Genomic DNA, 114,725 nt, shown 5'->3' with positions numbered 1-114,725 from the left:
GGCGAAGGCACCACGGAGGTGGTTCGCGAGGCTGCCGATATCGCGCTTGCCGGAACTGTTGCTCCACGCTTCCATGCCGCAGTGGAATGCGGCGACCACGACGTCCAGGGCCAGACGAGTGCGCTGGTCGGCGGGAAGTCCGGCGCCGAAACGGTGGTGCAGGATCTCCAGCGCTTCGCGGACGGTGCGGTCGCAGAATTGGAGATTGTTCGCGCCCATGGAGGGCGTGGACTGCGCGAGACGGTGGCTGCGGGCGGCACGGCCGGCCCAGCCTTCCACGGGCATTCGTTGCAGTGCCGCCAGCACGCTGTCCTGCAGGATTCCGTAGAGCGATCCGGTACCGGGCTCGTGGGTTTCCAGCTCGTGGAGAAAGGCGGCCCACAGGTCTCGCAGCGGCGCCATGGCGACGTCTTCTTTACTGGTGAAGGTGCGGAAGAAGGTGCGTTTGGAGACCTCGACCGCGTCGCAGAGTTCGTCGAGCGTGGTGCTGTCGAATCCGTTCTCCGTGAACAGTTCCAGAGCGGTGTCGACCAGTGCCTGGCGCGTGCGTAGTTTCTTGCGCTCGCGCAGCGGCGGCCGGTCCAGCGCAGCGTCGGCCATAGGGACAGGATAGCGTCCGGCCGCCCCTCGATTCCTATCGCCCCTTGACGCCATTTGCCACTCAGTGGCATTTTGAGGTGATGGCACCGCACCCGGTGTCACATCGAAACTCTTCCCACTCGAAAGGCGCTGTGTGATGCGCGCATTGATCGTCGACCGTTCCGCTCCGGCCGGATTACGTATCGGCGAGGTACCCGATCCGGACCCGGCACCGCATCAGGCGGTGATACGGGTGACGGCGACATCGCTCAACTACGGCGAGGTCCAGTTCGGGACACCGGTGGTCACCCTCGGCTGGTCCGGCGCCTGGGCGGAGTTCCGTGCGGTGGACACCGACCTGATCGGCACGGCTCCGGCCGGCGCGGAACCGGCGGCGCTCAGCACCGTTCCGGTCGCCGCGACCACCGCGCTGCGCGCCCTGCACCGGCTCGGACCCGTGCTGGGGCGGCGGGTATTGATCACCGGAGCGACCGGCGGCACCGGCCGGTACGCGGTCCAGCTCGCCCGGCTCGGTGGCGCGCATGTCGTCGCGGCGACCGGCGACCCCGCCGCGCACGGCGCGGGCCTGCGCGAACTCGGTGCGGCCGAGGTCGTCACCGGCGCCCGTGACCTGGATGCCCCGGTCCACGGCGCCATCGATCTGGTGGGTGGCAGCCGGCTGGTCGACGCCTACCAGCGTCTCGCCGAGGGCGGCACGGTGGTCGCGGTCGGGCATTCGGCCGGCACGGACGAGACGTTCCCCTATGGGGCCTTCTTCGGCGATCAGGGCCGGCACGACCGGTCGGTCACCTCCTTCTTCCTCCTGGGGTGTCGCGACCTGGGGCCCGATCTGAGCTGGCTGGCCCGGCAGGTCGCGATCGGGACCCTACGGCCGAGTATCGCCTGGCAGGGCGATTGGACCCGGGTCGGCGAGGCGGCCGAGGCGCTGCTGTCGCGCCGCCTGCACGGGAAGGCGGTGCTGGAAGTGGGATGACCGCCGTCGTAACGAACGAATCGTGGGTCACCCGATGAACTCTTGGGCCGGACCCCGGCGACCGGGAAAGGACCGGCGGATTTCTGTTTGTGGACGGCCGTATTCACGCATATAGTCGGCGTGATCCGATCGGAGCTCCCCGGAAGTACAGCCGCAGAGTGGGAGCCCGCGCCCGAACGAACCGGGCGATGGAGTGGGCGGCGTATTTTGCCCACCCATTTTTCCGGAGGAATGCCATGCATATCGGACTCGGACTCCCCATCGCCGACCCCGCCGTCCTGCTCGACTGGGCACGCCGTGCCGACGCGGGACCGTTCTCGACCCTCGGCCTGCTCGACCGCCTCGTCTACGACAACCCCGAACCGCTGGTGGCGCTGTCGGTGCTCGCCGGTGCCACCAGCCGGATCAATCTACAGACCGAGGTCCTGCTCGCTCCGCTGCGCGATACCGCTCTGCTGGCGAAACAGGTCGCCACGCTGGACCGTATGTCCGGCGGCAGGCTGGTGCTCGGGCTCGGCGTCGGCGGCCGCGCCGACGACCACCTCGCGGCCGGGGTCGACCTGCACACGCGCGGCCGCCGGATGGACGCGCAACTCGCGCAACTGCGCGGCCTGTGGTCCGGCGAACCGTTCGGCGGCGACTGCGGGCCGATCGGGCCCACACCGGTTCGCCGCAGCGGACCGCCGATCCTCTTCGGCGGGTTCCGGCCCGTCGCGCTGGAACGTGTCGCTCGCTGGGGCGACGGATTCCTGTCCGCGGCACCGGCACAGTGGTGTGAAGGGCTGTTCGATTCGGTTCGCCGGTCCTGGCACGAGCACGGACGGCAGGGGGACCCGCGGATCGTCGCCCAGGTCAATGCCGCGCTCGGACCGCAATCGGTCGTCGACGAGGCCCGGGCGGCCATCGGCGCCTACTACGACTTCACCGACTGGGCCGAGAACGTGGTGTCGGGGATGTGCACGACGCCGGACGAGATCCGCGCGGCGATAAGGCAATTCACCGATCTGGGCGCCGACGAGGTCATGCTCTACTGCTACGGCACCGACCCGGATCAGGTCGATCGCCTGGCCGACCTGATCGGCTGATCGGGTCCGCGCCGGACACCGGCATCGTGGCCACACCGGTCGGCCCACCCGCGGATCGGCGGCCCTTGCGAGACGCGCCGCACCGCGGCCGGAACGGGGAGGTAAAGTCACCGCGCCGAGTGTTCGCCGCCCACCGCTGTCCGCCGGCACGGCCGGTTTCGGACTTCGTCCTGCACGATTTCCCGACGTCCGCTCGGCTCCCCCGATACCCGTGCCGGTCCACCCCGGCCGTGCGGCCACGGCCGCGCTCGATGAACGGAGACAGTCACCGTGGCGACGGCAATGCGCACCGGACACTCCGGTACCTCGGTGAGGGCGGCGCTGCGCAGCCCGAAACTGTTGCGCACCGAAGTGCTGGCCGGGCTCGTCGTGGCGCTGGCCTTGATCCCGGAGGCGATCGCCTTCTCCGTCATCGCCGGCGTGGATCCGCGGGTGGGGTTGTTCGCGTCGTTCACCATGGCGGTCACCCTCGCGTTCACCGGTGGCCGCCGCGCCATGATCTCCGCGGCGACCGGCGCCGTGGCGTTCGTGGTCGCGCCGGTCGTGCGCGAGCACGGGCTGGACTATCTCCTGGCCACAGTGATCCTGGCCGGTGTCCTGCAGATCGCGCTCGGCGTGGCGGGCGTCGCGAAACTGATGCGGTTCATACCGCGCAGCGTGATGGTCGGTGTGGTCAACTCGCTGGCGATGCTGGTCTTCCTTGCCCAGCTCCCCCAGTTGATCGGGGTGCCGTGGCCGGTGTACCCGCTGGTGCTGGCGGGGATCGCGATCATCGCGGTGCTCCCCAGGCTCACCACCGCGGTGCCCGCGCCCTTGGTGGCGGTGGTCGCGCTCACCGCGGTCACGGTGGCGTCGGGGCTGCACGTGCCCGAGGTCGGCGGGCAGGGCGACCTGCCGTCGACACTGCCGCTTCCGCTGCTGCCCGAGGTGCCGTGGAACCTCGAGACCCTGCGGATCATCGCCCCCTACGCCTTCGCGATGGCGGTGGTCGGACTGCTGGAATCGCTGATGACCGCCGAACTCGTCGACGGCATCACCGATACCCCGTCGAACAAGACACGCGAGAGCTGGGGCCAGGGCGTCGCCAATATCGTCACCGGATTCTTCGGCGGCCTGGGCGGCTGCGCGGTGATCGGCCAGACCGTGATGAACGTGAAGATCGCCGGCGCCCGCACCCGGATCTCCACCCTCCTGGCGGGGGTGTTCCTGCTGGTCCTGGTGGTCGGGCTCGGCGGGCTGGTCGCGCGGATCCCGATGGCGGCCCTGGTGGCGGTCATGATCATGGTGTCGATCACCGCGATGGACTGGCATTCGCTGGCTCCGGCGACACTGCGGCGGATGCCGATCGCCGAGACCACGGTCATGCTGCTGACCGTCGCCGTCACCGTCCTCACCCACAACCTGGCCTACGGGGTGGTCACCGGTGTCGTCACCGCGATGGTCGCCTTCGCGCACCGGGTCGCGAGTTTCACCGAGGTCGCACCCGTCGCGACAGCGGTTTCCGGGGACACCACCCGCGTCTACACGGTGCGCGGCGAACTGTTCTTCGCCTCCAGCAACGATCTCGTCCACCGATTCGACTACAGCGGAGACCCGGCCGAGATCGTGCTCGATCTGTCCGAAGCACATATCTGGGACGCTTCCACCGTGGCCGCGCTCGACGCCATCACCACGAAGTACGCCGCGAAGGGCAAACGAGTGACGATCCGGGGCCTGAATCCGGCCTCGGTGGCGCGGCACCGACGGTTGTCGGGTCATCTGACCGGCGGGCACTGAACCGGCTCGTCGCCCCATCGGACTCGGCCGATACCGGTGCGGTCCGAGAGTCGGTGGCGCACCACTCGTCGCGGTCACCGGCCGACCCCGGCACGGCGCTTCCACCGGCGCGGCTGTTGCCGGGCGCCCACGGACGGGAACCGAGTCGAGCACGCCCTGTCCGCGGCTCACCACAACGATCCGACTCACCGCACGGCTCAGCGACGCAGCAGGAAATCGACCAACTCGGCGTGCTCGGCGGTTCCTTTCCGCGCCCCGTCCGACAGATGCAGCGCACCGATCCCCATCGCGAACATCCATTCCGCCCGCCGGGTGGCGGTCTCCTGGTCGAACCCGTGATCGAGGAAAGCCCGGCGCACCGCGCGACGGGCGCGACGGTCGGCGGCGCGCACACTCGCCGCGGCGCGCGGATCCGATCGAGCCCATTCCCGCATGGCGCGCTCCAGCGTCCACTGGCGGGACCCGGTGAGCAACCCCATCATCTCGATCAGCCGCTCCCGCGGCGCGACACCGGCGAGCGCGTCCATCCGCTGGTGGTCCTGATCGCGCCAGCCGCCCCACGCCGCGACGAGCGCGTCCTTGAACGCGGCGATATCGGAGAAATGATGGTAGAAACTGCCTTTGGTCACCCCGAGACGCCGGCAGATCTCGTCCAGTTTGAGCGCCCGGAAGCCCTCCTCCGCCAGCACGGTGTAGCCGGCCTGTAACCAGTCGTCGACCGTCAACTGAACGGCACCACGCGCCCGCGCCATCGGGTCAGCTTAACGCGGCGAGCCGATCCCCCGGGCACCGAGCCGATCCCGCTCTACGCCATGGATGGCCGGCAGAACCGGACCGATACGCCGGCGAGTCTCCCTCCGAGCCTCATCCATCGCCGAAGGTGTCGTCCGTGCCCGGTGCCCGAGCCACCCGGGCCGCTATCCCGGCGACAATGGTGTCGGCGACCAGCCGCGCGTGCCGGCGCACCGCTCGCGGGGAGAGGGGGTCCGCCGGGGCGATCCGGGTCGCCAGCGGCAGCTGCGCGAAGGGCGCGGTGGCGCCGCTCGTGATGAGGAAGTGCAGGGTGCGCAGGTCGTCGCGGTTCAGAATCCGTTGCCGGAGCAGTGGTTTCAGTGGTTCGGCGAGTAATACCGACATCGGTTCGATGTGCCGGTCGTAGAGGTAGGTCAGCCGGGGGCCCTCGATGGCCGCTTCCATACCGATCAACCGCACTACGTCCGGGTATTCGGCCTGGATTTCCAGGAAGCGGATGATGCCGGCGCGGAATTCCTCCAGCGGCGGCAGATCGTCGCGGGCGGGCCGGATCCGCAGCAGCGTGATGACATCGGTGAAGATCCAGTCCACCACCGCGTACCACAGCGCTTCCTTGGAACCGAACCGCTGATGGATCAGATTGTGGCTCACCCCGAGTTCCCGGTTGATCGCGGCCACCGAGGCGCCGGCGAACCCGTCGCGCGCGAAGACGCGTAGGGCGACCGTGCGGATCTCGTCCACCGAGGCAGGCGAATCACCGGCGGGTGGGCGTCCTCTCCCCTTGCGCGACCCCCGCGGTTCCGGTGCGACCTCTACGTCCATGGACACGAATTATATTGACAGCTATCAATTTCTCTGCGAGGGTGACACCGATCACTTCGCTGTGCGGTGTGGCGGAGCGCGGCCCCACCGGCGCCATGGCCGCTCCGTGCCCGACGAGGATGGGATACTGCTATGGAATCCTTTGTGCACCTGCGGAAAGGCACCACTCCCAACCGGCTGCACGCCGATCTCGATGGCCTCTCCGACGATGAACTGGGCCGCGGTGGATTCACCGGGCGCACCGCTCAGCTGTACCGGCGCAACGAGCCGATGGGTTATCGCGCCGAGGGCCCGCTCGCGCCCGTCGACGTCCTCGCCGACACGCTGAAGCCCACCGACTCCACCGACCCGGCCGGCGCACCGCTGCTGCTGTTCTCCAATGCCGACTGCCGGATCCTGCTGAGCCGGCGCGCGCAGGAGATGCCGTTCTTCGCGCGCTACGTCGACGGCGACCTGCTCTCGTTCGTGCACAAGGGCAGCGGTCTGCTGGAGACGGAGTTCGGTCCGCTGCGTTACCGCGAGGGCGACTGGGTCTACCTGCCCAAGGCATGCACCTTCCGGCAGGTGCCCGACAGCGAATCCACCTGGCTGATGATCGAGGCGACCGAGGAGTTCCGGGTTCCGCCGGCCGGGCCGCTGGGGCGGCACTTCCCGTTCGACCCGGGCAAGATGGTCGTTCCCGAGCCGCGGGCCCTGGACGACGATGGGCGCGACGAGTACGAAGTGCGGCTGATCCACGAGGGCGGTCCGACCTCCCTGTTCTATCGGCACCATCCGCTCGACGTGGTGGGCTGGCAGGGCGACAACTTCCCGTTCACGTTCAATATCGCCGACTACAACGTGATCCTCTCCGATACCGTGCACCTGCCCGCCACCGTGCACCTGTTCATGCAGGCCACCGGGGTGTACGTGATGAACTTCCTGCCGAAGCGGGCCGAATCGGCGCCGGGGACCGAAACCGTGCCGTGGTATCACCGCAATGCCGACTACGACGAGATCGCGTTCTTCCACGGGGGCGATATGTACGGCGTGCCCATGCCGCCGGGCCTGATCTCCCATGCGCCGCAGGGCGTGCACCACGGCGCGCCGGAGAAGATGCGCGAGCGGGCACGGCGGAAGCGCGAGGAGATCACCCATATCGGGTGGACCACCATCGCGGTCGACACCCGGCGGCGGCTCACCCCCTCCCCCGAGGTACGGGCCGCGAATCTCGGCGCGCACTGAAGATCCCGGTCGCGGACCACGGCCCGGCCGCCCGCGGCGCTCCGTGCCGACGCCGTGCTCAGCGGAAACGAAAGACGAAGGCAGGCAATACGATGTCGCATCATGTCGAACGCGTCCCGTATGTGGTGGCGTACGCGAATACCTCCGGCACCCGGGACGCCTACGGCGGCCTCACCGAAACGGTCACCCTCGATTCGATCCTGGTGAAACCGAAGGATCTCGCGTCGGACACGGTGCTGGTGCTCATGCATCCCGTCTCCAGCGGGACCTATCTGCCGATCGTCACCGCGCTCGCCCGGGCCGGACACCACATCATCGTCTGCAACAGCCGCTACCGCGGCGCCGACGCCGCACTGCTCATGGAGAAAGTGGTGCAGGACCTCGGAGAATGCGTCCGTGACGCCAAGAAACGACTCGGTTACTCGAAGGTGGTCCTGGCCGGATGGAGCGGGGGCGGATCGTTGTCGGTGTACTACCAGCAGCAGGCCCGGCGCCCGACCGTGACCGCGAGCCCGTCCGGTGACGGGCCCGACCTCACCGCACTCGACCTGATCCCGGCCGACGGCATCCTCCTCATGGCCGCCCATATCAGCCGCCACCACACCCTCACCGAATGCCTGGACCCGTCGATCCTCGACGAGACCGATCCCTCCAGACGCGACCCGGAACTGGATCTCTACAACCCGGACAACCCGAACCAGCCGCCCTACCGCCCCCAATTCGTGACCCGCTACCGGCAGGCGCAGCTGGACCGGAACCGGCGGATCACCGCCTGGGTGAAGGAGAAGCTGGCGGCGATCGCGGCCTCGGACCGGCCGCAGGACGAGTTCTGTTTCGTCGTGCACGGCACCATGGCCGATCCGACCGTGCTCGATCCCGCCCTCGATCCCAACGATCGCACGCCCGGCGAGTCCTATCTGGGCGAACCGCAGGAGGTGAACACGGGCGCGTTCGGCCTGGCCCGGTTCACGACCCTGCGCAGCTGGCTGTCACAGTGGAGTATCGACGACGCCCGCGGCGACGCGGTGGCCTGCGGCCCCGATATCGAGGTCCCCACCCTGGTTCTCTACAACGCCGCCGACAATGTGTGCACACCCTCGCACGCCCATCGCATCTATGAGGCCCTGGGCTGCGCGGACAAGGAATTGCACGAGATCCCCGGCGCCAACCACTACTACCTGGGCCCCGACCAGCGCGAGCCGCTGGCGAAGGCGATCACGCTCGTCGACGGCTGGCTGCGCGCCCGCGACCTGGCACCCGCCGCGTGACCACGCTGCGCTCCCCGGCCCGGCGGGAGCGCAGCGTGGCGCTCCCGCACCACCCCTCGGCCCTCCCCTGGTGGCCACCGGAGATAATGCCGCGATGGACTCCGCGACAACCGGTGCTCTCGACGGTATCCGGGTACTCGAGATCGGTACGCTGATCTCCGGCCCCTTCGCCGGCCGCCTACTGGGGGATATGGGCGCCGAGGTGATCAAACTCGAGCCTCCGGACGCCCCGGACCCGCTGCGCACCTGGGGTCAGGCCGAACTCGACGGACATCATTTCTTTTGGACCGTGCACGCGCGCAACAAGAAAGCCGTGACGCTGAACCTGCGGGAGGACGCGGGCCGGGACCTGTTCCTGGAACTCGCCGCGAAATCCGACATCATCGTGGAGAACCTGCGGCCCGGCACGCTGGAACGCTGGGGTCTCGGCTACGACGTACTGCGGGAACGCAATCGGGGCATCATCCTGGTCCGGGTATCCGGGTACGGGCAGACCGGCCCGGAGGCCCGCAAGGCCGGATATGCCTCGGTCGCCGAAGCGGCCAGCGGCCTGCGCCATATGAACGGTTTCCCCGGCGGCCCGCCGCCGCGGCTCGCCCTCTCCCTCGGCGACAGCCTGGCCGGGATGTTCGCCGCCCAGGGAGCGCTGGCGGCGCTGTACCGGCGCACCGTCACCGGGGAGGGGCAGATCGTCGATGCCGCGCTCACCGAGGCCTGCCTGGCGGTGCAGGAGTCCACCATCCCCGACTACGACATCGGCGGCGTGGTCCGCGGTCCGTCGGGTACCCGGCTGGAAGGTATCGCGCCGTCGAATATCTACCGCACCGCCGACGGAAGCTGGGTGGTGATCGCGGCCAACCAGGACACGGTGTTCCGCCGGCTCTGCGCGGCAATGGACCAACCGGAGCTGGCCACCGACGAACGATTCGCGAACCACACCGCACGCGGCCGCAACCAGGACGAACTCGATGCGATCATCGGCGAATGGGCGGCACGGCGACAGCCCGGGGAGATCATGGCGACGCTCGGCGAAGCCGGGGTGATCAGCGGGCCCATCAACACCGTCGCCGAGGTGGTCACCGACCCGCAGCTGAATGCGCGCGGCATGATCGCCGACCACTACGACGAGCGCATCGAACGGAATGTGAAGGGCCCGGGCGTCGTACCCGTGCTGTCGGCGACCCCGGGGACCATCCGCAATGCCGGGTCGGCGCGGCCGGGCCAGCACAACGACGAGGTGTACTCCGGTCTGCTCGGGAAATCCGCGGCCGAGGTGGCGGCGCTGCGGTCGCAGGGGATCGTCTAGCGTGTCGGATTCCGGCGCCGCGGGCCGCCGCGGTGCCGGAATCCGTCCCTGTCGCGGGTTCTCGGCGCCGACCAGGGCGGATCGGTACACGATCGGAGGGTAAACCCGTTGGCCGGGCGGCCGTGGCCGCCCGCTCTGCTCAGGAGGACTCGTGCTGACCGCACTGCCCATCCGATACGTTGCCGATGTCGAGGCGTCCCGCCGGTTCTACGCCGGGCTCGGATTGCACCCCGGTGACGACAACGGCCTGTCGGTCTGGTCGCAACTGGACGCCGACGCGGGCGCGGTGGGCATCCACGACGCCGCGGTATCGAAGGGCCGGCCGCCGGGAACGGTGGAATTGGGTTTCGCCACCGACGAACCACTGGAAGCGGTCGCCGCCCGCCTCCGCGCCGCCGGGTACGCCCCGGAACTGGTGGCGGAGGATTTCGGGCGCAGCCTGCGGCTGACCGACCCCGACGGTGTCACGATCCAGATCCAGGAACTGGATACCGAGGTAATGCGCCGGTCGGAGGCCGCACTCCAGGATTAGCCCGTCCGGGGCGGCCGTCCGGCGGCGAGGCGATCCGCCGGTTCCGGTCCCCGAGAGCGGCCCGCTCGACGATGCGTAGCGGCTATCATCGGAGAGTGGCGTGAGACACCATGCGGCACATTGTCGTCGGCGACGATCGGCCGGATGCGTGTCGGCCACCTCGGGCGATCGGCGCCGGGCCGGTCGTCTCCTGCCGGGCGACAGAAGAGTGACGCATGACCAGATACGCGCATTTTGTAGGTAGCCTCCCCCCTGAACTGATGACAGGAGGTGATCGTGGCGTTCTGGACTGGTTCGCGGCGCACACCGAGGGCCGCCCCGTCACCGCGATCCCCTGCGACTTGGATCCCGACTGGATCCTGGCGTATCTGAAGGACCTCGGGAACCGCACCGACACCCTGGAGGTATTGCATCCGGGCGGATTCGACGGATACTCCGATTTCCCCACCTACGGCGTCCGGTCCGGCCGGACCCTCGAACCGCGAGATGTCTCGATGAACCGGGTCGAACGGATCGGCGAAGTGGTGACGGCCTTCGAGTCGTTCCTACGCGACCGGCCCGAACTGGCCGGAACCAAACTCCAGCTCAGCCAGCCCCATCCGCTGGATCTCGCCATGTTCGTCCACGCCGGTGGTGCCGTGGCCACCGGTCTGCCGGTCGGGCTGGCCCTGCGGCGGGCGAATCTGGCCCTCACCGCAGTGCGGAATCTCCCGGTGTTCACCGAGGCGGTGCTGCAGGAGATGCGTGAGGTACGCCGTCGGCACGGCGATCTGATCGTCTGGCAGGTGGAAACCCCGATCTCGCTACTGAGTATGGTCAAGGCGCAGCAACTGGGAGCGCTGTGGGCGCTGGCGCCGGTGGTCGCGGGACAACTCGCCGGATTCCTGGAGAAGGTGCACGAGGTCGATCGTGAGCACGGTGTCGATACCGAGACCATCGTGCACCTGTGTTACGGCGACTACCAGCACGAGAGTCTGCTCAGCCCGAAGAATCTGGCACCCGCCGTCGCCCTGCTCGGCCGTACCGGACGCCGCCTCGCCGAACGCGGCGTACCTGTTCCCCGGGTACATATCCCGTGCGCGTACGGTGCCCACCCCGCGCCGGTCGACCCGGAGTTCTATGCGCCGCTGCGCGAACTCGGGCCCGAATGGCGAGTGATCGCGGGCGTGGTCTCCACCGACGACCCCGACCGGAGCGCGCAGGCGCTGTCGCTGTTCGAGCAGGCCCGCGATACCACTGCCTACGGGGTGGCCGCCGCGTGCGGTTTCGGTCGTAACAAGGCCGAGGAGGCCGAACAGGGCGCCGCGACCATCGCGTCGCTCGTCCGGGCGCCGGAGATCAGCCGGGGCTGACCCGCCGGGCGAACGCCGTCCCCGATACGCCCCACCCGGCGGTTGGTCCGTGCCGCCGGGAGGGGCGATACCTCCGCCTTCGCTGCGACCTCCGCCGATTACAGGCTCCACCCTCGCTGCGGCCTGCCTCGACCGCGGGTACAGGCCGTGGAGGAGGCTCGGCCGGGGTTCCTACGGTAGGCCGACGGGTCTTAACGCTCGTTATTGTTCGTGCAGATACGTAGTACGGATGCACGCACAATTGTGCGTGCGCTGATACACTCTCCTAGGCGCCATTCTGTTTGAAACCACTTGCGGCATCGCGATTCCGGGCCATGGACCCCGGTCGGTCCGGCCGCCGGTGGCGGACCTCATGGTTCGTTCAGTTGATCCAGGAGTCAGCTATGGCGCACGATCCGCATGTTCTGATCATCGGCGGCGGCCCGGCCGGGTCGACCACGGCAGCATTGCTCGCCCGGGCAGGAATTCGGGTGACCCTCCTGGAGCGGGATACGTTCCCCCGCTATCACATCGGAGAGTCGCTACTGGCTTCCGTACTGTCGACGCTTCGTCTCTCGGGCGCCTACGACAAGGTGGCGGCGCACGGGTTCCAGGTGAAACGCGGCGGGTATTTCCAATGGCAGGACGATACCTGGTTGCTGAACTGGGCGGCGCTGGTGGATGCCGAAGCCTGGTCGTGGCAGGTCGACCGCGCCGAATTCGACGAGATCCTGCTACGCAACGCCGCCGACCAGGGCGCCGAGGTGATCGAGGGTGCCGCGGTGAAGCGCGTTGTCTTCGACGGCGACGAACGCCCCACCGCGGTCGAATGGGTACTCGCCGGCGAAGAGACGGTCCGGACCACCGAGTTCGACTTCCTGGTCGACGCGTCGGGCCGCGCCGGGCTGCTGGCGAAACATTTCACAATGCGCCGAGTGCACAACGGGTTCCGCAATATCGGGATCTGGTCGTACTGGACGGGTGCCCGGCTGCACCCGGACAGTCCGGAAGGCGCGATCAATGTCGTGTCCACCCCGGAGGGCGGCTGGTTCTGGAACATTCCGCTCGCGAGCGGGAAACACAGCGTCGGCTACGTGATCTCCACCAAGATCGCCGCCGAACGGGTCCGTGAATACGGTTCCCGGGAGGCGTATTACCACGCCATCATCCGCGACACACCGGCGATGCAGAAATTGGTCGACGGCGCGGAACAGATCGCCGAGGTACGCGCCGAGCAGGACTACTCCTATGTCTCGGACCGGCTCTGGGGTCCCGGCTACGCGCTGGTCGGCGATTCCGCGCTGTTCCTCGATCCGCTGCTGTCCACGGGTGTGCACCTGGCCACCTACGGCGGGCTCACCGCGGCCGCGTCCATCGCGACCTACCTGCGTGGCGAGATGAGCGAAGCCGACGCCCTGGCCTTCCACGAATACACCTATCGACGGGCATACGAGCGGTTCCTGACCCTGGTCTCCCGTATGTACAAGGACTACATCGGATCCGAGGAATACTTCGCGCACGCGAGCACCCTCACCGAGGAACACGAAAGCGATACCAACGAGCAGTCCTTCACCAGGATCATGGCCGGCCTGACCGACGTGGAAGAGACCTCCGGCACGCAGACCCGCACAGCGACCAGCACCATCGTCGGTGAAGCCGAGGGTTTCCGTGACGGCGAGTACGCCGAGGGCGCGAATATCGAGTACATGGGCCATCTCGATATGTCTCCGGTCTGGAACATCTGGCGCGATCCGCTCGGCGCGGACACCACGATGGGCGATATCCGGATCACCACCGCGCCGGTCCTGGGTCTCACCAGCGGTGCCCGCAGCGCCGCCGAGAAGGACGCCGTCGCCCGCCCGGTCCTGCCACCCCTCACCGCCGAGGGCGCGGCCGGCTGATCGAGAGCTCGGAACGATCTCATGAGTACCCCGATGCGGGGGCGGCAGTGACCGCTGCGCCCCTGCTTCCCGGGCCACCGGGGGCCGTCCCGCCCGGTGGCCCGGGCTTCCGAGATCCACTGACCCGGACATTGCTCGCCCACGACGGATACACCACTCCGGCGCTGGAAGCGATCGTCGACGCCGACCTCGGCGTCCGGGTGGTGTGCCAGCACGACACGAGCGCCGCCGGACTACCCGGCACAGTGCTCGACGCGCTCCGACTGTCGGGGCAGGACCGGGTCCTCGTCCGCAGATCCCGGCTGGTGCACGGGGAGGTGACCGTCTCCGTGAACTATGTCGTCGCCGCGCGGGGGCGGGCGAATACCTACGGCGTGGACGATCTCGGCAGTCCCATCGGACGCAGTCTGATGTCGCGGGGCGTCGCACAGCGACGGCGCATCCTGCGGGTCGGCCTGGCGCGGTGGCCGGATGGGCGCCTGTGCGCGGCGCGGGCCTACGTCCTGCATCTCGATCAGCCGCTCTGCTACATCCGCGAAACATTCAACCCGGGGATCGTATCCCCCGAGCACGACTCCGACCACGGCGAAGGCCTGGACTGGAATGACGAACCCGATTCCGTGTGCTCCGGCGCGGAGTGATCGGGCCCGCGCCCAGCATCCACCCAGCGATTGCGATATCGCCTGCGCGGACTATAGTTCTGCCCGAACTGACGAGAGGCACGCATGAAACAGGCTGTCGCTGTGACAATTCCATGGACCCGGTCGTATCCGACGGCCGCACACCATGGCGAATTGTCCCGAACAGCGATACCCGACCACCGATCGACCGGTGCGTGAACGGGATGGCGAACGACTCGACCTCACCGAAAACTGCCGTGGCCGTGCGACACGTTTGCCCGTGCGGCAGTCAGTGAAATTTGTGGGGGAACAAACAGCCAGGGCGCAGGAGTCCGCACGACGAGCTCGCGCCGAATCCCATCTCGTTCGAGTCTCGTAACTGGAGTCATACCCTTGTCCACACCACGCCGTATCCCCCTGTCGCAGTCGTCGATGACGACAGGGGCTTATCCCGCAGCTCCCGGACCGGTCGCCGAACCCCCGAGCCCGCGCTACCCGATGTACACGCAGGAATTCGCCACGGACCCCCATCGTGCGTACCGCGAGATGCGGGAACAGTTCGGGCCGTTGGTTCCGGTGGATCTGGCGCCCGGAGTACCGGCCACACTGGTGATCGACCACAAGATCGCCGTGCGTATCCTCAACGACCCCGATCACTTCCCGGCGGACCCCCGGTACTGGCAGGAGACCGTGCCGCAGGATTCTCCGGTGCTGCCGATGATGAAATGGTTCCCGGCCGCCCGGTACAACGTCGGTGACGTCCACGCCCGCTATCGGCAGGCATCGGCCGACAGTATCGACGGCGTGGACCTCAACGCGTTGCCGTATACCGTCGAGCGTATCGCCACGCCGTTGATCAACGACTTCTGTGAGAACGGCACCGCCGATCTGATGAATCAGTACGCCTTCCCCCTGGCGCTGGAGATCATCAACCACATCTGCGGCTGCCCCGATGATATCGGCCGGCGGATCGCGGCGGGTATGGCCGCGCGCTTCGACACGGTGCGGGCCGAGGAGGGCATGGGAATGCTCAAATCCGCGCTGATGGAACTGATTCACCTCAAGCGTGATCGGCCGGGCGACGATGCCACCTCACGGCTCGCCGAACATACCACCGCGCTCGACGATGTCGAGGTCTTCGCGCAGCTGATGAGCTTCTACGGGGCCGGTTTCGAGGCTCAGCGCAACCTCATCACCAACGCGTTGTTGCTGATGATCACCGAGCCGCAGTACGGGCCCGGGGATACTTTCGGGGGCAATCTGTCGACCGACGACGCCATCGACAACGTCCTCTTCAACGACCCGCCGATGGCCAACTTCTGCACGACCTACCCCCGCCAGCCCATCCCGGTCGCCGATACCTGGCTGCCCGCCCACCAGCCGGTGGTCATCAGTCTGTCGGCCTGTAACAACGACCCCGAGATCCGCAACGACCTCGACACCCCCGGTGGCAGTTTCGTCGGTAACCGTTCCCACCTCGCGTGGAGTGTGGGACCGCACGCCTGCCCGGCGCAATCACTGGCCCGCACCGCTGTACGCAGCGCGATCGATGTCGTGCTCAACGCCATCCCCGATCTGGGCCTGGACACCCGGCAGGAACTGGTGTGGCGGCCGGGGCCGTTCCACCGGGCGCTGGCCGGGTTGCCCGTGGTCTTCGAGCCCGCTCCCCCGCTGCCCCTGATGTAGCACTGCCAGGATTGCCGAGCCACCCCCATGATCTTCTTGCTGGCCGATCTCGTCCTCATCATCGTGGCCGCCCGCCTGCTCGGCGGGTTGGCCCGGCGGCTCGGCCAGCCCGCCGTCATCGGCGAGATCGCGGCCGGCATCCTGGCCGGGCCCACTGTCCTCGGCGCCGGCCTGTCGGAGGCGATCTTCCCGGTCGAGGTGAAGCCGCAGCTGACCGCGCTGGCCGATATCGGCGTGGTGATCTTCATGTTCCTGGCCGGCCTGGAGATCGACCGGGATCGCTTGGCCGGTAGCGGCCGCTCGATCCTGGGGATCGCTGTCGCCGCGTTCGTCACGCCGTTCGTGCTCGGGTGTGCCCTCGCGCTCGGGCCGCTCGCCCGCCACCACGACGGCGACCGGATCGCGTTCCCCCTCTTCCTCGGATGCGCACTGGCGGTCACCGCTTTCCCCGTTCTGGCGCGGATACTGCAGGACCGGGGGCTGTTCACCACGCGCCTCGGCCAGCTCGGGCTGGCCGGCGCCGCGGTGGTGGATATCTTCGCGTGGTGTGCGCTGGCCCTGGTCTTCGCATCCGCCCGGCCGGAGTTCGACGACCACTGGCGGCTGCTGCTGATCGTTCCGCTGGTGGCCGTGCTGTGGTGGGTCGTGCGCCCGCTCCTGGCGCGCGCCGTCACCGCCGAACGCGGTGAGACGGCGACGGTCCTGGTCTCGGTCTGCGGGGCCATGGCCACCGCCGCCGTCACCGAATGGATGGGTCTGCACCTGATCTTCGGCGCCTTCCTCTTCGGTGTGATCTTCCCCCGCTCGCAACGCCCCCGGGCCGAACCGGGCGCCCAGCTGGTCAGCAGCCTGTTCCTGCCGGCATTCTTCGTGGTCGCGGGGCTGCGCGTCGATCTCGGCGGCCTGGACCGGGCCGCGGTCGTCGAGGCCGTGGTGATCGTGGCCGCGGCCGTCGCGGGCAAGATCGGCGGAACCTATCTCGCCGCCCGGCTGTGTCGTCTGGACCGCCGCACCGCGGGGGCGCTGGCGGCGCTGATGAATACGCGCGGCCTGACCGAACTCGTCATCCTCAATGTCGGGTTGACGCTGGGCGTCATCGACACCCGGCTGTATTCCGTCCTGGTGCTGATGGCCCTGGTCACCACGGCGATGACGGGGCCGTTGCTGACCGTGTTCGGTGTGCGGCGACCGCCGGTTCCGGAGATCGGCGGGGGGCGGCCCGCTACGCCACCGAGCGAGGGCCGGACGACTCCCGCCGCGCCGGCCTGACACAGAACATGGGTCGGTCGCTACCGGGCAGTCGGGCGCGGGACTGCGCCTGAGCCTGATGCCCGCCGGGATCGGGAGATCGGCGGGGGGCTCGAGCCGATGCCCCGCCCGGAACCTCCGGACGGCGATGCGGCCCGGTCTCCGTCGGCCGACCTCCGCGAACCCGTCAGAGCATGGCGGCGCGCGGGACCTTCAGGCCGATCGCGGTCGCCCCGGCGAGTTCGCGGGCGGTGTCGTAGTCGAAGACCACATGCCCGCTCAATACGTCGACATCACGTTTCAGCCGCTGCATCGGATGGTCGCTGAAGTGCACACTCGCACCGGAGGCGTGCAGGAGGTCGGCGATGACCGTCCGGGACTCCCGCACGATATGCGCGGCGGCCAGCCGGGCCTCGGCCCGGACCGGTACCGGTACCGGCGTCCCGGCGTCGAGCAATCCTTCGATCTCGGCCACCGTATCGGTGAGCAGACCGTGCAACGCGCGCAACCGGACCCGAGCCTGCCCGAGATGCGCCTGGGCCATGGGTTTGTCCCGCTGGCGGGTGCCGCCCTCGTAGAGGATGCGGCCCTCGAGCCGTTCGGCGAATATGTCGGTGGCCCGTTCGGCGGCACCGAGGGCCGGCATGGACGCCGCCAGCGACAGCGCCGGTACCAGCGGCCACCGGTAGGTGGTGGCGTCGTGCAACCGGGCGCCGGGGGTGTCGCCGCTGTAGATGTCGAGCACCCGCACCAGCCGGTGTTCGGGTACGAGAAGGTTCTCGATGATCACGTCGTTGGACCCGGTGGCCCGCATCCCCTCGGTGTGCCAGACGTCCTCGATCACCACACCGTCGGCGGGCAGCAACGCGAGAGCGAGATAGAGCTCATCGGTCGGGCCGCACAGGGCGCCCACCATGATCCAGTTTCCGCTCATCACCCCGGTGGCCCAGGACCAGCGGCCCGACAGCAGCACACCGCCGTCGGCGGGGATACCCCGGCCGGTGGGCGCCAGCGGCGCGGGACACAGGAAGGGTCCGCGACCGTATCCTTCCTGCTGGGCGGTCTCGGGAAAGAGCGCGAGTAGCCAGTTGTGCAGTGCGTAGAAGCCCAGGGTCCAGGCACTGGACACACATCCGTGTGCCATGCGGCGGATGGGGTCGAGTACGGCGGGGAACTTCTCCTCCCGGCCGCCGAACCGTTTCGGCGCCAGCGCGCCGAGAAATTCCGAGGCCACCGCGTCGGCGATCGTCTCGTCGGGCAGCCTGCGTAACTCCTCGGCCGCGCGCGCCCGCGCGGCCAGCGCGTCGACAAAGTTCTGATCGATACCGAATGCGCAATTCGACCCCGCCGCAACCATATTCGTCACGCTAACATACCCAAAAGTATGTCGGGGGGATCCCGGAGAACTCGCCCGCACAGCGACATATACCGGCAAATACTGGCATTCACTGGACTTCCCTGGAATTGCCCCCTACATTTCACCCCATGCCCACCGCCGAGGCGCTCGAAGCGCGCATAGCCGAGTTACGCGCGCAGGTGCGCCGGGCCGCCGGGTCCGGGGACCGGACCGCGGCCCGCCGGTTGCGCGCCCAACTCCGGGCCGCCGAAACGGAATGGGACGCCGCGGTTCTCGGGGCACCGGAATCACCCGCGCCGGCCCGGCAGTCGACGGCAGCGGTACCGGTCCGCGAACACGTACATCGCGCGCTCACCCTGCTGTCCGTGCCCGCCGCCCCGAAACTGGTACTCGCCGTGCACGACGCGTTCTTCTCCGGGGAACTGGTCCCGGCGCGGCTCACCAGCCTGCGCCGCGACGAGGAGCGGTCCTTCCGGGCGGCGCCCTACGCCCGCCCGTACTACATCTGCGCCGCCATGACCACCGATCTGCTGGCCCCGGCCCGCGGCCTGCTGGCAGTGAGCACCTGGTCGTCGGCACAGCGTATGGTCGGGCCGTTGAGTCCGCGGGTGGACCTGCTCACCGGAGCGATCCGCTTGGCCCGGCACATGATCGACCACGGAAGCACACCCGCGGGGCAACGCGTGCTGTGGCAATTGGCGGTGTCCATTCCCGGCGCGACCGACGGGAAGAGTATCGACCCGGAGATCGTGCGGGCGGCCGCGGAACGGGAACTAGAGGTGCACAGAGACGACGACACACAGCAGCGGGCCGACGCCGCGGAGCGGGCGGTGCGGCAACTGGCGGATCCCGCGGCGCAATTGTTCGGCGTTCGGCTCGCGGTAGCCGACCGGCGACGGAACGGGGCCTGAGATGACGCTAGCCGAGAAGACACTGACCAACCGGCTCGACGAATTGCGCGGTGACGCCCCGGCCACCCGGCACAATGCCCGGACCATCGCGGCGCTCACCGCCAATCCGGGCTGCGCGCGCCGGGCGCTGCTGGACGCCGCGGCGGTGGACAAAACCGTGATCGCCCGGGAACTGGGCTTCCCGCCGAAATTCGGTCAGTCGCCGTTCGCGATCACCCGCGGCAACAGCTTCGAGGCCATGGTGAAGGCGCACGGCTGCGCCGAACTACTGCGGCTGCTGCGCGAAGAGCTCGGGCTGACCATCCCGGAGGTCGGCTACCACGATCTGGAGACCGTCGGCGACAACGCGAGCAATTCGGTGCGCTACCAGCGCACCAAACAGCTGCTCGGCCAGGCGCTGAGCTCGGGCCAGGGCACCCTGTTCGATCACCCGATGCTGCGCTTGGAGATCGCCGGCGCCACCGCCTATCTGGAACCGGATGTGGTGGCCCTGCAGATCGGTGGGCTGTTCCACGTGGTGGAGATCAAATCGTTCGCCGTCGTCGACGGCCAGGCCGATCCCGCGCAGGTGGCCTCGGCGGCGCGGCAGTCGGCGGTCTACGTCCTGGCCATGCGGGAGCTGTTGCGCGAACTCGGACAGTCCCCGGAGCTGGTCGCGCACAATTCGATCCTGGTGTGCGCCCGTGATTTCACCAACCGCCCGACCGCCGCCCTGGTGGATCTGCGCAAACAGCTCGCGGTGATCGGACGCCAGCTGTCCCGGCTCACCTCGATCGACACCCTGCTCGATCTGGTCCCGCCCGGCGCCTCGTTCACACCGGGTGACGGGCTGCCGGGCACCGTCGCGGCGATCCCGTCGCGCTACGCCCCGGAATGCATGTCCAGCTGCGAACTGGCCTTCGCCTGCCGCTCCGAGGCCCGGACCCAGGGCTCGGTGGACACTCTCGGCCGCGGCGTATGCGACGACCTCGGCGGTATCGACAACCTCGACACGGTGCTCGCCCTGGCCGACGGCACCCTGGACCCGGGCCCCGAACACGCCGATATCGCGGAGATGCTCCGCCGGGCGCGGGCACTGCGCCTGGAGGTCGCCCGATGAGCGTGCTCAGCGCGCTGGCGAAAGTGACCGCGGTACGCAGCGGTCGCGCCGAACCGATCGCCGACCGGCGGCACTACCATCTCTCGGACCGTCCCCTCGTACTCGTGCCGCTACGGCTGGCCGGTGAGGCCGCGGCGCCGCTCGCGGTCGCGCTCGGATCATCCCCGCACGATATGACCGTGCTGATCGTGGCCCAGCCCCGTGACCGGGTGCTGCGCCTGCGGTTCATCGAACACTTCGCCGACCGGGTGCTGCCCTACATCTCGTCGTTCTGCGAGGACGCCGAGGAACTGACGGTGAAATCGACCGGCGAGGCCTACCTGCGTTACCTGGACGCACCGCAGCTGCTGGTGCCCAATCCCGGCGGCGCCGAATTCCTGCGCCTGCTGGGCCGGTCGGTGCGGTTTCATCGCACCGAGGGCGAGAACGCGGTCCCGGAATCTCTTCCGCTTCTCGGCCGCTGGCTCACCTGGTTCGGTGACCGAACCGATTTCCCGGGTTCCAGTGTGTGCCTGGCGATGACCTCCGTACTCACCACCCACTGGGCCTCCGGACAGTCCGCGCTCGAGGACGGTAATCTCGCCGCGCTGCTCGGCTGGATCGACCCGCCCGTCGGGATGACGGGGCCGGAGGCGGCCGCGCTGGCCGAGGATCCGCTGGCCTATCCGCCCGCCGGCCCGGCCACCGACCCCGGTTTCGACAACGAGGAGCTGGCGCCCTTGATCGCCGCCTACGACGGCGCCGAGCACGAATGGGCCAAGGTCGTGGCCGCCGAACGGCTCGAACAGGCATTACGCGGGCAACTGGAACCGACCTGGCGGCTGATGTGGCGGGCCGTGGAATTGCTGCGCGCCCTGCCGGAAGGCGCGAGCGTGGCCAAACGGTGGACCGACGACCGCGCCGCGTTCTCCTGGTTCGTGGCCGATATCCCGGAAGGATATCCGCAGGCCCGCCGCGATTCGGCGGTTTCGGCGACCCGGCGGCTGCTCAAGCAGGAGCAGGCACTGGACACCTTCCAGGCACAGCGCGCCTTCGACGACCCCCGGGTCCTGATCGAATACCGGCTCGTCGGGGAAGCGTTCCAGGGAACGGTCAGCGGGTGCGAACCGGAGCGGCGGGCGAAACCTAAATCCCGCGAGGTACCGCGCCCCTATCTGTGGGTGCATACCGCCGACCCGTTCCGGGCCCGCGTCGGGGAAACCCTGATCCGGATCGATCGGCCCGCGCAGAAGGCCGAAGTCGTCGCGGTGGAGGAGGATGTGATCCAGCTGGAACTGGTCAGCGGGATGGGGCAGGGCAAGAACCCCGCCGTCGGCAGTGTCCCCGATGAGGGCGACGCGATCGGCTTCGCCCGCTTCTCCCCCAGCGGTTTCGGCGGGCCGCCCGCCAAACTCCCGCCCCGGGAGGAGACCCCGTGGACCCACGGCGGCCCGCCGCCCGAACCCTCCCTCGAACTCGTGGAGGAATGGTCATGAGCACCGCGGACGAGGTGGTCGGCCGGATCCTCGCCGACCTCGACAACGCCGCCCATCGCGCCCTGGTCGTGGACTCCCCACCGGGCGCCGGTAAATCCACCCTGGTGGTGCGCGCGGCCCGGCAGCTGGCCGCGGCCGACGACGAACAGCGGATGATCGTGGCGCAGACCAACGAACAGGTCGACGACCTCATCGATCGGCTCGCCACCGCCGACCCCGCGCTACCGATCGGACGGTTGTCCGCGGGCGACTACCGCCGCAGCGCCCGGATCGACCGCGACAATGTCGAGGTGGCCAACCGGCCCGCCGATCTGGAGAAATGCGCGATCGTGATCGGCACGGCCGCGAAATGGGCGACCTTGGACGAGGGCCGCTGGTCCTATGCGATCGTCGACGAGGCCTACCAGATGCGCTCGGATATGTTGCTGCGGATCGCCAACCGGTTCGAACGCGGCCTCTTCGTCGGCGACCCCGGCCAGCTGGACCCCTTCGCCACCGTCGACGGCGACCGCTGGGCGGGCCTTTCCTGGGACCCGACCATGAGCGCGGTAGCGGTGATGCTCAATCACAATGCGGGTATCCCGGTGCACACACTGCCGGTGTCGTGGCGGCTGCCGCCCTCGGCGGCCTCGGTGGTGTCCTCGGCGTTCTACCCGTTCGCGCCGTTCGCCGCCGGCACCCGACCCGAACAGCGCCGGCTCGAATTCACCACCCGCGGCCTGCGCGGGCCGGTGGACGACGTCCTGGACGAGGCCGCCGCGCACGGCTGGGCGTACTACGAACTGCCCGCCCGTCATACGCTGCGGACCGACGGAGAAGCGGTGGCCGCCATCGCCGATCTCACCTGCCGGCTGCTGGAACGCGGCGGTGTCGCACATTCCGAACACGGCAGCCGCGAGATCGACGCGACCCGTATCGCGGTCGGTACCGCGCACCGCGACCAGGCCCAGGCGGTACGCGACGCACTGGCGGGAACGGTGGCGGAAACGGTCACCGTCGACACCGCCAACCGGTTGCAGGGCCGCGAATACGACGTCACCGTCATCCTGCACCCGCTCTCCGGCCGCCGCGACGCGGGCGCGTTCCATCTGGAGGCCGGCCGGTTGTGCGTGCTGGCGTCCCGGCACCGGCACGCCTGTATCGTCGTGGGCCGTGCCGGAATCGGCGAACTCCTCGACGCGCACCCCTCCGCGGAACCGGTGTATCTCGGAGTACCGGTGAAGTTCCCCGATGGCTGGGAGGCCAATCAGGCGGTGCTGGGCAGACTGGCCGAGCATCGCATCGCCGCGCCCGTCCATGCCCGGTGAGCGAGGCCGCGACTCGCGACACCGGTGGCACCGGCGGGCCCTCGCCGACCCGGTGACCACGGTCCCGCGGGCCCGGTCGCCCAGGGAGAGACCGACTCGTCCGATGCGGCTCGCGCCGGTGGAAGGTGCCACAATGCGGCCGGCGCCCGCCCCGCGGGGCGCGCCGGTCCGGCACGCGGCATTGCCGGGCATCGGGTTGCGCACCGATTGCCGTCCGCCGGTTCCCGGGGCACTATGGCGGGATGCGAGTCCTCATCGAGCTCCGCCCCTCCCCTGAACTCATCTCCGCCGCAACGGATTCCGCGGCCGGGATATCCGCTGCCGCGCTCACCGGTGAGGTCCCCGGTTTCACCGTCGACACCGGCTACGGCGCCGTGTCCGTCCCCGCTGCCACGGCGGCCAGCGATACACGGGGAGACGGCGGTTCGTATGTGGTGCGCGGTGAGATCCCCGACGACGACCCGGCCGCCCGGGCCGCGGTGGCGGGCGCCCCCGGCGTGACCGGTATCTTCGCGGACCCGGTGATCGAACCGGTGCTCACCTGCGGCGATACCGGCCCGGTCGGCACCTGGACGGATGTCGCCGAGCGGCTCGGCCGCGCCGAGCTCACCGCCGCCGGACTGACGGGTGCGGGAGTGGCCGTGGCCGTGCTGGACACCGGGATCAATGCGGCGGCGGTTCAGCGGGCCGCCGGTGCCGCGATAGCGATCGACACCGCCCGGAGCTGGAACCCCGCCGGGGTCCGCGGCACCGCCGGCGCATTCCCGGTCGACCACGGCACCATGTGCGCCTTCGACGCGCTCATCGCCGCACCGCAGGCCACCTTCCTCGATATCCCGCTGTTGCAGAGCACGCGCTCCGGCGGTAGCCGGATGGACGGTCTGCTCTCCGACGCACTCGCCGCGTTCGCCCATCTGCGTACCGTACTGACCGCGCAACCCGAGGACCGCCGTGCCCTGGTGATCAGCAACAGCTGGGGTTCGTTCGCGCCACAGTGGGATTTCCCGGTCGGCGACCCGGGCAACTACTCCGACAATCCCGCCCACCCGTTCAACGTCATCGTCGCCTCGCTGGACGCGGCGGGCGCCGATATTCTCTTCGCCGCCGGGAACTGCGGCCGTGACTGCCCCGACGGGCGCTGCGCTTACCCCGACCGGCCCATCACCGGAGCGAATTCGCATCCGAACGTGCTGTCGGTCGGTGGCGTCGACACCGGCGGTCAGCGGATCGGGTATTCGTCGCAGGGTCCCGGCCGGCTCTCCGATCGCAAACCCGATCTCTGCGCCTACTCCCATTTCCTGGGCTCCACCGCCTTCGGCGCCGACGCACCCGATACCGGCACCTCCACCGCCTGCCCGGTTCTCGCCGGAGTCGTCGCCGCCTTCCGCACCCGATGGACGGCGGCCGAGGTACCGCCGGCCCGCCTGCGGGAGCTGTTGCGCGGCACCGCGGGCGACCGGGCGGGCGCCGGATTCGACTACGACTACGGGTACGGCATCGTCGAGCCCCGCGCCCTGCTCGCGGAGCTGCAGGAAGCCGCGGCCCGCGCGTAGCCTGGGGGAATGCCGCTGCTGACCGTCTCGCTGCCCGCTGGCTCGGTATTGGCCGACGCCCTGCGTGAGCTGGGGCCGGCCGAGGACGAGGTCGACCGCGCATACGGTTTGATCGCGGTCGACCCGGATACCGGCCGGTTCGCGCTCCGGGTGGCCGCGAGCGCGGCCGCACGGCCGGCCACCGATCGCGCGGCCACTGTCTTCGCGGACCCGCCCGTCGAACCGCTGGACGATACCGGGTCCATGGGGCGCGACGAACCCGGCCGTTGACCGAAAACCCCTGGTCTCAGCGTGATTCCAGCCTCATCCCCGGTGCCGGGGTGCTGTGATCGGTCACCGGATGTGGTATCCGTAGCTCGTGGAAGGTGTGGAAGGTACAGAGTTCGGTCGTTACCGACTGCTCGATCCACTGGGGGCGGGCGCCATGGGGGAAGTACACCGCGCCTACGACACCGGGACCGAGCGCATGGTGGCGGTGAAGGTGCTGTCGCGGGAATTCGCGCAGGACACCGTCTATCGCCGGCGGTTCCAGCGCGAAGCCCAACTGGTGGCCCGGCTGCACGAGCCGCATATCGTGCCCATCCACGATTTCGGCGAGATCGATGGCCGCCTGTTCCTGGAGATGCGCCTGGTGGAGGCCCCCAATCTGGCCGCACTACTCGCGGACCAGGGATCGCTGCCCGCCGCCGAAGCCGTCGCCGTGGTCGCCCAGATCGCCGCGGCCCTCGATGCCGCACACTCGAGCGGGGTGGTACACCGGGATGTGAAACCGTCGAACATCCTGATCACCGCGGAAGGTTTCGCCTACCTCATCGATTTCGGGATCGCCCGCAGCAATCAGGACACCACACTCACCCGCGCCGGCACGATGATCGGCACGCTCGCCTATATGGCGCCGGAACGGCTCACCCTGGACCAGGTCGACGCCCGCTCGGATGTGTACTCCCTGGCCTGCGTCCTCTACGAATGCCTGGCCGGCACGAAACCGTATACCGGCGAGAGCGTGGAACGGCAGATCACCGCCCATCTCACCGAACGTCCCCCGCTGCCCTCGGCCGCCGGTCTGCCGCCCGCCTTCGACGTGGTGGTCGCGCGCGGGCTGGCGAAGGACCCGGACCAACGCTACGGGTCGGCCGGGGAATTGGCGGCGGCGGCGCAGCAGGCGCTGGTACCGGCCGGCACCCCTCGAACGGGTACGCCGGCCGCTGTCATCCCGACGGTGGACGATCCGCCGGACGACAATCCGGGGGGCAGCGATTCGCCGGGCATCGATTCGCGAACGGACAATTCGCCGGGCGATGACCCACCGAGTCCCCTCCGGCCGCTGGACAGCGGACCGGCCACCTCCCCCACTGCCACGCCACCCGCTCTCTTCCCGCCCGCCGCCGGCCCACTCGTCGGTCTCTCGCCGGATGACAATCCGCCCGTCTACTTCTCGCCCGGCGACAACGCATCCAGCGCCGGTTTCGCCCCGGGTGACTACCCACCCGCTGCCGGTTTCGCACCGGGTGACTACCCACCCGGTGCCGGCTTCTCACCGGCCGCATCCCCGCCCGCCGTGTCCCCACCCACCGACCGCCCACTCACCCTCGATACACCGAACGACATCCCGCCCGCTACGCGATCTCGTCCCCGGGCCAGGACCGCGGCCGCGGTGGCCGCGCTCGTGACGGCGGTCGTGAGCGTGTCGGCACTGGCGTTGACCAGAGAGGACACCACCACGGTCACCGACGCACCGGTACCGACGGCACCGTCGGACGTGCCGGCCACCGCGGTGCCCGGCAATCGGGCAGCCGAGATCACGCCCACCCCCGCACCGGGGCTCCCCGGACAAGAGCCGCCTCCCTCGGCAACCCATTCGACCCCGATGGTTCCGTCCGAACCCCCGGCCGTGCCGAGAACCACTGTCGCGGAGCCGGTACCCACCACACCCGCGGGAGACCCGGTGGACCAGGAACAGCCCGCGCCTCCCGAACCTCCGCTGCCGACCACGAGTGTCGCGGCGCCGCCGACCACCACCACTGCCGAACCGACCGGCACCTCGACCTCCCCCACCACGACCACCGACCCCGAAACCAGCACCACCACCCCCTCCGCCGGCGAGACCACGACAGCGACCCCGCCGGAAACCACCGGTACCGGCGGCGAGACGAGCGCCGCCGCGAGCAGCGCGATCACCGAGCAGCCCCGGCCCCGGGGCAGCGCGATCTCCACTTCCTCCGGCCACGTTCCCGCCACCGCACCCGCCCCGCCTCCCGCCGCGCCCCCATCCGCCACCACCTCCACCCCCGGCCCGGCCGCCACCTCCGTGCCGGTCTCCCCTGCCCCGGGCTCGGCCCACCTCCCGGTCACTCCTTCCGCTCCGGTGTCTACCTCCACCACCCCGACTTCCACCCGGCTCCCGGCCCCGGCGCCTGCCCCGGTTCCGTCCGCCGGGTCCACTTCCGCGCCCGCGGCCGCCGGCGGCTGAATCCGGTGCAGGACCGAACATCGATATGTAGTCGTCCTGAATTCCGCCGCGCAGGGATGGTGGCCCTGTCGGCCGCCGGTCACCCCTTCGTAAGGCCGCGCGGTGATCTTCTGGTCCTCGGCGCCGGGACGAGTGGAACCGCCGGCACCCGGCGATAGCCACCCGCCGCGTCCGTGACAGCGGATCACGAGCGCACCGCGATGCGACGGCTCGGATGCGACGGCTCGGCAGCCGTCGAGAGCACTCCGCCGGCCCCCGGCAATAATCGTTGCGAGCAGCAGAGTTCGAATTCGGAGGTGGCGATGAGCGCGGAACCGGTGGGTGCCGAGCGCCGGGCGGTGGTCGTGGGTGCCGGTGTCGCCGGTCTCACGGCCGCCATCGCATTGCGGCAGCGCGGCTGGCAGGTCGAAGTCCTGGAACGGGCCGACGGAGTGGAACCGGCCGGTTCGGGACTGAGCCTGTGGCCCAACGGTCTGCGTGGTCTCGATGTGATCGGTGTCGGCGCCGCGATCCGCGCACAGTCGCTGGCGGCGACCGAGGGCGGGATGCGCGATACCGCCGGACGCTGGCTGTCCCGCACCGATATCGCCGCCCTCCGCGCCCGTTACGGGGACCTGGTGGTAATCCACCGGAACCAGCTGTCGGATATCCTGCGCACCGCGCTGGGCACCGGCCCCCTGCGGTTCGGATGTGCGGTGGAAGCCGTCGAGTTCACCGGTCGTGGCGTGCGGGTGCGGCACAGCGCCGGGACCACCGACGCCGACCTCGTACTCGGTGCCGACGGCATCAACAGCACGCTCCGCGCCACCCTGTGGCCGCGCGCCCGGCGCCCGGTGTATGCCGGGTACACCGCCTGGCGGACCATTGTCACCCCGGGCGAACCGGTACTCGCCGGTGGCGAGACCCTGGGCCGCGGGCAGCGTTTCGGTATCGCGCCGCTGCGCGATGGACGTGTCTACATGTTCGGCACCGCGAACCTGCCGGCCGGGCAGCGCGAACCCGGCCGGGAACTGGACGAACTACGCCGCCGGTTCGGCAGCTGGCACGACCCGATTCCGGCACTGCTGGCGGCGGCCGATCCGGCGGCGATCCTGCGGCACGATATCTACGAACTGCCGCCGCTGAACACCTATGTGCGGGAACGGGTGGCGTTGCTGGGCGACGCCGCCCACGCCATGACCCCGAACCTGGGCCAGGGCGCGAATCTCGCCGTCGAGGACGCGGTCACCCTGGCGGCCGTGCTCGACCGGACCCCCGATACCCCCGGGGCCCTTACCGAATACGACCGGATCCGCCGGGCCCGGGTGCGACCGCTGGCCCGGCTGTCGCACCGGATGGGCGCCGCGCTGCAACTCGCGCTGCCGACGGTGACGCCGGTGCGCAATACCGTGCTGCGCCTGGCCCCGGACGCCGCCGCGCTGCGTGCGCTGGGGCCGGTACTGTCCTGGGCCCCGCCCACCTGATCCGCTACACCCATTCCTTGCGGGCCAGCTCGAGAATTGTGGGGTGCATGAGCGTAGACGGCTGTTCACCGGTGTCCCGGCGGTCCGGCGCGAAGATCGTCGCGGCCGGCAGGCTCAGTTCGTCCATCGACCGCAGCGGAGCCGGGGGGTCCAGCGCGAGCCGCGGCGCGGGGTCACGGGTGGCCTGGACGAAACCCCAGTCGCCGAAACTCGGGACGTCCACGTGGTACGGCAGGATGTTCAGGCCGGAGGTGCGGACAGTGGCCGCGATACACCAGTACGAATGCGGGGCGAAGAACGGCGAACCCGCCTGTACCACCATGGTGCCGCCGGGGGCCAGCACCTGGGCCGTCATCGCGTAGAACTCGGTGGAATAGAGCTTGGCGATGGAGGTCTGGTCCGGATCGGGCAGATCGACGATCACCGCGTCGTAGTCGGCGCCGGCGGTCCGCAACCAGGAGAACGCGTCCGCCGTGACCACCCGCACCCGCGGGTCGGCGAAGGAATGCCGGTTGAGTTCGGTGAGCCGCGGATCGGTGCGGGCGAGCTCGATCACGGCCGGATCCAGTTCGACCAGCGTCACCGACTCCACGTCTGGATATTCCAGGATCTCCCGCAGTGCCAGCCCGTCGCCGCCGCCGATCACCAGTACCTCGCGGCGCGGCCCGGCCAGGGTCGGATGCACCATCGCCTCGTGGTACCGGTACTCGTCCACCGACGAGAACTGCAGATCACCGTTGAGGAACAAGCGGGTGTCCGGGGTTCCGAACGGCGACACCGATTCGGTGAGCACGATCTTCTGGTATTCGGTCTGCCGCTGCCAGACGATCGGATACGCGAACAGCGCCTGCTGGGCGGTGGCCTCGAATCGGTCGGCGTAGACATAGCTGCCGACCAGTACCGCCGCCACCAGCAGGGTCACCGCGCCGAGGGCCGCCTTCACCGGCCGGGACAGATCGGCATGGAACCAGATGAGCACCAGCACCAGCCCGGCCACGGCGTTCACCACTCCGACGATCAGACTGCCGCGGATCTGCCCGAACACCGGCAGCAGTAGGAACGGGAACGCCAGACCGCCGAGAAGGGCACCCACATAGTCGGCGGCGAACAGATCGGCAACCGCGCTGCCCGCCTCCTGTTTACGGATCCGCTGCAGCATCTCCATCAGCAGCGGAATCTCCGCGCCCACCAGGGCCCCGATCACACACGAAGCCGCCACCAGCGCCGCCGTGTACAGGTCGAGCCAGGCGTAGGCGGCGTACAGGCCCAGCACCGAGAGGCCGCCCACCAGCGCGAGCGCCAGCTCCACGACCACGAAGGCAGCGGCGGCCCGCTGCCGTAACGGTTTCGCGGCCAGGGCGCCGACCCCCATCGCGCAGACCATCACGCTGAGCGTGATCGATGCCTGGGTGGCGGTATCGCCGATCAGATAGCTGCCCAGCGTCACCAGGGACAGTTCGTACACCAATCCGCACGCGGCGCAGACGAAAACCGTGATGAGCAGGGCTGATCGCGCGAACCGTCCGAGGACGGGCGGCCCATCCGCCGCCGGTTCCGCCGGCCGGGCGCGGGACGATTCCTCGACCGGCGGGAGTTCCGGCGCGACGGTGTCGGCCGGGAATTCGTTCGGTGGCAACTCAGGTCAGCGCGGACGCGACCACCGCGGCCACCGCGATGTGCACCGCCGCACTCACCCACACACCCGGGTGCAGTTCGTGCTCGTTCACCACACCCCGGAACTCGCCGGGAGTGGTGAACTCCAGCAGCAGAAACGCCAGCGCCATCGCCACCAGCCCGATGACCCCGTACACCGCGCTGGTGACCAGCGCCTGCCCGATCGCGCCGTCGGAGGTCCAGATGGCGGTGGCGACGATAATGCCCACACCCAGCATGTTCGCGGCGACCAGCAGCGCGGCGTTGCGGTTGCGCTCCACCCAGATCTGGTGACGCAGGTTGCCGGGGGTGAGCACATCCACCAGGACGAACCCCAGCACCATCAGGACGATCCCGAGGCCGGAGTAGGCGGCCGCGGCGCCGGCGTTCGCGGGCAGGTCTTCGAGCATTGTTTCCTCCTGGGAATGGATCCGGACGGGCCGGCGGCAGCTACTTTCCGTCGCCGGAGCCGCCACCACGGAAGCCGGTGTTGTCGCTGGGCCAGCCGAAGACGCTGACCGCACTGTGATGCCGCCGGTGCCCGGTCCGGTAGTCGTCCACCAAGACCTTGGCGCCGGTACCGTTCGGGGAGATCGCGATGATGTCGTCCCGGTACTGCAGATAGGTGGTGGCACCGGTGGTGCGCCGGTCCAGCTGGCGCACCCCCTTGGTGATGTCGTCGGCGGTCGCCGTCGGCGACTTGCCCGACGTGTACGCCGTGCCGTTGTTCGCTTCGTCGAGTTTCGGCGCGCGCGTGTAATGCGACCCGATATAGGACCGGACACCGAGGTCGTCGTCATCATCGGACCCGCATCCGGCCAGCACAGTCGCGAGGATCACGCAGCACACAGCGAACAGCCAGGACTTACGACTCACAGCAAAAACCTTCCCCCGTCCGGCGCACAGTCCCTCCGGTGCCGCAGCTATCGCTCAGTTCGATGACTGCGGGTAGATCATAATCGCACTCCGGTACAGCACCTGCCCGATCGCGGCTTCCTTTTTGCCCGATTCGCCGAAATCCTCGAACGAGAGCCGGGTGCCGTCCGCGGCGGCGTAGTCGTGATAGGCGACAGTGCCCGAAGGGGTGAGGCCGGTGGTCGCCTCGCCGACGTACTGGGCGCGCCCCGACTCGTTGAGCCGGAACGTCTTCCCGTCGTGCTCGATCTCTTCCCCGCCCGCCGCCGGGACTCCCGGTGTCTCGGTCCACAGCACCAGTTCGAGATCCGGGTCCTCTTCCACCGACAACCATTTGCGGGTACCACTCGCGGTATCCAGCAGATGCTCACTCCACTGGTAGCCGCCCTCTTTCAGGCGGAGCGAGCCACGGACGGTGTAGGTCTCGCCGAAGATGTCGACGATATCCCCCGCCTTCAGCGCCCGCGGATCACCGCGCAACGCATCGGAGTCCTTGTCGGCGAACGGATCCACCGGCCCCGCCGCGGCGGGAGGCTCGTTCTTCTTCCGCACCAACAGGAACAACGCGACCCCCGCCACGACGAGCGCGACGACGAGCAGGACGAGCAACAGCGCGTTGATGGCGGCCTCCCTCTGATGATCTCAGCGGAGACTAACACCCGCCACCGCAGTATTGCGGCCGGCCGAGCGCGAATGACGCGCTCGGCCGGCGGGATCACGCCTGCTTGGGCTCTTGCGGTGCCTGGACCGAGGGTGGCGCCTGCGGTGTCTCGAGAGTGACCTTCGGTTCCGGCAACTCCGTCGGCGCGCCGGGAGCCTGCACATCCGCCTCCCCCAGGCCCTGTGGGCGGAGGAACTGCACGAACTTGCCGTGGCCCAGGTTGTCGAGATCGCCGTTCTGGTCCAGCCGGGTGAGAATCCCGTCCTTCCAGTACTGCGGACCCGTCCCGTCGTTGATCACGACGGCACTGTGGTTCTCCCACCTGATCACGTCGCCCGTTTTCAGATCTCCCTGAACGGCTTCCCAGGTACCGCCCATGTCCTGCGAGGCCTGCGTGCCCTCGTAGGCGGTGAACGCGTTGAGCGCCGGGTTCCCCTGCTGGCGGGTCAGCGCGTCGGAAACCGCCTGCGGCACCTGGATCGTGGTCTTACCATCGGGCATCTTGTAATCGACCATCGCGCCGGGCGTGGTCACCACCGGCGGAGTACCGGTGTCGGTGGGCGCGATGACCTGCTGGACACCGGGCCCCTGATCGGTTGCTCCGGGGGCAACACCCGGCGACTGCTGACCGGGAGCGGGAACCTCGCGACCCTGGCCGCGGGGATCGTCCTTGTCCTTGTCCTTGTCCTTGTCGTCCTTGTCCTTGCCGTCTTTGCCCCCCTGGTCCCCGCCCATGCCGTTGAGCATCTGCGGGATCATGCTGGCCATCATGAGTCCGCTCATATCCGGACTGGGGCTCGCCGCGGGTTGGACGGCGGGCTGGACCTGGGGGCCGCCACCGGTGTTCTGGCCACCGGCCCCGGTCTGCCCGTTCACGCCGGACGGTGACTGCTCCCCGTCTGTACCGGTCGAAGCGGAACCATCCGTCGGATTCTTGGTCGAGTCGCCCAAGATCTTGTCGTACTGGTCGTTCAGATCCTTCAGCGCTTCATCGGTATTGGCGGGAGTATTCGCCGGCGTATTGGCGGGCGGATTCACCGGAGGATTGACGGGCGGATTCACCGGAGGATTGACGGGCGGATTCGCGGGCGGATTCGCCGGAGGGTTCGCGGGCGGATTCGCGGGCGGATTCGCCGGAGGGTTCGCGGGCGGATTCGCCGGAGGGTTCGCGGGCGGATTCGCCGGAGGGTTGGCAGGAGGATTACCCTCTCGCGGCGTCCCATCCGACCAGCCGGGGTTATATTTTTCGAGGAGCACGTTGTACTCATCATCTTCCTTGGCCTTGTCTTCGGCCCATTTCACATATTCAATAACCTTTTCTTCGACATCTTTGACTCCACGCCTGATGATGTCGTACATAGGCGCTTCCTCGGAGAGTTTCTGAATCCCCACAGCATATTCGGGATTCTCCTCCGTGGCACTGAGTTCGATTTCTCGGCCGACCGACGGTTCGAATTTATGACCGATCGTCTCTTCGGCTATATCAGCGTTGACGTCGATTATGATCCGATACATTTCACGGAACTTGGCACTGTTGTGAAAATCTAACTCGAGAACATGGTTTTCGAAATCGGTATCCGCTTGCTTCAATCCCTCTCGCCTGAGCCCGAGCTCGGAGATCAGGTCGTGCTCACCATAGGAAGCTTTCCCGGTCGCTTTCTCGGCCGCCGCGGAGAGACGGTCCACGAATCCTCGGTTGAGGAAGTCGTCCGTCTTGCCTTCCTTGAGGAAATCAGGCATCATGACGTCCCCGGTCCCGATGCAGAGCATCAAGCCCTTGAGCGCCCGGTTGGAGGCATCGATGAACATGCCCAGCGGCTCGGAGTGGCCTTTCGGTTTTTGTATTTCCAGTTTGTAGTCGGCGTAATCGCTGTCGCTGGTTATACTGTCGGGATTCTTGGGCTTGTAATCGCTACCGAAAACAGTCCTCAGCCGGACATTTTCCAAGGTATCCGGATACCAGACAACACTGGAGTTGCCCTGGTTGTAGTATCCGTCCCAGCCCTCCATATCGTCCGCAACGACCATGAGTTGGCCGTCATCGGTCAAAATCAGGTTCTGCGGATTCGCGCCGCCGTATCCGGGGTGATCGTCGGCGTTGTCACCCTTCTTACCATTGTCCTTACCCGCCGAACCTTCATAACCTTCGCCCGGCCGCGCGACCCAGAGTTCCTCATCGTCGTTCCAGAGTTCGAGACCGTCGTCTTCGACCCTGATCCTGGTAACCTTGTCATCACCAGTGTCGATCGTGCTGACAATGTTCTCGGATTCGACATGCTGAACAACGACTTTACCGTCTTTTATTCCCGTCCGGTACTGGCCGTTCTTCGAGTAGAGCCAGTCACCTTCCCGGAACTCATCGTCCATGCCGACGATTCCGTCGTTCAGGTCGTCCTGGGACAGTTCACTCACCGGATGAGCTCCTCATTGCACCGACTCCGGATGCGGCGGTAACGACAATGTCGGGCGCACGCCCGATTTGCTTCGTCATCTCCCCACTTACCGACACGAAAAATTCAGGCGTTCACAGACCCCGCGCCGGCGGCGCCATCGGTGTCGGCGCCTTCGAAGGTTGTTGCGCCCGAATGAGATACGTTACGGGCGCCCATATGGGTATCTGCGTATCCGGTCATCAACTGGATCCTGGATCGAGCCTTCGCCTGGTTCTTCGCCAGTAGCGACGAGGCACCGTATCCCGCCCTTTCCAGGAAAGAGCCCTCCCACTCGGGATCCGACTTGGCTCCGGCGAGGTAAGCGTCGGCCACGGGGACATGCTGGTCTCCGCGCCCCCGGAGATCGTCCGGGTCCTGATTGACAGTAGTACCCATAGCCCCGAAAGCTCCCTCTCGCTTCGACTTATCAGTCCGATTCTCACATATCCCCAGGACTGGGGGTTGGCATCGACCGCCGATAGCGGCTACCTCAGTGCTCATCTCCGAACTCGAGCTTTTCCTGGAGGAGGTAGTCCGATTCGGTGGGCAGACCCCGGGCGTCCGCGACGTGTGGCAGCGCCCCGCGCTCCAGTAGCGATGCGCGCCTGCCAACCTGTGACTTCATGTAGGCCAAGCGGGCGACCCGCAGGATCTCGGCGGCGAGCCAGGCGTCATCATTCTCCCAGATCTCCTCACCCAGATGGACACCGACGATCTCCCCCGAGAGCGCGCATGCCACGCCAACCGAATATTCCGGATTGAAGACCTCGAAGATGCGCGGACCCCGGGCCGACGATTGCATTCCGGTCTCATCCGAGGCATTCATCTCTGCCATCCACGACCCCCTGGCCGCAAACCACAATGCGACACCACTATAGACGCCGCCGCCGTACCTCGGGCATATCCGGGATGTCCGGCCAGGTCGTATCCCGCAGCACCGCCTGGTGCTGACGGGCGGCGTCTGCCGTGCTCTCCCGTATCGCCGCCATGATGTCGTCCGCCAGGTCGCGAGCGCTCGGGGAAGTCGCTATCGTCCCCGGTGCGATGTATATATCGGTGAGCCGACCGAGGCCATCGACTTCGGGAATCACTCGACCGCTCGGAGAGGGCAGCCGCACCCGGATCCGATTCACCCGATCGAGCATCTCGTCGGCGGCCCGTATCAGCGCACGACTCTGCTCCAGAACGAAAACTGTCACCGGATGCCGGTCGCTCATACAGTCCCCCGGCAATGCGGCCGGAGATCACCAGCGTGACCAACGCTACCCAAACCCCTCGCCATGGGAACCTCCTCCTGAGAGAGGCTAACCAAACCAACGCATCGAATCTTCCCAGAGGCGGGAAGGGCGGTTCTGTCGACGGTACGGCCGCTGGCGCGCGAGGGAACGACCGGCGGCGGTCGAGTCCACTGGTTCCACCTTCGCTGGACCTCATGGCTCTCCAGCTCCCGATGCCGTTCGGTCCCCGCCACATGCACCGGCGCTACGGCAGGTGCGGCCCGGCCGAAGGGTGGGCGACGCCCCTCTGGCTCGCCTTCGACGCCATCACGATCCCGGTCATATGACGACTGGTGGTGTACTCGACGTTTGCGAAGCCCGCAGATCGCAGCAGTGGGATGTATCGGCGGATATCGACCGCGTCGAAGGGGTCACCGTCGCCGTGCCGACGTGCGGATCGGCTGAACAAGAAGCGCATCCACCGGGTCGGGTGGGCATCGGCGAGCAGCAACCGACCTCCTGGCCGCAGCACTCGCCACATCTCGGAGATCGCTGCCGCACGGTGCTCCTCGGGAATGTGGTGCATGACGAAGGTGCACGTCACCACATCGATCGAAGCATCCGGCAGCGGTAGATCCTGCGCCGGGGCCTGAATATACCGATGATTCGGATGGTCGTCGTGACGCTGGTTGTAGGTGACGGCCGAGGCGGACGGGTCGATTCCGGCCACGCTGCCCCGCGACCCCACCCGGGAGCCCAAGGCGCGGACGAGTTTGCCCGGCCCGCAACCGATATCTACGGCATCGTCTCCCGGGCCCGCCCCGCTCGTCCGGGCCAGTTCGGTGATCAGTCGGCGATGCCGGCCGAGAAACCATACTGCGGTGAACAGGTTGTAGCGGCGCATACCCGCGATGACCAGGCCCGTCCCTGGGTCGTCGACGAACATGGGTGTGCGGGCCGGTGTAGTGGAAGAAGTCATGGTTTCATCGTCTGCGGTCGCCCCGTCGACGGCCAGGATCAGTACCGGCGGATCCGTCCGTTTCCGCACAGATCCGCGAAGACTGTCCAATCCCTATCGGGCAGAGAGGAGAGGCTGTGGAGGAATCGGACCGCCGGGTCCGCCGGACCCGTAACGCTCTGCACCGGGCGCTCATCGAACTGATGATGGAACGGCCCTATGACCGCATCACCGTCAGCGATGTGATCGCGCGGGCCGATGTCGGACGGTCCACCTTCTACGCCCACTACCGCGACAAGGACGATCTGCTGGCGGTGAGCTGCGCCGAGCATCTCCGTGCGGAGATCGCCCGCTCACCCGATCGGGGGCGGTGGGCGCCGGTCCGGGTGATGCTGGCGCTCGCCGCAGGATATCCGCAGGTGTACCAGCCGCTGATCGGTCCCAAGGCGTCCAGTACCGCGTTGCGCGGCTATCGGCACAGTGTCGCCACTATCCTGCGTGAACATTTCGCCGGGCGGCCCGGTGCGGAGATCGACGATCTCGGCGTGACGACCCTGTCGTGGGCCCTCGTCGGGCTGCTCACCGCGGTCACCGATCCCGCGGCTCCCGTCGCCCCCGATGCGGCGTGGCGGCATTTCGAATCGCACTACCTGAACGGGCCGCCGGGCTCGCCATCGTGATCGGGTCGGAAATGCGAAACGGCCCCGGCCGCTGTGGCGGTCGGGGCCCGTTCCGGCAAGGGGATCACCCGGGCAGGGTCCGGTCGGCTCCGCCACGAGCCCGAGCCGACCGCACCTGCCTCATCTCGGGCTCGGTCAGGCCGTGGCGCGACGGATCGTGACCCGGGCACCGATCAGCGCGGCCAGGGCGACCACGGTCGGCAGCGCTACCATCGGCACCACCCGGGGCGTGTCGACGAACCAGGCGCCCACCGCGGGCCACCACCGCTGCCAGGTCACCAGGATGGCGGCGTGCCCGCCGAGGAGCAGGAAACCCGCACCGGCCGTGTAGAGGCCGGTGACCCGCCAGCGCTGATAGACCGCGCCGAGGAACAGACTGACACAGGCGACCAACCCCAGGAACGCCGCGTAGGTGGCGAACTGGGTCAGCCGGTTGCCGGTGAAATGGCCCGGCAGACCGAACATTTCCATCCGTACACCCCATCCGTCGGTGTGATCCTCGACAATGGCCAGCACCCACAGCAGGAGGGCGGTTCCGAACACCTGCGCGGCACCGACCAGGGCGGTGGCGTTGAAGAAGTCACGGCGGGTGACGCCGAGGCCGAGGGCGAAGGGGAAGGTCTGCGTCATCGCACCCATGTAGAAGGCCATGGTCACGCCGAGGATCGAGTAGATGCTGCCGGTCGTGTTCGCGTCGGTGGCGTCGATGAGGGCGAAGATCACCCACGGGATCGCGAAGGCGGCGAGAAGAATTCCCAGCGGCCAGGCGATCAGCAGCGGCCAGGCCACCGTGTGGATCCGGGACACAGCGAGAGCGCGGGCGATCATGAGTTTTCCTTGCCGTGCAGGGGTGTGGTTTCGACGATGAATTGCTGCAACGAGACCGGTTCCACCAGCAGACCCAGCGTTTTCGCGTTCCGGGCATCGGCGGCGTTGTCGGTGGTGCGCAGCAGCACCCGGCTCTGGGTGCCCAGTGATTCGCGGCGCAGTTCCGGCCTGCCCGCGACGAAACGATCGATGTCGGAGGTCGGGCCGGAGACCGTGAGAGCGCCGTCGCGCATCTCGTCGGCGGACGCGTCGGCGACGAGCCGGCCGCGGTCGATGAGCAGCACATGTTCGAGCAGGTCGGCGACCTCGTCGATCAGATGCGTGGAAAGCACTACGGTGCGGGGATATTCGGTGTAGTCGGCGAGCAGCCGGTCGTAGAAGAGCTGCCGGGCCACGGCGTCCAGGCCGAGGTACGGTTCGTCGAAGAAGGTCAGCGGGGCGCGGGAGGCGAGACCGACGATCACGCCTAGCGCGGAGGTCATGCCGCGGGACAGCTTCTTCACTTTGCGGTCGGTGGGCAGATCGAAATCGCGTACCAGCTCGCGGGCGAAATCCTCGTCCCAGTTCGGGAGCAGGTGCCGGGCCGCGCGCAGCACATGCTTGACCTTGTAATCGGCCGGATAGGCCTGGCTCTCCTTGATGAACGACACCGAGCGCAGCACCTCGGCGTTCTCGTGCGGCACCGCGCCGTTGATCCGGACCTCCCCCGAACTCTGGAACATCTGGCCGGTGAGCACCTGCATGAGCGTCGTCTTCCCGGCGCCGTTGCGGCCGAGCAGACCGTAGATGGTTTTCTCGCGCAGATCGAAGGTCACATCGTCGAGCGCGGTGACCGAACCGAAGCGCATGGTCACCCCGCGGACCCGGGCGAGTACCGCGTTGTCGAGTGCCGGGTCGATGAAGGTGGTGTTCATCGGGTCCCCTCCCGTTGGTCGAGCAGGGTCTTGAGTTCGTCGATGCCCATACCGAGCTTGTCGGCTTCGGCGATGAGCGGGTCGATGTACTGCTGGGCGAATCGCTCCTTGCGCCGCAGTCGCAACGCACCGCGCGCACCGGCGGTGACGAACATGCCGATCCCTCGTTTCTTGTACAGAATCCCGTCCGACACCAGCTGGTTCAGGCCTTTGGCCGCTGTCGCGGGGTTGATCCGATGGAAGGTCGCGAGCTCGTTCGACGACGGCGCCTGCGCCTCCTCGGGAAGCGACCCGTCGATGATCGAGTTCTCGACCATCTCCGCGATCTGCAGGAAGAGCGGCTTACCGTCCGCGAGCACGGGCCCTCACCTCCCCTGGTTGAGTGGTTCATTACTCATGTAATGAACCATAGAGCCTGTGGCGGGTACTGCGCAAGGCGGGAGTCGGGAGTGCGGGCACAGTAGGAATCCGGCGACGTCCTCCGGCACCGACTCTCGGTCGCGCTGCCCTGAAACCGGATCAGGCCGGCGCGAGTGCACGGCACGGTCCGCCGGCGCCTCCCCCGCGGTCGGGCGCGCACCGTGCCGCCGCCACGCCGACGGCACGGAAAACACACGCAGACCCGGACGCCATGAGGCATCGACGGCCGCACGCATACCTCGGATTACCTGTGATGCGCATGTTTTTCGAGGAGCTTATTCGAGCCGGCGCACGATACGGCCGGCTGCCGCGCACGATAGCGAAATCCCCACGGCGGATTCTGCGCTCGCGCGCCCGCACGGCCACGGGTAGCCCGATCCTCCGAGGCTCGTCACGGCGCACCCGCGATGCGGTGGCGTAATTCGAGCGTCCCACCGGCACGGCGGAGTAGATTCGCCCGCGTGACCGAGGATCGTGGAGCTGTCTTCGACGGGGTGAAGATCGGCAGACCGGCGACAGGCGCGTTGATCGACGCGGGATATCGGACAATCGGCGATCTACCCCGACACCTCGACGAGTTGCTTCCGCTGCACGGCGTAGGACCGCGGGCGGTAGCCCTGCTCACCGAGGCACGCCGGGCCGGTCGGTGAGGTCGCGTGGCGGGGATCTGTGTTGCGTGGGGTCGGGCGCTGCCGCCGGGTGTTGTCGTCCCGTTCCGGAGGTCGGTTCCGGCCACTGCAACCGACCGTGTCGAGGCGATCCACCGCGGCTCACGCGGGCGGCGGGACCGCGCCGATTCAGTTGGTACGCCGGTAGGAGAGGTCCGGCCACGGCGGTCGCCGCAGCACCGCCAGCGCGGCGATCACCGCGGCGAGCAACCCGATCCATTCACCCAGCATCGCGATCCGGTTGACATCCACAGCGGGAACCCAGGTGGCAGCGCTGTCGCGAACCACGAAGATTCCCGCGGGTCGCATGGGTGAACCGGGAAAGCTACCGCGGCGCGAGACGGTGATGACGATGGCACCATCCGCTGTCTCGAACGGTTCGCCGTAGATCGGCGCGGTATCGACCGCGGCCGCGCCCGATCGTTCCCGAATCACCATACGTACCACTCCGATTCCTCATGCCGATGTGCACCGTGACCGCTGCCGCGGTATCCGGAAGACTACGGCGCGGACGCGGAGGCCGGGGTCGATCCGCACTACCGGACCGACCCGGGGCGACAGCGTGCTCCAGCCCTCGCCGGCGTCAACTCAATACGACAGACCCGTCCGGGTCGATCCGCCACGCGGGGTTGTACGCGATTTCCCAGACGACGCCGTTGGGGTCGCCGACATGGCCGTTGAACACCCCACCGAACTCGCTGTCCGTCGGCTGTTTGAGCACGGCACCCCCCGCACCGGCCATGGCGTCCACTGTCTCCCGGACTTCGTCGCGACTGCCGACATTGTGCGAGAGGGTCAGACCCGAGACCGGCGCACGATCGGAACCGTCGGAGATATCGGCGTTGAACTTATCCGCGCGGAAGAAGCCCAGCACCAGCCCGGGCGCGATCTGGAAGAAGATGATCTCGTCCGGCACATCGAGCAACGGGGCCCAGCCGAGCCCGTCGACATAGAACCGGCGGGCCGCGTCGAGGTCGGCCGTCGCGATCGTCAAGAAGTGCGCCTGCTGCTTCACGAGACCTCCTGCGTCGGATCCCCGATACTATGCCGCGGACCGCGTGCCGGCCTGGCTCACCCGCCTCTCGGCGTTCGCCGTCGGCCGTTCGAATTCGGCAGCGGGCACGAGCGGTGAGCGGGTGCGCGAGGGACTTTCTCGGTGCCGGGAATGTCCGTAAATCGTGCTATAACGCACTGAGGTGCGGCTCCGAGCCGGGCTGGGTTGCCCGGAGCCGGTTCACACCCCGTATTCGTTGTCATGGCTGTACGGCCGGCGCAGAGAGAAGTATCCGATGAGTCCGACCACCGTCGAACAGCTCGAGATCGACCCCCTGCCTCGGCCGGCAGGCGCCGAGCGCCTGCACCCCCTCATCGGCGCGGTCGAGGAGAACATCAACCGCTCGATACTGCTACTGGCTTCGGGAAAACCCGGAAGCGCGCCGGATTTCGCCAAATGGCTCGACGACAAAGGGCTCCCGGGTGAAGGCGACTTGGACGATCCGAAGCAAGAGTCCGTCATGATCGACAAGTACAAAGGTCGGCAAGAGGACACGCGGACGTTACGGAGGACCCTCGACCAGCAGAACGCGAGCATCAACGACTCTCAGGTGGCCGCGTTCTCAACCTCGAACGATACGTATCAGAACATCATGTCGATCGTCGGAGAGCTTCGCGCCGACCTCGCCGACACACCCGCCCCGACGAAAGGCGAGGACGACGTCTACCGCCTACCTCGGGGCGAGGAGTTCGCCCTGCTGCGGTCCCTGCTGAGTGCGGTCGACCGGGTACACGACGAAGTCGACAACGCGGCGAACACCATCGATACCCATGCCCGCCAGATCGATGGGTCGGTGCCGACTGTCCCGGCCGGCTATCGCACCAACGTCGGCGGTGTCGTTCCCGTGAGCGCCACCGGCTACCAGCCCTCGCCCGGCAATGTCAGCTATACGATCACCAATCCTAACGATCCGGCGGGCAGCACCCTCGAGGTGGCACGAAGTCAGCTCGGCCTCACCGAGGGTTCTGGGAACCGGGTGAACGCGCCGTACAACATCAACGACGCGTGGTGCGCCTCGTTCACCAGCTGGGTGTGGGACCAGGCGGGATACAACGTGGACTGGACCAATAAGAACTACGTACCCGCCATCTGGAACGACGCCGTCGGTGAGGGCTGGAACAGGCAGAGCATCAACCAGGCGCAGCCGGGGGATCTGATCGTGTTCGACTGGAAGAGCGACGGCACCCCTGACCACATCGGGATCGTGGAATCGGTCAGCGGCGGAGTCATCCACACCATCGAGGGCAACACCGGGAACGGAAGCGGTCCGGATGGGGTGCTGCGAAAAGAGCGCCCCATCAGCGCAGGCAATATTGTCGGAATCATCGCACCGCCGCCCACCGGATCACCCGCAGGTTCGGCGGTGCGGGTGTAGCCGGGGATCGCTGCCACCATGCCTTCACCGGGCGGCAGCGAGATGAGCACACAGCACGGTCGAGCCGAAAACTTCTGCCCCACCGGCCTATGCGTATACGTATACTTCTTTCATGGATCCACTGAGCCTTGCGGTCGGCGCCGGCCTCGTCGCAATCGGCTGGATAGGCGGCCGATTCGGGTCACGGCGCCGGGCCGGCTCGACACCGAAACTCACGGCGCGCTGCGGCTGCGGGCACGACCTGGCGCTGCACGACCGCGAGACCGGAAAATGCCACGCCGAACTCTCCCGCAGAGGTATGCACGGCATGCGGGAATGGGTCGGCTGCAACTGCCGCCGCTACACCGGCCCCATCCCGTTGGAAGAGGTGTTCAGCCCACCGATACTCCCGCCGGAGTCCTGAGCACGGCGTGACTGTCGCGGAGCACGCGAACGAGACCGAGGCCGTTCCGGCAGGAGCATCCGACGACGATGCGGAACGATCCGCAGCACCCCTCGTGCGTGTCGGTGCCCCTACCGGGACCTGAACGAACCAGGTCAGGCAGCGGCCCATTTCTCGGGATGGAGATGATGCTGGACGAGTGCGTTCGCGTGCCCGTGCCCGAAACCGTGCTCGGACTTCAGCAATTCGACGAGTTCCTTGTGCGAAGTCGACCCCGCCGCACGGAGGACCGTCTTCCACTCCTCGATGCTGCGGCCGTATTTGGCCTCGATGGACGGGAAGTAGGACGCGGGTCCCTTCGGGGTGGTCGCCATCTTCGATCTCCTTGCTGATTACGAACTCGGTAGGTGAGACGGGAGGCTCGTCGAGATCTCATCGCCCGCGCCGCCTATGTGTCGCACGTCACTCGATGATCGTTACCGGCGAAGCTCCCCGCCCGGGGCGATATCTCGCGCGCGCACCACCGAGCCCGGCCGCTTCCATCACTCGACCCTCGTCGCCGGGGAACCCGTGGCAGCAGCCGGAACCATCGAGGTTTCGAAAGGGGTGGTGGAATAGATAACCGACGCCTGCGGACACTATCGGCCGGACAGAGGACGCACCCTCCAGACGAGCCACCGGTTCCGCTTCGCCTCGCTCGGACCGATTGCCACGGTGAATCTCACTGTGGACGATGAGCCACCCCGCGCTTGCCGCCACTTCGGCCGGTACCGGCCGCGAGTTGTGCACTCACGGCGAAGCCGACCGGGTTTCGGTGCCCGGACGCAGACGAGTCCACCCGGACCGCAATCGCGGAATGGGTGGACTCGGCTACAGCTGTTGCGGACGTAGTGCGGACGGAAGGCGGTTCGTGAATGCTCCGTCGCAGGTCGGACCGCTATAGCGGTTTACACGTCGAAGTAGAGCTCGAACTCGTAGGGGTGCGGCCGCAGGTTCACCGGGGCGATCTCCTGCTCACGCTTGATGCCGATCCAGGTGTCGATCAGGTCCTCGGTGAAGACATTGCCTTCGGTGAGGTACTCGTGATCGGCCTCGAGGCGGTCGATGACCGAGGCCAGGCTGGTGGGGGCCTGCGGGATGTTCTTGGCCTCCTCCGGCGGGAGCTCGTAGAGGTCCTTGTCGACGGGGGCCAGCGGCTCGATCTTCTTCTTGATGCCGTCCAGGCCGGCCATCAGCATGGCGGCGAAGGCCAGGTACGGGTTGCCCGAGGAGTCCGGCGCGCGGAACTCGATGCGCTTGGCCTTCGGGTTGTTGCCGGTGACCGGGATGCGGACCGCGGCGGAGCGGTTGCGCTGCGAGTACACCAGGTTGATCGGGGCCTCGTAGCCCGGCACCAGGCGGTGGTAGGAGTTCACGGTGGGGTTGGTGAACGCCAACAGCGACGGCGCGTGGTGCAGGATGCCGCCGATGTAGTGGCGGGCCAGGTCGGACAGGCCGCCGTAGCCGGCCTCGTCGTGGAACAGCGGCTTGCCGTCCTTCCACAGCGACTGGTGCGCGTGCATACCCGAGCCGTTGTCACCGAACAGCGGCTTCGGCATGAAGGTGACGGTCTTGCCCTCGGCCCACGCGGTGTTCTTGACGATGTACTTGAACAGCTGCAGATCGTCGGCCGCGGCCAGCAGGGTGTTGAACTTGTAGTTGATCTCGGCCTGGCCGGCGGTGCCGACCTCATGGTGGCCGCGCTCCAGTTCGAACCCGGCGTTCTGCAGGTTGGTGGAGATCTTGTCGCGCAGGTCGACGTAGTGGTCGTAGGGGGCGACCGGGAAGTACCCGCCCTTGTTACGGACCTTGTAGCCGCGGTTCGGGCTGCCGTCGGGGTTGGTGGCCGCGCCGGTGTTCCAGGAGCCGGAGATGGACTCGACCTGGTAGAAGGCGCCGTTCATCTGCGAGTCGTAGCGCACCGAGTCGAAGATGTAGAACTCGGCCTCGGCACCGAAGAACGCGGTATCGGCGATACCGGTCGAGCGCAGGTACTCTTCGGCCTTGCGGGCGATATTGCGCGGGTCGCGCGAGTACGCCTCACGGGTGAAGGGGTCGTGCACGAAGAAGTTCATATTGAGCGTCTTCGCCGAACGGAACGGGTCGAGCTGCGCAGTGCTGTAGTCGGGCAGCAGCAGCATGTCGGACTCGTCGATGGACTGGAAACCGCGTACCGAAGAACCGTCGAAGGCGAGGCCTTCCTCGGCGAGGTCGGCGGTGAAGGCCTTCGCCGGGATGGAGAAGTGCTGCTGCACACCGGGCAAATCGCTGAAGCGGATGTCGACATATTCGACCTCCGAGTCCGCGATGTACTTGATGACCTCGTCGGCCGTGCTGAACGTCACTTGGTTCTCCTTACGGATAGATTCCCAGCCAGTATCGAGTGCGGGGCGTCGCGACCCGACGCTATGGACAGGGTGTTTCCCGCCAGTCAAGAGTGTGTTTCGCCAGTGTTACACGTCGGGTCGGCGGCGTGTCCTCGGCCACGCCACGAACTGCGGGTTCGGTCCGGGGCCCTCGGTTCGGGCTGCCCTTTATGCCCGGAATCCTGCGAGAACCCCACGTAACGGAGGCCGCCCGGCACTCGGGCGCCACACCGCCGACGGCGCGGTCGAGTCGAAGCCTATCCACAATCCGCGCCCGGCGAGTGGATGCACAGGTATACGAACAGCGCATGACCGGAGGCGCAGGCGACGGTACGCAGGAGCGGAGACGGAGGTACGCAGGGAGCGCAGGCCGGAGCGTATGCGGAGGTACGCAGGGAGCGCAGGCCGGAGCGTATGCGGAGGTACGCAGGGAGCGCAGGCCGGAGCGTATGCGGAGGTACGCCTATTCTGGGTTGCATGGCACGTATCACCGGCTCCTGGCTCTCCGGACCTCCCGTCGCTCCCGGTACCGGCAGCGACGATTACGCCGGATCGGGCCTGGGTCTGCCGCGAGAGGGCGCCGGGTCGCTACCGGGGATGTTCCGCCGCGTGGTCGCGATGCTGGTGGACTGGCTCATCGCGGTCGGTATCTCGGCGTTGATCGCGCAGGGTATGCCGGCCTCGTCGGTGAACCTGGGGCTCTGGTTCGTGATCGGGGTGGCGGCGGTGACGCTGTTCGGGTTCACCCCCGGGCAGTATTTCCTGCGTATCCGAGTGACCCGGGTCGATGCCGAGGCGCCGGTCGGGTTCCTGCGGGCGCTCGGCCGCCAGGTGCTGCTGGTGTTCGTGATCCCCGCGCTGTTCACCGACGCGGACGGACGCGGGATGCACGATCGCGCGACCGGCACCGCGGTGGTGCGTTCTCGCTGACCACTTACCACCGGTGGCGCCCGGTTACGCTCACGCGGTGTCACTGAATCCGGTACTGCTCGGTCTTCGATTCCTGCTCGAACTCACCGCCCTGGTTTCGGCCGGGGTGCTCGGCTGGCGGCTGACGGAGGGGCCGGGACGGTGGCTGCTGGTGATACTGCTCCCCGTGATCGCGGCGACGGCCTGGGGTGTTTTCGCGGTACCGGACGATCCGAGCCGCTCCGGGGCGGCTCCGGTCGCGGTCCCCGGCGCGATACGACTGCTGGTCGAGTTCGCCGTGCTGTTCGGCGGCGCGGCCGCGCTGTGGTTCGCCGGGCTGCCACGGCTCGCGCTGGTGTCCGCGGCGATCCTGCTGGCCTATCACCTGCTCGCCTACGACCGGGTGCTCTGGCTGCTGCGACGCTGAGCCACCGGCCGCACCGGGTCAGCGGCGGCGGATGGTGCGCTGCATACCCCGCATCTTGGCATTGGTCGGCATCGGCCCCTTGGGCATGGCCGGACCCCCACTGCGCGAGCTGAGGGCACTGAGCCGGCCCTCGATCTGATCCATCCGCTTGGTGTCGATATTGCGCGGGAGTTTGGTCAGGTAACGCTGGAGTTCCTTCAGCGGGACCTGCCCCTCCTCGTTGCCGATCACTACGTCGTAGATCGGGGTGTCACCGATGAGCCGGGCGGTGCGCTTCTTCTCCTGGGCCAGCAGCGACCGCAACCGTTGCGGCGATCCCTCCCCCACGAAGATCACCCCGGGCAGACCGATCACCCGGTGCACGGCGTCGAGCTGGGTGGTGGCGGCGATACCATTGCTGACCCGCCATTTGCCCTGCAGGTTGTCCAGCACCCACGCGGCGGCACCGGCCTGGCCCTCGGCTTTTCCGTAGACGGATTTCTGCACACGGCGGCCGAAGATGATGAAGGCGAACAGCAGACCGAGCAGCAGGCCCAAGGGCAGCAGGAACCACTGCACACCGAAGAGGAAGCCGATCCCGAACAGCACCAGCGCGGTGACGACCACCGCGCCGATCATCAGCGGCAGCAGCAGCTTGTCCTCTTTGCGCTGCATCTGGAACGCCTGCCAGATCTGCTGACGACGTTCCTTCGACTGTGCTTTGCGCGCCGCTTTCGCCGCGGCCTTCGCCTCTTTGTCGGGCTTGCCTGCTGCCATGGCTCCCAGAATAATGCCCGGCCCGCGACGGTCCGGCCACGGGACGGACTCCGGCCGCAGGCGGCGGCGCCCGGGTACCGGCACCGCACCGCCGGACGGTCCGCGCCGGGGGTTGCGCGGGCGAGGAGAATGCAGGGATGTCCACCGAACTGGAGGCCGATCCGGCGGCCGGCGCACCGGTCGACGACGCGACGGCGGAGCGCCTGGCCGCGGCGCTGCGCTGCGTCACGGTGTCCCGGGAGGAGCCCGAGCCGGGCCTCGACGGCTCCGGCCGGGCAGCCGATACGGAGTTCCGGCGCCTCGCCGAGCACCTGGAGCGGTCGTTTCCCCGGGTGCACGCCGAACTCGAACTCGAGCGCTTCGGGTACAGCCGGCTCTATACCTGGCGGGGCGTGGACCCCACGCGAACGGCCGCGATCCTGCTCGCGCACCAGGATGTGGTGCCCGCGGACGATCCGGCCCTCTGGACCCATCCGCCGTTCGCGGGTGTCGTGGACGCGGAGTTCATCTGGGGCCGCGGCGCGATCGACGACAAGAGCCGGGTGCTGGCCATCCTGGAGGCGGTCGAATCCGCCCTGGCCGACGGGGTGCGGCCCCGGCACACCGTTCATCTGGCGTTCGGCCACGACGAAGAGGTGTTCGGCGACCGGGGCGCCGTGCGGATGGCCGCCCGGCTCCGGGAGCTGGGCGTCCACGCCGACCTGCTGCTGGACGAGGGTGGGGTGGTCACCGAGGGGATCGTGGACGATGTGACCGTTCCGGTGGCCACGATCATGGTCGGTGAGAAGGGCTACGCGACGGTCCGGTTGTCCGTATCGGAGAAGGGCGGGCATTCGTCCATGCCGGGCCGGCGGACCGCGGTCGGGCGGTTGGCCCGCGCCGTGAGCCGGATCCAGGACGATCCGATGCCCTTACGGGTGACCCCCGTGGTCACCGATATGCTCGCCCGCCTGCGCCCGCATCTCCCCGCGACCAAACGCCGGCTGCTCGGCTTCGCGGCGCTGGCGGCACCGGTGATCACCCGGATCATGGCCGCGGCGCCGCAGACCGAGGCGCTGGTGCGGACCACCACGGCACCGACGGTGATCCGCGGCGGAGTGAAGGCGAATGTGCTGCCGCAGCAGGCCGAGGCGCTGATCAACTTCCGGATCCTGCCCGGCGATACGGTCGACTCGGTACTCGCGCACTGCCGCCGGACCATCCGCGACCCCCGGGTGCGGATCGAACTGGTGGGGACCGCGTCCGAACCCTCCCCCGCGACCGGCCCCGGTCCGCAGTTCGACCTGATCGCGCGCCTGACCGAAGAGGTGGTGCCCGGCGCCGCGGTGACCACCGGCCTCGTCCCCGGCGCCACCGACTCCCGCCACTACGACGATCTGGCCGCCACCCGCTGCAATTTCGCCCCGATCCGGCTCACGGCCGCGGATCTGGAACGGATACACGGAAACGACGAGCGGCTGTCCCGGGTGAACTACGCTCGCCTCATCGACTTCAACCGGCGCCTGCTCACCGCGCTCGCCGAGCCGGAACAGGCCGGCTGAGAGGCGATACCTCCGCCTCCGCCGATCGCACGCACCGACTTCGAGGGAGACCTTGTGACCAGCGACCAGGACATACGAGTGGAGCGTGGGGAGTTCAAGCACGCCGGGCACCGGCTGAGCCGGCGTTCCTGGGTGCCCGCGACGGCGGTGCGCGGGGTGATCGTCCTCGTGCACGGCGTGGCCGAGCATTCGGGTCGCTACGAGTACGTCGCACGGACCCTGGCGACCGCCGGGTTCGCGGTGTACGCGTTCGACCATGTGGGGCATGGGGAATCCGCCGACGCGGGCTCGCGCGCCAATATCGGGTCGATCGGCAACGCCGCCGACAATGTGGCGGCTCTCCTCGATCTGGCGCGCACGGAAAACCCCGGCGTACCGGCGTTCGTGATCGGCCATTCCATGGGTGCCCTGATCACCCTGTACCTGGCGACCAGGGCGTCACTGGAGGTGGCCGGGGTGGTGGTCTCGGCGCCGCCGTTGCTTATCGACGCCGGGAATCCGGCGCAGCGGCTGCTGGCCCCGGTGCTCACCCGACTGGCGCCGAATCTGGGTGTGCTGAAACTCGATTCGTCCCAGATCAGCCGTGACCCGGCGGTCGTGGCGGCCTACGACAGCGACGCGCTGGTGTTCCGCGGAAAACTGCCCGCCCGCACGGCGACCGAGATCCTCACGGCCGCCGGCGCCGTGCTCGACCGCCTGCCGGAGTTGCGGGTTCCGACACTCGCGCTGCACGGAACCGGTGACGCTATCGCCGCCCCGGCGAGTACGGACCGGATCGAACAGCGAGCGGGTACCACCGATCTCACCGTCCGCCGCTACGACGGGCTCTACCACGAGATCTTCAACGAGCCCGAACGCGACGAGGTACTCGCCGATGTGGTCGCCTGGCTGGACGCGCGGGTCACCGGAGAGTGAGCGCCGGTGCGTCTACTCGTACTCCGCGAGGCAGGCGCTCTCGCCTTCGAGCACGCCCAACCGGAACGCGTCCAGCCGTAGATAGCCCTCGGGGACCACATCGCCGTTGACATCGCCGGCGGCCATGCCGTCGGCGAGCAGGCCCGAGACCGCCTCGTCCAGATCGCCCGCGGAGAGGCGCGGATTACTGTTTTCCCTGCTCAGCGCCGTGGTGACCACACCCGACAGACAGGCGGTACGCAGCCCCGCCGTCTCGGCGCCGACCAGGGAGAGCTGTTTGTCGTTCTGGTAGGCGAGGGTGTAGCGGGAGACGAACACCACGAAGGCGTTGTAGTCACCGGCGACAATGGCCGACAGCGGTTCGTCTTCGCCGCCCGTTTCGCCTGCGCGCTCGGCGAGCGCCTCGACATCCGTGCCGATCACATCGGTGACCGGACAGTACGCGACGGGCGCGGTGGGGGTGGTATCGGAGCAGCGGGCCGGCACGCCGTCGTAGTCGTATTCGGGTGAACCGGTGACCGGCAGGATATAGGCGAGCGCGGCGGCCATATCCGCGAGGGAATCCTCGGTGACCTCCAGCTGCAGGTACTCCTCTCCGGGTTCCTCGAAGGTCACCGGGAGGCCGGACCGGCGCTCCTCGATCTCCTGCTCGTCGATCTGCGCACACGCCTCGGCGCCGTTCGTATAACCCATCTGGACCGCCGTGACCCGCTCGAAGGCGCTGCCGTGCACATTGTCCGGGTCGTCGGGATCCCGGTCGCGGACCGCGACGGTGGCGCCCAGAACACCGTTGAGACCCTCGGTGGTGTTGAGCGTGAAATGCCGGGAATCGCCCTCGGCCACATGCCGTAGGAAAACGCCGGCCAGGCAATCGGCCTGCTGTTCGGTGACCAGCCCCGGGGAGTCCTCGGTCGCGATCCCGGCGGGTATCTGCAGAGCGTGCCCGTATTCGTGGGCGAGCACCATCACCACGGCCATGTCGCCGAACTGCTCGACCAGTTCCGGCAGCAGTACGCCGCGGTCCCAGCCGATGGTCTCGTCCGTTCCGCAATAGGCGGCGTTCACCAGTTCGTGGGTGCCGACCGTGCAGAACTCGACCGAGTCGCGTTCGGGGGCAGTGGCATCCCAGGAGATGAGTTCCGATACCGGCCGGAACTCGCCCGGGAAGGTGGCCGGATAGTTCTCCGTCCAGAATTCCTCGATATCGGCGACCGCGTTGAGCGCGAGCCGGTCCATCTCGCCGCCGTCACCGTTTTCGGCCTGCCGGTCGGTGTCGGGTACGCCCTCCCGGGGACCGCTGGGCCCCGTGCTGGTCGTGGCTCCCGTGATCTGCCACGGGTTCTCGACATCGCGCTGTGTCGAATTCGCCTGCGAGCACGCCGACAGCGCCGAAACCGTCAATACCGCCGCCGCCACCGCGACGACCAGCCGTGACCACCGTGTCCTGGCCATTTCCGCCTCCCCGTTCCTGCGCCGGACCCGCGGGCCCGGCGCCGCCCGATCGCGATACCGCCGCGACCGCGCCGAGGAATATCGAATCACAAGGCGGGCAACGGCGTACAGCGCCGAAGTACGGGCGGCTCGTTCACTCTGCGATATAGGAGTCGTCGGGACGGCCGTTGGCACCCGGTCCGGTCCTACACTGAACTCCATCCGTCCCGAGGAGGCCCGGTGTACATCGAGGAATTCCGTTCGCCCGGCCCGTTGACGGCCGTGGCCGCCGAGGAACTGGCGTTCTGCCTACCGGGCGGTACCTCGCGGGTCACCGTCGCCGCCAACGACCGCTCGGTGAACCTGCCGGTGCTCCCCTGGTGCTGGTCCGACCTCGGAATCGGAAAGGACACCCGGGTGACGATCACCGCGCAGGGCGGTTACCGCCCGGCCGATCTGGAGGACCGCCGAGCGCTGGAGCACCTCGTCACCCGGTTCCGGGCCCTGACCGCTCCGGACGTTGATCAGACGCCGAAGACCCGCTCCACCACAGCTCGGGCCCGGCGGGTGATCCGCAGGTAGTTGTCGAGGAACTCACCGCCGTCGTCGGTGGGCCAGCCCGCCACCCGGGCCACCGCCGACAGCATGGTGCCCGGACCGGGCAACTGGTCGGAGGGTTTACCGCGCACCAGAACCAGCGCGTTGCGGGCCGCGGTCGCGGTGATCCACGACTGACGCAGCAGGTCGGTGTCCATCGGGCTCAGCAGCTCCGCCTGTTCGATCACATCGAGCGATTCCAGCGTCGAGGTGTTGTGCAGGGCCGGGATCTCGTGCGCGTGCCGCAATTGCAGCAGCTGGACGGTCCATTCGATATCGGCGAGGCCACCACGACCCAGTTTGGTGTGGGTGGCCGGGTCGGCGCCGCGGGGCAGCCGTTCGGAATCGACCCGGGCCTTGATTCGGCGGATCTCGCGGACCGCATCGGCGGAGACCCCGCCCGCCGGATAGCGCACGCCGTCGATCGTATGCAGGAAACGCAGGCCCAGTTGCTGATCGCCGGCGACCTGGTGGGCGCGCAGCAGTGCCTGCACCTCCCACGGCTGCGCCCACTGGCGGTAGTAGGCGTCGTAGGCGGCGAGGGTGCGCACGAGCGCGCCGCTGCGTCCCTCCGGCCGCAGGCCCGCATCGACCTGCAGCGGCGGGTCGGTGCTGGGGGCGCCGAGCAGTTTCTGCACCTGCTCGGCGATACCGTTGGCCCATTTCACGGCGACGTGCTCGTCCTCGCCGGGCCGCGGATCGCAGACGAACAGCACATCGGCATCGGAGCCGTAGCCGAGTTCCCGGCCACCCAGCCGGCCCATCCCGATCACCGCGAAATCGGCGGGCGCGGGCGCGCCCCGTTCGGCGACACTGGCCCGGATCACCGCGCGCAACGATGCCTCGAGCACCGCGACCCACACCGCGGACAGAGCGGCACAGACCTGTGGCACGTCCAGCAGGCCCAGCAGATCCGCCGACGCCACCCGGGCGAGTTCGTGCCGGCGCAGGGAACGGGCGGTGGCCACGGCCCGCTTGGGGTCGGTGTAGCGGTCGGCGGCGGTGAGGATTCCGTTGGCCACCTCGACCGGCTGGGTGCGCAGCAGTAGCGGTCCCTGCGGGCCGTCGGCGTACATGCGGATGGTTTCGGGGGCGTTGATCAGCAGATCCGGCAGATACGCCGAGGAACCCAGCACCATCATCAGCCGCTGCCCGACCGCGCCCTCGTCGCGCAGCACCCGCAGATACCAGTCCTGATCCACCAGCCCTTCCGACACCCGCCGGTAGGCGAGCAGCCCGGCGTCGGGGTCGGGAGTCTCACCGAGCCACTCCAGCAGGGTCGGCAGCAGTACCGCCTGGATCCGGCCCTTTCGCGAGACACCGCTGGTCAACGCGCGCAGATGGCTGAGCGCGTGCTCGGGCGAGGCGTACCCGAGCGCGGCGAGCTGCCGGACGGCGGCGTCCGGGCTCAGGCGCAGCGCGTCGGAGTCCAGCCGGGCCACCGATTCCAGTAGCGGCCGGTAGAAGAGTTTGGTGTGCAACCGGCGGATCCGGCCCGTCTGCCGCCGCAGCTCGGCCTGCAACACTCCCGCGGCATCACGTCTACCGTCCGGGCGGATATGCGCGGCGCGGGCCAGCCAGCGCATACCTTCCTCGTCGTCGGCGGCGGGCAGCGTATGGGTGCGTTTGAGCCGCTGCAACTGCAGCCGATGTTCGAGCAGACGCAGGAATTCGTAGGAGGCCGTGAGGTTCGCGGCGTCCTCGCGGCCCACGTATCCGCGCGCGGCGAGCGCCGCGAGGGCTTCCACCGTGCCCTGGACGTGGAGTTTCGGATCGACCCGGCCGTGCACGAGTTGCAGCAGCTGGACCGCGAACTCCACATCGCGCAGGCTGCCGCTGCCGAGTTTGAGTTCGCGCTCGCGCAGGTCGGCGGGCACCAGATCCTCCACCCGGCGGCGCATCGCCTGCACATCCGGGACGAAGTCCGGCCGCTCGGAGGCCGTCCACACCAGCGCGTCGGTGGCCGACCGGTACTGTTCGCCGAGTTCCAGATCGCCGGTCATCGGCCGGGCCTTGAGCAGCGCCTGGAACTCCCACGTCCGCGCCCAGCGCTGGTAGTAGGCCAGATGGGAGTCGAGCGTGCGCACCAGGGCGCCGGCTTTGCCCTCGGGCCGCAGCGCGGCGTCGACCTCGAAGAAGGCCGAGGAACCCACGGTCATCAGTTCGGCGGCCAGGCGGGTGGCGACGGCATCGGCGGGTTCGGCGACGAAGACGATATCGACATCGCTGACGTAGTTGAGTTCGCACGCGCCGCTCTTGCCCATGGCGATCACGGCCAGCCGCACCGGGCACGGCTCGTCCCGGCACACCCGGGCGACCGCCACCGCCAGCGCGGCGGTGAGCGCGGCGTCGGCGAGCGCGGTGAGCTGGCGGCCCACCAGCTCGTAGGGGATCACCGGCTCGTCCTCGACGGTGGCGGCCAGATCGACGGCTGCCAGCAGCATGAGTTGATCGCGGTACCGCTTGCGCAGCGCCGCGACCACTTCCGGTCCGGATTCGGTGGCCCGGTACAGCATCGGCGCGGCATGGGGCCCGGACTCCGGTACGCCGCCGACGACCGCGAGCAGATCGGCGATCAGCTCGTCACGGTCGGGTAGCTCCTCCCGGCGCAACAGCACCCAGGCCTCCGGATCGGCCACCAGATGATCGCCCAGCGCGGTGGAGGAACCCAGCAGCGCGAACAGCCGGCCGCGCAGCATCGTCTCGGCCCGGATCGCCGAATCCAGCTCGGCCCACTCGTTCCCGAGCGCCTCGAACAACCTGATCAGCGTGTTCAGCGCGAGGTCGGCGTCCGGTGACCGCGACAGCGACCACAGCACCGGAATGCTCTCGATATTGTCCCAGCCGAGCGTTTTCAGCGAATCGGCGGCCGACGGTTCGAGCAATCCCAGGCGGCCGACGCCGGGGACGGCGGACCGGGCGGACGGTGGGCGGACCATGAGCTCAAGGTACCGACAACCGGGCTCGAAATGTGCTGCACCCCTCGGTCGCGAGCGGTCACCGGCCACACGGCGCGGAGTCACGGAACCGGCCGGTCCAGGCGGCGGGCCGACCGGTTACCGAACCGGGGAAGGAGGCCGTGACCGTCACCGGCCGAACCACGGTGTCACCGACATCCGCGCCGGCACCGCGGCCCCGAGCGGATCGCGGGCCTCCCGCCCGCCGAGCGACCGCAGGGGGGCGCCGGGCGGACGAGGGACGAGATCAGAGACCGAGGTATTCGCGCAGCTCGAACGGCGTCACCTGGGCACGGTAATCCGACCATTCACGACGCTTGTTGCGCAGGAAGAAGTCGAATACGTGCTCACCGAGCGTTTCGGCGACCAGCTCCGAGCGCTCCATCGCGTGCAGTGCCTCGTCCAGAGTGCCGGGCAGTTCCTTGAACCCCATGGCACGCCGTTCGGCGGCGGTGAGCGACCAGACGTCGTCCTCGGCCTCCGGCGGCAGCGTGTAGCCCTTCTCGACACCGCGCAGGCCGGCCGCGAGCAGGACCGCGAAGGTCAGGTACGGGTTGCAGGCGGAATCGGGGCTGCGGATCTCGACGCGCCGCGACGACGACTTGTTCGGGGTGTACATGGGCACCCGGACCAGCGCCGAACGGTTGGACCGGCCCCATGAGGCCGCGGTCGGCGCCTCGCCGCCGTGGATGAGCCGCTTGTAGGAGTTCACCCACTGGTTGGTGATGGCGCTGATCTCGTGCGCGTGCTCCAGGATGCCCGCGATGAAGGCGCGCGCCGTCGCGGACAGGTTGTCCGGGTCGTCCGGATCGGAGAACGCGTTCGCCTCGCCCTCGAACAGGCTCATATGCGTGTGCATGGCCGAGCCCGGGTACTGGGCGAACGGTTTGGGCATGAACGTGGCGCGCACGCCCTCGTCGATGGCCACTTCCTTGATCAGATAGCGGAAGGTCATCACATTGTCGGCCATGGACAGGGCGTCGGCGTAGCGCAGGTCGATCTCCTGCTGGCCGGGCGCGCCCTCGTGGTGGCTGAACTCCACCGAGATACCCATGGATTCGAGCGCGTCGATGGCGTGGCGCCGGAAGTTCGGCGCGGAATCGTGGACCGCCTGGTCGAAGAAGCCACCGTTGTCGGCGGGGACCGGGTCGACGCCGTCGGGCTGGTTCTTCAGCAGGAAGAACTCGATCTCCGGATGCACATAGCAGCTGAAGCCGACATCCCCCGCCTTGTTGAGCTGACGCCGCAGCACATGGCGCGGATCGGCCCACGACGGCGACCCGTCGGGCATGGTGATATCGCAGAACATCCGGGCGGAATGCTGGTGGCCTTTACTGGAGGACCACGGCAGCACCTGGAAGGTCGACGGATCGGGCCGGGCCACCATATCGGCCTCGGAGATGCGGGCGAACCCTTCGATCGCCGATCCGTCGAATCCGATGCCCTCCTCGAAGGCTCCCTCGAGCTCGGCGGGCGCGATGGCGACGGACTTGAGATAGCCCAGTACGTCGGTGAACCAGAGACGCACGAAGCGGATATCCCGCTCTTCGAGCGTCCGCAGCACGAATTCCTTCTGGCGATCCATGACCGCGAGAGTAGGCACCCGGCGTTAAATCCGTGTTACATGACGCGCCGCGCTGTGTGTCGGATCAACAGCGTAGGCCCTCGGCGGGGGGTTCGAGGTCCACCAGGTAGCGCACGACCGCATCGTCCACGCAGGTGGCGCCGCCGTTGAAGACCACCGTATGGCTGTCGCCCTCGTGGGTGATCAGTGCCGCACCGAGCTGGTGGGCCAGGTCGACGCCCGCCTGGTACGGCGTGGCCGGATCGCCGGTGGTGGACACCACCACCAGCCGGGGCAGCCCCTCGACGGAGATATCGTGCGGCCGGCTGGTGTTCGGCACCGGCCACTGCGCGCACAGTTCCAGCGGCGCCGCTCCGGTGCCACGGCCGTCGTCCAGGAACGGGGCGGCCCGGCGGTATTCGGTGTCCTGTCGGCCGGCGACCGCGCGATCGGTGACCCGCGGGTCGTCCACGCAGCGGATCGCGTCGAAGGCGTCGGTGAGATTGCTGTAGGTGCCGTCGTCGCGGCGGCCGTTGTACATATCGGCGAGCTGTAGCAGCGTATCGCCGCGGCCCTGGGACAACTCGGTGAGCCCGATGGTGAGTACCGGCCAGAAATCCTCCCCGTACAGCGTCTGCTGCACACCGGTGATCGCATCGTCGTAGCCGAGGCCGCGGGGATCGGTGGTGGCGGCGGGCGCATTCCACAGCGGATCCACCAGGGCACGGAACCGCGGCACCGCCTGCGTCGGATCGGTACCGAGCGGGCAGTCCGGTGATTGCGCGCAGTCCGCGGCGTACGCGTCGAAAGCCTTCTGGAAGCCCGCTGCCTGCCGTAGCGATTCGGCCACCGGGTCCTGCGAGGGATCGATGGCGCCGTCGAGGACCATGGCACGGACATTGCCCGGAAATTTCTCCGCGTACGCGGTCCCCAGCCGCGTACCGTAGGAATAACCGAGATAGGTCAGCTTCCGATCACCCAGCACCGCCCGCATGATGTCCATATCCTGGACCACCTCGCGGGTGCCGACATGGGCGAGGAATTCCGTACCGGTGCGGGTCACACAGCGGTCGGCGTACTGCCGGTTCTCGGTCTCGGCCTCGGCGATCCCCTCCGGCGTGTTGGGCTCCGGGAGTTCGGCCCGCTCGGCATCGGCTTCCTGCGGGGTCAGGCAGTCGACCGCGGGCGTGGAGGCGCCGACCCCGCGCGGATCGAATCCCACCCGGTCGAACCGATCGGCCAGCTCCGTCCCGCCGGCCAGCATCACCGTGGACAGCCCGGACATACCCGGACCGCCGGGGTTGATCAGCAGCGAACCGATCTTGTCACCGGTCGCGCGCATCCGGGACACCGCGAGCTGCGCGGTCGGACCGGCGGGGTCGGCGTAGTCGACGGGGACCTCGATCCGTGCGCACTGCGCCGCCGGGGGCAGCGCTTCGCCCGGATCGGTGTAGCCGGCACAAGGCTCCCAGGCCGGGGTCTGGCCGTAGAAACGACTCAGCTCGGCGGGGACCGGCGCGGGCGGGTCCGGTTGTTCCCGGACCTCGTCCGCGCATCCCGCGACCAGCACCGTCGCTACAGCCAGCACCGCCAGCACACCCGCCGGCACTCCACACCCGCTCCGCACTGCCGCCATGCTAGCCGGGTCGGGCCCGGACCCGGGGATGTGACCAACCGCACCTGGTCGCGGGCTTAAGTCGGGCTCGGCCGCGGGTGCACACTGGAGGGCGTCAACCAGACCCGGGGACCCGATCAGGGCCTCGAGGAGACGAAAGGGACGATGATGTCCGAATCATCAGGCATGCTCGATTCCACATCGGAAACACCCGCCTACGGTGCCCCCGCGGCGGCGAAACCGGCCCGGCGGCCCACCCGCGTCCAGCATCTGCAACAGATGAAGGCGACCGGTGAACGCTGGGCGATGCTCACCGCCTACGACTACTCCAGCGCCCGGCTCTTCGACGAGGCCGGCATCCCCGTACTGCTGATCGGCGATTCGGCCGCCAATGTGGTGTACGGATACGAGACCACCGTGCCCATCACCACCGACGAGCTGATCCCGCTGGTCCGCGGCGTGGTACGCGGCGCCCCGCACGCCCTGGTGGTGGCCGACCTGCCGTTCGGTACCTACGAGGGCTCCCCCGAGCAGGCCCTCGCCACGGCCACCCGGTTCATGAAGGAGGGGGGCGCGCACGCGGTGAAACTGGAGGGCGGTGAACGCGTCGCCGACCAGATCAGATTGCTCACCGCCGCCGGTATCCCGGTAATGGCACATATCGGCTTCACCCCGCAGAGCGTCAACACCCTGGGCGGCTATCGCGTCCAGGGCCGCGGTGAGGGCGCCGAGGGATTGCTCGCCGACGCGATCGCGGTTCAGGCCGCGGGCGCGTTCTCGGTGGTGATGGAAATGGTCCCGGCCGAGGTGGCGGGTCAGGTCACCCGCAAGCTCACCATCCCCACCGTCGGTATCGGCGCCGGCGCGGACTGCGACGCCCAAGTGCTGGTCTGGCAAGACATGGCCGGGTTCACCAGCGGAAAAACCGCGAAGTTCGTGAAACGGTTCGCCGCGGTCGGCGACGAACTGCGCGGGGCGGCCGCCGCCTATGCCGAGGAGGTACGCCGCGGCACGTTCCCGGGTCCGGAACACAGTTTCTGACCCCGGCCCGGGCTCGTGACGGCTCCCCACTCCGGCGCGGGATGGCAAACTCGGTGTCGACGGTTTCGACTCTCGAGTTCTGAGGTACTGATGCGGCGACGCGCTTGGACAACACGGGGTGCCCTCACGGTGGCGGGAGTGTGCGGGGCAATACTGCTCACCGCGTGCGGCGGTGTGCAGACGGGTTCGGAAGACACCTCTCCGGCCGCCTCGTCCGCTTCCGCCACCACGTCGGCAACCACGAGCAGCGCCGCACCCGCCACCCCGCTCGAGGTCTCCGACAAGGCGGCCCAGAACCTGTGCGACATGATGCGCCCCGAGCTGTCCAACTGGCGCGTCCAGGGCCCGACGCTGGGCCGGATCGGTCTCAACGCCATGGTTCACGAATGGGCACTCACCAACGGCGGGATCAACGCCCAGGTCCTGGCCGACAAGGCCGTGGTGGACCGGGCGACCGTCAAGGCCTGCCCGGATGTGCACGACGAGGCCGTGCAGGCACTCGAACTTCCCGACCTGGCCTCCGGCCTGGCGTTCTGATGCGTCCGCCGTACCCGCCGATCGAACCCTACGAACGAGGCATGCTCGAGGTCGGCGACGGCCAGGCGGTGTACTGGGAGACCAGCGGTAACCCGGACGGGAAACCCGCGGTATTCCTGCACGGTGGTCCGGGCGGCGGCACCATCCCGCACAACCGCCGGTTCTTCGACCCGGGCCGCTACCGGATCGTGCTGCTCGATCAGCGCGGCTGCGGCCATTCGACCCCGCATATCGCCGACGGGGCCGACCTCTCGGTCAACACCACCGCCCATCTGATCGCCGATATCGAAGCGCTGCGCACCGCACTCGGTATCGAGCGGTGGCTGGTTTTCGGTGGCTCCTGGGGTTCGACCCTGGCGCTCGCCTACGCGCAGCGGTATCCGCGGCGGGTCACCGAACTGGTCCTGCGGGGGATATTCCTGCTGCGCCGTAAAGAAATCGACTGGTACTACAACGGCAGCGCCGGCTACGTCTACCCCGACGAGTGGGCGAAATTCCTCGCCCCGGTTCCGGCGGCCGAACGCGGCGGCGACCTGGTGGAGGCCTACCACCGGTTGTTCGCTTCCGCGGATCCGGAGGTCGTCACCGCGGCGGCCCTCGCGTGGACCGCCTGGGAGAGCGCCACCAGTACGCTGCGCCCCGACCCCGAGCGGATGGCCCAGACCTCCGATACCCGGTTCGCCCTCGCCTTCGCCCGGATCGAGAACCACTACTTCCGGCACGGCGGCTTCCTCGACGAGGCCCAGCTGCTACGCGATATCGGCGCGATCACCCATATTCCCGCGGTCATCGTGCAGGGCCGCCACGATATCGTCTGCCCCGCGGTCAGCGCGTGGGAGCTGCACCGCGCGTGGCCGGGGTCGCGCCTGCACATCGTCGACGACGCCGCGCATTCCGCCGCCGAACCCGGCATCACCCATCATCTGGTCGAGGCGACCGATACCTTCGCGACGGTGGAACATCATGGCTGACGAACAGACCGCGGCGGCCGACGCCCTCACCGACGCGCTGGGCGCCGATATCGAACGCCTGCTCACCGCCGAACCGCAGGTGCGGGCCGACGCCGACGATTCGGTCCATCAGATGCGGGTCGCGACCCGCCGGTTGCGCAGTGTGCTGCGCTCCTACAAGAAGCTGCTCGATCCGGACGCCGACAGCCGGATGCGCACCGAACTCGCCTGGCTGGCCGGGCTGCTGGGAGTGGCGCGCGACGCGGAGGTCCGCGCCGAACGTTTCACCACGCTGCTCGACCGATACGCCGATCCCGGGTCGGCCGCCCTCGCTCCCACCCGCGACCGTCTGGTCCGTGCCGAACGCGACCGGTACGCCGCCGCGCACGGCGAGATCCTGACGGCACTGGACAGCGACCGCTACCGCGCCATGCGGCGGGAGCTGAAGAAATGGCGCGACGCTCCGCCGTTGCGTGAATCGGTGGACGCGGTACCGGCCGGCGAAATGTTCGAGACGGTACTGCGCAAGGACCGGAAACGGGTGCGGGGCCTGGTGCGGTCCGAGCCGACCGTGGCACCCGCCGACCGGATCGAACTGCTGCACGATATCCGTAAGAGCGCCAAGCGTTTACGGTATTCCTGCGAAGCCGCCACCGCGGTCCTCGGCGATACCGCCGCGGACCTGGGCAAACGCGCCAAACACCTGCAGACCGTGCTGGGCGATCACCGGGACGCGGTCGAATCCTACGATGCGCTGCGCGCCCGCGCCGCCGAAGCCCGTGCCGCGGGCGAGGACACCGCCCTGTTCGAGACACTGGCCGATGCCGAGGACACCGCGGCCGGTCGCCACCTGGCGCAGTATCCCGCGGCGGCCGCCGCCATCGACACGGCCTGAGTCCCGGCTCCGAAAGCCGAGCGGCGGAGCAGGTTTCGAGAGCGAGGCACAGCGGGCCGCTCGTCGCGCCCCGGCCGGAAACGGGCCGGGCCGGTACCGGGTTGCCCCGGTACCGGCCCGACAGTACGGAAATCCGTAGGACTACTGCAACGCCAGCATCGAGCCGCTCAGTTCGTGCAGCGGACCGAACACCGTGAAAGTCACCCGGCCGTTCGGGTAGGTGGAGGAAACGGCCGCGGCCGCGTCCAGCGCCTGACCGAACGACGGAGCGGACGGATGCGGAATACCCGCCACCATCTGCCCGACATTGTTCTGATCCACCCAGCGGGTATCCGCCGGGCTGAGGTCCACCCGCACTCCACCGGGCAGCGGTGTCACCGCGACGGCACCGGCGGAGCCGGCGCCCACGGTAGCGAGAACAGATGCGGCCCCGGCCATCAAAGCTCCGGTTGCCAAGGTACGTGCTACCCGCATATGTGTTGTGACCTGTCTTCCGATAGGTATGAATCGGCTCGTTCCGCGAACTCCAGGGCACCGGGCGAGCCTGCCGACCCCGCATACTTTATGACGGCGATCACCATTTATGCCAGTTCTGCACGAATCCCGCCGGAAAAGATCGTGCCCACCTGGCAACTGATACTGTGGCGAACCGTAAGCATCCGACTACATCCGAGCTGGAGTTTCCTCACGTATGTCCACTCTCATCTATGACTATCTGCTCCCCCTCGTCGGTCCGCAGCAGGCTGCCTCCCTCGCGCAGATGTTCGTGATCGGTCCCTCGGCCTGAGTAGCCGCTGGATGAACGTCGTCCCCCGCCGGGCGGGGGACGGTGTCCATCTCGCGGAGTTACCATCCGGCCGTGTACAGACCTCTCCCCTTGCTCACCGCTGTCCTCGTCGCGGTCCTGCCCACCCTCACCGCCTGCCGGAGCGACGGCGCCGATCCGACCCCCGCGGCATCGGCGACGACAGCCGCCGCGACTCCTGATACCGCCCAGATCGACCAGGTCAAGGCCGGTTCCTTCGTGATCGGCTTCCGCGGCGCCTTCCCCGGCCTGGCCGAAGGCCGCGACGATGCGGCGATCACCGGGATCTACACCGAAACCTGCGCCGAGGTCCGGGCCGGCGAACCGGAGGACGAGGTGGTTTCCGCGGTGTCCGACCGGCTCGCGGTCGGCGGCACCGAAGCGACCGACGCCGAAACCCGGGCCGTCTACCAGATGGTCGCCGTCATGTGCTCGAACGGGTAGCCGCACACCGATCCGCGGACCGGTGAATTCGCAGTCGTGCCACGTCGTGGAATTCACCGGAAAAAGGGTGAGTGGCACGAATCCGAGCGGCCCGGGCGAAACGGTGGTTTTTCCGATCAACGCCCGCGGGCGGCATCCGCACCGAAGAATTCGGTCGCATATCGCGCGGCCCATTGTGCGAAGGTCGTCGCCGGGCGACCGATTATTTCTTCGACCACCCGGTTCGGCGGCAAGGTGTGCCCGTCCAGCCCGATGAGAACATTCTCGACATACCATTGCGCGGTGTCGCCCATCGCCGGGCGTAGCGCCCGCACGGTCTCCGCGGGGGTGACACGCAGGAAATCGATCGTCCGGCCCAGCGCGGCGGCGATCTCCCGCACCAGTTCGGCCCGGCTCAGTTTCTCCGGACCGGTCAGCGCGTACGCCCGGCCCCGATGGCCGTCCGCGGTCAGGGCGACCGCCGCGACCGCCGCGATATCGTCCATCGCGATCGGCGTACTGCCGGCCCCGGGATCGGGTTCGCGCACCGCGCCGGTCTCCCGGATCTGCTGCGCCCACATTCCCGTGTTCTCCATGAAATCCCCGGGCCACAGATGGGTCCAGGCGATCCCGCTCGCTTCGACCGCCGTCGCGATCGCCCCCCACCAGCTGTCCGGTTCGCCGGAGAGATCGACGATATGGCGCACCCCGGCGGCGCGGGCGACTTCGACCACCTCGTCCACGCCGTCCTGGATCGACGCCAGGTACATGCGATCCACCCCATCGAACGCGGCGGGCAGCGTTTCGGGCCGGCGTAGGTATCCGCGAACCGCTTCGACGCCGGCCGGCAACGCGGCCTTCGCCGGGTCGACGGTGAGCGCGCGGATATCGGTCGCACCTCGGACCAGCAGCTGATCGACGACCTTGCGGCCGATGTTCCCGGTGGCACCGGTGACCAGAATCGCCATACTCATCTCCTCCCTGTGCCTGCGCAGTCACCGACCCGGCGGTCGCCGGGGCGAGCTCAGCGGTGGAACTTCGAGAAATCGCCCTGCCACAGCACGCTGCCCGCGGTCACCACCGCCGGATTCAGCTGCGCCTTGGTCACTTTGTACGCATGTTTCACCGTCTGGCGGCTGCCGGGCGGGATCAAGCCCTGCACGCCGTCACCGAACCCTTCCGACGGTGACTTGACGTGCGGGGCCGGGGTGCCCGCGTCGCCGTACACCACGGTCGGCGTCGTCCAGTTCTTGCCGTTCCACACATCGTCGGTGTTGTTCTCGATCTGCAGGGTGATCACGGTCACCGGCCCCTGCTGCGAGTTCACCTCCTCCACCGACACGATGAACGCCGCCAAACCGGACTGACCGACCGCGGTTTCGGTCGGGTCGTACAGCCCGCGTGTTTTCGTCGCGGGGGGCACGCTCGCCGCCGAGGTCTCCGCGCTGGCGACGATCGTCAAGGGCTGGGCGTGGGTGGTCGGTGCGTCATCGGCGGCGGCGCAGGCCGACAGTGCGCACACGGCGGCCCCGACTGCGACGGCGGCGAATTGTCTGGCTCTCATCGTGTTTCCCTGTTGACGGCACGGGGCACTCGGCGGCCCCCGCTGTGAAACAAAGATCGTACGCCCGGTTCCGCCTCCGTCCAGTTCCCCGCTGCCACCGTCGGGAACGGCCGCGAGAATCCGGCACGCGCGGCCGGGGCGGGGTGGACGGAGTGCGGACGAGCCGGCCAGTAAGCCGGATCCTGTCCCCGGTTCGCACCGAGGGGCGGCCATCCATCTGGGCACACCGTCGCCGGGTACCTCGAGCGGTCCACCCGCAGGCTCGGGCGAGCAGCCCTCGAACACCTGCGCAACCGCACCGCGAGGTGCGATCTTCGACCTTGCTCCGGGCGGGGTTTACCGAGCCGCCCCGGTCACCCGGGGCGCTGGTGCGCTCTTACCGCACCGTTTCACCCTTACCGCACGGCCCTCGCGAGCCGTGGGCGGTCTGTTTTCTGTGGCACTGTCCCGCGGGTCACCCCGGGTTGCCGTTAGCAACCGCCCTGCTCTGTGGAGTCCGGACTTTCCTCGGCGCCGAGCGTGACACCACTGGGGTGTCCGTTCCCGGCGCCGCGACCGCCCGGCCGACTCATCCGCCGGATCAGGATACTCGGTGGCGCCCATCCGCCCACCCCCGGTCGCCGCGCGCTCCTGCCAAGGCTGGATGACTCGTCCGGACCGATGACTCGGTACGGTCGATGATCATGGAGCGTGTCGAGGTCGGCTTCCCGTCGGGAGGTCAGAAATGTGCCGGCTGGTTGTACCTACCGGCCGGCCCACCCAAACCGCGCCCCATCGTCGTGATGGGGCACGGGTTGGGGGCCAACCGGGAAATGGGACTGGATCGGTTCGCGCGGCGGTTCGCCGCGGCGGGAATGGGGGTGCTGGTCTTCGACTACCGGCATTTCGGGGGCAGCGACGGCGACCCCCGTCAGGTGGTGAATCTCGCCCGGCAGCGTGAGGATTGGATCGCCGCGGTGGCCTACGCCCGGACGCTGCGCGGTTTCGATGCCACCCGCATCGCGCTGTGGGGCACCTCGCTGGGCGGGGGGCACGCCCTGGCCGTCGCCCCGGATGACGCCTATATCGCGGCGGTGGTCGCGCAGGTCCCGTTCGTCAGCGGATTCTCCTCCGCACTGGCGAAGGGACTGCTGAGTTTCGTGAAGGTGGGCTTCCTGGCGGCGTCGGACCTGGTGTTCGGCACGATTTTGCGCAAACCGGTACAGATCCGGCTGGCCGGACGTAAACGCGCCACCGCGATGATGACCGGTTCGGATGTACCCGCCGGATTCGGCCGATTGGCCGAGGAGAGCGCGAACTACCGGCCCAAGATCGCGGCCCGCGCGGCCTTCTCGATCCTGTTCGCCCGTCCCGCCCGGCATGTGAAGGAATTGAAGATGCCGGTGCTGTACGCACTGTGCGACAACGATTCGATCACCCCGGTGAAACCCGCGCTGCGGGCGGCCGAGAAGACCAAGCACGCGGTGGTGAAGCGGTATCCCGCGGGTCATTTCGATCTGTACTTCGACGAACTCTTCGAACAGACCGTCTACGACCAGACCGAGTTCTTGATCTCGGTGCTGCGTCCCTGACCGCCGGTACCGGATAGAACTGCGCCCATCCGGTCCCGCGCGAATGTGCCCGGGCCGGCGCTACGACCGCCGGCCCGGGCACACCTGCTACTTCACCAGCGAGAGATTGAACGGGTACTTGTACTCACGGCCATTGTTGGCCGCGATCCCGGCCAGCACCGAGAAGACGATGCCCGCGATCCAGACGATCGGGAACAGCAGCAACCCGATCAGCACGATCATCAGCACCGCGGACACCACGTAGGCGATCGCCAGCACGATCTGGAAGTTCAACGCGTCCACGGCGTGCCGGCGCACGAACTCGTCGCGGTCCTTGTACATCACCCAGACGATGAGCGGGGCGACGAAGCCCAGCACGATACCGCCGAAATGGGCCAGTGCGGCCCAGAGCTTGGCATCGGCCGGCGAGACCGGTGCCTGATTCGGTGCCCCATAGGGCTGCTGACCGGGACCGTAGGCCGGTTGGGCGCCGGCCGGGGGCTGCGCGGGATAGGGTTTGCCCGTCGTCGGATCGTACGGGGACTGAGGAGTGGTCATCACATTCCAAACTGCCTGGTGAGTGGGGTGTTTCGAGAATAGATGGCCCACTACCCATTTGGGGAGTGCGGAAAACCCACACCTAGGTGAATAAACGGACAGGGCAGCGAAGTTCGACCCGGCGAGACGCTGCCGGACCCCGACGGGGCACAGACCGCCGACCTGCACTGTCCGATACGCACAGCACCCTCGCGGAGATCTTGTCCGGCCATCCCCTCGATCCACGCCCCCATACGTTGTTAGATGGCGTAAGAACAGTTGCCCACACGAGAGGACTTCGAACTGATGGCCGAGAGGATCGCAGTAGTATCCGGCGCCGCCCGCGGAATCGGGGCGGCCATCGCCAAACGGCTGGCCTCCGACGGGCTGCAGGTCGGGGTCCTGGACCTCGACGAAGCAGCCTGCGCCGAGACCGTGTCGGCGATCGAGAACGCCGGCGGCAAGGCGATCGCGCTCGGCGCCGATGTCAGCAAGGAGGACTCGGTGAACGCCGCGGTGGAGCGGCTGGCCGGAGAACTCGGCGCGCCGACCGTGGTGGTCAACAATGCCGGCGTATTGCGCGACAACCTGCTGTTCAAGATGAGCGTCGACGACTGGGACACCGTACTGGGTGTCCATCTACGCGGCGCCTTCCTGCTGACCCGGGCCGCCCAGAAGTACATGGTCGAACAGAAGTGGGGCCGGATCGTCAATATGTCCAGCACTTCGGCGCTGGGCAATCGCGGCCAGGTGAACTACTCCGCCGCCAAAGCCGGTATGCAGGGCTTCACCAAAACCCTCGCCTTCGAACTGGGCAAGTACGGGGTCACCGCCAACGCGATCGCCCCGGGTTTCATCGTCACCGATATGACCGCCGCCACCGCGGCCCGGGTCGGGGTGGATTTCGAGGACTTCCAGAAGGGCGCCGCCGCGCAGATCCCGGTGAACCGGGTCGGCTACCCGGAGGATATCGCTCATACGGCGTCTTTCCTGGTGAGCGAGGGTGCGGGATTCGTCTCCGGGCAGGTCATCTATGTAGCCGGCGGGCCGAAGGACTGAGGGTTACGGCCGCGGGACGGCCCCGAATACCCCCGGCCGTCCCGCGGCCTGTACGGCAACGGCAACTACCCGCTGCCGCGGCGGTCGGACCGATTGCCGACGGGCTCCCCGAACCCGGCCGTCCACCAGAACCGAACTCCCCGGTCACGGGTGCGGCGGCCGGTGCCGCAACCGCTCCAGGAGGGCGGCGAGCAGGGCGACCCGTTCCGGCATGGCATTCACATCGACATATTCGTCGCGGGCGTGCGGATGACCACCTACCGCGCCGAGCCCGTCCAGCGTCGGGACACCGATCGCGGCCGTGAAGTTGCCGTCCGAGGCGCCGCCGGACCGTACAGCACGCAACGGGGCCATACCGAGCTCTCGCGCCGCCGCCTCGGCTTCGCGGTACAGCCCGCGGGCACTGGACTCCTCGAACGGCAGTCTGGCGATACCGCCGGTGACCGTCACCGTCGCTCCCGGCAGACGGGGGGCGAGCGCGAACATCGCCCGATTCACCTGTTCCAGATCCGCCACCGACCACGATCGCGCGTCCACCGAGCACTCCGCGGATTCCGGGACGGTGTTCACCGTGGTACCCCCGGCGAGGACCGCCGGCACCACCGAGGTGTTCTCGGAAGCCAGGCCGGCGATCGCGAGGATCTGATGTGCCAGCTCGATGCCCGCGTTCACCCCCAGCTCCGGCTCCAGTCCGGCGTGGGCCGCCCGGCCGGTGACCGCGACGCGATAAGCGGCCAGGCCCTTGCGCCCGATCTTCACCGCACCACCGTCCGCGCCGGGCTCACACACCAGGACCGCCCCGGCCTTGCGCGCCTGCTCCTCGATCAACTGCCGCGACGATACCGAACCGACCTCCTCGTCACTGGTCAGCAGGACGCTCACATGCGACGCGTCCGCGAGGAGTTCGATCGCGGCCAGCGCCTGCACGATTCCGCCCTTCATATCGAAGGTGCCGGGACCGGTGGCGATCCCGTCGGTGATCTCGAACGGCCGGTCGGCGATGGTACCCACCGGCCACACGGTGTCGAAATGCCCCAGTATCAGCACTCCGGGATCGGGTGCTTCGGCCAGGACGTGCACGTTCTCACCGACGCGTTCCGAGCGCACAGGGCGTTCGAGTGCCTCCGACAGCCACGGCCAGATCAACGCGGCACAGCGCTCCAGGCCCCGCGGATCGTTCGACGGGGACTCGCAGTCCACCAGCAGACGGAACCGGTCCAGCATGGCGGGAAGTTTTCCCGCGGCGGCGTCCAGTAGCTCGTCGGCGTTACGCATCCGCCGATCCTCCTACCATCCCGGCGGTCGCGACCTCCGCGACACGAGAAACCGATGCTCCGCCGTACCGCGGAGCTCGCCACCCAAGCGCGAGCTTCACGTTATATCCGTTGCCGCACAGCAATATTCACCGCATCATCGATGAATGCGGATACAACGGATCGGACCGGAGGACTGGCGCGTTGCACGCCTGGTCCGATTGGACGCACTGGCCGGATCGGCACCCGGAACCTTCTCCACCAGCCATACGGAGGCGCTCACCTGGGACGAACCGCACTGGCGGGAGTGGGCCGCCCGGCGGGATCCGTTCTTCGTGGCCGGATCCGACGCGCAACCGGCGGGTTCGGCGGGGGTGATCCTCACCCCGGACGGTCCCGAACTGGTGTCGATGTGGACCGCGCCGCGGGCGCGCCGGACCGGAGTGTCGGACCGGCTGGTCCGCGCCGTGATCGACTGGGCGACGCAGGCCGGTCACCCGAGCTTGCGGTTGTGGGTGCTGGACGGGAACCGGCCGGCCGAACAGCTGTATCTGCGCACCGGGTTCGCTCCCACCGGGGCGAGCAGACCGTGTGCCGAGGACGACCCCCGCCCGGAGAACGAGATGATCCTGCCGCTGCCCGCGGATTGAGAGGTTTGCCGCTCTTCCCGCTCTTATCCCGCATCTCCGGCTATATACTCCACATTGTGACGTATCTGCGGATCAAGGAAGCCGCCGGGCTGCTCGGGGTCAGCGATGACACCGTGCGGCGCTGGATAGATCAGGGGCGGCTGCCCTCGATCCGGCTGGAGAACGGCCGCCAGGGTGTGCGGGGCCGGGATCTGGCCGAATTCGCGCGGCAGCACGCCGAGGCGCCCGAACCCGGGGTGACCGTGGCGGCCTCGGCCCGCAACCGGATGCGCGGCATCGTGACCCGGGTGGTCACCGATACCGTGATGGCGCAGGTGGAGATGCAGGCCGGGCCGTTCCGGCTGGTCTCCCTGCTGAGCCGGGAGTCGGTGGACGAACTCGGTATCGAGGTGGGCAGTGTGACGGTCGCGTCGGTGAAGTCGACGCATGTGGTGGTCGAGATCCCGGAAAGTTGACGATGACGACGACGGTAGGGCGCGTGGTACGCCGGCTGGCCCCGGCGGCCGTACTGATGACCGTGCTGGCGGGCTGCGCCGGCCAGGACTCCGGGGACGGCTCCGGCGGTTCGAGTGACGGGATCACCGGAACCGTCACCGTTTTCGCCGCGGCCTCGCTCACCGAAACCTTCACCACCCTGGGCGAGCAGTTCGAACAGGCCCATCCCGGGGTCGACGTGGTGTTCGGCTTCGGCGGCAGTTCGGCGCTGGCCGAACAGATCAGGCAGGGCGCACCGGCCGATGTGTTCGCCTCCGCCGCGCCGCGCAATATGGAGCAGGTGATCGAATCGGGCGATATCACCGCCGGGCCGGTCACCTTCGTCGGTAACCGGCTCGAGATAGCGGTGCCCGTCGGTAATCCGGGCAGTATCAGCGGACTCGCCGATTTCGGCCGTCCCGAACGGCGGATCGCGCTGTGTGCCGAACAGGTGCCCTGCGGTGCGGCCGCCGACAAGGTTTTCGCCGCGGCCGGTGTCACCCCGCAACCCGATACCCGCGAACCCGATGTGAAAGCCGTCCTGACCAAGGTGACGCTGGGTGAGGTCGACGCCGCGCTGGTGTACCGGACCGATGTCCGGGCCGCGGGTGACGAGGTCACCGGGATCGAGTTCCCGGAATCGGAGAAGGCGATCAACGACTATCCGATCGCGCCGGTGGCGCAGGCGCCCAACCCGGCCGCCGCCGCGGCGTTCGTCGAATTCGTTCTGTCACCGCAGGCGCGGACGGTCTTCACCGCGGCCGGTTTCGATACCCCGTGAGCGCCGGCCCGGTGCGGCGCCGGGCGACGGCACTGCGCCGGCGCCGGGCGGTCCGGGGCCGGCGGCCGATCGTCCTGGTCGTGCCCGCGCTGCTGGGGCTGGTGTTTCTGATCGTGCCGCTGGCCGGGCTGCTGGTGCGGGCACCGTGGCGTGATCTGCCCGAGCGGTTGGTCTCCGCGGAAGTGGGACAGGCGCTGCGTCTCTCGCTGGTGTGCGCGAGCCTGGCCACCGTGCTGTGCCTGGTGCTGGGTATCCCGCTGGCCTGGCTGCTGGCCCGCGGTGATCTGCCCGGCCGCGGACTGGTGCGAGCGCTGGTCACCGTCCCCCTGGTACTGCCACCGGTGGTCGGCGGGGTGGCGCTACTGCTGGTACTCGGCCGCCGCGGGCTCGTCGGCCGGTACCTCTACGACTGGTTCGGGGTGGCGCTGCCCTTCACCACCGCGGCGGTGGTGGTGGCGGAGGCGTTCGTGGCGATGCCGTTCCTGGTGATCTCGGTGGAGGGCGCGCTACGCGGGGCCGATCCACGCTACGAGGAGGCCGCGGCGACGCTGGGCGCCTCCCGCTGGCTGACCTTCCGCCGCGTGACGCTGCCCTCGATCCTGCCCGGTGTCGTGGCCGGGACGGTGCTCTGCTGGGCGCGGGCGCTGGGCGAATTCGGCGCCACCATCACGTTCGCCGGTAATTTCCCGGGCAAGACCACCACCATGCCGCTGGCGGTGTACCTGGCGCTGGAAACCGACCCGGCCGCGGCGATCGTGCTCAGTCTGGTGCTGCTGCTTGTTTCGGTGGTGGTGCTCGCCGCGCTCCGGGAACGCTGGCTGCGGGGCGTGCTTTGACTACACCCCGCATTGAAGACGGGGATTCTCGGACTCGCGTCCGGGAGTTCCTGTTTCACCGGCGATTGCCGAAGGGATGCCCCTTGCGGTCTGACATCGCCTCCGCAGGCGTTTTATGTCTCCGCCAGCCCGGCGGCGACAAGGATGTTCTTCGCAGCGTTGATATCCCGATCATGTCGGGTGCTGCAGTCCGGGCACGTCCAATGGCGTGTCCCGAGGCTGAGGGTGGCGAGCAGGTGTCCACACACCGAGCAGGTTTTGGTGCTGGGATACCAGCGACTGATCACCGTAAGCCGACGCCCGGCACGTTCGGTCTTGTATTCGAGCATCGACCGAAATTCGCCCCACGCCGCCTCGCTGATCGACTTTGCCAATCGACGGTTACGAACCATATTCCTGGTGGCAAGGCCCTCCATAGCGATCGTGTCGAAGCGTCGCACGAGTTCGGTGCTGGTTTTGTGCAGGAAGTCACGGCGGGCATCACGCACACGGCGGTATTTTCTCGCCACCTTCTGCCGCTGCTTGGCGCGGTTGGCGGACCCCTTCTGCATGCGGGCGAGGCGTCGTTGCTGCCGTCGCAGTCCACGTTCATGGCGGGCCATATGGCGAGGGTTGGCGATCTTCTCCCCGGTGGAAAGGACTGCAAAGTCTTTGATTCCGAGGTCGACACCGACCGACTCGCCAACACTGGGCAGTGGGGCGGGGTCGTCCATATCGATGGCGAATGTCACGAACCAGCGACCGTTCGATTCGCGGGAAACGATCACCATCGTCGGATCGAGAGCGCCGAGGTCGGTACCCGGCCACGACCACGCCACGCGCAGCGGCGTAATCGTTTTCGCCAGCCACAGCGCCCCGTCCTTGATGCGGAACGCGGAACGGGTGAAATGCGCGGACTGGCGGCCGTGTCGGTTTTTGAATCGCGGGTACCGGGCGTTGCCTTTGAAGAAGGCAGCAAAGGCCGCGTGCTGGTGTCGCAGGGCTTGCTGCAGCGGCACCGACGACACTTCAGACAGGAACACCAGCTCTTCGGTTTTCTTCCATTCCGACAGGGCGGCGTCGGTTTCCCGATAGGAGGTGGGTTTCCGTTCGGTGGTGTAGCGGCGTTGCCGGTCGGCGAGAGTCTTGTTCCACACGAGGCGTACACACCCGAACGTGCGACGCAGTATCGCCGCTTGTTCGGCGTCCGGGTAGGCCCGAACCTTGTACGCTGTCCTCATGGAATATTTTTACAGGAAGTAAGGTTGTGTGTAAACGTAAAGCACCTAAAGCGCCCACAGCACATGCCATTCCAGCCAGTCAGGAGGGACGGATCAAGATAGCGGTCCCCCGGTGGCGCTGACGGCCGAACTGCGGGTGACCCGCGGCGATTTCTCCCTCGACCTGGACCTGCGACTCGCCCTGGGCGAGGTCGTCGCCCTACTCGGCCCCAACGGCGCCGGGAAGACCACCGCCGTGCGCGCCCTGGCCGGACTCACCTCGCTCACAGCCGGATCGATCCGGCTCGACGACCGGATATGGGATGCGCCGCCCGGAGCCTTCGTGCCGCCCGAACGCCGTTCGGTCGGTGTGGTGTTCCAGGACTATCTACTTTTCGCCCACCTCGACGCACTGGATAATGTGGCCTTCGGCCTGCGGGCGCGCGGCGTGCGGAGGGCCGCCGCCCGCGAGCGGGCCACGCACTGGCTGGACCGGGTGGGGCTGGCCGAGTACGCGCACGCCCAGCCCCGGACCCTGTCCGGTGGTCAGGCCCAGCGGGTCGCGCTGGCCCGCGCCCTGGCCGTCGAACCGGAACTGCTGCTGCTGGACGAGCCGCTGGCGGCACTGGACGCGGCGACCCGGGTGCGGGTGCGTTCCGAACTGGCCCACCATCTCGGCGACTATCCCGGCCATACCCTGCTGGTCACCCACGACCCACTCGATGCGATGGTGCTCGCGGACCGGCTCGTCATCGTGGAGGGCGGGGTGGTGGTCCAGCAGGGGCCGCCCGGTGACGTGGCCCGGCGGCCCCGCTCCGACTATGTCGCGGACCTGGTGGGACTCAATCTGTTCCGGGGAACCGCGGCGGGGACCCTGGTCCGGCTCGCCGGCGGCGGCGAGCTCACCGTCGCCGAACCGGCCACCGGCCCGGTGCATCTCACCTTCGCGCCGTCCGCGGTCGGCCTGCATCCCCAGCGGCCCGCCGGCAGTCCGCGCAACACCTGGCCGGTGACGGTGGCCGGTCTCGAACAGCACGCCCACACGGTGCGGGTCCGGCTCGACGGGGCGATTCCGGCGCTGGCCGATATCACCCCCGCCACCGTGGCGGACCTGCGTATCCGGCCGGGATCGGAGCTGTGGGCGGCACTGAAGGCCACCGAGATCCACTGTTATCCGGCCTGATCCGCGGTCAGCCGGTGATCCGCCGCAGACCGGCGTACTCCAGCGCCGCGAACGCCGCGACGACGATCGCGCCGATCAGGACGAACGCCACGCCGGCGCCGGTGAGCTCGAGCAGGCCGGAGAACGGCAGGGCGAGCAGCCCGAGCACACAGAGCGAGTTGAACGCGACCACCCCCGTCGCATGCCGCGGCGAGATAACCGGGTAACCGGCGATGAGCAGCAGAACCAGCGCGCCACCGAGCATGGCGACACCGAACGGGACCGACCACGAGGTCGGGAAGCCCAGGGGGTCTTGCAGCGGTACGGCGCCGGCGAGCATCAGGACACCGAAGGCCCCGGTGCCCCAGCCGTCGAGGCGCAGCGTGCGGCGCAGCAGGTCGTCGGAAGTCGCGGGCGCGGACAGGGTCGCGGTGGTCATGATCGTCTGCCTCTCGGATCAGCACTGACGGTTGCGTCTCCGACTGTGCCGCGGGACGGTCAGCGGTTCAATGACCTCCGAGGTCATGGCCACCGCGTCCCGGCCCCCGATACGCTCACGATATGGAGGTATGTGCGGATGGGAGCCCGTCGCGGGTCGGTGCCCTGGTGCGGGAATGGCGGCAACGGCGGCGACTGAGCCAGCTGGATCTGGCGCTGGCGGCGGGTACCTCGGCCCGGCATCTGTCGTGTGTGGAGACCGGACGCTCGGCGCCGAGCCGGGAGATGGTGCTGCGCCTGTCACAGACGCTGGATGTGCCCCTGCGGGAACGCAATACGCTGCTGGTCGCCGCCGGATTCGCGCCTGCCTACCAGGAGAGCAGTCTCGACGACGCCCATCTCGCCTCGGCGCGGGCTGCCCTGGAGCATATGCTCGCCGCCCACGAGCCCTATCCGGCGGTAGCGGTCGACCGCTGGTGGGACGTGGTCACCGCCAATTCGGCACTGGCGGTACTCACCGACGGCGTGCCCTTGCGCCTGCTGGCCGACCGGCCGAACGTCTATCGGCTGGTCCTGCATCCCGAAGGCCTCGCCGGCCGGCTCGCCAATCCCCGCCAGGTGCGCGAACAGTTGCTGGAGCGGCTGGCCCGGCAGGCCGGCACCACCGGCGACCCCCGGTTACGCGACCTCTACGACGAGGTCAGTGCCTATCCGCCGGTCTACTCCGACCTCGAGGCGACGGACGGTACCGATTCCGGCCCGTTCCAGGTCCCGATCCGGGTGCGCACGCCGCACGGTGAGCTCTCGTTGTTCGGCACCATGGCCACCTTCGGCGCGCCCGCGGACGTGACGCTGTCGGAGCTGGCGGTCGAATTCTTCTATCCCCTCGACGAGTTCACGGCGCGGTTCCTCCGGAACCGTGCCGGCGCACTCACCGCCGAGGCTCTCCACTGAAGGGTGCGATGAGATCGCGAGCACACCGCGCTGACCATTACCTCGACCCAGCGGAATCCCCCGCCGACCAGAGCGTGGGTCCGCCTCGTGACCCTCCGGGCCGGTTACATCAACTGCGCGCACGCGCCGCTGCGCTAGCGGCCGACACCCGGGCCGATCCGCCGAGCGGCTCAGAGATAGCTCCTATCGTTGACCAGCCGCACCGACGAACCGCCGTCCGGATAGAACTCCGCGAGCGACAGCGACGCCAGGTCCAGGTGCAGGCGGTAGAGCAGCGACGGGCCGACTCCCAGCGCCAGCTGCAGCAGCGTTTTGATCGGCGTCACATGGCTGACCACGACGACATTCGCCCCAGGATACCGCGCGACGAGATCGCGGCGCACCGCCTCCACCCGTTCCCGGACCGCGTCGAAGCTTTCGCCGCCGGGGGCCGGTAGCGACGGATCGCCCAGCCAGCGGGCATGCAGCTCCGGATTCCGTTCGGCGGCTTCCCGGAAGGTCAGCCCTTCCCACTCACCGAAGTCGGTTTCGGTGAGACCGTCGACGACCCGTACCTCGATACCCAGCGCCGCGCCGGCCGCCTCGGCGGTTTCCCGGGCCCGGCCCAGCGGGGAGGTCACGATCGCGGCGATATCGCCCTTGGCGGCCAGCATTTTCGCTGCCCGGGCCGCCTGTTCCCGGCCCACGGCGGTCAGCGGCGGATTGCCGCGACCGGAATAGCGCCGCTGAACCGACAATTCGGTCTGGCCGTGCCGGAGGAGCAGCAGCCTGGTCGGGCGGCCGGCCGCACCGGTCCAGCCCGGGCCGGGTCCGGCCAGGCGGGCCGACGCGCTCTGCGAATCCGCGGCCGGATCGGCGACCTCGGCGGATGGCGCGGTAGCGGACGGGTCGGCCGCGTGTACCTCCTCGACCAGCTTGCCGTCGTCCATGGCCTCGTTGGCCAGCCGGTCGGCATGGGAGTTCTCCGCACGCGGAATCCAGCGGTAGCTCACCTGATCGAAGTCCGCCGCCAGCCGGCGCGCCCGATCGGCGAGGGGAATCAGCGCCGCGTGCTTGACCTTCCAGCGACCCGACATCTGCTCGACCACGAGTTTGGAGTCCATCCGCACCGCGACCACCCGGGCACCGAGTTCGGCGGCCGCTTCCAGTCCGGCGATCAGACCGCGGTACTCCGCGACATTGTTGGTCGTGACGCCCAGGGCCTCCCGGCGTTCGGCGAGCACCCCCACCCGGTCCGCGTCGAACACCACCGCCCCGTAACCGGCCGGGCCCGGGTTGCCCCGGGATCCCCCGTCGGCCTCGACGATGACCTCGCGCACGCTCATTTCGGCCTCCCGCTCCCGCTACTCGGACTCCGCGTTCCGGTGCGGTCTCACAATCCGGATTCTTTGGTCCGCACCAGCACCGCACCGCATTCCGGACAGCGCACCACCTGATCGGGCGCGGTTTTCGTGATCCGGGCGATCTCGCCGCGGTCCAGTTCGATCCGGCAGGCTCCGCAGCGCCGGGCCTGCAGCAGTGCCGCGCCGATACCGTGCGCGGCGCGCTGCCGGTCGTAGACGGCCAGCAGGTCCTCCGGGAACACGCCGACCAGTTTCGCGCGATCGGTTTCGCAGCGCTGCTGGGCGACGTCGAGATCGGCGACTGCCTCGTCGCGGCGGCCGCGGGCGGCAGCGAGTTCGGTCTCGGTGCGGTCCAGCCGGGCACCGGCGTGCTCATGGTCGGCGGCGGAGGCCTCGCGGCGTTCCATCACCTCGAGCAGATCGTCCTCGAGCACCGATCGGCGCCGTTCCAGGCTCGCCAGCTCGTGCTGCAGTTCGGACAGCTGTTTCGCCCCGACCGAACCCGCCTCCAGGACGCCCCGGTCACGGTCCTCGCGTTTGCGGACGGCCTCGATCTCACCCTCGAGCTTGCGGATATCGCGGTCGAGATCGTCCAGCACGATCTCCACGGCCACGGCCGCGTCCTTGTGCGTGTTGCGTTCGGCCTCGAACCGGTCGACCTCCTGCTGTTCGGGGAGGACGCTGCGCCGGTGCGCGATCCGGGTCAGTTCGGTGTCGACCTCGGCGAGACGCAGCAGTTTGGCCTGGATCGATGGTTCGACATTCAACGCGAACGAACTCCCTGCACGCTGTGGACGGATAAGAACGTCCACCGTACTCCGCGCGGCGGCAGCGGTGTCGCGGACGGGTCCGAACCCGCCGCCGCGTTCCTGGGCGCCGCGGTCAGCCGCCGCAACCGACCGTCCACGGATCGGTGCGCACGGTGGAAACCCGCGTCTCCAGGTCCGGGAGGCCGTCCCGGACCACCGCGGCGGCCTGCGCGCACCAGGGGAACTCGGTCGCCCAGTGGGCCGCGTCGATCAGCGCGGGACCCGACCGGCGCAGATGCTCGTCGGCGGGGTGGTGGCGCAGGTCGGCGGTGAGGTACGCGTCGACGCCGCGGCGGGTGGCGGTATCGAGCAGGGAGTCACCGGCCCCACCACAGACGGCCACGGTGCGCAGTACCCGGTCGGGGTCGCCGGCGGCCCGCACTCCCCAGGTCGTCGCCGGCAGGGCGGCGGCGGCGCGGGCGGTGAACTCGCGCAGCGTCAGCGGTTCGGCGAGCGTACCGATCCGGCCCAGGCCCTGATGTCCGGTGAGCGCGGCCCGTTCGGTCACGTGGTAGGCGGGCTCCTCGTAGGGGTGCGCCGACCGCAGTGCCGCGAGTACCGCGGCCCGGGCGCCGGCGGGGGCGACCACCTCCAGCCGGTCCTCGGCCACCCGGGCCAGTTCGCCGACCGCGCCGACCGCCGGGTTCGCGCCGTCCAGCGGCCGGAACTGACCGGTCCCCGTGACCCGCCAGGCGGCCTCCCGATAGTCCCCGGAGCCACCCGCACCCGCGGCGAACAGCGCCGCCAGCACCGCGTCGGCCTGCTCCGGGGGCACCTGCACGGTCCATTTGTCCACCGCCGCCACCGGTTTCGGGTCCAGCGGGCCCGTCACCGTCAGACCGAGGACCGCGGCCAAGGCATCGGAGACACCGGGGTCGGCCGAATCGGCGTTCGTATGCGCGGTGAACAGGGCGCAGCCCGCACGGATCAGCCGATGCACCAGCGCGCCCTTGGGCCGGTCGGCCGAGACACTGTCGACACCTCGCAGCAGCAGCGGATGGTGGGCCACCACCGCCTGGGCGCCCCACTGCACCGCCTCGTCCACCACGGCGGCGGTGACATCGACGGCGAACAGCACCCGCCGCACGACCTCCGCGGGATCCCCGCAGACCAGGCCCACCGAATCCCACGGTTCGGCCAGCCGCGGCGGGTAGGCCGTCTCCAGCGTCGCAACGAGTTCGGCAAGGGTGGCCACGGCACACCTTTCTCTCGGGAGCTCTCGGGTGAGTCGGCGACAATCATGTCGCGCGCACGCGGGTCCGGCGCGGTGGGCCCGCTTACCGGCACCGGACGCTAGACCAGACGTCCCGCGTTTCCCAGCGCCGCCACCAGCCGTTCGACATCGGCCGGGGGCCGGACGGCCACCCGCATATGCTCCGGCCCCAGGCCCGGGAAGGTATCGCCGCGCCGCACCGCGATCCCGTGCCGGCGCAGATATTCGCGCAGGATCTCCCCGTGTTCCACCTCGAGCAGCAGGAACGGCGCGTCCGCCGGGGTCTGCACAGCCACCCCGGCGCCGAGCAGGCGCTCGATCATCGCCGCGCGCTCCCCGCCGATCTCCAGCGCCCGCGCCGCGCTCTCCGCGAGGGCACGCGGCGCGGCGGTGGCGGCGATCGCGGCGAGCTGCAGCGTGCCCACCGGCCAGTGCGCCCGGCCCCGGACCAATTGCCGCAGCAGCTCGGGTGCCCCGAGCAGGTAGCCGCATCGCAACCCGGCCAGCGCCCAGGTCTTGGTGAGGCTGCGCAGGACCAGCAGCCCCTCTCCCGCCTCTCCGGCCAGCGACTCCGTTTCCCCGGGCACCGCGTCCATGAAGGCCTCGTCCACCACCACGACCCGCCCCGGGCGCAGCAGCGCACGCACCACGTCGGCCGGGTGCAGAACGGAGGTCGGGTTGGTGGGGTTACCGAGCACGACCAGGTCCGCTTCTTCCGGGACCAGAGTGGGGTCCAGGACGTAGGGCGGTTCCAGCAGCACCCGGTGCACCGGGACACCGGCCTCACGCAGGGCGAGTTCGGGCTCGGTGAACGAGGGATGCACCACCGCCGCCAGCCGGGGTGACAGCCGCGGCAGCAGCGCGAACCCCTCCGCCCCACCGGCCAGGGGCAGCACCTGATCGGCCGCGAGCCCGTGCCGGGCCGCCACGACTTCCCGGGCGTGCCGCTCGTCGGCGGCGGCCGGGTACCGGCCGAGCGAGTCCAGGGCGGCGACCAGCCGGTCGCGTAGCCAGCGCGGGGGCGCGGTGCCCTGGACGTTCACCGCGAAATCGAGCAGACCCGGCTGGGCTTCCACATCACCGTGATGACGCAGCCCGGCGAAATCGACATGTTCGGTGAGCATGAGACGCACCCTACGTGGCGCGCGGGCGAGTCGACCCGCCAGAATGGCTGTCGTGGGTGAGCTGCACATATCGTTCGTCTGTACCGGCAACATCTGCCGATCGCCGATGGCGGAGAAGATTCTGCTGGCGCATCTGTCCCGGGCCGGGCTCGGCGACCGGGTACGGGTCAGCAGTGCGGGTACCCACGACTGGCACACCGGGGCCGACGCCGACCCGCGCACCACCGCGACCCTGCACCGCCACGGCTACCCCACCGGGCACCGGGCCGCCGGGTTCGGTGCCGACCACGCCGACGCCGACCTCGTCGTCGCCATGACCACCGAACACGACCGCAACCTGGCCGTCCGGGGGATCCCGCTCGAACGCCGCCGCCTGCTGCGCAGTTTCGATCCGCACGCCGACGGCGCCGACGTACCGGATCCGTACTACGGCGACACCGCCGGATTCGAGCTCGTCCGCGAGCAGATCGAGGCCGCGGTCCCGGGCCTGCTGGCATGGGTCCACGCCGCGCTCGCCGCCAGAGCGCCGGTGACCGGCGGTGCGGCCTGATGCGCCGCCTCGCCTTCCTGCTGCGTCCCGGCTGGCTGATCCTGGCCGCGGTGGTGGTCGCGTTCGCGTATCTGTGTTTCACCGTGCTGGCCCCCTGGCAGCTCGGCAAGAACGAGTCCACCTCCGAGCGCAACCAGCTGATCGCCGATTCGGTGCACGCCGATCCGGTGGCGGTCACCGAGATTCTCGACGGCACGGCCGCGGACGCGGCCACGGAATGGCGGAAGGTCTTCGCCGAGGGCACCTACGTACCCGATTCGACCGTGCTGGTCCGCCTGCGGCATCTCGACGGCGCACCCGGTTTCGGTGTGCTGTCCGCGTTCACCCTCACCGACGGCCGCACCCTGCTCGTGGACCGCGGTCTGGTGGCGGCGGTCGACGGCTCGCAGCCACCGCCGATCGACCCCCCACCGTCCGGCGTGCAGCGTGTCGAGGGCCGGATCCGGGTCTCGGAGAACGTCGACCCGCAGCGCGCACCCGCCGTCCAGGACGGCGTCCCGCACGTCTATTCCATCGACGTCCCGCAGGAGACCACGGTCCTGGGGCTCCCGCTGACCCCGCTCCCGGTCGGTGAGCGCGGCTCCTACCTACAGCTGTCGCAGGACCAGCCGGGCGCGTTCACCCCGGTACCGCTGCCCCAGCTCGACGCCGGGCCCTACCTCTCCTACGGGTTGCAGTGGCTGGCGTTCGGCATCATGGCGCCGCTGGGTCTGGGTTATTTCGCCTGGGCCGAGATCCGCGAACGTCGTAAGCAGCGACCCGCGGCGAAGACCGCACCCGATCCCGGCGAGCCGCGGAGCCCGGACCCCGAACCGGCCACCACCGAGGCCCGACTGGCCGACCGGTACGGCCGCACCCGCCCCTGAATGTCGCGGCGCAGCGGCTACCTGCATATATCGGCCGCAGCCGAGTGCACGACGACTCGCCGAGGCCGTGCCGGGTCCGCGCCGCGATGCGTCCTGATCGACGGTGTGAGCAGAACCCACACCCCCACCCATCCGGCTTTCGGCGGCGCGGGTGTGCGGTGCTGCCCCGCGACCGGAGTCCGCTCCCGGAACCCCCGCGCCTCGACCCGCTCGCGGCGACTCGCACCCGCTGGTCGAACGTGCGAACTACCCGGCCAGAGCCCGGGTGCGACGAGCGCGCCTCCACTCCCGTAGTCCCGCGCTCGCCACCGCGACCGCCGCCGCCGATACCACCGCCGCGTACTGCACCAGCTCGGACAACCGCACCGCGCGCCGCAGATCGCCGACCGTGGGCGCCGGCCCCGCACCCAGCTCCGGCCGCTGCTCGACCCCGTGCGGGTATTCGGTCCGCCCACCGAGGCGCACCCCGAGCGCCCCCGCCGCCGCCGCTTCCACCACCCCGGCATTCGGGCTCGGATGCTTTCCGGCATCCCGTCGCCAGGTCCGGAGGACCGTGCCGGGCCGGCCGCCGACCAGCGGCGCCACCAGCGCGGTGAGCAGCCCGGTCGCCCGGGCGGGCAGCAGGTTCGCCAGATCGTCCACGCGGGCGGCCGCCCACCCGAACCGCCGGTAGCGCGGGTTGCGATAGCCGATCATGGCATCGAGGGTGTTCACGGCCCGATACCCCAGTAGTCCGGGAACACCGGCCACCGCGCCCCACAGCAGCGGCGCGACCGCGGCGTCGGAGGTGTTCTCGGCGATCGATTCCAGGGCCGCCCGGGCCAGCCCGGCCGCGTCCAGCGCCGCCGGATCGCGTCCGCACAGAGCGGGCAGCAGTTCGCGGGCGGCGGCGAGATCTCCGGCGTCGAGCCGGTCGGCCATCAGCTGTCCGGTCCGGGCCAGGCTGCGGCCCCCGAGCACCGTCCAGGTCGCCGCCGCCACCGGTACGGCGCCGCCCCGGCGCAACGCCGCGCCCAGACCCACCACCGACCCCACCAGCAGCAGTTCGTGCACCACCCCCGCCCGGCGATGGTCGGCATAGGTCACCGTCTCCACCGACGCGGCCACCATCCCGAACCCCGCCACCGGATGCCCGCGCCGCGGGTCCCCGACCGCCCGATCGATGGCGAACCCGATCAGCAGACCCGCCGCGGTCGAAACACCTCTGCGCACCGGGTGAGCGTATCCAGCACCGGCCGGCCGCCCGTGCCGGGGACGACCGGGGCCCGCATTCCCACGAACGGTACGGCCGCACCGGCAGAGCAGCCGGTGCGGCCGGATACGGTCGTCACCACACCACCGTCGGCGACCGGGCCGCACCGATGTCACAGCTCGGGCGCGCCCGTCGTCGACTCGGCGAGACCATTGCCCGCCCGCCGGGCATCGACCGAACGGGGAACCGCAGTGACCGACCGAGAAGAACCCGCCGAGCTGGCCCGGCGTTTCGAAGAACTGCGCCCGTACCTGCGCCGCCTCGCCTACAGCACCCTCGGCAGTCTCAGCGACGCCGACGATGTGGTGCAGGAGGCGTGGCTGCGACTGCAGCGGCAGCAGGAGGCCGGCGGCGCGCCCATCGACAATCTGCAGGCGTGGCTGACCACGGTCACCGGCCGCCTGGCCCTCGATCAGCTCGGGTCGGCGCGGATGCGGCGCGAACAGTACGTGGGTGAGTGGCTACCCGAACCCACCGTGACCGACTGGGAGGATCCCGCGGATCGGATCTCTCAGGACGAGCGGGTCACCATGGCGCTGCTGGTGGTCCTGGAATCGCTTTCCCCGGCCGAACGCACCGCGTTCGTCCTGCAGGACGTGTTCGGGATGTCGGGCCCGGAGGTCGCCGAGGTGGTGGGTCGCACCCCCGCGGCGGTCCGGCAGCTCGCCTCACGCGCCCGCAAACGGGTCGAGGACGGGACTCCGCGCTTCCCGGCATCCCCGGACGAACAGGAGAAGGTGGTCTCGGCCTTCGCGGTGGCCTGGCGGTCCGGCGATATGAGCGCGCTGCTCGGCGTGCTCGACGACCGGGTGACCCTCACCGCCGACGGTGGCGGCAAGGTACCTGCCATTCGTAAACCGGTCGCGGGTGCCGAGATCATCGCCAAGATGCTGCTCGGCTGGTACAACGTCCCGGCCGCGGCGGGCGGCTGGGGCCGGGCCATCGAGGTCAACGGTATGCCCGGGCTGCTGGTGTTCGACGGTCAGCACCACGGGGTGTTCTCCTTCACCGTCGACGACGGCCGGATCACCGCCATCCATGTCGTCCGCAATCCGGACAAGTTGCGTGACCTGCCCGCCGATGCCGGGCCCGAATGGATTCTGCGTGACTCCGGGGAGAACTGAGGCCGCGCCGCCGGCGCCACACGGTCTCCACCGCCTCGCCGGTCGCCGGAACGGGCGGGTTAGGTTGCGTATATGAGGATCGAAGTCAGTGGCCACCGGCCCGAGATAGATGAGACCGCGTGGATCGCCCCCACTGCGAATGTGATCGGCCGGGTGAAGCTCGGGGCCCAGGTCAGCATTTGGTACAACGCCGTCCTCCGCGGTGACACCGAACTGATCACCGTCGGGGAACGCAGCAATATCCAGGACGGCTGCGTACTGCACGCCGACCCGGGCTTCCCGGCGACCGTGGGCGCCGGGGTCTCGGTCGGGCACAACGCGATCCTGCACGGATGCACGGTCGAGGACGACTGTCTGATCGGGATGGGCGCGACCGTGTTGAACGGCGCGGTGATCGGCCGGGGCAGCCTGATCGCGGCCAATGCGCTGATCCCCGAGGGCGCGCAGATTCCGCCGGGTTCGCTGGTGGCCGGTGTGCCCGGCAAGGTCCGCCGTGAACTCACCGCGGAGCAGCAGCGCGGGGTGGAGCTCAATGCCATGGTGTATCTGCACCATATGTCCGAGCACCGGTCGGCGAAAGAGATCTGAGCGCGGCCGCCACCCGGACACGTTATTGGACAAGCGTCCAGTAGGTGACTGTTACCATGGAACAACGTATCCGGGGAGACGGGTTGACCCGAAACCCGCTGTCCTGCAAGGTGTCGGCGTTTCGGGCGACCCGTCCAGGTGGGCACGGCGACGTGCCCGGCAGGAGGTATGACGGGTGGCGTGCGAGCAGTCCGAGACGCGCCGGTCGGCCGGGCGGGTGAGCGTGGCGGATATCGCCGCGCAACCAGGAGGTATCGAGGCGCTGCGGCGCAGAGTCCATGAACTGCGTTCCAGAGGAGTCGATTTCGCGGCCAACGCGATCGAACACGAGATGGCCGAACTCGATCTGCCGCGGGAGTGATACCCGGCACGAAAACAACGCGCAGGTCACCCGCTGCATCCGGTGTCGGATAAGGTGTGAGGACCATGTCGCCCGTACCGCCGATTCTGCAACGCATCCTGGCCGAGCCACCCGCCGACAGCGGGAAAGTGCTCGACAGCGCGCTCTCGGCGTTCCTGGATTTCGGCATCAAACGCACCAGCATGGGCGAGATCGCCCGCCGCGCCGGTATCAGTCCCGCCACCCTCTACCGCCGCTTCGAATCCAAGAACGACCTGGTCGAAGCGGTCACCGTCCGGGAGGCGCAGCGTTTCGTCACCAAGATCGACAACCGGGTGCGCACGGTGGCCGGCTCCGAGGATCAGCTCGTGGAGATCTTCGTCGCCTTCATCTCCGCTATCGCCGGCAACCCGCTGCTGATCCGGCTACTGCGCACCGAACCCGATCTCGTACTGCCCCGGCTCACCACCGAAGCCGGCCCGATCCTGGCTGTCGGCCGCACCTATCTGGCCGCGAAACTGCGGGAACTGCACGACAGCGGCAACGATTTCGACCCGGACCTGGTCGCCGAAATCATGGCTCGCCTGGCGCTGTCGCTGGCACTCACACCCGATGGTCTGATCCCCATCCAGGACGAGGCCGCCGGCCGCGAATTCGCCCGCCGCACCCTGCTGCCCATGGTCGCCTGGCACAGCCCGAGCTGATCCGGGTCACCACGCGAACGCCCGGTTCACCAGCTCGTCCAATTCCGCCTGCCCCGCCACGCCGGACTCCGGTTCCGCGGCCAGTTCCCGCACCCGGCGCACGATCGCGAGCGCGGCCGGGGTCCCCGGATCCGGGAGCGGCAACCGGGACACGTACTGGGTGATCCAGCGCCGCCGTCCCGAATAGAGCCGGTTACCGCAGACCGCGTCGTAATAGCGCAGTCCCAGCGACGAGTTCGCGACACCCATCATCAGGCAGGCCATATTCTCGGCGCCGGCGTCGCCGCCCAGGTCTGCCAGCGAAATCCAGTAGCAGTCACCGTTGACCACCGCGCCGGATCGGTCCAGCGCGAAACGGGCCCGGTCGCTGATATCCGGGAACACCACCTTGGGAGTCCGCCACAGATGCGGCCGCTGCGGCACCCAGTGTTCGAACCATTCACGGCCCGCCCCGGTGAGATAACCTCGCGCCGCCAAGACCTCCCGGTGCTGCTCCAGATAGGCCGCGGTCCGCGGATACCGCGCCAGGTCCACCGGCACCCGGCGTGTCCGCGTGAGGTCGTACGGATACAGCACCCGGGTCCGGCGGATCCGATCGATCCGCCACGGCCGCAGATCGTGATGGGTGATGAGGTCGCGCAGCAGCTCCGGTTCGGCCGCCGGATCACCCCAGTGCGCCGCGATGAAAACCTTGTCCGCATTGGTCTTGATCCCCACCCGGATACGTCCCAGGTCCCCGAAGGTGCGCCACATCCGCTCGGTGACCCCGCGCAACCAGTCGTCGTGCCCCACCCGCGACATCCGCCACCCCACCGACGCCGCCGCCGCACCGGACTCGGTGGCCAGCTCCCCCACCGTCACCGCGAACCGGCGGCCCTGCCGCCACACCATCGCGTCGGTGGTTCCGCTCAGGGCCGCGAACAGTTCCCGCTCTTCGTGCGCGGTCCCCGCACCGGAGTCCGATCCGCGGGCATGCCTTACGTCCCGAGCACCCACCGCGCGGCCGGCCGGGCTCGGGCCCGCTCCCCGCCGCTGCGGAGCCGGACGGGCAGGACCGCGCCCGAGCGACCCCGAAGTCGCCGGGCCCGAAGTCGCCGGGCCCGAGGTTGCCGGGTCCGCGGGTTCCGGGTCCGGCGCATTCCCGGCCTCCTCCTCGTAGACCGAGACGTACCGGCACTCCCCTCGCGCCGCGCCGCGCACGGCGATCGTCACAGCCGGCAGTACCGCCGCCTCGAACAGCTTGGTATCGCCCAGGTCGTACAGCTCCACCGGCGTCAGATCCGCCAGCAGCAGGGCCCGCAGATTCGCTCCCGCCTTCGTGGTCAGGAACCGGTTCGCGCACAACAGACCCAGCACCCCGCCCGGAGCCATCAGCCGCGGCAGCGCCGCGACGAACGGATGCGTCAAATCGATACGCCCCCGCAATCCGAACTGCCCCCGGAGGGCCTGCGCCGCCGCCCCACCCAACTGCTGAGTCCGGACATACGGCGGATTGGCGATCACCGCGTCGAACGATTCGGCCGGCAGCCCCGCGCAGTCGGCCAGGAAATCGGATTGCCGCCATTCGGCCTCCACCCCCGACCCCGCCGCCCGCAGCCGCGCCAGGGCCAAACCCGCCGGATCCAGGTCGTACCCCACCAGCTCCACCGGCGCCCCCGGCAGCCGTCCGGCCAACGCGTCCCGGATTGCGAACAACAGCTCCCCGGATCCACAGGCCGGATCCAGCACCCGCACCGGCCCGGCCGAGCCGATCCGCGCGGCCACCCGGCCGGCCAGGAACCCCGCAAGCGTCGCGGGCGTGTAATGCCGACCATGACGTTTGCGCTCGCGAGCCCCCGCTCCATCGCGTCCCATCTGCGCATTGTCGTCGACCGAACCCCCCGGCCAGACCCTTTCGGAGGAAGTGTCCCCTGTGGGCGGAGGCTTCCCGCGCAGACCTCACCCACCCCCGAGTAGGTCCACATATCGACCCGGCCGTCGAACCCCGACGCAACCCCATGCGTCGAGTTCTGCGAGACACCTCAAAGGGTTGAGGCCCGTCTCGCCGTTTCGGCCTCGAAGTGCATGCGCCGAAGGCGCGAGTCTCGAGGCCGAAACGGCGAGACCAAGGGGGCCTCAACCCCGCGACGCCGCAGGCGGCGCCAAAAACACAGCACCTTCACGAACCAGCCCGCAACTCCACCTTCATAAGCAGAAAAACCTGTTACGACCGAGCAACCACGTGCGATCGACAGGCCGGCAACCTGCGATCATAGAGCTGGACCGCCTCCCGAGTGAATCCTCATACCGACCCGGCGTCTTATCTCGACGGCAACCCCCCGCGCCGACGAAGTCGGCGCCGACATTACAGCGGGATGTTCTTGTGGTGGCTGGCCCGGCACGGCGTCGCCGCCAGCGCGGCCGCGATCTTGCTGCGCGTATGCGCCGGGTCGATGACCTCGTCGACCACCCCGATCGACACGGCCCGTTCCACCCCGCCGGCGATGGCTTCGTGTTCGGCGGTGAGTCGTTCGTGCAGTGCTTCGCGTTCTTCTTCCGGCGCGGCGGCCAGGGCTTTCTTGTGCAGGATGCCGACGGCCGCCTTCGCGCCCATCACCGCGACCTCCGACCCCGGCCAGGCATAGACCGCGGTGGCGCCCAGGGAGCGGGCGTTCATGGCGATGTAGGCGCCGCCGTAGATTTTGCGGGTGACCAGCGTGACCCGCGGGACCCGGGCTTCGGCGAATGCGTGCAGCAGTTTGGCGCCGCGGCGGACCACGCCGTCCCATTCCTGGCCGACGCCGGGCAGGTAGCCGGGGACGTCGGTGATGACGACCAGCGGGATACCGAAGGCGTCGCAGAGGCGGACGAACCGGGCGGCTTTCTCGGCGCTCTTGGAGTCCAGGCAGCCGCCCAGTCGCAGCGGGTTGTTGGCGAGGACACCGACGGCGCGTCCGGCCAGGCGGCCGAGGCCGGTCACCATGGAGCGGGCGTAGCCGCCCTGGAGCTCTTCGAAGCTGGATTCGCCGTCGACATTGTCGAGCAGTTCGTGCACCAGCGGTTTGACGTCGTAGGCGCGTTTGGCCGAGGCCGGCAGCATGGCCCGCAGATCGACATTGCCGTGCTCGGCGGCGACGAGGTCGAATTCGCCTTGTTCGGCGAACATCGAGACGAGGCGGCGGGCGCGGTGCACCGCATCGGCTTCGTCGTCGGCCACGATATGGGTGACGCCGGATTTCTTGCCGTGGGTTTCCGGGCCGCCGAGGGTGGCCATATCGACCTGTTCACCGGTGACGCTGCGCACCACATCGGGGCCGGTGACGAAAACGCGACCTTCGGGGGCCATGATCACGATATCGGTGAGTGCGGGACCGTAGGCGGCGCCGCCGGCCGCGAAACCGAGTACCACCGAGATCTGGGGAACCCGGCCCGAGGCGCGGACCATGGCCTCGAACACCAGGCCGACCGCGTGCAGGGCCTCGACGCCTTCGGCGAGCCGGGCACCACCGGAATGCCACAGACCGACCACCGGCGCGCCGGAGTCGATGGCGGTGTCGATCGCGTCGACGATATGCCTGCAGCCCTCCACTCCCATGGCGCCGCCCATCACGGTGGCATCGGAGCAGTAGGCGACGGTGCGGACGCCGTCGACCTCACCGACGGCCGCGAGCACACCCGATTTGTCGCGCGCATGCAGCGGCAGCACCGTGCCGGGGTCGAAAAAGCGCTGGAGCCGCCCGAGGGGATCACGCGGATCGGTCGCAGTTTCCTGATGGCGGGCCGGAGCGATAGTGGTCATCGCGTTCTCTCCTCGAAAATGTGCGCCCAAAACGCGGGCCACTGGGTGCCGAAGCCCAGACGGGGCCGCCCGGAAGAAACCCGGCGGCCCCGTCTATGGGTCGTCGAACAGTTCGGGCGGACCGTCAGGCCCGGCCGAAGGCGAGCGCGACATTGTGCCCACCGAAACCGAACGAATTGTTGATCGCGTACTCGATCTCCTGGCGCCGGGCTTCGCCCTTCACCACATCGAGGTCGATCTCAGGATCCTGGTTGTCCAGGTTCAGGGTGGGCGGCACGATACCGTCCCGGATGGCCAGCACGGTGAGCACGGACTCCAGCGCACCGACGGCGCCGATGGAATGTCCGAGCGCCGATTTGGGCGCGTAGACCGAGGCGTGGTTGCCGACGGCCTTGTTGATCGCCTTCGCCTCGGCGGTGTCACCGATGGGGGTGGCGGTGGCGTGGGCGTTGATGTGGGTGATGTCCTGCTTGGACAGACCCGCGGTCTGCATGGCCCGGGTCATGGCGCGGGCGGCGCCCGTGCCCTCGGGGTCCGGCGCGACCAGGTGGAAACCGTCGGAGGTGATACCGGCGCCCAGCAGCCGGGCGTGGATGGTGGCACCGCGCGCCTTGGCGTGCTCCTCGGTTTCGATGACCATGAGCGCGCCGGCTTCGCCGAAGACGAAGCCGTCGCGGTCCTTGTCGAAGGGACGCGAGGCGCCCTTCGGGTCGTCGTTGCGGGTGCTCATCGCGCGCATCATGGTGAACGCGGCGATCGGCACGGCGTCGATGAAACCTTCGACACCTCCGGTGACGACCATATCGGCATCGCCCATGACGATCATGCGCCACGCGTTGGCGATACCTTCCGAGCCCGACGAGCACGCCGAGACCGGAGTGACCACTCCTGCCCGGGCCTTCAGTTCGAGACCGACGACGGCGGACGGCCCGTTCGGCATGACCATCTGAACAGCGAGCGGGGAGATCTTGCGATATCCACCGTTCTTCAGTTTGTCGACCGAATCGATGAGCGCGTCACCGCCACCCAGTCCAGTGCCGATGGCCACACCCAGCCGCTCCGGATCGACTTCCGGACTGCCCGCATTACGCCAGACCTCGCGGCCGAGCACGGTCGCGAGCTGCTCGACATAGGCCATCCGACGGGTCTCGACCCGGCTCAGCAGGCTGTCGGGACGAACTTTCAGATGGCCGCCGATGCGGACCGGTAGGTCGTATTCCTCGACGAAGGAATCCTCGAGAACGTCGATACCGCTCTCGCCGTTGAGGAGACCCTTCCACGTCGCATCGACGTCACCCGCGATCGACGTGGACGCCGCCAGGCTCGTGACGACGACATTCGGGAAGTTCCCGTTCAAGGTGGAAGGAGTGGTCACGGTGTCGGCCCTACTCGGCGTTGTCGAACTTGGCCTTGAGCTCGGCGGCGGTGTCCGCGTTCTCCGCCTCGAGCTTCTGGATGTAGGCGACGGCGTCGCCGACGGTCTTCAGGCTGGCCAGATCCTCGTCCGGGATCTTGACCCCGTACTTGTCCTCGGTCTGAACCGCGATCTCGACCATGGACAGCGAGTCGATGTCCAGGTCATCGACGAAGGACTTCTCGACGGTCACCTCGGAGGGTTCGATACCCGTAACCTCTTCGATGATCTTGCCGAGTTCCTCGACGATTTGTTCCTGGGTCAGAGCGGCCACTTCGTGGCTCCCTTCTAATTTTCTCGTGTAGGGCTCTACATATTTCTTCGGGCCGAGGCGACGCACGGTTACGTCGCTTCGGTGCCGTGCTCCCGGCGAGGGTTCGTCGGAAACACGGCCGTAGGCAAGCTAGCCGGAGCCCGTGAGCTCGGCCAGCGCGGGGATGTCCTCCGGGGTCTTCAGCGCCAGGTTCGGGGTGCCTTTGAGCTCCCGTTTGGCAATGCCGACGAGGGTTCCCGCCGGTGGCAACTCCGCCACCGCCGAAACACCGGCCTGCCGGACGGTTTCGGTGCACAGGTCCCACCGGACGGGCCGGGTGACCTGCGCGGCGAGCTTAGCCACCGCGTCCGCGCCGGACTCGACCGGCTTGCCGTCGGCGTTCGACAGCAAGGGGCGAGCCGGCTCGTGCGGGGTGATCTCGGCGATCGCCGCCGCCACCGCCTGTTGAGCGGGGGCCATGAACTCGGTGTGGAACGCGCCCGCCACGGGAAGCGCCCGTACCCGGGCCTTCTCCGGCGGATTCGCGGCCAGTTCGGCCAGTGCGTCCAGGCGTCCCGCTGCCACGATCTGACCCGTGGCGTTGCGGTTGGCCGGGACCAGTTCCAGTTCTTCGAGCCGCGCCAGCACGGTGGCCTCTTCGCCACCCAATACCGCGGACATGCCGGTCGGCTCCAGCGCGCACGCCTTCGCCATTTCGGCACCGCGGATGGCTGCCAGCGTAACTGCTTGGTCGGCGGAGATCACGCCGGCGACCGCCGCGGCGGCGAGTTCGCCCACCGAATGGCCGGCCACGATGGTGTCGGCCGGCACCCGCTGTTCGCCGATCTCGGCGAAGGCGAGCAGCGCGGCAGCCACCACGAGCGGCTGGGTCACGGCGGTGTCGGTGATCTCTTCGGCGGTCGCTTCGGTACCGAGCCGGATCAGATCCAGACCGGATTCCTTCGACCACAGTGCGAGGCGGTCACGAGCGCCGGGCAGGTCGAGCCAGGGCGCGAGCATGCCGGGTGTCTGAGAGCCCTGTCCAGGGGCGAACAACGCGATCACGTACCTAAGAAAACACTGTGAGACCCCATTTGCGAGATGTCGACGTGAATGAAGCTTGCCGACCGCTTTTGTATGGTCTCCACAAAAGCCCGCGTGGTGTGTCCGGATCGACCGAATCGGGGCCGGCGTTACAGCCCGTCTTTGTCCAATGGGACAAAAGAGTCCTCTGAGGCTTGTGATGACGATTCGTTACGAGTTCGTGTCAAACGACCCACTGTGGCGGCGATTCGTAACACATACGCATCCCGCGGATTGAGCGGATCACGACCGGTTACTTCCCCGATCCGCTTCAGGCGATACCGCACAGTATTTGGATGAACGTACAGTTGACGCGCGCACATCTCGACCGCACCACCGCAATCCAGGTAGGCATCCAGGGTGTCCGCCAGGGCGGAACCCGCAGAAGCCAACGGAAGGACAAGGTACTCGACGAGCGCGTCGACCGCAGCTCGATCGCCGAGCAGCGCCCGTTCGGGCAGTAGTTCCATGGCGTGTACCGGGCGCGGAGCCTCCCGCCAGCCGATCACCGCCTCCATCCCGGCGAGCGCCTCCAGGGCACTGCTGTGCGCGGCGCCGAGGGTGCGCGTGGTCGGTCCGATCACCACCGGGCCGTCCGAGAACGCCTCGGTGAGCAGATCGGCCATGAACGGCGAGGTGTGCACGGTGTCGCCCAGGGTGCCGCTCACCACCATCACCAGGCGGGCACCCTGGACCACCGCCAGCGCCGCCCGGCCGTGCCGGGCCGCGATGGTGTGTACCGCGCCGACCACCGACACACCCTGATCCCGCGGCGGTGTGCCCACCAGGACCGTCGCGGGGGCGGTCGCATCCCAGTTCAGGGTGGCCGCCCGGGAGAGCATGTCGGGACCGGTGTCGCCGCGTACCACCGCGTCCACCACCAGCGCTTCGAGCCGGGTATCCCAGGCGCCCCGGGATTCGGCCGCGCTGGCGTACACCGAGGCCGCCGCGAAACCGAGCTCACGCCCGTATCGCAGAACCGCCTCGGTGAGCGCGACCAGTTGCCGATCGTTACGCGCCAGCGCGGGCAGCCACTGTTCGAAGAACTCCATGGCCACCCGCACCATGTCCACGGTCTGGCGCAGCGTCAGCCGCCGCGCCAGATCCTGCGGGATGACCTGGAAGGCGTCCAGGCTGAACCGGATATCACTATCCGGGTCCTGGAGCCATTCCAGGAAGTTGACCACCGCGGTCTGCACCAGCATCTGCACGCCGGCGCGCTGCGCGGCGTCCAGATCGGCGAAGAACGGCAGCCGATCCTGCATCGACCCCACGGCTTCGGTGGACAGCCGCCCGGAGAACTGCTTCACGCGTTTGAGCAGCGTGTCCGGTAGTGGGTCGCGGGTCTGCCGGTTCGGCGACAGCGCGCCGGTCGGCAGGTACACCTCGTGCTCGCTGGAGCCCTCGGAGACCCGGCGCGGACGCGGTGGTCTGCGTTCGATCATCGAACCGCCGTCACTCCGCGTCTCCGGCGCCGCCCGCGGTGAACTCCGGCGCGGCCGACACATCGTCGATGCGGTACCGGGCGGCGGCCTCGGCGGCCTTCGCCGGATCCAGTTTGCCGATCCGGCCCAGCCCCGCCAGGGCGGCGACCACGATGGATTCCGCGTCGACATTGAACACCCGGCGTGCGGCGGGCCGGGTATCGGAGAACCCGAATCCGTCGGTGCCCAGCGTGGTGAAATCGCCCGGAACCCATTTACGGATCTGATCCGGTACCGCGCGCATCCAGTCCGTAGCGGCCACGAACGGGCCCTGTGCGTCGGCCAGCGCCCGGGCGACGTAGGGCTGCCCCGCGTCCTCACCCGGATGGTGCAGCGCCTCGATCTCCAGTTCGAGAGCCTCCCGGCGCAGCTGACCCCAGGAGGTCACCGACCAGACGTCGGCGGCCACACCCCAGTGGTCGGCCAGCAACTGCTGGGCCCGCAGACCGTCGGGCACGGTGACACCGGAGACCAGGATCTGCGCCCGGACATCACCGGCGCCACCCTTCTTGTACAGATACAGGCCCTTGAGCAGACCGTCCACGTCGAGATCCTCGGGCTCGGCGGGCTGCTGGTAGGGCTCGTTGTACAGGGTGAGGTAGTAGAAGATGTTCTCCCCACCGAATCCGTCCACGCCCGGCGTACCGCCGTACATCCGGCGCAGGCCGTCGCGCACGATATGGGCGATCTCGAAGGAGAACGCCGGATCGTAGGAGACCACCGCCGGGTTCGTCGCCGCCAGCAGCAGCGAATGGCCGTCGTTGTGCTGCAGGCCCTCGCCGGTCAGGGTGGTCCGGCCGGCCGTCGCGCCGAGCACGAAACCGCGGGCGAGCTGATCGGCCGCGGCCCACAGCCCGTCACCGGTGCGCTGGAACCCGAACATCGAATAGAAGATGTAGAGCGGGATCATCGGCTCGCCGTGGGTGGCGTAAGAGGTACCGACCGCGGTGAACGATGCGGTGGAACCGGCCTCGTTGATGCCCTCGTGCAGGATCTGCCCGACCGCGCTCTCCTTGTAGGCGAGCATCAGTTCCGCGTCGACCGAGGTGTAGAGCTGGCCGTTGCGGTTGTAGATCTTCAGCGAGGGGAACCACGAGTCCATACCGAAGGTGCGGGCCTCGTCCGGGATGATCGGCACGATGCGCTTGCCGATCTCGGGGTCGCGCAGCAGCTCCTTCATCAGCCGCACCAGCGCCATGGTGGTCGCCACGTTCTGCTTGCCCGAACCCTTGCGCACCGATTTGTACGCCTCGTCACCGGGCAGTTTCAGCGGTGCGATGTTCGTACGCCGCTCCGGCAGGAACCCGCCCAGCGCCTTGCGGCGATCCAGCATGTACTGGATCTCCTTGGTCTCCGGGCCCGGGTGGTAGTACGGGGGCAGGTACGGATCCTTCTCCAGCTCGGCATCGCTGATCGGGATCCGCTGCAGGTCGCGGAAGTCCTTGAGGTCCTGCAGGGTCAGCTTCTTCATCTGGTGGGTCGCGTTGCGGCCCTCGAAATGCTTACCGAGGGTGTAGCCCTTGATGGTCTTGGCCAGGATCACCGTCGGCTGGCCCTTGTGCGCCAGCGCCGCCGCGTAGGCGGCGTACACCTTGCGGTAGTCGTGCCCGCCGCGCTTGAGGTTCCAGATCTCCTGATCCGACAGATCCTGCACCAGCGCCTTGGTGCGCGGGTCCCGGCCGAAGAAATGGTCGCGGACGTACGCGCCGTCATTGGCCTTGTAGGTCTGGTAGTCACCGTCGGGCGTGGTGTTCATCAGATTCACCAGCGCACCGTCGCGATCGGCGCCCAGCAGCGCGTCCCACTCCCGGCCCCAGATCACCTTGATGACATTCCAGCCGGCGCCGCGGAAGAACGACTCCAGTTCCTGGATGATCTTGCCGTTACCGCGGACCGGGCCGTCGAGGCGCTGCAGGTTGCAGTTCACCACGAAGGTCAGATTGTCCAGACCCTCCATGGCCGCCACATGGGCGAGACCGCGCGATTCGGGTTCGTCCATCTCGCCGTCGCCGAGGAACGCCCACACATGCTGATCGGAGGTGTCCTTGATCCCGCGATCGTGCAGGTAGTGGTTGAACCGCGCCTGGTAGATGGCGTTCATCGGGCCCAGGCCCATCGACACCGTCGGGAATTCCCAGAAGTCGCTCAGCAGCCGCGGATGCGGATACGACGGCAGGCCCTTGCCCAGGCCGCCGTGGCTGTACTCCTGGCGGAAACCGTCGAGCTGATCGGTGCTCAGCCGGCCCTCGAGGAAGGCGCGAGCATAGATACCGGGCGAGGCGTGACCCTGGATGAAGATCGAATCGCCGCCGCCGGAATGGTCCTTGCCGCGGAAGAAATGGTTGAACCCGACCTCGTAGAGCGCCGCCGAGGACGCGTAGGTCGAGATATGCCCGCCGACGCCGATACCCGGACGCTGCGCGCGGTGCACCATGATCGCCGCGTTCCAGCGGATCCAGGCCCGGAAGCGCCGCTCGGTCTCCTCGTCGCCGGGGAACCAGGGCTCGTTCTCGGTCGGGATGGTGTTGACGTAATCGGTGGACGTCAGCGAAGGAATGGAGACCCGCCGCTCACCGGCGCGTTCGAGCATCCGGAGCATCAGGTAGCGGGCCCGGCCGGGACCTTCGCGCTCGAGCATCTCGTCGAACGACTCGAGCCATTCGCTGGTTTCCTCCGGATCTATATCCGGTAGGTAAGACGCCACTCCTTCACGAATCACGCGGACTCGGCCACCGGCGGGCGCACCGTTGGCGTCGCGAGGGGTGGGAGCGGAACCCGGCACAGCGGATTCCGCCGGGACGCCAGAGTGGATCAGATCGGTCAAAACTGCTCCTCGTACAGGGGGTGGTCGAGCTGATGGCTGCGGTGACCCCGAGTGGCCCGCTGGTGTGCGGATCACTCGTGACGACTTTTCCGGGCGTGCCCGCGCACTCGCGTGGCACGTCCCACATCATCATGTCAGTCGCCGATCCAGTACCGTTCGACAGGCACGTCTCACTGCGGTTACCGAGGAGTCGGGAGGACGATGGAAGGGCTGGACCCGCGCCGGTTCGGGCTGGTGTGCGCCGCGACGGCCCTGGTGGCAGGCGCCGCCGTGGCCGGGTGCGCGCAGCAGGTCGAAGGTATCGCGACGCCGAACGCCGCCGAGGCGACCTCCTATCGCGAATACGCCTCCTCCTCGTCCGCCGCCGCCACCTCGTCGCAGATCGCGGCCGCCCGGGACAAGGCCATCTCCGACAACTGCACCCTCTTCCCCGGCACCACCGGGGTCGGGGTGAGCAAGTACAACGAGTTCGTCGACGCCCACGACAACGACGCCCCCGACTACGACGCCAAACGCGATGGCGCCGTGACCGCGCTCGAGGACGCCGCCAAACAGGTCGAGGGCGGAGTGAACACCGCGGGCGCGCAGCTGCCCGAGGAACTGCGGACGAAGTTCGTCGCCTACGTCGACTCGGCCCGGGCCCTCGCCCAGGCCACCCGGGAGATGACCTACACCTCCCCCGTCGGACCGCTCAACGACGCCAGCAAGCGCGTCAACGACGCGCGGAACGCGGTACGCGATGCCTGCCCCAAGTAACCCGGATCGCCCGTCACCAGCGGTTTCCCGCGACATAGAAAATTCGATCCACCCGATCGGCTTGCGTTAGGGCCGATAACCATGTTCGCTTGCAGATATCTGTAGTCGGGAGTTGAGGAGGACGCCACCGTGGTCGCCGCGGCGGACGATCAGAATTTCGCTCAGAAGCTTGGCATCACCCACGGCATGGTTGTCCAGGAGCTGGGCTGGGACGAGGACACCAACGACGACCTCCGGGCCGACGTCGAGGAGACCTCCGGCAGTGAACTGCTGGACGAGGACTCCGACGAGGTCATCGATGTCGTCCTGCTGTGGTGGCGGGACGGCGACGGGGACCTGGTCGACGAGCTGATGGAGGCGATCGGCCCACTCGCCGACGACGGCTTCATCTGGGTGCTCACCCCCAAGACCGGTAACGACGGCCATGTCGATCCCAGTGAGATCGCCGAGGCCGCACCCACCGCGGGGCTCACCCAGACCTCCGCCATCAAACTCGGCGAATGGTCCGCCAGCCGTCTGGTGCAGCCCAAGGCCCCCACCAAGCAGCGCTGAGCCGCCCATAGCTGTACGCGCGCCCCGGGCCACGGGGCGCGCGCACCCGAGATTTGGAGGATCCTCATGCCCCTCGAGGTCGGTGCCCAGGCGCCGGAGTTCACCCTCAAGGACCAGAACAATCAGGAGGTCTCGCTGTCGGACTACCGCGGCGAGAAGAATGTCCTGATCGTGTTCTATCCGCTCGCCTTCACCGGCATCTGCCAGGGCGAGCTGTGCAAGGTCCGCGACGAGCTGCCGCGGTTCCAGAACGACAACACCGAGATCCTCGCGATCTCCGTCGGCCCGCCGCCCACCCACAAGATCTGGGCGGCCGAACAGGGCTACACCTTCCCGCTGCTGTCGGATTTCTGGCCGCACGGCGCGGTGGCCCAGCAGTACGGCGTCTTCAACGACGTGACGGGTTTCGCCAACCGCGGCACCTTCGTCGTGGACCGCGCGGGAATCATCCGTTTCGCGGAGATGAACGGCCCCGGAGAGCCCCGTGACCAGGCGGCTTGGGAGAAAGCGCTCGCCGCGCTAGATTCATAGACCGTTCCCCTCGGACACCGTCCGGGGGTCCGGGCGTATAGCTCAGCGGTAGAGCTCTGGTTTTACACACCAGCGGTCGGGGGTTCGAACCCCTCTGCGCCCACCATGAACACCCAGGTAGTGCCCCAATTAGCACGAGAAGTCCTGCCCCATGACGATTTCGTGGGGCAAACGTGGGGCAGGCGTCGAGTGTTGCGACATGATTGACCAGGTGACGAGAGTCCTGGTGGAAGCTGCCGAGATCGCGATTCGGCCACGATTCCGCCGGTTGACCACCGACCAGATCGAGGAGAAGGCCCCAAACGATTTGGTCACCGTGGCCGATCTGGAGGCCGAGCGACTGATCTCACGCGGACTGTTGAGGATTCTCGATATCCCGGTGGTCGGCGAGGAAGCGACAGCCGCAGATCCGGCCCTGCTCTCAGCATTGGGTGATAGGCAATGCTGGCTGTTAGATCCGATCGACGGGACTTCGAACCTCGTATCCGGCCGGCAGGAGTACGCGGTGATGGTGGCGCTCCTACGCAAGGGCGCGCGCCCGTCGCTGGGTGGATCCTCCTCCCCGAGAGCGGGCAGGTCTACGCGGGTGAGCAAGGATCCGGCGCGTTCCGGGAAGGCGCCCGGATCCAACAACTCACTCCACCAGTTGCGGTTGAGCAGATGCGGGGTGCTGCCCCCACGAAGCGCCTGGACCGCCAGCAGCGCGCAGAGTTGTCGAAAGCTGGAGCGCGATTCGTAAGCCTGGCCCCGGAGCATCGAGTGCTGGTGTGAACTACACCCAGATGCTCGACGGTCATCTCGACTTCGTCCTATATCAGCGGTCGATGCCGTGGGACCACGCCGCGGGAGCTCTACTCTTGGCTGAAGTTAGTGGCGTTTCTGTTCGGCCGGACGGCGCACCGTACCGAATCGCCAAGAGGCAAACTGGCCTGCTGCTGAACGCCGCGAATCGTGCCTGCTGCCAGGCTGTACAGACGACGCTGTGGGCATAAAGCCGCCACAGCGGAAAAATCCTGTAGGGTCTCATAAGTCGTGGCGTCCAGGCAGTTGACCGACCTGGCCATATCTCGCCTGTCTCATGCCGTTTCGTGCGCTGTCAGTCTCGATTCGTTGGCATTTCCTCGTTCCGACCGCCGGCCACCCCGCCGGTCGGGATGATCTCGATTGCGGTATCGCCCGGTCTCGCTCACGGGACGCTGCGGGCACCGGCGCACAGTGCGTGGTCGATCAGGTCGCTGGCCGCGTTCTCTTGGTCCAGGATGTGCTCCGGGGTGTCGCCGCGTGCCTCGGACATGGCGACTACGGCGCTTCGCCGGCCGTCGTCGGTGACGCCGTTGAGGGTGATGTAGCCGCCGTCCCCGCCCTCGTGACTCCAGTAGGTTCCTCCACAATCGAGGGGCCGTTGAACCAGGCCGAGCCCGTATCGACCGCCGGGCCACATCTGTTGGACCTCCGCGCTCACGGGGACGGTCTGCTTCATCTCGGCCAGTTGCCGTGGTGGTAACAGGCGGCCCCCGAGCAACGCGCGGAAGAATTCGTTCTCGTCCTGAGTGGTCGTGACCCACGAAAGGTTCGGGTCCACGGGTATCTGGTCGGTGACATCGACTACGGAACCGGGGCCGAAGTACTGGTAGGCCCGCGAGTGCGGTGAGGACAGGGTAGGCGAGGCGCCCATCCACAGAGTCCGGTCGAGACCGAGAGGGACCACGATACGATCTTCGATCTCCTGGTGCGCAGGTCGGCCAGTGGCCTGCTGGACGATCATGTCGAGCAGGATGTATCCGGTGTTGGAATACTCCCAGCCCTCTCCGGGCGGGAAATCCGGTGCATGGGCCATCGCGCGGGCCACCAGCCGCTCGGGGCTGTGGACGTCGTAGCGCTGCTGGTAGTACTCGTCCGGCGTGGTGTATCCGGGCAGGTCGTCGCGGACCCCGCTGGTGTGCTGAAGCAAGTGGCGGATGGTGATGCGGTTGCCGTCGTTGCCGTTACCCTGCACCACTCCCGGCAGCCAATGGTCAACCGTGTCATTCAGCGACAGCGTGGCCTCGGCCGCCAGTTGGAGGACCACGGTGGCGACGAGTGCCTTCGACGTGCTGGCCATACGGAAGTAGCCGTCGGGAGAGACCGGGCGACCGGTGGTCAGGTCGGCGGTGCCGCTCGTGGCGACCGCCTGCCGACCATCAGGCCCGATCGTGCGGGCTTGTACACCGCTCACGCCGAGGGCGTGGATCGCCTCGGTGTCTCGGAGCAACTGCTCTTCAGAGGAGGGGCCGGCCGGCTCGGCACACGCCGTGATCAGCCCGACGGCGAGCAGCATAACGGCACCGAACGCCACGGCGAGGCCCATTCGCACAGTCGATGTCATGACTGAACGCTAGTTTCGTCCCCAACGGGGCACATCCGGCGTCACCCTGAAATCCGAATGGGGTTACCCCCGCACGTGGACATGGTGGGACCGTCTCGACCCAACCGACACAGCCGGGGCACCACGTACCGGATGACCGCGCATGCGGGTCTGCTACAGAAATAGAGCGTAATCTCAGAACCGTGGCGGATCTGCCACATCACCGCCAGGCATCTTGAGATTCCGCCACGAGTTCCGAGACCCTACAAATCCGCCTTGAAGCACCCCAGCGGGCCGACTCAGATCAGTTCGAGATCGATCGGCACTGTGAGGTACGCATACGGTCCAGGATTGTCGGGGCCAATGGAGCACGAACTCCGCTCGCTCGATCGGCGTGCGGGTTTCGTGCACAAGAAACATCGCCGTGGACAGATGCTCGGCCGGCTCGATGCCCTTGGCCACGTCGGATGTGGTGAGCAGGGGCTCGGACGGCCAGGGGCCTACGTAGGTGGCCGAGGGCCCGCAAGTGGTCGAAGGCTCGGCGGGTGGCGCCCGGACGCCGTATTCCGTCCTTCCGTAACACCGAACTGTTATGACTCACACCACATCGAATGGCTGTTACGCCGACCGGTTCGCCGCCGTCTTGTGGTCGTTCAATTCATTACTGCGAGTGAGGACCCCATGATGGAACCCCGTTTCGACCTGAACGCGAACACCCTCGGCGCCAAGATCGGCAAGCGGTTCGCCAACACCAGCCTGGCGATCACGCAGTCGGGTCTGCCGAAGTCACTGATGGAGCTGCTGGAGCTGCGCGCCAGCCAGATCAACGGTTGCGGTTACTGCGTCGACGCCCACGCCAAGGAACTGGCGGCCGCCGGCGAACCCGCGGTCCGGGTCAACCTGGTGGCCGCCTGGCGCGAATCCACCGTGTTCACCGACGCCGAGCGGGCCGCGCTGGCGCTGGCCGAAGAAGGCACCCGGCTGGCCGACGCGAACCACGGCGTGTCCGATCAGACCTGGGCCCTGGTGCGCAAGCACTACGATGACGATCAGATCGCCGCCCTGGTCTACCTGGTTGCCATGATCAACGCGGCCAACCGGTTGCTGGTGATCACCGAAACCAAGGGCGGCTCCTACCAGCCCGGCACGTTCGACGCCGTCGAAGTCTGAACGCCGGGTCGATCCCGATCCCGCCCAGCGATCATCCGCTCCTGGGCCGGATCGGGATTCGGCCGGCAGTTGTTTTCTCCGGGCCGCAGGTGGAGCCCAAGAATCATTCGAGAATTTCTATAAAGCCCTCAAAAGGCATGAAAAACGTTGCCGCGTCGGCGCAGATTCGCGCCGCGATCGGCGGATCGGCAGCTTGGCCGCGCGAACAGGCCGAATGGCAGCTACGCGTCGTCTTCCACGGTGAGCGACACATAGACCGGGACTCGACCGTCCGGCAATATCTCGTAATCGTCGCCGATGGGCGGGGCGTCCCAGTCGATGGTGAATTCGTCACTCATGCGTTCTGTTCCTCGCTCATCACACCGGATCATCCACGGGAAGCGTGCGATACCGACCTGATCATCGCAAGGACAAGCGATCCCCGCCGGTCGAGATTTCGGAGACTTCAACGCGTCGGCCAGATCAGACACCACAGCAGCACCAGGAGCGGAATCCCGGCGGCAACCGACAAGCCCAGGGAGATCATCCGCGCTACCGTCCGTCCCGCCCAGGTTCCAGAGCTGTGGTGGGCCAGTGGAACCCTCGTGGATACAGCCGCATGGGGGTGATGAGCACGGCCACGTCGGTGACGGCGTCCCGATACGCGTCCACATGCGCTAACGACGGCACCACGACCGCCGAGGCGTTGTGCTCATAGACCGTGCTGACCACGATGAGCGCTGAGGCCAGCGGCCCGGTATCGAAGAACACAGTCCACACCATGCGATACCCGTGCCGCTCCGCGAGTTTGCCGATATCCGCACCGCTGTGTCCATCCAAGTCCTTGCGGACCAGTCCGACTGCTCGCTGTACTTCGCCCACTGTTCGCCCCGTCCAGAGTTCCGTGGTGGTTCGGCACCCGGCACCGGGGGCTTTTCGCCACCAACTGCCTCCCGTCGGGCAGGCGGTGCGCCGCGTAAGGGGTGCGACGTCGCCCCGGCGCCGGGTACCAAAGGGAACGTAGGTCCCGGAAATCGTTTGGCACGGCGTCAGATACGCCACCTCTGCTGGAATATGTGGCGATCGGTATATCGTGCGATCAGGCGCGAGACCCTTGGTCAGAATCCATCCCGCGCGAGGTACCGACAAGGCTTGTGCCACAACGGAACGGAGGATGGGATGTCTGCGACCATCGGCGCAACCATCCGGAAAATACGCAAGTCCAGCGGCCTCACTCAGGCAGAGCTCGGCGCGCTCATCCATTTCACCCAACCCGCCGTATCGCAGCTCGAGCACGATGGCCCCGCCACTTACGATGTCCGCGTCTTGCGACGCGTAGCGATAGCATTGCAGGTTCCGCTCAGTACATTGCTGCCGTCCGACGAGGAGGCGGAGTTGAAACGACGCCAGTTCTTCCAAGCCGGAGTGGTCGGTGCGACTGCAGCAAGTGCTGTCGATCGCGGGCAGCGGACGGGATCAATCGGAGCAACCCGGACACGAATCGGCATCTCCGATGTCGAACGAATTGTCAGGGGCATTGACCGGCTACATGAACTCCAATTGGTGGCCGGTGGCGACCGTCTGTGCGAGCTGGCCGCGAATCAGTCCCGCTACGTGCAGCTTCTGCTCGACCACGGCGACTACTCGGACCAGGTGGGCGCGACCCTGGCCAGTGCAGGTGCGGAGACGATGACTGTGGCCGGCTGGATACATTACGACGCCGGTCGCTGGGATGCCGCCAAACGCTACTATGCCGACGCAGCCCAGGCCGCCACGGCCACAGGCGACGGGGTGGCCGCCGCGCATGCCTGGATAAACACGTGCCTGCTCTCGTGTCGGGAGGGGTCTCGCCCGAAGGAAGGCGTCAAGCTGGCCGAGGCGGCGCAATCGGCGGCGCGACGCGAGGGCGGCCCGAAACTCCGTGCACTGGCCGCTGTTAGAGAAGCTGAAGCCCATAGCGCACTGGGTAACCGGTCAGCGATGTTGGCTGCGGTCGGTCGTGCCCATCGCGCCTACGAATCGACCAGGGGACGTGATCCCGGCTATCTTGCGCACCTGCCCGAAGCACAGCTCAGCGGCCTGACGGGACTGGTGTTCATGCGGATCGGCAGCCACCGGCAGGCCACCACATACCTGCGGGCCGCGATCGAAGGCTCTGCCGCCTACCCTCGGGAAACCATTGCCTGGCAGATCAGGCTCGCCCAGAATCACGTGCAGTCGGGCTCCATCGCCGACGGCTGCGTGCTGTTGACCGACCATTTCGACGCGGTCAGTTCAGTCGCTTCCACACGATTGCAGGCGGCCCTCCAAGGGATCGTGTCGGCTGTCCGTCCGCACAGCGGGGTACGAGAGGCACGCGAGCTGTTGGGTATGTGGACTGCCCGATCATGACCGCCGGTCGCTCCGAAGAGATTCCGCTACACGTGCGCTGAGCAGTTCGTACCGCCTGCGTGTGCCGTCGTAGGACAGACAGTATTCCCGCGTCGACGGCATTCCCCTGGTCTTGGGTATCGGTGACGTGAAACTGGTGCCAGGAGGGAACTGCTGCGCGGTCAGGTCGACAGTTTGTCCGTCTATGTGGTTGAGGTAATGCGACACCGTGTCGCCGCTGGGTAGCGTGGCGACCGTGTTGAGGATTTCTCCCCCGAGATAGTCGTGCACCACACAAGCCGTCACCGCGCACTGCCCCTTCGCCGGAGAGCCGGTCCAACCGGCCGGCGCACTGCTGGTTTCCGCCGACCACGATGATCGGATCGCATCGCTGAGGACGTCCAGGGTGACGGTGTCCATACAGGGAGGATACTTCGATGCCCCAGCCGGCTGGTCCGACGCAGTTCGGCCCGCCACGGCTTTCCGGCCCGGTCCACGCCCGACTACGGCGCGACTCCCCGGCTACCCACGGCAGGCAGCACATAGGAGAAACGCCGCACCCGCGGCAACCACAGCTGCAACTCGGTGAGGTCGGTCAGGTCGGTGACCCCCGCTACCCGCGCGAGCCCCTCGTGCAGCCGGTGCCATTGCCCGATCCGGCCCGGCGGCAGGGCCCCGGCGACACGGTTTGTCCATCCTTCGTCGCGGGGACGTGGTTCCAGATCGGCGACGAACCGGTGCAGCGGGGTGCCGGGTGGTCGGTGCGCGAGTCCGCCATCGACCCCGTCCCCCGGCCTCGGTGGCCCGTCGAGGACCACACCGAGCACCTGCGTACCGGCGGTGAGCAGGCCCAGCAGAATGATCACGGCCTGGTATTCGCCCGGCTGCCCGTTCGATCCGAGGAAGCGCGACGCCTCGGAGAGATCGCGGGTGGCGCGGACCATCCGATACAGGTTGACGAGACGTTTCGCCTCGCGCGGTGTCTCGATCAGCGTGTCCAATGCCGCGAGCAGGGCGATCTCGGCTTCGGTCATCGGACGTGGTGGCGGCGTGCGGGGCCCTTCCCGCTCTTGCCGGTCGACCTCGGATCCACGTTCGACCGTGATCACGCCGGTGGTCACGGGCTCGATCGCCGACGGCTCCGGGACGGGCGGTGGCGTATCCCCGGCCGGGTCCACCGCGGGTACCGGCACGGGATCGGGTCCGCTGATCGAGCGGAGCAGGCGGCCCAGACCGTCCGGCGACATCGCCGGCAGAACCAGCGGGATATTGAGGATCTTCTCGAGGTAGTCCTCCGGTGTGCGCCCGAACGCGTCCGGGTCCTCCTCGGTGTCCATCGCCAGCAGATCGGAGTAGCTGCTGCGCAACGAGCGCAGCAACCACCGCGGGTCCACGCCGACCACGACCACGAACAGTTCGAAGGCCAGCAGCAGGTGGACCGCCTGCAGTACCTCGACCACCTGCGCCGGCCGGCACCGATCCAGATCGTCGATATAGAGGACGATCCGGTCGACCGGACGCCGTGAGCGGTCCCATTCCTGGTCGCTGGCGCGCCATTCCACCATCAATTCGACGAGCTGTTCGAAATCCTTGCGGACCGTGGAGACCAGCCCGAGGCTGCCCGAGTAGTCGTCGCTGCGCGCCCGGTCGGCGATGAAACTGTGCAGGCGCCGCCCCGGCGCGAGCTGGGCGAGCTGCCGGCCGAGTTCGCCCACCTGGGTGACGACCTCGTCCAGTTGTGCCTGCGCCACCCGCTGTCGCGCCTCGGCAGCCCGCAGCCGGTCCAGCGTGTCCGACATCTGTTCGGCCACCGCCGCGTCGGCCGCGCCGCGCATACCGGTGTGTAGTTCCCCGGCTATCTCTCGCAGCGTCTGCAACCCGGTGCGCGCCCGGATGAGCAGCGCGACCCCCGTGCCGGCGCACGCACCGAAGAGCGCGACTGCCGCGGCCAGCCAGTCCCGCAGGGCCGGTGCGAGGACAGCCCCCAGCAGGCCGGTGAGCATGATGACGGCCGCTGCCGCCAGCGCGATCCGGCCGCGCCGATCGGCCGGAACCCGCCGCAGCGCCTCGGCCTCGGTCAGGGTGCCGTGCATCTCCTCGGCCAGCAGCCTGGCCCGGGCGGCCTCGTCGGTCAGGCCGAGCCGGCGCCACAGACCGTCGACGCGGCCCCGGAACGACTCGGAGTTGCGCAGCGCCACCAGGAGATCGCCGGCGGTCGTTTCCCGTGTCGCCGTGGCCTCATCGATCTCGGCGCGCAGTGCCGCCGCGGTATCGCCGGCTTCGCGGGTGGCGATCTCGAGTTGTCTGCGCTGGTCGACCCGGTGGGCGAGTTCCCGGCGGATCCGCTCCGCCCGCTCCCGCGACCCTGGCTCGGAACCGGCGAGCTGCCGGAAGATCTCGTCGCCGAGGCTGGCCCACAGATTGCTGTCCGTGTAGTGCCAGGCGTTGAAACCGATCTGCACGATCTCGGTGCAGTACCGTTCGCCGGTTCCGGCCAGCCCGTCGATCCGGTCCCGCAGCATCGCCATGAAATAGCTCTTGCCCGAACCCCACGCCCCGAAGACGCCGACCGACAGCGGCAGTGGTGTCTCGCGGTCGGCGATCACGGTGGCCAGCATGGAGACATACGGTGCGACGCCGAGTTGGTCACCTTCCAGCGGGATCCCGATATTCGGATCGACCAGATCGGCGGACAGGCTCCCGGCCAGGCCGCCGGACAGATCGGGTACCGACCGGGCGAATTCCGCCGCGATGGCCGCCGCCTCGCTCTGCTCACGGCAGAAGAAGACGAGGCCGTCCAATCGCTGATCGGGCGTGTCCGACGCGGATTCCACCGCGGCGGAGACCACCGCCGCCGCGACCTCTGTTTCGGGCCGGTTCAGAGCCCCCGCTGTGAGCAGTGGCAGACCGAGAATTTTCGTGCCGCCGCCGACCGCGGTCCGGATGGCTTCCCGGACGGCCAGCCGGAGGATGTCGTCCCCCAATGCGCTCTCGTCGCCGCCGGTCTCCCGCGGGTTGACCAGAAGCGCCTGTTCCGGCCTCGTGGACGAGAGCGCGAAGAATCGTGGGCGGCGGGCGTCGATCAGCTCGTACAGGATCGCATTCCACGCCGCGTCCGGATATGCCTCGCGGAGCGCGTTCCCGAGCGCGCCGAACCCGGCTCCTACCGACACCGCGATCGTATCGATGTCGAGTTCCCAGGGGCGATTCGTCAGTGCCAACGAGAACCGCGTCCCGCCGATCACACCGAGTTCGGTGATGTCGACGGCGTCCGATGTTGTCATTGTTCAATCCCCCGTGTGGCCCGCGAAGGGTCGAGTATGCCACCGGTGCGCACGAGACGCGCTCGGGCACAGCCCTTATCGTTGGGTCCGGATCGGCCGACGGAGCCTTGCTACCGCAGGACCACCAAGAGCCGAGCGGGGCGTCCTATCCGGGTAAGTCCAGCGAGACCATCCTGCTCGGTCGGTCGAATCCGGCAAGCCCGCCCGAGCGTCACAACGCGATCAGGTTCCTGGGCCGAGGGTTGCGCACCGGGCCATGATCCGGGCATTCACCGCGCCGAGGCAACATGACCAGGAGCACAGCACTACGGTCGACCGACCACCCGGCGGCCCGATACCGCCTTATCGGGCGTCCGCATACGGGCTGTCCGTCCGCACGACACGCACCGGCTCCCGGTCCACTCCCCCGCGCAGGTACGGGGAGCGCAGCGCCGGCAGGATCGCGGCGACCGCGAGTACGGCGAGCACGATTCCGAGGACCAGCGGCGCCCGGAGTCCGTGGCCGGGCAGGAGGCTCGAACCGACGGCCGAGCCGAGGATCACGCCGAGTGTGATGAAGGAGGTGTGCACCGTGTTCACCAGGACCCCTGTGCCGCCCGCGCGCTGCACCCGCACGGCCATGGCCGGGTTCATCGTCACGCCGACGAGCCCGATTCCGAGCATGAATACCATTGCCGCGGGCTTGAAGTCGGTCCAGGCCGCGAAACCGGTGAGGAACACGATATTGAGCAGTGTGCCGATCAGCAGCGTGGCGACGGTGTGGCGATCCGCGAACCGGCCCACGACGGCATTGCCCACCACCGTCGCGGCACCGTAGGCCAGGAGCAGCAGGGGCACCGCGCTGTCGGCGAATCCGCTGACGCGGGTGAGTACCGGGGTGAGGAAGCTGAAGACGGAGAAGGTCGCGCCGATGATCAGTGTGCTGGAGACGAGGGCGAGCAGCAGTTGGGGGCGGCGGAAAGCACGGAGTTCGGCGGCCGGTGACGCGGCGGCCGTGTCGTCTCCGGCGCCCGGCCGGCCCGGGTCGCGGACGAAGGCCAGGGTGAGGGCCGCGGCGAACGCGGTGAGCACGGCTACCGTCCAGAAGGCCGCCTGCCAGCCGAGGCGGCCGCCGATGAAAGTGGCCAGCGGCAGTCCGAGCAGGGTGCCCAGCATGAGTCCGCTCATCGCCACGGATACCGCGCGGCCCCGGAACTGTTCGTCGACCAGCCGCATGCACAGCGAGACCGCGAGACCGAAGAACGCCTGGGCGGCGACGCCGGTGATGATCCGGGCGACCACCATCACCGCGTACGAGGAGGCGAGGGCCGCCAGCAGGTTTCCGGCGAGGAAGATCGCGAAGACGGTCATGAGCGCGGGTTTCGGGGATATCCGCAGCAGCGCCGCGACGAGTAGCGGGCCGCCGAGGGCCATGGCGGCGGCAAAAACCGTGACGAGGTAGCCGATTCGGTCGATACCGGTGTGCAGGCTCTCGGCCAGTTGCGGCATCAGGCCGGCGACCGCGAATTCGCTGGTCACCATGGCGAAAATGCCTGCGGCCAGAACGTAGACGGCGGCGGGGACCGCGGCGGTGCGCGCGGCGGGAAGGGTCGGTGGCACGGGAAGTTCTCCTGAGTTCTGTAATGATCAGTACAAAATGCGGGCGCGAAAACGGCGGCGATCGGCTCATCAGCGGTTCAGTCGCTCGCCGGATCCGGCCGCAGCGCCCGCAGCGTGGCCGTGATGATCTCCCCGGACCACGGGGCCGCGACCCGGCCCTGCGAGGAGATACGCAGACCGGCGATCGCCGAGTTCACAAAAGCGGCGAGCCCTTCGGCAGAAACACTTTTCGTGACCTCCCCGGCGGCCTGCCCCGCCCGCAGGACGGCGCTCAGCAATTCCAGCCGGGCGGCGGTATCCCGGCCGATCCGCTCGACATTCTTCGCGTGCACGGGATCGTCGGCCAGTTCGGCCACCGTGTTCACCGCCAGACAACCCCGCGGCGCCCCGGACCCGGCCCGTTCGACCTCCTCGGCCACAACCCGGCGCAACAGGACCTCGATACGTTCGACGGTGCCGAGCGAACCATCACCGATGACCTCCTCCGCGCGCGCCAGGGTGCTGTCCAGATAGACATCGAGGCACTGCGCGAAGAGTTCGTCCTTGCTACCGAAGGTGTTGTAGAGGCTGCTGCGTCCCAGCCCCGTGGCCCGGCAGAGATCCTCCGCACTGGTGGCGTGCAGGCCGGCCCGCTGGAACTGACTCGTGGCGGCCGCGAGCACCTTCTCGTGTTCGAAGCTGCGTGGTCTGGCCATGCGCCGACCCTAACGCATTGTGTAACGGACTGTCCATAACCCGGAGATGCCGGGCATGCCCGCGGCTCGGCCGATGACCCGACACAGCCAGGTGACGTCGGCAGTCTCGCTGCCGACGCGTTGGCCTCGCAGGCCCTCGCCCCGACGGTGTCCAGCGCCTTTCGGTCGCGTGCAGGACGGTACCGAGCGAGAATCGGCAGTGTGCCCGACGGGATCATCCGCGCCATGCGCGAAGTACTTCACCGTGCGAAGAACCTCGTCCCGGATGTGGCGAAACTCAGGTCTCGACCGCCACGATCGGTGAGCGAGAAGGCGCAGGGTGCCGCGAATACAGTCAGCGATACCGATCACGATCTGCGCAGTCCGATCGATGATCTTGCGTCGCCCGAGATCGATCACGCCCCGGCACCCGCGCGACGAATACGCGTCGTTTCGGGGCTCGGCGATGATATCGATGCCCTGGTGGTGTCGTCTCGCGCGTTGTCACAGGATATCCATGGTTTACAGCAGCGGGGATGGACATTCGAGCGTGGAGGCCTGGATGCCTACACCGACCACACGGGTAAGAAGATCACCGTGCCCGATGCCGAAGTCATCGATATCGAGGAGGGATACCGTGAAATGCCCATCGGCTCCGCCGAGATGACTCGTCACCTGGCGCAACAGGTGGAATACGCCCGCAGAAGCGATCTGATACGCACCATCGCGCCACCGGGACTCGATGAAATAGATGACAAACGGGGGTGGACCGATCGCCAGGTACAAAAACTGGTGGAGCGCGATACCGCCTCGTATTTGGCGGCCGCGCGGGCGCGCCGTGAAATATTGGAAGAGAGCGGAGTCGATATCGACGAGAGATACTCCCATGACCCGGTGACAATCGAGGCGCAGAACATCGAACGTTCCATGAACTGGCGGGACGGCCTTCGAGAATTGAGCCATACGGTCGGCGACCAACCGTTTCCGGAGTCCGGGCCGTTCGGACCGGGTCGTCGGGAAGATCACACCATTGTGGTGGAACAGATGTGGGAAAGTTTCCGCGGACAGCAGGGCGAGTCGTGAAGGGCCGGTCTCCGCGGAGCCCGGCGCCCACACTCCACGCGCCGACGGATGCCTCCATCCGGCACCGAGTGGGCCGCGAAGTAGGGGCGCGGTACATCTCGACGGGCCGCTCGGATCCGGTCCACCGTGCGATGGACCGGATCTATCGCAGACGTGCCCTCACACGGCCATCGGCGGGATCGGGACGAATACAACGGGCAAGCATGCCAGCGAGCGATGATAGGGCCCGGGCCGCCACTGCAGATCCTCGACAGGGACCGCCGATGTCATCTCGGGCAGCGCATCGAGCAGTTGATCTATCGCCGCGCGAGCGATGGTAGTGGAAAGATCCTTCGCCGGGCAGGTGTGGGGGCCGGCGCCCCAGGCGAGATGGGACCGATTCGCAGTGAAATCTCCGGAATGCACTGCGGAATCGTTGTTGCACGCCGACATGCTGATCAGCACAGGCTGATGCGCGGGTAGCCACACGCCGTCGATGAGAATCGGCTGCCGCGGATAACTGAAACAGAAGTTCGCCAGCGGAGGATCGGTGAACAGCAACTCATCCAGCGCATCGGCGGTCGAGAGACTGCCGCTGATCATTCCGCCGCCGAACCGGTCGTCGGTCAGCATGAGTCGCAAGGTATTCAAGATGAGGTTGACGGTCGGTTCGATTCCCGCCCCGTAGATGACGACCAGTTGGTGGATCACCTCCTCCTGGGTCAGCTCCGCGCGGTGCGCGATCATTCGAGTGGTGATGTCGTTGCCGGGCTCGGCGATCTTGTGCATGGTCTGCTCGTACAGCGCCGATTCCAATATCACGTTGCCCTCTTCGGCACCTGCGGAGGTATCGAATATGCTGGCCATGCCCTGCGCGACACGCGCCCCGATATCGGGCGAGCAGCCGACCAGAGTGTTGAGGACCTCGAAGACGAGGGGGTGCACGAACTGAGCCAGCAGATCGGCGTGTCCGGCGGCGCAGAAACCGTTGATCAGCGGCACCGCGATCTTTTCGACCAACGCCTGGGTGGTGTGCAGGTCGATCCCGTTGATAGCGAATGTGTTGGCCGAGCGCAGCCGAGCATGAGCCGCTCCGGTGTTACGCAACGCATTCGGCCGCCACTGCAACATCGGCCGCACGGGACAGTCGAGCGGTACATTCGCCTCCCAGGCCCGCGGGTCCGCCGGGAAGTGCTCGGGATCGTGCAGTATTCGCTTCGCGGTCTCGTAATCGACCACGAGAGTGGCCGGAACACCCGGTGCGATCTCCACGGGAACCAGCGAGCCGTAGCGGGCTCTCAGCTCCCGGTATACGCGCTGGGGATCCGAGGCGAATTCTTTGGTGTATATGGCTACTCGCGGGTCATCACCATCGATCACCGAACTGGGTGCGATCGGGCGGCCGTCATAGGAAGGCAGAGGCGTTTCCAGCGGCTGAGACATGGGCACAGGAGGACTCCAGGTGTTTCAACAGTGACAAACGAAATATGACGCGGGGTTGCCGACCTGGACTCAGGACCGGCCGGCGCGGGACACGCTGGCAAGGCAGGTGTCGTTGTTCTTCATACCGCCGGACACAGGCTTGATGACGACGACTGCCGGTGATCACCGCAGCAGGGCTCGGTAGTCGATTCGACACGCGCCGGGACTGCCGCCCCGGTACATCGGACGGCCTCCTGGCTCATGCGCTCCCTCGGTCGAAGCGATCGCAATCCGCTGGCAGAGATTCACCGTGATCGCACCCTCTCCCGGGGAAGGGCGAACACTCGGCAACATGGTACCGACCGGCATCGAAGTCCGCAGCGAAAACCGCGACCGAGCCGGCCGCGGTGGTGGAGACCCATACCGAAAGCCACCGTCGGCTGCCGGTTCGCCACTCGGATCGCCGGCGCGGTACGACAAGCTCGGTGCGCCGAACCGGGTGCCTCGTCGCGGGTGCCCGCCGGGACGGGCGATTTTCCGGGCTCTCAGCCGACGTCGCGACGCAGCCAGGTGACCTCGGCGCCCTCGCTGCCGGTCCGGTAGACCTCCAGGTCCTCGTCCCAGGCCGTCCCCAGCGCCCGGTCCAGTTCGCCGGCCAGATCGAACCCGGCGTACCGGCCCAGTTCCCGATCGGCCTGCAACAGGACCCGCAGGCGCATCTCCCCCACCATCACATCCCCGTTGGCGCTGGTGGAGCCGTGCCACAGGCCCAGCGACGGCACGAAACTGTACCGCTCCCCGTCGACCCCCTCGCTGGGATCCTCGGTCACCTCGAAACGCAGGACCGGCCAGGAGCGCAGCGACTGCGCGATACGGGACGCGGTACCGGCCGGGCCGAACCATTCGGTCGTTGCCCGGAGTTGGCCGGGGGCTGCGGGCTGCGCCGTCCAGCGCAGCGAGGCCGGAGCCCCGAGAGCGGCCGCGAGCGCCCATTCGATATGCGGGCACAGCGCGGCGGGCGACGAGTGGATGTACACCACACCCGCCGTTGTCTCCGCGTATCGGGACGATCCGCGCACCACGTACACCTCCGGTTTCGACGATGCTCGTCTTCCCCAACGGGTCCGTCGAAAAGGCGTTGCCCGAGTGTACTCGAGTGCCCGGTGTTACACGTGTTACTTCACTTCCGTGTTGCGCGCGAGTGTTGCCTCCGCGATGACCGAATCACTGAACGGAGGCCATACTTCGCGCGACCAGTCGCCGAAATTCTCGTCGCTCAAGGCCACACACGCCACGCCGGGGCGCGGATCCACCCACAGGAACGTCCCGGACTGCCCGAAATGACCGAAGGTCTCGGGCGAATTGGTGGCCCCGGTCCAGTGCGGCGACTTCCCGTCCTTGATCTCGAAGCCCAGGCCCCAATCGTTGGGCCGCTGCGAGCCGAAACCCGGCAGGACACCGTCACTGCCCGGGAACTGGACGCTGGTGGCCGCCGCGAGGGTCTGCGCCGAGATCAGGCGGGGTTCGAGAAGTTCGGCGGCGAAACGCAGCAGGTCGGCGAGAGTCGAATTCGCGCCGTGCCCGGCCGAGCCGGTCAATTCCGAATCGACCATGCCCAGCGGTTCGAAGACGCCCTCGCGCAGATACTGCGGGAAAGGGATCCCGGTGTGTTCGGCGACCGCGTCGGCCAGCAGTTCGAAACCGGCGCTCGAATAGATCCGTTTCGCACCGGGCCGGGCCAGGATATCGGTGGTGTCGAAGGCCACGCCGGAGGTGTGGGCCAGCAGGTGCCGGACGGTCGCGCCGGGCGGTCCGGCGGGCTGATCGAGTTCGATCGCCCCCTCCTCCACGGCGACCAGCACCGCGTAGGCGGCCAGGGGTTTGGTGACCGACGCCAGCCGGTAGACCCGGTCCGTCTCACCGGCCGACCAGCGCCCGTCCCGGGTGATCACACCCGCCGCGGCATGCCTGACCGGCCATTCCTGGATCTGCTCGAGTGCGCGCACACCCCGAGGTTACGAGACCGAACCGGGGCCGCGGAACCCGGCCGAGCAGTTACCGAAGAGCAGTGGGACACCACCACGCGCCGACTGCCGGCCGGGGTGTCCCGAATACCCTGCGGCGGAGTAGATCACCATGCCGCACGGGCCCGCCGGCCATGCGGATCGGCACGGCCGCGGCGCCCCGGCGGACGACCCGCGGGAGGAATTCGAGTGAGCACCGCGCCGCACGCACCGGTCGCGCGACCGGCCCCTCTGGTGACCAGGGCACCCCGGAGAGGCCGGAATCGACCTCGGGCCGGTCGATACCCCGGCGGCAGGAGTTCCGAACGGGTGGGCCGGTGAGGGGTCGGCCCACCCGGGAATGCGCGGATACGCTCGCCGATCAGCGGTCGGCGTCGGTGTACTTGATGATGCCGCGGATGTTCTTGCCGTCCAGCATGTCCTTGTAGCCCTGGTTCACGTCCTCCAGGGAATAGCTCCGGGTGACCATATCGTCCAGGTTCAGCTGACCGGCCTTGTACATGGACAGCAGGCGCGGAATGTCCTGACGGGCGTTGCCGCCACCGAAGATGCAGCCCTTGACCGTCTTCTGGAGCATGCAGAGCAGGAAGTTGTTCATCTTCACGTCGGCGGCGTCCATCCGGCCCATGGAGGTGACGACCAGGGTGCCCGCCTTCGCGGTGAGAATCAGACCCTCTTCGATGTATTCGCCCTGCATCTCACCCATGGTGAGAATGACCTTGTCGGCCATCCGACCCTCGGTGGCCTCCATCAGCGGCATGATCGCCTCGGCCATACTGGCGTAGGTGTGGGTGGCGCCGAACTTCTTGGCCTGCTCCAGTTTCCACGGGTTCGGGTCGATGGCGACGACCTTCTGCGCCCCGGAGAGCACCGCGCCCTGCAGCGCGCTCATCCCGACACCGCCGATGCCGACGATGGCCGCGGTATCACCGGGCATCACATTGGCGACATGGGTGGAGGAGCCGAATCCGGTGGGCACACCGCAGCCGACCAGGCAGGCGACCTCGAACGGGATCTCGGGGTCGATCTTGACCACCGAGCTGTAGTGCACCGTCATATAGGGCGAG

Annotated in this window: 110 protein-coding genes, 1 tRNA gene and 1 other RNA gene (2 of these 112 cut by a window edge); 57 read left to right on the top strand and 55 right to left on the bottom strand. The window is 68.3% G+C overall.

The window, feature by feature from the left end; all coding sequences use genetic code 11:
• Positions 1–600 carry the 5' portion of a TetR/AcrR family transcriptional regulator gene (locus tag IG75_RS0125185; protein ID WP_030523952.1) on the bottom strand. Its footprint begins 51 nt before the window's first position, so only the first 600 of its 651 coding nucleotides appear in the window; its start codon is at positions 598–600; the stop codon falls past the left edge of the window.
• A 136-nt stretch (positions 601–736) separates the two neighbouring features.
• Here IG75_RS0125185 and IG75_RS0125180 point away from each other — a divergent pair, with 136 nt between their 5' ends.
• The 3 genes from IG75_RS0125180 (at position 737) to IG75_RS0125170 (ending at position 4,434) form a co-directional block, all read left to right on the top strand.
• Positions 737–1,573 carry a zinc-binding dehydrogenase gene (locus IG75_RS0125180; RefSeq protein WP_030523953.1) on the top strand — a complete coding sequence of 279 codons (837 nt, stop codon included), beginning with the start codon at positions 737–739 and terminating at the stop codon, positions 1,571–1,573.
• Between the two features lie 236 nt (positions 1,574–1,809).
• Positions 1,810–2,658, top strand: coding sequence for an LLM class flavin-dependent oxidoreductase (locus tag IG75_RS0125175; protein ID WP_030523954.1), 849 nt, complete (start codon positions 1,810–1,812; stop codon positions 2,656–2,658).
• Positions 2,659–2,940: 282 nt separating this feature from the next.
• Entirely contained in the window at positions 2,941–4,434 is a 1,494-nt protein-coding gene (locus IG75_RS0125170) for a SulP family inorganic anion transporter (protein ID WP_030523955.1), read from the top strand.
• Positions 4,435–4,631: 197 nt separating this feature from the next.
• Here the strand turns inward: IG75_RS0125170 and IG75_RS0125165 are convergent, their stop codons facing one another.
• Together IG75_RS0125165 and IG75_RS37530 are read right to left on the bottom strand one after the other, a co-directional pair.
• Entirely contained in the window at positions 4,632–5,186 is a 555-nt protein-coding gene (locus IG75_RS0125165) for a TetR/AcrR family transcriptional regulator (RefSeq protein ID WP_030523956.1), read from the bottom strand.
• A gap of 112 nt (positions 5,187–5,298) precedes the next feature.
• Positions 5,299–6,009: a TetR/AcrR family transcriptional regulator gene (locus IG75_RS37530; RefSeq protein ID WP_030523957.1), complete on the bottom strand. Its 711-nt coding sequence runs from the start codon at positions 6,007–6,009 to the stop codon at positions 5,299–5,301.
• Between the two features lie 132 nt (positions 6,010–6,141).
• Between IG75_RS37530 and IG75_RS0125155 the strand changes: the two genes are divergently transcribed.
• The 9 genes from IG75_RS0125155 (at position 6,142) to IG75_RS0125115 (ending at position 17,146) form a co-directional block, all read left to right on the top strand.
• On the top strand, positions 6,142–7,233 hold the full coding sequence (locus tag IG75_RS0125155) for a homogentisate 1,2-dioxygenase (RefSeq protein WP_030523958.1): 1,092 nt from the start codon (positions 6,142–6,144) through the stop codon (positions 7,231–7,233).
• 92 nt (positions 7,234–7,325) lie between these two features.
• The gene (locus IG75_RS0125150) at positions 7,326–8,501 is read left to right on the top strand and encodes a serine aminopeptidase domain-containing protein (protein WP_030523959.1); all 1,176 of its coding nucleotides are present in this window, start codon (positions 7,326–7,328) and stop codon (positions 8,499–8,501) included.
• Positions 8,502–8,595: 94 nt separating this feature from the next.
• Entirely contained in the window at positions 8,596–9,807 is a 1,212-nt protein-coding gene (locus IG75_RS0125145; RefSeq protein WP_030523960.1) for a CaiB/BaiF CoA transferase family protein, read from the top strand.
• A gap of 151 nt (positions 9,808–9,958) precedes the next feature.
• On the top strand, positions 9,959–10,339 hold the full coding sequence (locus IG75_RS0125140) for a VOC family protein (protein ID WP_030523961.1): 381 nt from the start codon (positions 9,959–9,961) through the stop codon (positions 10,337–10,339).
• A 260-nt stretch (positions 10,340–10,599) separates the two neighbouring features.
• Entirely contained in the window at positions 10,600–11,691 is a 1,092-nt protein-coding gene (locus tag IG75_RS0125135) for a hypothetical protein (RefSeq protein WP_030523962.1), read from the top strand.
• Between the two features lie 383 nt (positions 11,692–12,074).
• Complete coding sequence (locus IG75_RS0125130) at positions 12,075–13,571, top strand: NAD(P)/FAD-dependent oxidoreductase (protein ID WP_030523963.1); 1,497 nt, start codon at positions 12,075–12,077, stop codon at positions 13,569–13,571.
• Positions 13,572–13,618: 47 nt separating this feature from the next.
• Entirely contained in the window at positions 13,619–14,212 is a 594-nt protein-coding gene (locus tag IG75_RS0125125; protein WP_156059158.1) for a hypothetical protein, read from the top strand.
• Positions 14,213–14,623: 411 nt separating this feature from the next.
• The gene (locus IG75_RS0125120; protein WP_030523965.1) at positions 14,624–15,877 is read left to right on the top strand and encodes a cytochrome P450 family protein; all 1,254 of its coding nucleotides are present in this window, start codon (positions 14,624–14,626) and stop codon (positions 15,875–15,877) included.
• A 27-nt stretch (positions 15,878–15,904) separates the two neighbouring features.
• Positions 15,905–17,146 (top strand): cation:proton antiporter, encoded by a 1,242-nt coding sequence (locus tag IG75_RS0125115; protein ID WP_051714906.1) that lies wholly within the window; start codon positions 15,905–15,907, stop codon positions 17,144–17,146.
• 166 nt (positions 17,147–17,312) lie between these two features.
• On the opposite strand, the gene IG75_RS0125110 is transcribed toward IG75_RS0125115, so the two are convergent.
• Positions 17,313–18,482 (bottom strand): acyl-CoA dehydrogenase family protein, encoded by a 1,170-nt coding sequence (locus tag IG75_RS0125110; protein WP_030523967.1) that lies wholly within the window; start codon positions 18,480–18,482, stop codon positions 17,313–17,315.
• 128 nt (positions 18,483–18,610) lie between these two features.
• Between IG75_RS0125110 and IG75_RS0125105 the strand changes: the two genes are divergently transcribed.
• From IG75_RS0125105 to IG75_RS0125070, 8 genes are all read left to right on the top strand, one after another.
• Positions 18,611–19,393 (top strand): hypothetical protein, encoded by a 783-nt coding sequence (locus IG75_RS0125105; RefSeq protein ID WP_030523968.1) that lies wholly within the window; start codon positions 18,611–18,613, stop codon positions 19,391–19,393.
• A 1-nt stretch (position 19,394) separates the two neighbouring features.
• Positions 19,395–20,492 (top strand): hypothetical protein, encoded by a 1,098-nt coding sequence (locus tag IG75_RS0125100; RefSeq protein ID WP_030523969.1) that lies wholly within the window; start codon positions 19,395–19,397, stop codon positions 20,490–20,492.
• Positions 20,489–21,967 carry a hypothetical protein gene (locus tag IG75_RS0125095; protein ID WP_030523970.1) on the top strand — a complete coding sequence of 493 codons (1,479 nt, stop codon included), beginning with the start codon at positions 20,489–20,491 and terminating at the stop codon, positions 21,965–21,967. The genes IG75_RS0125100 and IG75_RS0125095 overlap by 4 nt, the downstream gene beginning before the upstream one ends.
• Positions 21,964–23,274, top strand: coding sequence for an AAA domain-containing protein (locus tag IG75_RS0125090; protein WP_030523971.1), 1,311 nt, complete (start codon positions 21,964–21,966; stop codon positions 23,272–23,274). The genes IG75_RS0125095 and IG75_RS0125090 overlap by 4 nt, the downstream gene beginning before the upstream one ends.
• Positions 23,275–23,516: 242 nt before the next feature.
• Positions 23,517–24,827, top strand: a complete 1,311-nt coding sequence (locus IG75_RS0125085) for a S8 family serine peptidase (protein ID WP_030523972.1) — start codon at positions 23,517–23,519, stop codon at positions 24,825–24,827.
• 9 nt (positions 24,828–24,836) lie between these two features.
• Complete coding sequence (locus tag IG75_RS0125080; protein WP_051714905.1) at positions 24,837–25,097, top strand: hypothetical protein; 261 nt, start codon at positions 24,837–24,839, stop codon at positions 25,095–25,097.
• An 88-nt stretch (positions 25,098–25,185) separates the two neighbouring features.
• The gene (locus IG75_RS40415; RefSeq protein ID WP_051714904.1) at positions 25,186–27,297 is read left to right on the top strand and encodes a serine/threonine-protein kinase; all 2,112 of its coding nucleotides are present in this window, start codon (positions 25,186–25,188) and stop codon (positions 27,295–27,297) included.
• Between the two features lie 302 nt (positions 27,298–27,599).
• Positions 27,600–28,760, top strand: coding sequence for an FAD-dependent oxidoreductase (locus IG75_RS0125070; protein WP_030523975.1), 1,161 nt, complete (start codon positions 27,600–27,602; stop codon positions 28,758–28,760).
• A 4-nt stretch (positions 28,761–28,764) separates the two neighbouring features.
• On the opposite strand, the gene IG75_RS0125065 is transcribed toward IG75_RS0125070, so the two are convergent.
• From IG75_RS0125065 to IG75_RS36585, 9 genes are all read right to left on the bottom strand, one after another.
• Positions 28,765–30,396 carry a polyamine aminopropyltransferase gene (locus IG75_RS0125065; RefSeq protein ID WP_081877135.1) on the bottom strand — a complete coding sequence of 544 codons (1,632 nt, stop codon included), beginning with the start codon at positions 30,394–30,396 and terminating at the stop codon, positions 28,765–28,767.
• A 1-nt stretch (position 30,397) separates the two neighbouring features.
• Positions 30,398–30,823, bottom strand: a complete 426-nt coding sequence (locus IG75_RS0125060) for a DUF350 domain-containing protein (protein ID WP_030523977.1) — start codon at positions 30,821–30,823, stop codon at positions 30,398–30,400.
• A 40-nt stretch (positions 30,824–30,863) separates the two neighbouring features.
• Positions 30,864–31,289 carry a DUF4247 domain-containing protein gene (locus IG75_RS0125055; protein WP_162183807.1) on the bottom strand — a complete coding sequence of 142 codons (426 nt, stop codon included), beginning with the start codon at positions 31,287–31,289 and terminating at the stop codon, positions 30,864–30,866.
• Between the two features lie 54 nt (positions 31,290–31,343).
• Entirely contained in the window at positions 31,344–31,937 is a 594-nt protein-coding gene (locus IG75_RS0125050; RefSeq protein WP_245713215.1) for a DUF4178 domain-containing protein, read from the bottom strand.
• 106 nt (positions 31,938–32,043) lie between these two features.
• A complete protein-coding gene (locus tag IG75_RS0125045) occupies positions 32,044–34,401 on the bottom strand; it encodes a hypothetical protein (RefSeq protein ID WP_030523980.1) in 2,358 nt (785 codons plus the stop codon).
• 104 nt (positions 34,402–34,505) lie between these two features.
• Positions 34,506–34,754: a hypothetical protein gene (locus tag IG75_RS0125040; protein ID WP_156059160.1), complete on the bottom strand. Its 249-nt coding sequence runs from the start codon at positions 34,752–34,754 to the stop codon at positions 34,506–34,508.
• Between the two features lie 157 nt (positions 34,755–34,911).
• On the bottom strand, positions 34,912–35,247 hold the full coding sequence (locus IG75_RS0125035) for a hypothetical protein (RefSeq protein ID WP_156059162.1): 336 nt from the start codon (positions 35,245–35,247) through the stop codon (positions 34,912–34,914).
• A gap of 46 nt (positions 35,248–35,293) precedes the next feature.
• On the bottom strand, positions 35,294–35,638 hold the full coding sequence (locus IG75_RS0125030) for a YbaB/EbfC family nucleoid-associated protein (protein ID WP_030523983.1): 345 nt from the start codon (positions 35,636–35,638) through the stop codon (positions 35,294–35,296).
• Between the two features lie 265 nt (positions 35,639–35,903).
• Entirely contained in the window at positions 35,904–36,617 is a 714-nt protein-coding gene (locus IG75_RS36585) for a class I SAM-dependent methyltransferase (protein ID WP_051714939.1), read from the bottom strand.
• Between the two features lie 116 nt (positions 36,618–36,733).
• Between IG75_RS36585 and IG75_RS0125020 the strand changes: the two genes are divergently transcribed.
• Positions 36,734–37,276 (top strand): TetR/AcrR family transcriptional regulator, encoded by a 543-nt coding sequence (locus IG75_RS0125020; RefSeq protein ID WP_030525987.1) that lies wholly within the window; start codon positions 36,734–36,736, stop codon positions 37,274–37,276.
• Positions 37,277–37,411: 135 nt separating this feature from the next.
• Here the strand turns inward: IG75_RS0125020 and IG75_RS0125015 are convergent, their stop codons facing one another.
• Genes IG75_RS0125015 through IG75_RS0125005 form a run of 3 tightly spaced genes read right to left on the bottom strand, consistent with a single transcriptional unit; the run spans position 37,412 to position 39,335 of the window.
• Entirely contained in the window at positions 37,412–38,104 is a 693-nt protein-coding gene (locus IG75_RS0125015) for a hypothetical protein (RefSeq protein ID WP_030523986.1), read from the bottom strand.
• Positions 38,101–39,018 carry an ABC transporter ATP-binding protein gene (locus IG75_RS0125010; protein WP_030523987.1) on the bottom strand — a complete coding sequence of 306 codons (918 nt, stop codon included), beginning with the start codon at positions 39,016–39,018 and terminating at the stop codon, positions 38,101–38,103. Before IG75_RS0125010 ends, IG75_RS0125015 begins: the two co-directional genes overlap by 4 nt.
• The gene (locus tag IG75_RS0125005; RefSeq protein ID WP_373863749.1) at positions 39,015–39,335 is read right to left on the bottom strand and encodes a GntR family transcriptional regulator; all 321 of its coding nucleotides are present in this window, start codon (positions 39,333–39,335) and stop codon (positions 39,015–39,017) included. Before IG75_RS0125005 ends, IG75_RS0125010 begins: the two co-directional genes overlap by 4 nt.
• 564 nt (positions 39,336–39,899) lie before the next feature.
• Between IG75_RS0125005 and IG75_RS38495 the strand changes: the two genes are divergently transcribed.
• The gene (locus IG75_RS38495) at positions 39,900–40,088 is read left to right on the top strand and encodes a hypothetical protein (protein ID WP_030523989.1); all 189 of its coding nucleotides are present in this window, start codon (positions 39,900–39,902) and stop codon (positions 40,086–40,088) included.
• A 147-nt stretch (positions 40,089–40,235) separates the two neighbouring features.
• On the opposite strand, the gene IG75_RS0124995 is transcribed toward IG75_RS38495, so the two are convergent.
• Together IG75_RS0124995 and IG75_RS0124990 are read right to left on the bottom strand one after the other, a co-directional pair.
• Positions 40,236–40,544 (bottom strand): hypothetical protein, encoded by a 309-nt coding sequence (locus tag IG75_RS0124995; protein WP_030523990.1) that lies wholly within the window; start codon positions 40,542–40,544, stop codon positions 40,236–40,238.
• Positions 40,545–40,689: 145 nt separating this feature from the next.
• Positions 40,690–41,121 carry a VOC family protein gene (locus tag IG75_RS0124990; RefSeq protein ID WP_030523991.1) on the bottom strand — a complete coding sequence of 144 codons (432 nt, stop codon included), beginning with the start codon at positions 41,119–41,121 and terminating at the stop codon, positions 40,690–40,692.
• A gap of 274 nt (positions 41,122–41,395) precedes the next feature.
• Here IG75_RS0124990 and IG75_RS37520 point away from each other — a divergent pair, with 274 nt between their 5' ends.
• A complete protein-coding gene (locus tag IG75_RS37520; RefSeq protein WP_051714901.1) occupies positions 41,396–42,535 on the top strand; it encodes a C40 family peptidase in 1,140 nt (379 codons plus the stop codon).
• A gap of 112 nt (positions 42,536–42,647) precedes the next feature.
• Entirely contained in the window at positions 42,648–42,938 is a 291-nt protein-coding gene (locus tag IG75_RS0124980; RefSeq protein ID WP_030523993.1) for a hypothetical protein, read from the top strand.
• A gap of 134 nt (positions 42,939–43,072) precedes the next feature.
• Here IG75_RS0124980 and IG75_RS0124975 read toward each other — a convergent pair whose 3' ends face one another.
• Positions 43,073–43,291, bottom strand: coding sequence for a DUF4287 domain-containing protein (locus IG75_RS0124975; RefSeq protein ID WP_030523994.1), 219 nt, complete (start codon positions 43,289–43,291; stop codon positions 43,073–43,075).
• Between the two features lie 573 nt (positions 43,292–43,864).
• The gene (glnA, locus tag IG75_RS0124970) at positions 43,865–45,301 is read right to left on the bottom strand and encodes a type I glutamate--ammonia ligase (RefSeq protein ID WP_030523995.1); all 1,437 of its coding nucleotides are present in this window, start codon (positions 45,299–45,301) and stop codon (positions 43,865–43,867) included.
• Positions 45,302–45,799: 498 nt separating this feature from the next.
• Here glnA (IG75_RS0124970) and IG75_RS0124965 point away from each other — a divergent pair, with 498 nt between their 5' ends.
• Together IG75_RS0124965 and IG75_RS0124960 are read left to right on the top strand one after the other, a co-directional pair.
• The gene (locus tag IG75_RS0124965; protein ID WP_030523996.1) at positions 45,800–46,252 is read left to right on the top strand and encodes an RDD family protein; all 453 of its coding nucleotides are present in this window, start codon (positions 45,800–45,802) and stop codon (positions 46,250–46,252) included.
• 37 nt (positions 46,253–46,289) lie between these two features.
• Entirely contained in the window at positions 46,290–46,658 is a 369-nt protein-coding gene (locus IG75_RS0124960) for a YrdB family protein (RefSeq protein ID WP_030523997.1), read from the top strand.
• Positions 46,659–46,676: 18 nt separating this feature from the next.
• On the opposite strand, the gene IG75_RS0124955 is transcribed toward IG75_RS0124960, so the two are convergent.
• On the bottom strand, positions 46,677–47,414 hold the full coding sequence (locus IG75_RS0124955) for a DUF4191 domain-containing protein (protein ID WP_030523998.1): 738 nt from the start codon (positions 47,412–47,414) through the stop codon (positions 46,677–46,679).
• Positions 47,415–47,551: 137 nt separating this feature from the next.
• On the opposite strand from IG75_RS0124955, the gene IG75_RS0124950 reads away from it, so the two are divergent.
• On the top strand, positions 47,552–48,955 hold the full coding sequence (locus IG75_RS0124950) for a M20/M25/M40 family metallo-hydrolase (RefSeq protein WP_030523999.1): 1,404 nt from the start codon (positions 47,552–47,554) through the stop codon (positions 48,953–48,955).
• Positions 48,956–49,009: 54 nt separating this feature from the next.
• Positions 49,010–49,870 (top strand): alpha/beta hydrolase, encoded by an 861-nt coding sequence (locus tag IG75_RS0124945; protein ID WP_051714900.1) that lies wholly within the window; start codon positions 49,010–49,012, stop codon positions 49,868–49,870.
• Positions 49,871–49,882: 12 nt separating this feature from the next.
• Here IG75_RS0124945 and IG75_RS0124940 read toward each other — a convergent pair whose 3' ends face one another.
• Positions 49,883–51,322, bottom strand: a complete 1,440-nt coding sequence (locus IG75_RS0124940) for a neutral zinc metallopeptidase (protein ID WP_030524001.1) — start codon at positions 51,320–51,322, stop codon at positions 49,883–49,885.
• A gap of 219 nt (positions 51,323–51,541) precedes the next feature.
• Between IG75_RS0124940 and IG75_RS0124935 the strand changes: the two genes are divergently transcribed.
• Positions 51,542–51,883 carry an HPr family phosphocarrier protein gene (locus tag IG75_RS0124935; RefSeq protein WP_030524002.1) on the top strand — a complete coding sequence of 114 codons (342 nt, stop codon included), beginning with the start codon at positions 51,542–51,544 and terminating at the stop codon, positions 51,881–51,883.
• On the opposite strand, the gene IG75_RS0124930 is transcribed toward IG75_RS0124935, so the two are convergent.
• The 3 genes from IG75_RS0124930 to IG75_RS0124920 all read right to left on the bottom strand — a co-directional run bounded on the left by IG75_RS0124930 (position 51,826) and on the right by IG75_RS0124920 (position 58,055).
• Positions 51,826–54,837 (bottom strand): bifunctional [glutamine synthetase] adenylyltransferase/[glutamine synthetase]-adenylyl-L-tyrosine phosphorylase, encoded by a 3,012-nt coding sequence (locus IG75_RS0124930; protein WP_030524003.1) that lies wholly within the window; start codon positions 54,835–54,837, stop codon positions 51,826–51,828. The genes IG75_RS0124935 and IG75_RS0124930 overlap by 58 nt on opposite strands.
• Before the next feature lie 265 nt (positions 54,838–55,102).
• Positions 55,103–56,440 (bottom strand): type I glutamate--ammonia ligase, encoded by a 1,338-nt coding sequence (gene glnA, locus IG75_RS0124925; RefSeq protein ID WP_030524004.1) that lies wholly within the window; start codon positions 56,438–56,440, stop codon positions 55,103–55,105.
• A gap of 64 nt (positions 56,441–56,504) precedes the next feature.
• Complete coding sequence (locus IG75_RS0124920) at positions 56,505–58,055, bottom strand: alpha/beta hydrolase (RefSeq protein WP_051714899.1); 1,551 nt, start codon at positions 58,053–58,055, stop codon at positions 56,505–56,507.
• A 165-nt stretch (positions 58,056–58,220) separates the two neighbouring features.
• On the opposite strand from IG75_RS0124920, the gene panB reads away from it, so the two are divergent.
• The 4 genes from panB to IG75_RS0124900 all read left to right on the top strand — a co-directional run bounded on the left by panB (position 58,221) and on the right by IG75_RS0124900 (position 61,457).
• Complete coding sequence (gene panB / locus IG75_RS0124915) at positions 58,221–59,075, top strand: 3-methyl-2-oxobutanoate hydroxymethyltransferase (protein ID WP_373863748.1); 855 nt, start codon at positions 58,221–58,223, stop codon at positions 59,073–59,075.
• Positions 59,076–59,213: 138 nt separating this feature from the next.
• The gene (locus IG75_RS0124910; protein ID WP_245713216.1) at positions 59,214–59,612 is read left to right on the top strand and encodes a hypothetical protein; all 399 of its coding nucleotides are present in this window, start codon (positions 59,214–59,216) and stop codon (positions 59,610–59,612) included.
• Positions 59,612–60,583, top strand: a complete 972-nt coding sequence (gene pip, locus IG75_RS0124905; protein WP_030524008.1) for a prolyl aminopeptidase — start codon at positions 59,612–59,614, stop codon at positions 60,581–60,583. Before IG75_RS0124910 ends, pip begins: the two co-directional genes overlap by 1 nt.
• On the top strand, positions 60,576–61,457 hold the full coding sequence (locus IG75_RS0124900; RefSeq protein WP_030524009.1) for a CHAD domain-containing protein: 882 nt from the start codon (positions 60,576–60,578) through the stop codon (positions 61,455–61,457). Before pip ends, IG75_RS0124900 begins: the two co-directional genes overlap by 8 nt.
• Before the next feature lie 141 nt (positions 61,458–61,598).
• On the opposite strand, the gene IG75_RS0124895 is transcribed toward IG75_RS0124900, so the two are convergent.
• On the bottom strand, positions 61,599–61,895 hold the full coding sequence (locus IG75_RS0124895) for a hypothetical protein (protein ID WP_245664590.1): 297 nt from the start codon (positions 61,893–61,895) through the stop codon (positions 61,599–61,601).
• A gap of 421 nt (positions 61,896–62,316) precedes the next feature.
• Between IG75_RS0124895 and IG75_RS0124885 the strand changes: the two genes are divergently transcribed.
• Positions 62,317–62,706, top strand: a complete 390-nt coding sequence (locus tag IG75_RS0124885) for a hypothetical protein (protein ID WP_156059166.1) — start codon at positions 62,317–62,319, stop codon at positions 62,704–62,706.
• 116 nt (positions 62,707–62,822) lie between these two features.
• Here the strand turns inward: IG75_RS0124885 and IG75_RS0124880 are convergent, their stop codons facing one another.
• From IG75_RS0124880 to rnpB, 3 genes are all read right to left on the bottom strand, one after another.
• A complete protein-coding gene (locus tag IG75_RS0124880) occupies positions 62,823–63,653 on the bottom strand; it encodes an NAD(P)H-binding protein (protein ID WP_030524012.1) in 831 nt (276 codons plus the stop codon).
• 56 nt (positions 63,654–63,709) lie between these two features.
• Positions 63,710–64,249 carry a hypothetical protein gene (locus tag IG75_RS0124875; protein WP_030524013.1) on the bottom strand — a complete coding sequence of 180 codons (540 nt, stop codon included), beginning with the start codon at positions 64,247–64,249 and terminating at the stop codon, positions 63,710–63,712.
• 155 nt (positions 64,250–64,404) lie between these two features.
• Positions 64,405–64,820, bottom strand: an RNA gene (rnpB, locus tag IG75_RS37545) — RNase P RNA component class A.
• Between the two features lie 112 nt (positions 64,821–64,932).
• Here rnpB and IG75_RS0124870 point away from each other — a divergent pair.
• The gene (locus IG75_RS0124870; RefSeq protein ID WP_030524014.1) at positions 64,933–65,820 is read left to right on the top strand and encodes an alpha/beta hydrolase; all 888 of its coding nucleotides are present in this window, start codon (positions 64,933–64,935) and stop codon (positions 65,818–65,820) included.
• Between the two features lie 87 nt (positions 65,821–65,907).
• Here the strand turns inward: IG75_RS0124870 and IG75_RS37890 are convergent, their stop codons facing one another.
• Positions 65,908–66,357: a DUF4870 domain-containing protein gene (locus IG75_RS37890; RefSeq protein WP_030524015.1), complete on the bottom strand. Its 450-nt coding sequence runs from the start codon at positions 66,355–66,357 to the stop codon at positions 65,908–65,910.
• Positions 66,358–66,642: 285 nt separating this feature from the next.
• Here IG75_RS37890 and fabG point away from each other — a divergent pair, with 285 nt between their 5' ends.
• Complete coding sequence (gene fabG, locus IG75_RS0124860) at positions 66,643–67,395, top strand: 3-oxoacyl-ACP reductase FabG (RefSeq protein WP_030524016.1); 753 nt, start codon at positions 66,643–66,645, stop codon at positions 67,393–67,395.
• Positions 67,396–67,539: 144 nt separating this feature from the next.
• On the opposite strand, the gene IG75_RS0124855 is transcribed toward fabG, so the two are convergent.
• Positions 67,540–68,670, bottom strand: a complete 1,131-nt coding sequence (locus IG75_RS0124855) for a M20 family metallopeptidase (protein ID WP_030525984.1) — start codon at positions 68,668–68,670, stop codon at positions 67,540–67,542.
• A gap of 145 nt (positions 68,671–68,815) precedes the next feature.
• Here IG75_RS0124855 and IG75_RS37515 point away from each other — a divergent pair, with 145 nt between their 5' ends.
• The 4 genes from IG75_RS37515 to modB are packed head-to-tail and all read left to right on the top strand — an operon-like array spanning position 68,816 to position 71,389.
• A complete protein-coding gene (locus IG75_RS37515; protein WP_051714898.1) occupies positions 68,816–69,298 on the top strand; it encodes a GNAT family N-acetyltransferase in 483 nt (160 codons plus the stop codon).
• Between the two features lie 56 nt (positions 69,299–69,354).
• Entirely contained in the window at positions 69,355–69,753 is a 399-nt protein-coding gene (locus IG75_RS0124845) for a TOBE domain-containing protein (RefSeq protein ID WP_030524019.1), read from the top strand.
• Positions 69,754–69,755: 2 nt separating this feature from the next.
• Positions 69,756–70,553 (top strand): molybdate ABC transporter substrate-binding protein, encoded by a 798-nt coding sequence (modA, locus tag IG75_RS0124840; RefSeq protein ID WP_030524020.1) that lies wholly within the window; start codon positions 69,756–69,758, stop codon positions 70,551–70,553.
• 32 nt (positions 70,554–70,585) lie between these two features.
• The gene (modB, locus tag IG75_RS0124835; RefSeq protein ID WP_030524021.1) at positions 70,586–71,389 is read left to right on the top strand and encodes a molybdate ABC transporter permease subunit; all 804 of its coding nucleotides are present in this window, start codon (positions 70,586–70,588) and stop codon (positions 71,387–71,389) included.
• A gap of 113 nt (positions 71,390–71,502) precedes the next feature.
• Here the strand turns inward: modB and IG75_RS36575 are convergent, their stop codons facing one another.
• Complete coding sequence (locus IG75_RS36575) at positions 71,503–72,609, bottom strand: RNA-guided endonuclease InsQ/TnpB family protein (RefSeq protein ID WP_245713217.1); 1,107 nt, start codon at positions 72,607–72,609, stop codon at positions 71,503–71,505.
• A gap of 112 nt (positions 72,610–72,721) precedes the next feature.
• Here IG75_RS36575 and IG75_RS0124825 point away from each other — a divergent pair, with 112 nt between their 5' ends.
• Entirely contained in the window at positions 72,722–73,771 is a 1,050-nt protein-coding gene (locus IG75_RS0124825; RefSeq protein ID WP_030524022.1) for an ABC transporter ATP-binding protein, read from the top strand.
• A 7-nt stretch (positions 73,772–73,778) separates the two neighbouring features.
• Here the strand turns inward: IG75_RS0124825 and IG75_RS0124820 are convergent, their stop codons facing one another.
• A complete protein-coding gene (locus tag IG75_RS0124820) occupies positions 73,779–74,189 on the bottom strand; it encodes a hypothetical protein (protein WP_030524023.1) in 411 nt (136 codons plus the stop codon).
• A gap of 122 nt (positions 74,190–74,311) precedes the next feature.
• Between IG75_RS0124820 and IG75_RS0124815 the strand changes: the two genes are divergently transcribed.
• A complete protein-coding gene (locus tag IG75_RS0124815; RefSeq protein ID WP_030524024.1) occupies positions 74,312–75,142 on the top strand; it encodes a helix-turn-helix domain-containing protein in 831 nt (276 codons plus the stop codon).
• 170 nt (positions 75,143–75,312) lie between these two features.
• Here IG75_RS0124815 and IG75_RS0124810 read toward each other — a convergent pair whose 3' ends face one another.
• The 4 genes from IG75_RS0124810 to cobC all read right to left on the bottom strand — a co-directional run bounded on the left by IG75_RS0124810 (position 75,313) and on the right by cobC (position 79,631).
• Positions 75,313–76,467 (bottom strand): bifunctional RNase H/acid phosphatase, encoded by a 1,155-nt coding sequence (locus tag IG75_RS0124810; RefSeq protein WP_030524025.1) that lies wholly within the window; start codon positions 76,465–76,467, stop codon positions 75,313–75,315.
• A 47-nt stretch (positions 76,468–76,514) separates the two neighbouring features.
• Entirely contained in the window at positions 76,515–77,252 is a 738-nt protein-coding gene (locus tag IG75_RS0124805; RefSeq protein WP_030524026.1) for a zinc ribbon domain-containing protein, read from the bottom strand.
• Between the two features lie 115 nt (positions 77,253–77,367).
• The gene (locus IG75_RS0124800; protein WP_030524027.1) at positions 77,368–78,489 is read right to left on the bottom strand and encodes a Nif3-like dinuclear metal center hexameric protein; all 1,122 of its coding nucleotides are present in this window, start codon (positions 78,487–78,489) and stop codon (positions 77,368–77,370) included.
• A gap of 98 nt (positions 78,490–78,587) precedes the next feature.
• Complete coding sequence (cobC, locus tag IG75_RS0124795) at positions 78,588–79,631, bottom strand: Rv2231c family histidinol phosphate aminotransferase CobC (RefSeq protein WP_030524028.1); 1,044 nt, start codon at positions 79,629–79,631, stop codon at positions 78,588–78,590.
• A gap of 43 nt (positions 79,632–79,674) precedes the next feature.
• Here cobC and IG75_RS0124790 point away from each other — a divergent pair, with 43 nt between their 5' ends.
• The gene (locus IG75_RS0124790; RefSeq protein WP_030525982.1) at positions 79,675–80,181 is read left to right on the top strand and encodes a low molecular weight protein-tyrosine-phosphatase; all 507 of its coding nucleotides are present in this window, start codon (positions 79,675–79,677) and stop codon (positions 80,179–80,181) included.
• On the top strand, positions 80,181–81,047 hold the full coding sequence (locus IG75_RS0124785; RefSeq protein ID WP_030524030.1) for an SURF1 family cytochrome oxidase biogenesis protein: 867 nt from the start codon (positions 80,181–80,183) through the stop codon (positions 81,045–81,047). The genes IG75_RS0124790 and IG75_RS0124785 overlap by 1 nt, the downstream gene beginning before the upstream one ends.
• Positions 81,048–81,293: 246 nt before the next feature.
• On the opposite strand, the gene IG75_RS0124780 is transcribed toward IG75_RS0124785, so the two are convergent.
• Positions 81,294–82,259 carry a cobalamin biosynthesis protein gene (locus IG75_RS0124780; RefSeq protein WP_030524031.1) on the bottom strand — a complete coding sequence of 322 codons (966 nt, stop codon included), beginning with the start codon at positions 82,257–82,259 and terminating at the stop codon, positions 81,294–81,296.
• A gap of 231 nt (positions 82,260–82,490) precedes the next feature.
• Between IG75_RS0124780 and sigJ the strand changes: the two genes are divergently transcribed.
• The 4 genes from sigJ to IG75_RS0124760 all read left to right on the top strand — a co-directional run bounded on the left by sigJ (position 82,491) and on the right by IG75_RS0124760 (position 85,055).
• Positions 82,491–83,423, top strand: a complete 933-nt coding sequence (gene sigJ / locus IG75_RS0124775) for an RNA polymerase sigma factor SigJ (RefSeq protein WP_030524032.1) — start codon at positions 82,491–82,493, stop codon at positions 83,421–83,423.
• Between the two features lie 72 nt (positions 83,424–83,495).
• Positions 83,496–84,011 (top strand): gamma carbonic anhydrase family protein, encoded by a 516-nt coding sequence (locus tag IG75_RS0124770; protein WP_030524033.1) that lies wholly within the window; start codon positions 83,496–83,498, stop codon positions 84,009–84,011.
• Positions 84,012–84,186: 175 nt separating this feature from the next.
• Positions 84,187–84,372: a hypothetical protein gene (locus IG75_RS0124765; RefSeq protein ID WP_030524034.1), complete on the top strand. Its 186-nt coding sequence runs from the start codon at positions 84,187–84,189 to the stop codon at positions 84,370–84,372.
• A gap of 65 nt (positions 84,373–84,437) precedes the next feature.
• Positions 84,438–85,055, top strand: coding sequence for a TetR/AcrR family transcriptional regulator (locus tag IG75_RS0124760; protein ID WP_030524035.1), 618 nt, complete (start codon positions 84,438–84,440; stop codon positions 85,053–85,055).
• Between the two features lie 6 nt (positions 85,056–85,061).
• On the opposite strand, the gene IG75_RS0124755 is transcribed toward IG75_RS0124760, so the two are convergent.
• The 7 genes from IG75_RS0124755 to aceE form a co-directional block, all read right to left on the bottom strand.
• Positions 85,062–86,909: an Eco57I restriction-modification methylase domain-containing protein gene (locus tag IG75_RS0124755; RefSeq protein WP_036515198.1), complete on the bottom strand. Its 1,848-nt coding sequence runs from the start codon at positions 86,907–86,909 to the stop codon at positions 85,062–85,064.
• Positions 86,910–87,399: 490 nt separating this feature from the next.
• Positions 87,400–88,833, bottom strand: coding sequence for an acyl-CoA carboxylase subunit beta (locus IG75_RS0124750; protein ID WP_030524037.1), 1,434 nt, complete (start codon positions 88,831–88,833; stop codon positions 87,400–87,402).
• A gap of 124 nt (positions 88,834–88,957) precedes the next feature.
• The gene (locus IG75_RS0124745) at positions 88,958–90,208 is read right to left on the bottom strand and encodes a KasA/KasB family beta-ketoacyl-ACP synthase (protein ID WP_030524038.1); all 1,251 of its coding nucleotides are present in this window, start codon (positions 90,206–90,208) and stop codon (positions 88,958–88,960) included.
• A gap of 10 nt (positions 90,209–90,218) precedes the next feature.
• Positions 90,219–90,521 carry a meromycolate extension acyl carrier protein AcpM gene (gene acpM, locus IG75_RS0124740; protein ID WP_030524039.1) on the bottom strand — a complete coding sequence of 101 codons (303 nt, stop codon included), beginning with the start codon at positions 90,519–90,521 and terminating at the stop codon, positions 90,219–90,221.
• A 129-nt stretch (positions 90,522–90,650) separates the two neighbouring features.
• Positions 90,651–91,565: an ACP S-malonyltransferase gene (locus tag IG75_RS0124735; RefSeq protein ID WP_030524040.1), complete on the bottom strand. Its 915-nt coding sequence runs from the start codon at positions 91,563–91,565 to the stop codon at positions 90,651–90,653.
• A 128-nt stretch (positions 91,566–91,693) separates the two neighbouring features.
• A complete protein-coding gene (locus IG75_RS0124730; protein WP_245713219.1) occupies positions 91,694–93,028 on the bottom strand; it encodes a PucR family transcriptional regulator in 1,335 nt (444 codons plus the stop codon).
• A gap of 10 nt (positions 93,029–93,038) precedes the next feature.
• Positions 93,039–95,849, bottom strand: a complete 2,811-nt coding sequence (gene aceE, locus IG75_RS0124725; RefSeq protein ID WP_245713229.1) for a pyruvate dehydrogenase (acetyl-transferring), homodimeric type — start codon at positions 95,847–95,849, stop codon at positions 93,039–93,041.
• A 243-nt stretch (positions 95,850–96,092) separates the two neighbouring features.
• On the opposite strand from aceE, the gene IG75_RS0124720 reads away from it, so the two are divergent.
• The 6 genes from IG75_RS0124720 to IG75_RS40930 all read left to right on the top strand — a co-directional run bounded on the left by IG75_RS0124720 (position 96,093) and on the right by IG75_RS40930 (position 98,722).
• Complete coding sequence (locus IG75_RS0124720) at positions 96,093–96,647, top strand: hypothetical protein (RefSeq protein ID WP_030524043.1); 555 nt, start codon at positions 96,093–96,095, stop codon at positions 96,645–96,647.
• A 129-nt stretch (positions 96,648–96,776) separates the two neighbouring features.
• Positions 96,777–97,199, top strand: a complete 423-nt coding sequence (locus tag IG75_RS0124715) for a DUF3052 domain-containing protein (protein ID WP_030524044.1) — start codon at positions 96,777–96,779, stop codon at positions 97,197–97,199.
• A gap of 66 nt (positions 97,200–97,265) precedes the next feature.
• Positions 97,266–97,730, top strand: a complete 465-nt coding sequence (locus tag IG75_RS0124710) for a peroxiredoxin (protein ID WP_030524045.1) — start codon at positions 97,266–97,268, stop codon at positions 97,728–97,730.
• Positions 97,731–97,761: 31 nt separating this feature from the next.
• Positions 97,762–97,836: transfer RNA gene (locus IG75_RS0124705), tRNA-Val, on the top strand.
• Positions 97,837–97,941: 105 nt separating this feature from the next.
• Entirely contained in the window at positions 97,942–98,469 is a 528-nt protein-coding gene (locus IG75_RS36570; protein ID WP_162183806.1) for an inositol monophosphatase family protein, read from the top strand.
• 28 nt (positions 98,470–98,497) lie between these two features.
• Positions 98,498–98,722 carry an inositol monophosphatase family protein gene (locus IG75_RS40930; protein WP_081877139.1) on the top strand — a complete coding sequence of 75 codons (225 nt, stop codon included), beginning with the start codon at positions 98,498–98,500 and terminating at the stop codon, positions 98,720–98,722.
• A 194-nt stretch (positions 98,723–98,916) separates the two neighbouring features.
• Here the strand turns inward: IG75_RS40930 and IG75_RS0124695 are convergent, their stop codons facing one another.
• On the bottom strand, positions 98,917–100,077 hold the full coding sequence (locus tag IG75_RS0124695) for a serine hydrolase domain-containing protein (RefSeq protein ID WP_030524046.1): 1,161 nt from the start codon (positions 100,075–100,077) through the stop codon (positions 98,917–98,919).
• Positions 100,078–100,758: 681 nt separating this feature from the next.
• On the opposite strand from IG75_RS0124695, the gene IG75_RS0124690 reads away from it, so the two are divergent.
• Positions 100,759–101,244 carry a carboxymuconolactone decarboxylase family protein gene (locus tag IG75_RS0124690; protein ID WP_030524047.1) on the top strand — a complete coding sequence of 162 codons (486 nt, stop codon included), beginning with the start codon at positions 100,759–100,761 and terminating at the stop codon, positions 101,242–101,244.
• Positions 101,245–101,775: 531 nt separating this feature from the next.
• Here the strand turns inward: IG75_RS0124690 and IG75_RS0124680 are convergent.
• Entirely contained in the window at positions 101,776–102,105 is a 330-nt protein-coding gene (locus IG75_RS0124680) for a hypothetical protein (protein WP_030524048.1), read from the bottom strand.
• Positions 102,106–102,402: 297 nt separating this feature from the next.
• Here IG75_RS0124680 and IG75_RS0124675 point away from each other — a divergent pair, with 297 nt between their 5' ends.
• The gene (locus tag IG75_RS0124675; RefSeq protein ID WP_030524049.1) at positions 102,403–103,614 is read left to right on the top strand and encodes a helix-turn-helix domain-containing protein; all 1,212 of its coding nucleotides are present in this window, start codon (positions 102,403–102,405) and stop codon (positions 103,612–103,614) included.
• On the opposite strand, the gene IG75_RS36565 is transcribed toward IG75_RS0124675, so the two are convergent.
• The 4 genes from IG75_RS36565 to IG75_RS0124655 form a co-directional block, all read right to left on the bottom strand.
• Positions 103,609–104,013: a YunG family protein gene (locus IG75_RS36565; RefSeq protein ID WP_036515201.1), complete on the bottom strand. Its 405-nt coding sequence runs from the start codon at positions 104,011–104,013 to the stop codon at positions 103,609–103,611. The two genes, IG75_RS0124675 and IG75_RS36565, sit on opposite strands and share 6 nt — an antisense overlap.
• Before the next feature lie 83 nt (positions 104,014–104,096).
• Positions 104,097–106,877 (bottom strand): P-loop NTPase fold protein, encoded by a 2,781-nt coding sequence (locus IG75_RS0124665; protein ID WP_030524051.1) that lies wholly within the window; start codon positions 106,875–106,877, stop codon positions 104,097–104,099.
• Between the two features lie 342 nt (positions 106,878–107,219).
• Complete coding sequence (locus IG75_RS0124660; RefSeq protein ID WP_210436848.1) at positions 107,220–108,476, bottom strand: MFS transporter; 1,257 nt, start codon at positions 108,474–108,476, stop codon at positions 107,220–107,222.
• 77 nt (positions 108,477–108,553) lie between these two features.
• Positions 108,554–109,171 carry a TetR/AcrR family transcriptional regulator gene (locus tag IG75_RS0124655; protein ID WP_030524053.1) on the bottom strand — a complete coding sequence of 206 codons (618 nt, stop codon included), beginning with the start codon at positions 109,169–109,171 and terminating at the stop codon, positions 108,554–108,556.
• Positions 109,172–109,372: 201 nt separating this feature from the next.
• On the opposite strand from IG75_RS0124655, the gene IG75_RS0124650 reads away from it, so the two are divergent.
• Entirely contained in the window at positions 109,373–110,233 is an 861-nt protein-coding gene (locus IG75_RS0124650) for a hypothetical protein (RefSeq protein WP_030524054.1), read from the top strand.
• Positions 110,234–110,392: 159 nt separating this feature from the next.
• Here the strand turns inward: IG75_RS0124650 and IG75_RS0124645 are convergent, their stop codons facing one another.
• The 4 genes from IG75_RS0124645 to IG75_RS0124620 form a co-directional block, all read right to left on the bottom strand.
• On the bottom strand, positions 110,393–111,655 hold the full coding sequence (locus IG75_RS0124645) for a cytochrome P450 family protein (RefSeq protein ID WP_051714896.1): 1,263 nt from the start codon (positions 111,653–111,655) through the stop codon (positions 110,393–110,395).
• 524 nt (positions 111,656–112,179) lie between these two features.
• Positions 112,180–112,713 (bottom strand): DUF3145 domain-containing protein, encoded by a 534-nt coding sequence (locus IG75_RS0124640; RefSeq protein WP_030524056.1) that lies wholly within the window; start codon positions 112,711–112,713, stop codon positions 112,180–112,182.
• Positions 112,714–112,809: 96 nt separating this feature from the next.
• Complete coding sequence (locus IG75_RS0124635) at positions 112,810–113,640, bottom strand: serine hydrolase domain-containing protein (RefSeq protein WP_030524057.1); 831 nt, start codon at positions 113,638–113,640, stop codon at positions 112,810–112,812.
• A gap of 379 nt (positions 113,641–114,019) precedes the next feature.
• Positions 114,020–114,725, bottom strand: partial view of an NDMA-dependent alcohol dehydrogenase gene (locus tag IG75_RS0124620; protein ID WP_030524058.1) — the 3' portion only. It continues 425 nt past the right edge of the window; only the last 706 of its 1,131 coding nucleotides appear in the window; its start codon lies beyond the right edge, outside the window — the gene reads right to left on this strand; the stop codon is at positions 114,020–114,022.

This window comes from Nocardia rhamnosiphila NBRC 108938 (genome assembly GCF_000720425.1).
Lineage (GTDB): Bacteria > Actinomycetota > Actinomycetes > Mycobacteriales > Mycobacteriaceae > Nocardia > Nocardia rhamnosiphila.
Note: the sequence above shows the minus strand (reverse complement) of the source record. Positions and strands in the feature narration are given on the sequence as shown.

Coding starts and splice junctions, on each gene's coding strand:
- IG75_RS0125180 (WP_030523953.1), top strand. CDS start 737: ATGCGCGCATTGATCGTCGACCGTTCCGCTCCGGCCGGATTACGTATC.
- IG75_RS0125175 (WP_030523954.1), top strand. CDS start 1,810: ATGCATATCGGACTCGGACTCCCCATCGCCGACCCCGCCGTCCTGCTC.
- IG75_RS0125170 (WP_030523955.1), top strand. CDS start 2,941: ATGCGCACCGGACACTCCGGTACCTCGGTGAGGGCGGCGCTGCGCAGC.
- IG75_RS0125165 (WP_030523956.1), bottom strand. CDS start 5,186: ATGGCGCGGGCGCGTGGTGCCGTTCAGTTGACGGTCGACGACTGGTTA.
- IG75_RS37530 (WP_030523957.1), bottom strand. CDS start 6,009: ATGGACGTAGAGGTCGCACCGGAACCGCGGGGGTCGCGCAAGGGGAGA.
- IG75_RS0125155 (WP_030523958.1), top strand. CDS start 6,142: ATGGAATCCTTTGTGCACCTGCGGAAAGGCACCACTCCCAACCGGCTG.
- IG75_RS0125150 (WP_030523959.1), top strand. CDS start 7,326: ATGTCGCATCATGTCGAACGCGTCCCGTATGTGGTGGCGTACGCGAAT.
- IG75_RS0125145 (WP_030523960.1), top strand. CDS start 8,596: ATGGACTCCGCGACAACCGGTGCTCTCGACGGTATCCGGGTACTCGAG.
- IG75_RS0125135 (WP_030523962.1), top strand. CDS start 10,600: ATGACAGGAGGTGATCGTGGCGTTCTGGACTGGTTCGCGGCGCACACC.
- IG75_RS0125130 (WP_030523963.1), top strand. CDS start 12,075: ATGGCGCACGATCCGCATGTTCTGATCATCGGCGGCGGCCCGGCCGGG.
- IG75_RS0125120 (WP_030523965.1), top strand. CDS start 14,624: ATGACGACAGGGGCTTATCCCGCAGCTCCCGGACCGGTCGCCGAACCC.
- IG75_RS0125115 (WP_051714906.1), top strand. CDS start 15,905: ATGATCTTCTTGCTGGCCGATCTCGTCCTCATCATCGTGGCCGCCCGC.
- IG75_RS0125110 (WP_030523967.1), bottom strand. CDS start 18,482: ATGGTTGCGGCGGGGTCGAATTGCGCATTCGGTATCGATCAGAACTTT.
- IG75_RS0125105 (WP_030523968.1), top strand. CDS start 18,611: ATGCCCACCGCCGAGGCGCTCGAAGCGCGCATAGCCGAGTTACGCGCG.
- IG75_RS0125100 (WP_030523969.1), top strand. CDS start 19,395: ATGACGCTAGCCGAGAAGACACTGACCAACCGGCTCGACGAATTGCGC.
- IG75_RS0125095 (WP_030523970.1), top strand. CDS start 20,489: ATGAGCGTGCTCAGCGCGCTGGCGAAAGTGACCGCGGTACGCAGCGGT.
- IG75_RS0125090 (WP_030523971.1), top strand. CDS start 21,964: ATGAGCACCGCGGACGAGGTGGTCGGCCGGATCCTCGCCGACCTCGAC.
- IG75_RS0125085 (WP_030523972.1), top strand. CDS start 23,517: ATGCGAGTCCTCATCGAGCTCCGCCCCTCCCCTGAACTCATCTCCGCC.
- IG75_RS0125080 (WP_051714905.1), top strand. CDS start 24,837: ATGCCGCTGCTGACCGTCTCGCTGCCCGCTGGCTCGGTATTGGCCGAC.
- IG75_RS0125070 (WP_030523975.1), top strand. CDS start 27,600: ATGAGCGCGGAACCGGTGGGTGCCGAGCGCCGGGCGGTGGTCGTGGGT.
- IG75_RS0125060 (WP_030523977.1), bottom strand. CDS start 30,823: ATGCTCGAAGACCTGCCCGCGAACGCCGGCGCCGCGGCCGCCTACTCC.
- IG75_RS0125035 (WP_156059162.1), bottom strand. CDS start 35,247: ATGAATGCCTCGGATGAGACCGGAATGCAATCGTCGGCCCGGGGTCCG.
- IG75_RS0125030 (WP_030523983.1), bottom strand. CDS start 35,638: ATGAGCGACCGGCATCCGGTGACAGTTTTCGTTCTGGAGCAGAGTCGT.
- IG75_RS36585 (WP_051714939.1), bottom strand. CDS start 36,617: ATGACTTCTTCCACTACACCGGCCCGCACACCCATGTTCGTCGACGAC.
- IG75_RS0125015 (WP_030523986.1), bottom strand. CDS start 38,104: ATGATCGCCCGCGCTCTCGCTGTGTCCCGGATCCACACGGTGGCCTGG.
- IG75_RS0125010 (WP_030523987.1), bottom strand. CDS start 39,018: ATGAACACCACCTTCATCGACCCGGCACTCGACAACGCGGTACTCGCC.
- IG75_RS0125005 (WP_373863749.1), bottom strand. CDS start 39,335: ATGGTCGAGAACTCGATCATCGACGGGTCGCTTCCCGAGGAGGCGCAG.
- IG75_RS0124995 (WP_030523990.1), bottom strand. CDS start 40,544: ATGGTGATTCGGGAACGATCGGGCGCGGCCGCGGTCGATACCGCGCCG.
- IG75_RS37520 (WP_051714901.1), top strand. CDS start 41,396: ATGAGTCCGACCACCGTCGAACAGCTCGAGATCGACCCCCTGCCTCGG.
- IG75_RS0124980 (WP_030523993.1), top strand. CDS start 42,648: ATGGATCCACTGAGCCTTGCGGTCGGCGCCGGCCTCGTCGCAATCGGC.
- IG75_RS0124975 (WP_030523994.1), bottom strand. CDS start 43,291: ATGGCGACCACCCCGAAGGGACCCGCGTCCTACTTCCCGTCCATCGAG.
- IG75_RS0124965 (WP_030523996.1), top strand. CDS start 45,800: ATGGCACGTATCACCGGCTCCTGGCTCTCCGGACCTCCCGTCGCTCCC.
- IG75_RS0124955 (WP_030523998.1), bottom strand. CDS start 47,414: ATGGCAGCAGGCAAGCCCGACAAAGAGGCGAAGGCCGCGGCGAAAGCG.
- IG75_RS0124950 (WP_030523999.1), top strand. CDS start 47,552: ATGTCCACCGAACTGGAGGCCGATCCGGCGGCCGGCGCACCGGTCGAC.
- IG75_RS0124940 (WP_030524001.1), bottom strand. CDS start 51,322: ATGGCCAGGACACGGTGGTCACGGCTGGTCGTCGCGGTGGCGGCGGCG.
- IG75_RS0124930 (WP_030524003.1), bottom strand. CDS start 54,837: ATGGTCCGCCCACCGTCCGCCCGGTCCGCCGTCCCCGGCGTCGGCCGC.
- glnA (WP_030524004.1), bottom strand. CDS start 56,440: ATGGATCGCCAGAAGGAATTCGTGCTGCGGACGCTCGAAGAGCGGGAT.
- IG75_RS0124920 (WP_051714899.1), bottom strand. CDS start 58,055: ATGGCGGCAGTGCGGAGCGGGTGTGGAGTGCCGGCGGGTGTGCTGGCG.
- panB (WP_373863748.1), top strand. CDS start 58,221: ATGCTCGATTCCACATCGGAAACACCCGCCTACGGTGCCCCCGCGGCG.
- pip (WP_030524008.1), top strand. CDS start 59,612: ATGCGTCCGCCGTACCCGCCGATCGAACCCTACGAACGAGGCATGCTC.
- IG75_RS0124900 (WP_030524009.1), top strand. CDS start 60,576: ATGGCTGACGAACAGACCGCGGCGGCCGACGCCCTCACCGACGCGCTG.
- IG75_RS0124895 (WP_245664590.1), bottom strand. CDS start 61,895: ATGGCCGGGGCCGCATCTGTTCTCGCTACCGTGGGCGCCGGCTCCGCC.
- IG75_RS0124880 (WP_030524012.1), bottom strand. CDS start 63,653: ATGGCGATTCTGGTCACCGGTGCCACCGGGAACATCGGCCGCAAGGTC.
- IG75_RS0124875 (WP_030524013.1), bottom strand. CDS start 64,249: ATGAGAGCCAGACAATTCGCCGCCGTCGCAGTCGGGGCCGCCGTGTGC.
- IG75_RS0124870 (WP_030524014.1), top strand. CDS start 64,933: ATGGAGCGTGTCGAGGTCGGCTTCCCGTCGGGAGGTCAGAAATGTGCC.
- IG75_RS37890 (WP_030524015.1), bottom strand. CDS start 66,357: ATGACCACTCCTCAGTCCCCGTACGATCCGACGACGGGCAAACCCTAT.
- fabG (WP_030524016.1), top strand. CDS start 66,643: ATGGCCGAGAGGATCGCAGTAGTATCCGGCGCCGCCCGCGGAATCGGG.
- IG75_RS0124855 (WP_030525984.1), bottom strand. CDS start 68,670: ATGCGTAACGCCGACGAGCTACTGGACGCCGCCGCGGGAAAACTTCCC.
- IG75_RS37515 (WP_051714898.1), top strand. CDS start 68,816: ATGCGGATACAACGGATCGGACCGGAGGACTGGCGCGTTGCACGCCTG.
- modA (WP_030524020.1), top strand. CDS start 69,756: ATGACGACGACGGTAGGGCGCGTGGTACGCCGGCTGGCCCCGGCGGCC.
- IG75_RS36575 (WP_245713217.1), bottom strand. CDS start 72,609: ATGAGGACAGCGTACAAGGTTCGGGCCTACCCGGACGCCGAACAAGCG.
- IG75_RS0124820 (WP_030524023.1), bottom strand. CDS start 74,189: ATGACCACCGCGACCCTGTCCGCGCCCGCGACTTCCGACGACCTGCTG.
- IG75_RS0124815 (WP_030524024.1), top strand. CDS start 74,312: ATGGAGGTATGTGCGGATGGGAGCCCGTCGCGGGTCGGTGCCCTGGTG.
- IG75_RS0124810 (WP_030524025.1), bottom strand. CDS start 76,467: ATGAGCGTGCGCGAGGTCATCGTCGAGGCCGACGGGGGATCCCGGGGC.
- cobC (WP_030524028.1), bottom strand. CDS start 79,631: ATGCTCACCGAACATGTCGATTTCGCCGGGCTGCGTCATCACGGTGAT.
- IG75_RS0124790 (WP_030525982.1), top strand. CDS start 79,675: ATGGCTGTCGTGGGTGAGCTGCACATATCGTTCGTCTGTACCGGCAAC.
- IG75_RS0124785 (WP_030524030.1), top strand. CDS start 80,181: ATGCGCCGCCTCGCCTTCCTGCTGCGTCCCGGCTGGCTGATCCTGGCC.
- IG75_RS0124770 (WP_030524033.1), top strand. CDS start 83,496: ATGAGGATCGAAGTCAGTGGCCACCGGCCCGAGATAGATGAGACCGCG.
- IG75_RS0124760 (WP_030524035.1), top strand. CDS start 84,438: ATGTCGCCCGTACCGCCGATTCTGCAACGCATCCTGGCCGAGCCACCC.
- IG75_RS0124755 (WP_036515198.1), bottom strand. CDS start 86,909: ATGGGACGCGATGGAGCGGGGGCTCGCGAGCGCAAACGTCATGGTCGG.
- IG75_RS0124750 (WP_030524037.1), bottom strand. CDS start 88,833: ATGACCACTATCGCTCCGGCCCGCCATCAGGAAACTGCGACCGATCCG.
- IG75_RS0124730 (WP_245713219.1), bottom strand. CDS start 93,028: ATGATCGAACGCAGACCACCGCGTCCGCGCCGGGTCTCCGAGGGCTCC.
- IG75_RS0124720 (WP_030524043.1), top strand. CDS start 96,093: ATGGAAGGGCTGGACCCGCGCCGGTTCGGGCTGGTGTGCGCCGCGACG.
- IG75_RS0124710 (WP_030524045.1), top strand. CDS start 97,266: ATGCCCCTCGAGGTCGGTGCCCAGGCGCCGGAGTTCACCCTCAAGGAC.
- IG75_RS0124695 (WP_030524046.1), bottom strand. CDS start 100,077: ATGGGCCTCGCCGTGGCGTTCGGTGCCGTTATGCTGCTCGCCGTCGGG.
- IG75_RS0124690 (WP_030524047.1), top strand. CDS start 100,759: ATGGAACCCCGTTTCGACCTGAACGCGAACACCCTCGGCGCCAAGATC.
- IG75_RS0124675 (WP_030524049.1), top strand. CDS start 102,403: ATGTCTGCGACCATCGGCGCAACCATCCGGAAAATACGCAAGTCCAGC.
- IG75_RS36565 (WP_036515201.1), bottom strand. CDS start 104,013: ATGGACACCGTCACCCTGGACGTCCTCAGCGATGCGATCCGATCATCG.
- IG75_RS0124665 (WP_030524051.1), bottom strand. CDS start 106,877: ATGACAACATCGGACGCCGTCGACATCACCGAACTCGGTGTGATCGGC.
- IG75_RS0124655 (WP_030524053.1), bottom strand. CDS start 109,171: ATGGCCAGACCACGCAGCTTCGAACACGAGAAGGTGCTCGCGGCCGCC.
- IG75_RS0124645 (WP_051714896.1), bottom strand. CDS start 111,655: ATGTCTCAGCCGCTGGAAACGCCTCTGCCTTCCTATGACGGCCGCCCG.